General features: G+C 44.1%; 124 protein-coding genes, 3 tRNA genes, 1 riboswitch and 2 other annotated features (2 of these 130 running past the window's edge). Of the genes, 108 read left to right on the top strand and 19 right to left on the bottom strand.

The window, feature by feature from the left end; translation table 11 throughout:
• On the bottom strand, nucleotides 1-991 hold the 5' portion of the coding sequence (locus tag E4K68_RS09885; RefSeq protein ID WP_135378750.1) for an amidohydrolase family protein. Its footprint begins 596 nt before the window's first position; 991 of the gene's 1,587 nt are visible here — the first part of the coding sequence; its start codon is at nucleotides 989-991; the stop codon falls past the left edge of the window.
• 93 nt (nucleotides 992-1,084) lie between these two features.
• Here E4K68_RS09885 and E4K68_RS09880 point away from each other — a divergent pair, with 93 nt between their 5' ends.
• The 9 genes from E4K68_RS09880 to E4K68_RS09840 all read left to right on the top strand — a co-directional run bounded on the left by E4K68_RS09880 (nucleotide 1,085) and on the right by E4K68_RS09840 (nucleotide 8,707).
• Complete coding sequence (locus E4K68_RS09880; protein ID WP_135378749.1) at nucleotides 1,085-1,624, top strand: DUF1697 domain-containing protein; 540 nt, start codon at nucleotides 1,085-1,087, stop codon at nucleotides 1,622-1,624.
• A gap of 246 nt (nucleotides 1,625-1,870) precedes the next feature.
• Entirely contained in the window at nucleotides 1,871-2,557 is a 687-nt protein-coding gene (locus tag E4K68_RS09875; protein ID WP_135378748.1) for a response regulator transcription factor, read from the top strand.
• A complete protein-coding gene (locus E4K68_RS09870; RefSeq protein ID WP_135378747.1) occupies nucleotides 2,554-3,969 on the top strand; it encodes a HAMP domain-containing sensor histidine kinase in 1,416 nt (471 codons plus the stop codon). The genes E4K68_RS09875 and E4K68_RS09870 overlap by 4 nt, the downstream gene beginning before the upstream one ends.
• A 110-nt stretch (nucleotides 3,970-4,079) precedes the next feature.
• Nucleotides 4,080-4,406, top strand: coding sequence for a hypothetical protein (locus tag E4K68_RS09865; protein ID WP_135378746.1), 327 nt, complete (start codon nucleotides 4,080-4,082; stop codon nucleotides 4,404-4,406).
• Between the two features lie 12 nt (nucleotides 4,407-4,418).
• Nucleotides 4,419-4,928, top strand: coding sequence for a hypothetical protein (locus E4K68_RS09860; protein WP_135378745.1), 510 nt, complete (start codon nucleotides 4,419-4,421; stop codon nucleotides 4,926-4,928).
• Nucleotides 4,929-4,979: 51 nt separating this feature from the next.
• On the top strand, nucleotides 4,980-5,255 hold the full coding sequence (locus tag E4K68_RS09855) for a hypothetical protein (protein ID WP_206751203.1): 276 nt from the start codon (nucleotides 4,980-4,982) through the stop codon (nucleotides 5,253-5,255).
• An 18-nt stretch (nucleotides 5,256-5,273) separates the two neighbouring features.
• Complete coding sequence (locus tag E4K68_RS09850) at nucleotides 5,274-5,924, top strand: hypothetical protein (RefSeq protein WP_135378743.1); 651 nt, start codon at nucleotides 5,274-5,276, stop codon at nucleotides 5,922-5,924.
• Nucleotides 5,925-6,292: 368 nt separating this feature from the next.
• Nucleotides 6,293-7,441, top strand: a complete 1,149-nt coding sequence (locus tag E4K68_RS09845; protein WP_135378742.1) for an aldo/keto reductase — start codon at nucleotides 6,293-6,295, stop codon at nucleotides 7,439-7,441.
• A 375-nt stretch (nucleotides 7,442-7,816) separates the two neighbouring features.
• Nucleotides 7,817-8,707 (top strand): pentapeptide repeat-containing protein, encoded by an 891-nt coding sequence (locus E4K68_RS09840; protein WP_348982852.1) that lies wholly within the window; start codon nucleotides 7,817-7,819, stop codon nucleotides 8,705-8,707.
• Between the two features lie 104 nt (nucleotides 8,708-8,811).
• On the opposite strand, the gene E4K68_RS09835 is transcribed toward E4K68_RS09840, so the two are convergent.
• The 3 genes from E4K68_RS09835 to E4K68_RS09825 form a co-directional block, all read right to left on the bottom strand.
• A complete protein-coding gene (locus E4K68_RS09835) occupies nucleotides 8,812-10,545 on the bottom strand; it encodes a methyl-accepting chemotaxis protein (RefSeq protein WP_243450319.1) in 1,734 nt (577 codons plus the stop codon).
• 79 nt (nucleotides 10,546-10,624) lie between these two features.
• Nucleotides 10,625-10,924: an EAL domain-containing protein gene (locus E4K68_RS09830; RefSeq protein ID WP_135378741.1), complete on the bottom strand. Its 300-nt coding sequence runs from the start codon at nucleotides 10,922-10,924 to the stop codon at nucleotides 10,625-10,627.
• 45 nt (nucleotides 10,925-10,969) lie between these two features.
• Nucleotides 10,970-11,263 (bottom strand): GGDEF domain-containing protein, encoded by a 294-nt coding sequence (locus tag E4K68_RS09825; RefSeq protein WP_135378740.1) that lies wholly within the window; start codon nucleotides 11,261-11,263, stop codon nucleotides 10,970-10,972.
• Between the two features lie 1,004 nt (nucleotides 11,264-12,267).
• Between E4K68_RS09825 and E4K68_RS09815 the strand changes: the two genes are divergently transcribed.
• Entirely contained in the window at nucleotides 12,268-12,477 is a 210-nt protein-coding gene (locus E4K68_RS09815) for a hypothetical protein (RefSeq protein ID WP_135378739.1), read from the top strand.
• A gap of 244 nt (nucleotides 12,478-12,721) precedes the next feature.
• Here E4K68_RS09815 and E4K68_RS09810 read toward each other — a convergent pair whose 3' ends face one another.
• Nucleotides 12,722-13,114, bottom strand: coding sequence for a DUF1573 domain-containing protein (locus tag E4K68_RS09810; RefSeq protein WP_135378738.1), 393 nt, complete (start codon nucleotides 13,112-13,114; stop codon nucleotides 12,722-12,724).
• A 183-nt stretch (nucleotides 13,115-13,297) separates the two neighbouring features.
• Between E4K68_RS09810 and E4K68_RS09805 the strand changes: the two genes are divergently transcribed.
• The 63 genes from E4K68_RS09805 to rpsI all read left to right on the top strand — a co-directional run bounded on the left by E4K68_RS09805 (nucleotide 13,298) and on the right by rpsI (nucleotide 58,983).
• Nucleotides 13,298-13,780 carry a CarD family transcriptional regulator gene (locus E4K68_RS09805; protein WP_135378737.1) on the top strand — a complete coding sequence of 161 codons (483 nt, stop codon included), beginning with the start codon at nucleotides 13,298-13,300 and terminating at the stop codon, nucleotides 13,778-13,780.
• A gap of 189 nt (nucleotides 13,781-13,969) precedes the next feature.
• Nucleotides 13,970-15,139, top strand: coding sequence for a PIN/TRAM domain-containing protein (locus tag E4K68_RS09800; RefSeq protein ID WP_135378776.1), 1,170 nt, complete (start codon nucleotides 13,970-13,972; stop codon nucleotides 15,137-15,139).
• Nucleotides 15,132-15,821 carry a 2-C-methyl-D-erythritol 4-phosphate cytidylyltransferase gene (ispD, locus tag E4K68_RS09795; protein WP_135378736.1) on the top strand — a complete coding sequence of 230 codons (690 nt, stop codon included), beginning with the start codon at nucleotides 15,132-15,134 and terminating at the stop codon, nucleotides 15,819-15,821. The genes E4K68_RS09800 and ispD overlap by 8 nt, the downstream gene beginning before the upstream one ends.
• Nucleotides 15,822-15,886: 65 nt before the next feature.
• Complete coding sequence (ispF, locus tag E4K68_RS09790) at nucleotides 15,887-16,369, top strand: 2-C-methyl-D-erythritol 2,4-cyclodiphosphate synthase (RefSeq protein ID WP_135378775.1); 483 nt, start codon at nucleotides 15,887-15,889, stop codon at nucleotides 16,367-16,369.
• Nucleotides 16,370-16,372: 3 nt separating this feature from the next.
• A complete protein-coding gene (gltX, locus tag E4K68_RS09785; RefSeq protein ID WP_135378735.1) occupies nucleotides 16,373-17,836 on the top strand; it encodes a glutamate--tRNA ligase in 1,464 nt (487 codons plus the stop codon).
• Nucleotides 17,837-17,999: 163 nt separating this feature from the next.
• Nucleotides 18,000-18,214: a binding site (T-box leader), on the top strand.
• A gap of 72 nt (nucleotides 18,215-18,286) precedes the next feature.
• Nucleotides 18,287-19,033: a serine O-acetyltransferase gene (gene cysE, locus E4K68_RS09780; RefSeq protein ID WP_135378774.1), complete on the top strand. Its 747-nt coding sequence runs from the start codon at nucleotides 18,287-18,289 to the stop codon at nucleotides 19,031-19,033.
• The gene (gene cysS / locus E4K68_RS09775; protein WP_135378734.1) at nucleotides 18,930-20,363 is read left to right on the top strand and encodes a cysteine--tRNA ligase; all 1,434 of its coding nucleotides are present in this window, start codon (nucleotides 18,930-18,932) and stop codon (nucleotides 20,361-20,363) included. Before cysE ends, cysS begins: the two co-directional genes overlap by 104 nt.
• Before the next feature lie 15 nt (nucleotides 20,364-20,378).
• Entirely contained in the window at nucleotides 20,379-20,840 is a 462-nt protein-coding gene (locus E4K68_RS09770; RefSeq protein WP_243450318.1) for a ribonuclease III domain-containing protein, read from the top strand.
• Nucleotides 20,809-21,489 carry an FAD-dependent thymidylate synthase gene (thyX, locus tag E4K68_RS09765; protein ID WP_135378733.1) on the top strand — a complete coding sequence of 227 codons (681 nt, stop codon included), beginning with the start codon at nucleotides 20,809-20,811 and terminating at the stop codon, nucleotides 21,487-21,489. The genes E4K68_RS09770 and thyX overlap by 32 nt, the downstream gene beginning before the upstream one ends.
• A 5-nt stretch (nucleotides 21,490-21,494) precedes the next feature.
• A complete protein-coding gene (rlmB, locus tag E4K68_RS09760; RefSeq protein WP_135378732.1) occupies nucleotides 21,495-22,265 on the top strand; it encodes a 23S rRNA (guanosine(2251)-2'-O)-methyltransferase RlmB in 771 nt (256 codons plus the stop codon).
• A 230-nt stretch (nucleotides 22,266-22,495) separates the two neighbouring features.
• Nucleotides 22,496-23,146 (top strand): RNA polymerase sporulation sigma factor SigH, encoded by a 651-nt coding sequence (gene sigH, locus E4K68_RS09750; RefSeq protein ID WP_135378730.1) that lies wholly within the window; start codon nucleotides 22,496-22,498, stop codon nucleotides 23,144-23,146.
• Between the two features lie 120 nt (nucleotides 23,147-23,266).
• Nucleotides 23,267-23,342 (top strand) — tRNA-Thr (locus E4K68_RS09745).
• A 107-nt stretch (nucleotides 23,343-23,449) separates the two neighbouring features.
• A tRNA-Met gene (locus E4K68_RS09740) sits at nucleotides 23,450-23,524 on the top strand.
• Nucleotides 23,525-23,657: 133 nt separating this feature from the next.
• Nucleotides 23,658-23,807: a 50S ribosomal protein L33 gene (gene rpmG / locus E4K68_RS09735; protein ID WP_009617633.1), complete on the top strand. Its 150-nt coding sequence runs from the start codon at nucleotides 23,658-23,660 to the stop codon at nucleotides 23,805-23,807.
• A gap of 85 nt (nucleotides 23,808-23,892) precedes the next feature.
• Complete coding sequence (gene secE, locus E4K68_RS09730) at nucleotides 23,893-24,114, top strand: preprotein translocase subunit SecE (protein WP_135378729.1); 222 nt, start codon at nucleotides 23,893-23,895, stop codon at nucleotides 24,112-24,114.
• A gap of 41 nt (nucleotides 24,115-24,155) precedes the next feature.
• Nucleotides 24,156-24,683, top strand: coding sequence for a transcription termination/antitermination protein NusG (nusG, locus tag E4K68_RS09725; protein WP_135378728.1), 528 nt, complete (start codon nucleotides 24,156-24,158; stop codon nucleotides 24,681-24,683).
• 36 nt (nucleotides 24,684-24,719) lie between these two features.
• Nucleotides 24,720-25,148 carry a 50S ribosomal protein L11 gene (gene rplK, locus E4K68_RS09720; protein ID WP_135378727.1) on the top strand — a complete coding sequence of 143 codons (429 nt, stop codon included), beginning with the start codon at nucleotides 24,720-24,722 and terminating at the stop codon, nucleotides 25,146-25,148.
• Between the two features lie 50 nt (nucleotides 25,149-25,198).
• Nucleotides 25,199-25,891: a 50S ribosomal protein L1 gene (rplA, locus tag E4K68_RS09715; RefSeq protein ID WP_135378726.1), complete on the top strand. Its 693-nt coding sequence runs from the start codon at nucleotides 25,199-25,201 to the stop codon at nucleotides 25,889-25,891.
• A gap of 50 nt (nucleotides 25,892-25,941) precedes the next feature.
• Nucleotides 25,942-26,074: a sequence feature (ribosomal protein L10 leader region), on the top strand.
• Nucleotides 26,075-26,098: 24 nt separating this feature from the next.
• Nucleotides 26,099-26,626: a 50S ribosomal protein L10 gene (rplJ, locus tag E4K68_RS09710; protein ID WP_135378725.1), complete on the top strand. Its 528-nt coding sequence runs from the start codon at nucleotides 26,099-26,101 to the stop codon at nucleotides 26,624-26,626.
• Nucleotides 26,627-26,678: 52 nt separating this feature from the next.
• The gene (gene rplL, locus E4K68_RS09705) at nucleotides 26,679-27,053 is read left to right on the top strand and encodes a 50S ribosomal protein L7/L12 (RefSeq protein WP_135378724.1); all 375 of its coding nucleotides are present in this window, start codon (nucleotides 26,679-26,681) and stop codon (nucleotides 27,051-27,053) included.
• Between the two features lie 423 nt (nucleotides 27,054-27,476).
• Nucleotides 27,477-30,851, top strand: coding sequence for a DNA-directed RNA polymerase subunit beta (rpoB, locus tag E4K68_RS09700; protein ID WP_135378723.1), 3,375 nt, complete (start codon nucleotides 27,477-27,479; stop codon nucleotides 30,849-30,851).
• 26 nt (nucleotides 30,852-30,877) lie between these two features.
• The gene (rpoC, locus tag E4K68_RS09695) at nucleotides 30,878-34,306 is read left to right on the top strand and encodes a DNA-directed RNA polymerase subunit beta' (RefSeq protein WP_135378722.1); all 3,429 of its coding nucleotides are present in this window, start codon (nucleotides 30,878-30,880) and stop codon (nucleotides 34,304-34,306) included.
• Nucleotides 34,307-34,376: 70 nt separating this feature from the next.
• Complete coding sequence (locus E4K68_RS09690; protein WP_135378773.1) at nucleotides 34,377-34,628, top strand: ribosomal L7Ae/L30e/S12e/Gadd45 family protein; 252 nt, start codon at nucleotides 34,377-34,379, stop codon at nucleotides 34,626-34,628.
• 109 nt (nucleotides 34,629-34,737) lie between these two features.
• Entirely contained in the window at nucleotides 34,738-35,157 is a 420-nt protein-coding gene (gene rpsL, locus E4K68_RS09685) for a 30S ribosomal protein S12 (protein ID WP_135378721.1), read from the top strand.
• A 42-nt stretch (nucleotides 35,158-35,199) separates the two neighbouring features.
• A complete protein-coding gene (rpsG, locus tag E4K68_RS09680) occupies nucleotides 35,200-35,670 on the top strand; it encodes a 30S ribosomal protein S7 (protein WP_135378720.1) in 471 nt (156 codons plus the stop codon).
• Between the two features lie 39 nt (nucleotides 35,671-35,709).
• Nucleotides 35,710-37,788: an elongation factor G gene (gene fusA / locus E4K68_RS09675; protein ID WP_135378719.1), complete on the top strand. Its 2,079-nt coding sequence runs from the start codon at nucleotides 35,710-35,712 to the stop codon at nucleotides 37,786-37,788.
• 85 nt (nucleotides 37,789-37,873) lie between these two features.
• Nucleotides 37,874-39,076, top strand: a complete 1,203-nt coding sequence (tuf, locus tag E4K68_RS09670) for an elongation factor Tu (protein WP_135378718.1) — start codon at nucleotides 37,874-37,876, stop codon at nucleotides 39,074-39,076.
• Between the two features lie 236 nt (nucleotides 39,077-39,312).
• Entirely contained in the window at nucleotides 39,313-39,618 is a 306-nt protein-coding gene (rpsJ, locus tag E4K68_RS09665) for a 30S ribosomal protein S10 (RefSeq protein WP_007778414.1), read from the top strand.
• Between the two features lie 190 nt (nucleotides 39,619-39,808).
• Nucleotides 39,809-40,438: a 50S ribosomal protein L3 gene (gene rplC / locus E4K68_RS09660; protein ID WP_135378717.1), complete on the top strand. Its 630-nt coding sequence runs from the start codon at nucleotides 39,809-39,811 to the stop codon at nucleotides 40,436-40,438.
• Nucleotides 40,439-40,461: 23 nt separating this feature from the next.
• Nucleotides 40,462-41,085, top strand: a complete 624-nt coding sequence (rplD, locus tag E4K68_RS09655) for a 50S ribosomal protein L4 (RefSeq protein ID WP_135378716.1) — start codon at nucleotides 40,462-40,464, stop codon at nucleotides 41,083-41,085.
• Entirely contained in the window at nucleotides 41,085-41,372 is a 288-nt protein-coding gene (rplW, locus tag E4K68_RS09650) for a 50S ribosomal protein L23 (protein WP_135378715.1), read from the top strand. The genes rplD and rplW overlap by 1 nt, the downstream gene beginning before the upstream one ends.
• Before the next feature lie 34 nt (nucleotides 41,373-41,406).
• A complete protein-coding gene (gene rplB / locus E4K68_RS09645; RefSeq protein WP_135378714.1) occupies nucleotides 41,407-42,234 on the top strand; it encodes a 50S ribosomal protein L2 in 828 nt (275 codons plus the stop codon).
• 18 nt (nucleotides 42,235-42,252) lie between these two features.
• A complete protein-coding gene (rpsS, locus tag E4K68_RS09640) occupies nucleotides 42,253-42,534 on the top strand; it encodes a 30S ribosomal protein S19 (protein ID WP_135378713.1) in 282 nt (93 codons plus the stop codon).
• 22 nt (nucleotides 42,535-42,556) lie between these two features.
• Nucleotides 42,557-42,898, top strand: a complete 342-nt coding sequence (gene rplV / locus E4K68_RS09635; RefSeq protein WP_135378712.1) for a 50S ribosomal protein L22 — start codon at nucleotides 42,557-42,559, stop codon at nucleotides 42,896-42,898.
• Between the two features lie 4 nt (nucleotides 42,899-42,902).
• On the top strand, nucleotides 42,903-43,565 hold the full coding sequence (rpsC, locus tag E4K68_RS09630) for a 30S ribosomal protein S3 (RefSeq protein WP_135378711.1): 663 nt from the start codon (nucleotides 42,903-42,905) through the stop codon (nucleotides 43,563-43,565).
• On the top strand, nucleotides 43,566-44,003 hold the full coding sequence (gene rplP / locus E4K68_RS09625) for a 50S ribosomal protein L16 (RefSeq protein WP_135378710.1): 438 nt from the start codon (nucleotides 43,566-43,568) through the stop codon (nucleotides 44,001-44,003).
• Nucleotides 43,993-44,196, top strand: coding sequence for a 50S ribosomal protein L29 (rpmC, locus tag E4K68_RS09620; RefSeq protein ID WP_135378709.1), 204 nt, complete (start codon nucleotides 43,993-43,995; stop codon nucleotides 44,194-44,196). Before rplP ends, rpmC begins: the two co-directional genes overlap by 11 nt.
• 23 nt (nucleotides 44,197-44,219) lie before the next feature.
• Complete coding sequence (gene rpsQ / locus E4K68_RS09615; RefSeq protein ID WP_135378708.1) at nucleotides 44,220-44,480, top strand: 30S ribosomal protein S17; 261 nt, start codon at nucleotides 44,220-44,222, stop codon at nucleotides 44,478-44,480.
• A 36-nt stretch (nucleotides 44,481-44,516) separates the two neighbouring features.
• A complete protein-coding gene (gene rplN / locus E4K68_RS09610) occupies nucleotides 44,517-44,882 on the top strand; it encodes a 50S ribosomal protein L14 (protein WP_135378707.1) in 366 nt (121 codons plus the stop codon).
• A 13-nt stretch (nucleotides 44,883-44,895) separates the two neighbouring features.
• Entirely contained in the window at nucleotides 44,896-45,264 is a 369-nt protein-coding gene (gene rplX / locus E4K68_RS09605; RefSeq protein WP_135378706.1) for a 50S ribosomal protein L24, read from the top strand.
• A gap of 20 nt (nucleotides 45,265-45,284) precedes the next feature.
• The gene (gene rplE, locus E4K68_RS09600; RefSeq protein ID WP_135378705.1) at nucleotides 45,285-45,824 is read left to right on the top strand and encodes a 50S ribosomal protein L5; all 540 of its coding nucleotides are present in this window, start codon (nucleotides 45,285-45,287) and stop codon (nucleotides 45,822-45,824) included.
• Between the two features lie 20 nt (nucleotides 45,825-45,844).
• Nucleotides 45,845-46,030 carry a type Z 30S ribosomal protein S14 gene (locus E4K68_RS09595; protein ID WP_135378704.1) on the top strand — a complete coding sequence of 62 codons (186 nt, stop codon included), beginning with the start codon at nucleotides 45,845-45,847 and terminating at the stop codon, nucleotides 46,028-46,030.
• A 28-nt stretch (nucleotides 46,031-46,058) separates the two neighbouring features.
• Nucleotides 46,059-46,457 carry a 30S ribosomal protein S8 gene (rpsH, locus tag E4K68_RS09590; RefSeq protein ID WP_135378703.1) on the top strand — a complete coding sequence of 133 codons (399 nt, stop codon included), beginning with the start codon at nucleotides 46,059-46,061 and terminating at the stop codon, nucleotides 46,455-46,457.
• Between the two features lie 22 nt (nucleotides 46,458-46,479).
• Nucleotides 46,480-47,034, top strand: a complete 555-nt coding sequence (gene rplF, locus E4K68_RS09585; protein WP_135378702.1) for a 50S ribosomal protein L6 — start codon at nucleotides 46,480-46,482, stop codon at nucleotides 47,032-47,034.
• Nucleotides 47,035-47,088: 54 nt separating this feature from the next.
• The gene (rplR, locus tag E4K68_RS09580) at nucleotides 47,089-47,457 is read left to right on the top strand and encodes a 50S ribosomal protein L18 (protein WP_135378701.1); all 369 of its coding nucleotides are present in this window, start codon (nucleotides 47,089-47,091) and stop codon (nucleotides 47,455-47,457) included.
• 27 nt (nucleotides 47,458-47,484) lie between these two features.
• Entirely contained in the window at nucleotides 47,485-47,985 is a 501-nt protein-coding gene (gene rpsE, locus E4K68_RS09575; protein ID WP_135378700.1) for a 30S ribosomal protein S5, read from the top strand.
• Between the two features lie 12 nt (nucleotides 47,986-47,997).
• Nucleotides 47,998-48,180, top strand: coding sequence for a 50S ribosomal protein L30 (gene rpmD / locus E4K68_RS09570; protein WP_135378699.1), 183 nt, complete (start codon nucleotides 47,998-48,000; stop codon nucleotides 48,178-48,180).
• 18 nt (nucleotides 48,181-48,198) lie between these two features.
• Nucleotides 48,199-48,639 carry a 50S ribosomal protein L15 gene (gene rplO / locus E4K68_RS09565; RefSeq protein WP_135378698.1) on the top strand — a complete coding sequence of 147 codons (441 nt, stop codon included), beginning with the start codon at nucleotides 48,199-48,201 and terminating at the stop codon, nucleotides 48,637-48,639.
• 1 nt (nucleotide 48,640) lies between these two features.
• Entirely contained in the window at nucleotides 48,641-49,927 is a 1,287-nt protein-coding gene (gene secY / locus E4K68_RS09560) for a preprotein translocase subunit SecY (RefSeq protein ID WP_135378697.1), read from the top strand.
• Nucleotides 49,928-49,942: 15 nt separating this feature from the next.
• Nucleotides 49,943-50,584, top strand: a complete 642-nt coding sequence (locus tag E4K68_RS09555; protein WP_135378696.1) for an adenylate kinase — start codon at nucleotides 49,943-49,945, stop codon at nucleotides 50,582-50,584.
• A 5-nt stretch (nucleotides 50,585-50,589) separates the two neighbouring features.
• Nucleotides 50,590-51,336 carry a type I methionyl aminopeptidase gene (map, locus tag E4K68_RS09550; protein ID WP_135378695.1) on the top strand — a complete coding sequence of 249 codons (747 nt, stop codon included), beginning with the start codon at nucleotides 50,590-50,592 and terminating at the stop codon, nucleotides 51,334-51,336.
• A gap of 36 nt (nucleotides 51,337-51,372) precedes the next feature.
• Nucleotides 51,373-51,591 carry a translation initiation factor IF-1 gene (gene infA / locus E4K68_RS09545; protein WP_135378694.1) on the top strand — a complete coding sequence of 73 codons (219 nt, stop codon included), beginning with the start codon at nucleotides 51,373-51,375 and terminating at the stop codon, nucleotides 51,589-51,591.
• Nucleotides 51,592-51,612: 21 nt separating this feature from the next.
• Nucleotides 51,613-51,726, top strand: coding sequence for a 50S ribosomal protein L36 (rpmJ, locus tag E4K68_RS09540; RefSeq protein ID WP_135378693.1), 114 nt, complete (start codon nucleotides 51,613-51,615; stop codon nucleotides 51,724-51,726).
• A gap of 92 nt (nucleotides 51,727-51,818) precedes the next feature.
• Entirely contained in the window at nucleotides 51,819-52,190 is a 372-nt protein-coding gene (rpsM, locus tag E4K68_RS09535) for a 30S ribosomal protein S13 (RefSeq protein ID WP_135378692.1), read from the top strand.
• A gap of 18 nt (nucleotides 52,191-52,208) precedes the next feature.
• A complete protein-coding gene (rpsK, locus tag E4K68_RS09530) occupies nucleotides 52,209-52,598 on the top strand; it encodes a 30S ribosomal protein S11 (RefSeq protein WP_007778485.1) in 390 nt (129 codons plus the stop codon).
• 13 nt (nucleotides 52,599-52,611) lie between these two features.
• On the top strand, nucleotides 52,612-53,241 hold the full coding sequence (gene rpsD / locus E4K68_RS09525) for a 30S ribosomal protein S4 (protein WP_135378691.1): 630 nt from the start codon (nucleotides 52,612-52,614) through the stop codon (nucleotides 53,239-53,241).
• Nucleotides 53,242-53,310: 69 nt separating this feature from the next.
• On the top strand, nucleotides 53,311-54,267 hold the full coding sequence (locus E4K68_RS09520; RefSeq protein WP_135378772.1) for a DNA-directed RNA polymerase subunit alpha: 957 nt from the start codon (nucleotides 53,311-53,313) through the stop codon (nucleotides 54,265-54,267).
• A gap of 26 nt (nucleotides 54,268-54,293) precedes the next feature.
• A complete protein-coding gene (gene rplQ, locus E4K68_RS09515) occupies nucleotides 54,294-54,632 on the top strand; it encodes a 50S ribosomal protein L17 (protein ID WP_135378690.1) in 339 nt (112 codons plus the stop codon).
• Nucleotides 54,633-54,769: 137 nt separating this feature from the next.
• Nucleotides 54,770-56,335, top strand: a complete 1,566-nt coding sequence (locus E4K68_RS09510) for an ATP-binding cassette domain-containing protein (protein ID WP_135378689.1) — start codon at nucleotides 54,770-54,772, stop codon at nucleotides 56,333-56,335.
• Complete coding sequence (locus E4K68_RS09505; protein WP_348982851.1) at nucleotides 56,322-57,113, top strand: energy-coupling factor transporter transmembrane component T; 792 nt, start codon at nucleotides 56,322-56,324, stop codon at nucleotides 57,111-57,113. Before E4K68_RS09510 ends, E4K68_RS09505 begins: the two co-directional genes overlap by 14 nt.
• A gap of 31 nt (nucleotides 57,114-57,144) precedes the next feature.
• A complete protein-coding gene (gene truA, locus E4K68_RS09500; protein WP_135378688.1) occupies nucleotides 57,145-57,927 on the top strand; it encodes a tRNA pseudouridine(38-40) synthase TruA in 783 nt (260 codons plus the stop codon).
• Nucleotides 57,928-58,132: 205 nt separating this feature from the next.
• On the top strand, nucleotides 58,133-58,564 hold the full coding sequence (gene rplM, locus E4K68_RS09495) for a 50S ribosomal protein L13 (protein WP_135378687.1): 432 nt from the start codon (nucleotides 58,133-58,135) through the stop codon (nucleotides 58,562-58,564).
• A 23-nt stretch (nucleotides 58,565-58,587) separates the two neighbouring features.
• The gene (gene rpsI / locus E4K68_RS09490; RefSeq protein ID WP_135378686.1) at nucleotides 58,588-58,983 is read left to right on the top strand and encodes a 30S ribosomal protein S9; all 396 of its coding nucleotides are present in this window, start codon (nucleotides 58,588-58,590) and stop codon (nucleotides 58,981-58,983) included.
• Nucleotides 58,984-59,052: 69 nt separating this feature from the next.
• Here rpsI and E4K68_RS21410 read toward each other — a convergent pair whose 3' ends face one another.
• Complete coding sequence (locus tag E4K68_RS21410) at nucleotides 59,053-59,187, bottom strand: hypothetical protein (RefSeq protein WP_282432978.1); 135 nt, start codon at nucleotides 59,185-59,187, stop codon at nucleotides 59,053-59,055.
• 68 nt (nucleotides 59,188-59,255) lie between these two features.
• Here E4K68_RS21410 and cwlD point away from each other — a divergent pair, with 68 nt between their 5' ends.
• From cwlD to E4K68_RS09435, 11 genes are all read left to right on the top strand, one after another.
• Nucleotides 59,256-59,993, top strand: coding sequence for an N-acetylmuramoyl-L-alanine amidase CwlD (gene cwlD / locus E4K68_RS09485; protein ID WP_135378685.1), 738 nt, complete (start codon nucleotides 59,256-59,258; stop codon nucleotides 59,991-59,993).
• A gap of 140 nt (nucleotides 59,994-60,133) precedes the next feature.
• Complete coding sequence (locus E4K68_RS09480) at nucleotides 60,134-60,628, top strand: DNA-binding response regulator (protein ID WP_135378770.1); 495 nt, start codon at nucleotides 60,134-60,136, stop codon at nucleotides 60,626-60,628.
• Nucleotides 60,625-61,119, top strand: coding sequence for an ABC transporter substrate-binding protein (locus E4K68_RS09475; RefSeq protein ID WP_135378684.1), 495 nt, complete (start codon nucleotides 60,625-60,627; stop codon nucleotides 61,117-61,119). Before E4K68_RS09480 ends, E4K68_RS09475 begins: the two co-directional genes overlap by 4 nt.
• Nucleotides 61,120-61,354: 235 nt before the next feature.
• On the top strand, nucleotides 61,355-62,521 hold the full coding sequence (locus E4K68_RS09470; protein WP_135378683.1) for a M20 family metallopeptidase: 1,167 nt from the start codon (nucleotides 61,355-61,357) through the stop codon (nucleotides 62,519-62,521).
• Nucleotides 62,522-62,722: 201 nt separating this feature from the next.
• Nucleotides 62,723-63,748: an N-acetyl-gamma-glutamyl-phosphate reductase gene (argC, locus tag E4K68_RS09465; RefSeq protein WP_135378682.1), complete on the top strand. Its 1,026-nt coding sequence runs from the start codon at nucleotides 62,723-62,725 to the stop codon at nucleotides 63,746-63,748.
• A gap of 133 nt (nucleotides 63,749-63,881) precedes the next feature.
• Nucleotides 63,882-65,141, top strand: coding sequence for a bifunctional glutamate N-acetyltransferase/amino-acid acetyltransferase ArgJ (gene argJ, locus E4K68_RS09460; protein ID WP_135378681.1), 1,260 nt, complete (start codon nucleotides 63,882-63,884; stop codon nucleotides 65,139-65,141).
• A 196-nt stretch (nucleotides 65,142-65,337) separates the two neighbouring features.
• Complete coding sequence (argB, locus tag E4K68_RS09455) at nucleotides 65,338-66,234, top strand: acetylglutamate kinase (RefSeq protein WP_135378680.1); 897 nt, start codon at nucleotides 65,338-65,340, stop codon at nucleotides 66,232-66,234.
• A gap of 24 nt (nucleotides 66,235-66,258) precedes the next feature.
• Nucleotides 66,259-67,467, top strand: a complete 1,209-nt coding sequence (locus E4K68_RS09450; protein WP_135378679.1) for an aspartate aminotransferase family protein — start codon at nucleotides 66,259-66,261, stop codon at nucleotides 67,465-67,467.
• A 107-nt stretch (nucleotides 67,468-67,574) separates the two neighbouring features.
• Nucleotides 67,575-68,753, top strand: a complete 1,179-nt coding sequence (gene carA, locus E4K68_RS09445; protein ID WP_135378678.1) for a glutamine-hydrolyzing carbamoyl-phosphate synthase small subunit — start codon at nucleotides 67,575-67,577, stop codon at nucleotides 68,751-68,753.
• A complete protein-coding gene (gene carB / locus E4K68_RS09440) occupies nucleotides 68,743-71,940 on the top strand; it encodes a carbamoyl-phosphate synthase large subunit (protein ID WP_135378677.1) in 3,198 nt (1,065 codons plus the stop codon). The genes carA and carB overlap by 11 nt, the downstream gene beginning before the upstream one ends.
• Nucleotides 71,941-72,080: 140 nt before the next feature.
• Nucleotides 72,081-72,941 (top strand): YitT family protein, encoded by an 861-nt coding sequence (locus tag E4K68_RS09435; protein ID WP_135378676.1) that lies wholly within the window; start codon nucleotides 72,081-72,083, stop codon nucleotides 72,939-72,941.
• Between the two features lie 141 nt (nucleotides 72,942-73,082).
• Here the strand turns inward: E4K68_RS09435 and E4K68_RS09430 are convergent, their stop codons facing one another.
• Entirely contained in the window at nucleotides 73,083-74,273 is a 1,191-nt protein-coding gene (locus E4K68_RS09430; protein ID WP_243450317.1) for a zinc ribbon domain-containing protein, read from the bottom strand.
• A gap of 310 nt (nucleotides 74,274-74,583) precedes the next feature.
• Between E4K68_RS09430 and argF the strand changes: the two genes are divergently transcribed.
• From argF to E4K68_RS09400, 6 genes are all read left to right on the top strand, one after another.
• A complete protein-coding gene (gene argF, locus E4K68_RS09425; RefSeq protein ID WP_135378769.1) occupies nucleotides 74,584-75,528 on the top strand; it encodes an ornithine carbamoyltransferase in 945 nt (314 codons plus the stop codon).
• A gap of 111 nt (nucleotides 75,529-75,639) precedes the next feature.
• On the top strand, nucleotides 75,640-76,848 hold the full coding sequence (locus tag E4K68_RS09420; RefSeq protein ID WP_135378674.1) for an argininosuccinate synthase: 1,209 nt from the start codon (nucleotides 75,640-75,642) through the stop codon (nucleotides 76,846-76,848).
• 177 nt (nucleotides 76,849-77,025) lie between these two features.
• On the top strand, nucleotides 77,026-78,408 hold the full coding sequence (gene argH / locus E4K68_RS09415; RefSeq protein WP_135378768.1) for an argininosuccinate lyase: 1,383 nt from the start codon (nucleotides 77,026-77,028) through the stop codon (nucleotides 78,406-78,408).
• A 554-nt stretch (nucleotides 78,409-78,962) separates the two neighbouring features.
• Nucleotides 78,963-80,417, top strand: coding sequence for a nicotinate phosphoribosyltransferase (locus tag E4K68_RS09410; protein ID WP_135378673.1), 1,455 nt, complete (start codon nucleotides 78,963-78,965; stop codon nucleotides 80,415-80,417).
• 1 nt (nucleotide 80,418) lies between these two features.
• Complete coding sequence (gene nadE, locus E4K68_RS09405) at nucleotides 80,419-81,192, top strand: NAD(+) synthase (protein WP_135378672.1); 774 nt, start codon at nucleotides 80,419-80,421, stop codon at nucleotides 81,190-81,192.
• A 1-nt stretch (nucleotide 81,193) separates the two neighbouring features.
• Nucleotides 81,194-81,775 carry a hypothetical protein gene (locus E4K68_RS09400; protein WP_135378671.1) on the top strand — a complete coding sequence of 194 codons (582 nt, stop codon included), beginning with the start codon at nucleotides 81,194-81,196 and terminating at the stop codon, nucleotides 81,773-81,775.
• An 87-nt stretch (nucleotides 81,776-81,862) separates the two neighbouring features.
• Here E4K68_RS09400 and murC read toward each other — a convergent pair whose 3' ends face one another.
• The 4 genes from murC to E4K68_RS09380 all read right to left on the bottom strand — a co-directional run bounded on the left by murC (nucleotide 81,863) and on the right by E4K68_RS09380 (nucleotide 86,585).
• Complete coding sequence (gene murC / locus E4K68_RS09395) at nucleotides 81,863-83,215, bottom strand: UDP-N-acetylmuramate--L-alanine ligase (RefSeq protein ID WP_135378670.1); 1,353 nt, start codon at nucleotides 83,213-83,215, stop codon at nucleotides 81,863-81,865.
• Nucleotides 83,216-83,305: 90 nt separating this feature from the next.
• Entirely contained in the window at nucleotides 83,306-83,962 is a 657-nt protein-coding gene (locus E4K68_RS09390; RefSeq protein ID WP_135378669.1) for a cytochrome b/b6 domain-containing protein, read from the bottom strand.
• A 104-nt stretch (nucleotides 83,963-84,066) separates the two neighbouring features.
• Nucleotides 84,067-85,470: a nickel-dependent hydrogenase large subunit gene (locus E4K68_RS09385; RefSeq protein WP_199241733.1), complete on the bottom strand. Its 1,404-nt coding sequence runs from the start codon at nucleotides 85,468-85,470 to the stop codon at nucleotides 84,067-84,069.
• A complete protein-coding gene (locus tag E4K68_RS09380) occupies nucleotides 85,467-86,585 on the bottom strand; it encodes a hydrogenase small subunit (RefSeq protein ID WP_135378668.1) in 1,119 nt (372 codons plus the stop codon). Before E4K68_RS09380 ends, E4K68_RS09385 begins: the two co-directional genes overlap by 4 nt.
• Before the next feature lie 466 nt (nucleotides 86,586-87,051).
• On the opposite strand from E4K68_RS09380, the gene E4K68_RS09375 reads away from it, so the two are divergent.
• The 9 genes from E4K68_RS09375 to E4K68_RS09335 all read left to right on the top strand — a co-directional run bounded on the left by E4K68_RS09375 (nucleotide 87,052) and on the right by E4K68_RS09335 (nucleotide 96,647).
• The gene (locus E4K68_RS09375; protein WP_135378667.1) at nucleotides 87,052-87,390 is read left to right on the top strand and encodes a hypothetical protein; all 339 of its coding nucleotides are present in this window, start codon (nucleotides 87,052-87,054) and stop codon (nucleotides 87,388-87,390) included.
• 726 nt (nucleotides 87,391-88,116) lie between these two features.
• Complete coding sequence (locus E4K68_RS09370) at nucleotides 88,117-89,268, top strand: ABC transporter substrate-binding protein (RefSeq protein WP_135378666.1); 1,152 nt, start codon at nucleotides 88,117-88,119, stop codon at nucleotides 89,266-89,268.
• A gap of 18 nt (nucleotides 89,269-89,286) precedes the next feature.
• The gene (locus tag E4K68_RS09365) at nucleotides 89,287-90,174 is read left to right on the top strand and encodes a branched-chain amino acid ABC transporter permease (RefSeq protein ID WP_135378665.1); all 888 of its coding nucleotides are present in this window, start codon (nucleotides 89,287-89,289) and stop codon (nucleotides 90,172-90,174) included.
• Nucleotides 90,175-91,119, top strand: a complete 945-nt coding sequence (locus E4K68_RS09360) for a branched-chain amino acid ABC transporter permease (protein WP_135378664.1) — start codon at nucleotides 90,175-90,177, stop codon at nucleotides 91,117-91,119. It abuts the gene before it with no gap.
• Complete coding sequence (locus E4K68_RS09355; protein ID WP_135378663.1) at nucleotides 91,116-91,877, top strand: ABC transporter ATP-binding protein; 762 nt, start codon at nucleotides 91,116-91,118, stop codon at nucleotides 91,875-91,877. Before E4K68_RS09360 ends, E4K68_RS09355 begins: the two co-directional genes overlap by 4 nt.
• 2 nt (nucleotides 91,878-91,879) lie before the next feature.
• Nucleotides 91,880-92,596 carry an ABC transporter ATP-binding protein gene (locus E4K68_RS09350; protein WP_135378662.1) on the top strand — a complete coding sequence of 239 codons (717 nt, stop codon included), beginning with the start codon at nucleotides 91,880-91,882 and terminating at the stop codon, nucleotides 92,594-92,596.
• 144 nt (nucleotides 92,597-92,740) lie between these two features.
• Nucleotides 92,741-94,903 (top strand): LUD domain-containing protein, encoded by a 2,163-nt coding sequence (locus E4K68_RS09345; protein WP_135378661.1) that lies wholly within the window; start codon nucleotides 92,741-92,743, stop codon nucleotides 94,901-94,903.
• 5 nt (nucleotides 94,904-94,908) lie between these two features.
• Nucleotides 94,909-95,922: an LUD domain-containing protein gene (locus tag E4K68_RS09340; RefSeq protein ID WP_135378660.1), complete on the top strand. Its 1,014-nt coding sequence runs from the start codon at nucleotides 94,909-94,911 to the stop codon at nucleotides 95,920-95,922.
• 26 nt (nucleotides 95,923-95,948) lie between these two features.
• Nucleotides 95,949-96,647, top strand: coding sequence for a FadR/GntR family transcriptional regulator (locus tag E4K68_RS09335; RefSeq protein ID WP_135378659.1), 699 nt, complete (start codon nucleotides 95,949-95,951; stop codon nucleotides 96,645-96,647).
• A gap of 708 nt (nucleotides 96,648-97,355) precedes the next feature.
• Here the strand turns inward: E4K68_RS09335 and E4K68_RS09330 are convergent.
• From E4K68_RS09330 to E4K68_RS09310, 5 genes are all read right to left on the bottom strand, one after another.
• Nucleotides 97,356-97,790: a hypothetical protein gene (locus E4K68_RS09330; RefSeq protein ID WP_135378658.1), complete on the bottom strand. Its 435-nt coding sequence runs from the start codon at nucleotides 97,788-97,790 to the stop codon at nucleotides 97,356-97,358.
• Between the two features lie 378 nt (nucleotides 97,791-98,168).
• Nucleotides 98,169-98,852 (bottom strand): response regulator, encoded by a 684-nt coding sequence (locus tag E4K68_RS09325; RefSeq protein WP_135378657.1) that lies wholly within the window; start codon nucleotides 98,850-98,852, stop codon nucleotides 98,169-98,171.
• 2 nt (nucleotides 98,853-98,854) lie between these two features.
• Complete coding sequence (locus tag E4K68_RS09320; protein WP_135378656.1) at nucleotides 98,855-101,536, bottom strand: sensor histidine kinase KdpD; 2,682 nt, start codon at nucleotides 101,534-101,536, stop codon at nucleotides 98,855-98,857.
• 275 nt (nucleotides 101,537-101,811) lie between these two features.
• The gene (locus E4K68_RS09315) at nucleotides 101,812-103,761 is read right to left on the bottom strand and encodes an APC family permease (RefSeq protein ID WP_135378655.1); all 1,950 of its coding nucleotides are present in this window, start codon (nucleotides 103,759-103,761) and stop codon (nucleotides 101,812-101,814) included.
• A 1,291-nt stretch (nucleotides 103,762-105,052) separates the two neighbouring features.
• The gene (locus E4K68_RS09310; RefSeq protein ID WP_135378654.1) at nucleotides 105,053-105,349 is read right to left on the bottom strand and encodes a YmaF family protein; all 297 of its coding nucleotides are present in this window, start codon (nucleotides 105,347-105,349) and stop codon (nucleotides 105,053-105,055) included.
• A gap of 1,008 nt (nucleotides 105,350-106,357) precedes the next feature.
• On the opposite strand from E4K68_RS09310, the gene E4K68_RS09300 reads away from it, so the two are divergent.
• The 5 genes from E4K68_RS09300 (at nucleotide 106,358) to E4K68_RS09275 (ending at nucleotide 110,634) form a co-directional block, all read left to right on the top strand.
• A tRNA-Thr gene (locus tag E4K68_RS09300) sits at nucleotides 106,358-106,432 on the top strand.
• Between the two features lie 629 nt (nucleotides 106,433-107,061).
• The gene (locus tag E4K68_RS09295) at nucleotides 107,062-107,241 is read left to right on the top strand and encodes an aspartyl-phosphate phosphatase Spo0E family protein (protein WP_135378653.1); all 180 of its coding nucleotides are present in this window, start codon (nucleotides 107,062-107,064) and stop codon (nucleotides 107,239-107,241) included.
• Nucleotides 107,242-107,606: 365 nt separating this feature from the next.
• The gene (locus E4K68_RS09290) at nucleotides 107,607-108,278 is read left to right on the top strand and encodes a hypothetical protein (protein ID WP_135378652.1); all 672 of its coding nucleotides are present in this window, start codon (nucleotides 107,607-107,609) and stop codon (nucleotides 108,276-108,278) included.
• A 114-nt stretch (nucleotides 108,279-108,392) separates the two neighbouring features.
• A complete protein-coding gene (locus E4K68_RS09285) occupies nucleotides 108,393-109,208 on the top strand; it encodes an N-acetylmuramoyl-L-alanine amidase (RefSeq protein WP_243450316.1) in 816 nt (271 codons plus the stop codon).
• Nucleotides 109,209-109,371: 163 nt separating this feature from the next.
• Entirely contained in the window at nucleotides 109,372-110,634 is a 1,263-nt protein-coding gene (locus E4K68_RS09275) for an ammonium transporter (RefSeq protein ID WP_135378766.1), read from the top strand.
• Here E4K68_RS09275 and E4K68_RS09270 read toward each other — a convergent pair.
• Both E4K68_RS09270 and E4K68_RS21405 read right to left on the bottom strand, forming a co-directional pair.
• Entirely contained in the window at nucleotides 110,631-110,969 is a 339-nt protein-coding gene (locus tag E4K68_RS09270; protein WP_135378651.1) for a P-II family nitrogen regulator, read from the bottom strand. The genes E4K68_RS09275 and E4K68_RS09270 overlap by 4 nt on opposite strands.
• Before the next feature lie 375 nt (nucleotides 110,970-111,344).
• Nucleotides 111,345-111,470 carry a hypothetical protein gene (locus E4K68_RS21405; protein ID WP_282432977.1) on the bottom strand — a complete coding sequence of 42 codons (126 nt, stop codon included), beginning with the start codon at nucleotides 111,468-111,470 and terminating at the stop codon, nucleotides 111,345-111,347.
• Between the two features lie 441 nt (nucleotides 111,471-111,911).
• Nucleotides 111,912-112,042: riboswitch (SAM riboswitch) on the top strand.
• 184 nt (nucleotides 112,043-112,226) lie between these two features.
• Between E4K68_RS21405 and E4K68_RS09265 the strand changes: the two genes are divergently transcribed.
• From E4K68_RS09265 to E4K68_RS09250, 4 genes are all read left to right on the top strand, one after another.
• Nucleotides 112,227-113,423 (top strand): homocysteine biosynthesis protein, encoded by a 1,197-nt coding sequence (locus tag E4K68_RS09265; protein WP_135378650.1) that lies wholly within the window; start codon nucleotides 112,227-112,229, stop codon nucleotides 113,421-113,423.
• A 4-nt stretch (nucleotides 113,424-113,427) separates the two neighbouring features.
• A complete protein-coding gene (locus E4K68_RS09260) occupies nucleotides 113,428-113,829 on the top strand; it encodes an NIL domain-containing protein (protein WP_135378649.1) in 402 nt (133 codons plus the stop codon).
• The gene (locus tag E4K68_RS09255; RefSeq protein ID WP_135378648.1) at nucleotides 113,830-114,576 is read left to right on the top strand and encodes a UPF0280 family protein; all 747 of its coding nucleotides are present in this window, start codon (nucleotides 113,830-113,832) and stop codon (nucleotides 114,574-114,576) included.
• A gap of 207 nt (nucleotides 114,577-114,783) precedes the next feature.
• Entirely contained in the window at nucleotides 114,784-115,095 is a 312-nt protein-coding gene (locus E4K68_RS09250) for a hypothetical protein (protein WP_135378765.1), read from the top strand.
• Between the two features lie 114 nt (nucleotides 115,096-115,209).
• Here the strand turns inward: E4K68_RS09250 and E4K68_RS09245 are convergent, their stop codons facing one another.
• Nucleotides 115,210-115,343, bottom strand: the 3' portion of a protein-coding gene (locus E4K68_RS09245; RefSeq protein WP_135378647.1) for a hypothetical protein. It continues 46 nt past the right edge of the window; 134 of the gene's 180 nt are visible here — the last part of the coding sequence; its start codon lies off the right edge, out of view — the gene reads right to left on this strand; it ends in the stop codon at nucleotides 115,210-115,212.

Raw genomic sequence — 115,343 nt, 5'->3', positions numbered from 1 at the left:
TAATCACCAGAAGGTGGTCTCTAAATCTGATTTTCTTCAAGATTTTCCGTTTCTCCTCAGGGGTTAAGAAGGGGTCTTGTGAAGCATTGATGCCTATAAACTCTAGCAGTCTATCCTTTCTCTTAAAATGCCCACTGGTCTTGGGGATCGTATCGACAGCAATTTCTACGCCTCTTTCGCGGGCAGCGAGTATTTGATCAAATGCTTCGGGAACTGTCGGCGTTAGATGGGACACTTGAACTCTTATGCCTGTCGCTTCGCCGATGCGTATAGCTTCCTTAACGGCATCTAGAATGCCAATATGGGTTCTGATATGAGATGTATAGATGCCGTCATGTTTTTTTGAGATCTTGGATAGTTTAATGAGTTCATCGGTATCGGCATATTTGCTTGGGGCATAGGCTAAACCCGTGGAGATCCCTAATGCCCCTTGTTCCATGCCTTCTTCAATCAGGTAGTTTAGTTCCTTTTCTTCTTTCGCAGTGGGCTCTCTATTTTTGGCCTCTCCCATAACACTCCATCTTAACGTGCCATGCCCTAAGAGGAATCCCATGTTTACGCTGGTACCTTTGTTTTTGATAACGTCAATATAACCCGAAAAATTAGCCCAAGCGGGTACGATCCGCTTATTGCGTTCTTTGGCCTCGAAGGAGATAAGCCCCTTATGCGCCATATAATCATAGATGTTATCGGAAGAATAGGGGGTGATAGAATGTCCACAGTTTCCATTAACCATCGTGGTAACCCCTTGGCGGAGAAATTCTTCAAACTTACCACTCGTTAGCACGGTAAGTTCGGCATGAACATGCGGGTCAATAAAACCCGGACTTACGGTTAGTCCCGAGGCATCGATCACTCTCTCGGCGTTATATTCAAGGTTGGCGGCAATTTCTATGATCTTCCCTTCACCTATTGCCAAATCGCCATAGAATCCGGGGTTTCCCGTACCATCAATAATGAAACCACTCTTGATCAAAAGATCGCACTTCATGAATTTCGCCACCTCATTTTTGATTCATTGTATCGGATTTGTCAGATCGCGTCCATGAGAGGGTTTTGAAGAATTTCAGTAGGAGGATTTGTTATGGTAGAAAAGTTGGTAGCGTTAGTACGCGGGATCAATGTCGGGCGCGCTAAGCGCGTAGCGATGGCGGATCTGTGTGCCTTGTTCGAGGATATTGGTTATCGGAACGTACGTACTCTTCTTAATAGTGGCAACGTCATCTTTGCCTCACTGGACACGGAGGCAGTTAGCGTAGCTGCTCGCATAGAAGAGGCTCTTATTAACCGAATCGGTATCTCAGCACGGGTAATAGTTCTGACAGCAGCAGAGATCGCCACTATCGTGAACGATAACCCCTTGGCTGGGGTGGCTGACAATCCTTCACGATTGTTAGTCGCAGTTCTTCGAAACCCAGCGGAACGAACACGGCTTGAGCCCTTGGCTGAGCAGGAGTGGGGATCAGAGGTTCTGGCTATTGGGGTTCGCGTTGCATACCTTTGGTGCCCTGACGGGATATTAGCGAGCCAATTGCCTGAAGCCGTTGGCCGCGTATTAGGAGACGGCGTAACCACCCGCAATTGGGCGACCGTGATGAAACTTTACGCCCTCACTGAGAAGTAGATTCTTTTAACTATGCTCATTTCCTTTAGTTCGAAGCAATGACTCTGGTCTTGGTTCTGCCCCTGACTCTAGCCTTCGTCGTGGTTTATTGTATTGTTTAGGTATGTGTTTCGAATTAGTTTGACTTCATACGGCTCATCAGTTAGAACTAAGGTTAGAGAAATGATAACTGGAGAGAGGGTCTACCCAGAGAGATACTTGTGACAGTGACTACTTAATAAAAAATACACGCGGAGGTGAAATGCCTTGAAGGGCAAAACCATATTAGTAGTCGATGATGATAAAAATATTTGTGAACTTCTGGATCTTTACCTTTCTAATGCCGGATTTTCACGGTTTTTTAGCCATGATGGTAGCACGGCACTTAATCTACTAAAAGAGCAAAAAATTGATCTTATTTTGCTTGATATCATGTTACCGATCATTAATGGGTGGGAAGTGTGTAAGATTGTAAGAAGTACAAGCTCAATACCCATCATTATGCTGACGGCACGGGATATGCTGGAAGATAAGATACAAGGTTTTGACATAGGGGCAGATGACTACATCGTTAAGCCCTTTGAGCCTAAAGAGGTCATAGCCCGGATTAAAGCCCGATTGAAGGAGAAGCAGGTAAAACCCATTAGAGAGGATGGCCTTCTTAAAACAGAAGATCTTATTGTAGACATATCCAAATATGAAGTATGGCAGGGAGATAGCCTTATTGACTTAAAGCCTAGAGAGGTTCAACTCCTTCATTTTCTTTTGAACAACAAGAATATTGTTTTTTCTAGGGAGCAGTTACTGGATAAGGTTTGGAACTACGATTTTATGGTGGATACCCGTACTGTAGATGTCCATATTAAAAGACTACGGGAAAAACTAGGCGAGCGCAGCACATCATGGAGTATAAAAACACTCCGGGGTGTAGGATACAAACTTGAGGTAAGATGATGTTTAAAAGTATCTTTGTAAAACTTCTTGTGACTTATCTGTTAATTATCATGTCAGCTATTGCAGTTCTATCACTTTTCATCAGTATGACTTACAGTGGGTATGTTTTTGAACAAAAGCAGAAGGAACTAGAGAAAACCGGGTACTACGTAACTGAACTGGTTAACAAGCGGGAAAGAAACGAGATATCTCAAACTGAACTTAATACATCGCTTGATTCCTTGGGTTATATTTCTGATTCGTCGATCTATGTTATAAGAATTGATAAAAAAGCAATTGAAAATCCCAAAAGTTTACAATTAGGTGGAGATCTTGAAGAAAGCAATTTATTCGGTGATTTACAAAAGATCTTGAGCGGCGAGAATGTTTTCCGGAAAAAGCAATATTCACAAAAGCTGGATATGTATGTAGTCTTCTCTGGAATCCCCTGGAAAACAAATTCCGGTATTTCAGGAGCCATTCTTCTAGTTTCACCGATCAGTCAGATTAGTAGCAACATAGCCAAACTGAACTTGTTTATATGGATTATGGCCTTAGTTCTGATTATTTTAAGTGCTATCGTCATCTATTTCAATTCTCTGAGGATATCTAAACCTATCAAACAAATGGAAATTGCCGCAGACAGGTTGGCCTCGGGTGAACGCTCTGATGACTTAGTGGTTGTTAATAGTGCAGACGAGATAGGAAAACTCGCTAAATCTTTCAACTCCATGAAACAACAGTTGGACAGTACCGAAAAGATGCGCAGTGAGTTCATCGCCAGTGTTTCCCACGATATGAGAACTCCTTTAACCTCCATTCATGGTTTTGTTAGTGGAATGATGGACGGTCTTGTTAAACCCGAAGACTACAACAAGTATCTAACGATCATCAAAGAAGAAACTATACGCCTGACCCGGCTGACAAATGATATCCTTCATTTGGCCCAAATTCAGTCGGGCAACCTAAAGTTACTCAAAGAAAAACTCAAAGTTAAGGATATACTTAACTTTGTATTAAACAGTACGAGAACTATAATGGAGGAAAAATCTATTAGTATTTCTGTGAAGTGTGATAACACTCTCATGGTATATGCTGACGGTGACAAGCTGAGACAAATACTGATCAATATTATCGATAATGCTGTCAAATATACTGGACAGGGCGGAGAAATATGCATTAATGTCACGTCAAGACCTAAGCATTCCGTAACGGAATTTAGGATTAGAGATACAGGGATAGGAATTTCTGTCGAAGAGCTGCCCTTGATCTTCGAGAAATTTTATCGGGTCGATAAATCCCGTTCGTTACCCGGAGGGACAGGCCTTGGGTTAAATATAACCAAAAGTCTCATTGAACTTCATGGGGGGGAAATAGGGGTTACCAGTAAATTGGGGACAGGTACTGAAATCATTTTCGAACTTCCCCAATAATGTTTACATTCCGTTCACAATAAAGGTAGTTTTGTTTTACAGATAGCTTTTATAATCAAGTCAAGGCATTCGAAATAGGCTTGCTGTAAACAAAATGAAAGGAGGATTCAATGCGTAAGATAATTGTTCTTACAGCAATTATGAGTTTAGCCCTGCTACTTGCAGGATGCGGAAATGGAACGATAGCACCAAAATCTAATCAACCAAGCACAAAAACTACTCAGCAAGCCGGAAATGCTACCGGTCAGCCGTCAAATGCTAAAGATTCGTCGACAAAAACCGGTGCAGAAATCGTTGCCAAATCAGAAAATATTATGTCCAGTAGTGATAAGGAAGAACTACTCAACCAAGTTAACAAGGAATTAGATTCCCTTTTCAGTAACATAAATAACCTTGAAGATGCTCAAGATGCCGACCTTGAACTGAATCAAAAGTAAGGAGCAGATAATATGAGAAAAATTGTTTCCGCAGTTTTATTATCCGCAATATTACTTACTGGAAATATTGCATTCGCTCAAGGATCGACACTTCCTATTGTCAAAAGTAGCATCACATTGGCTACGGCCGATCATAGAGCAAAACTTGCAGAGATTGCCCATTTACAGGAAAAAGTGCGCACGAATCGCACTGAAATCCTCAGCATGAAAAAGGACGCAAGCGATGCCTATAAGGAGGCCAAGAGCCACATGAAGGGACTTGTCAAAGGCAAGGATAACCTGACTTCTGTACAGATCAAATCTTTAAAGGAGTCATTAGACATTATCACACAAGACAAACAATCCTTGGCCGGCACCATAGGTGAAATTCAGAAGGAAACATATGATTTAAAAACGGCCAGGATGGAGAAGAATTACGACGAAGTCATAAATTCCTTGAACAGTATTATTGCCGTGCAGAATAAAAGACTTGAAGACCTGCAAAGGAGCATTAGCGATTTAAATAAAGCGGCTACCTTATAAACGGAAATTCAAGAGGGGGTGAGGATTATCCAGAGAATAATGGTTGCGGTAATGACCGTTTTACTCGTAGTTGTCCTTTCGGGATGTGGAGCCAAAAGTAATGTTTCAAAGTCGAGCCAACCTGTAAATTCGCCGGTGGATCAGTCCTCAAATCAACAAAGTGGCTCATCTTCAAGTGGAAGCATTGCACAACAACAAGCCCAAGTTCAAAGTATAAACACTAAAACAACTCAAGGCCAGGCTGAAGTCGACCAAAAGATTGACCAGCATCTTCAATTGTTGGACAAAGCGTTAGATTCTCTCGACAAAAGCTTAGGAAATCTTTAATTTGTAGGAGGGTATCCCATGAAAAAATTGATTGCAGTCGCAACAACGTTTACGTTACTCCTTACATTAACGGTCCCTGTACTTGCTGATGACAATTCGTCAACTACAAATGCAACCCAGGCACCGACTAGTCAGTCCCCCACGGACAAAACAACGAAAGCCAAAGAACGACTTCAAAATGAAATCACTAAGCTCCAAAATCAAGAGCAGTTCCAGCAATATATGGGACCTGTTCGCGATCTTCAAAAACAAGAGGTACAAATTCGCGCGCAGATTCATACCACAAGAGACCAGGTCCGGCAACAGCTAAAGGCTGACCGACAGGCAAAGAACTATACCGCTCTTTTGGCCGCTCTCAACGATATGATTCCTTTGCAAGACGACATTGCAGGTGTGGAGACTATTGCCAAGATATGTTTAACGGATTGGCAGCAATATCATAGTGATCACCAAACCAAAAACGTCCAGGGAATACAAACTGATTTACAGAAGCTCCAAACTGACATCCAAACTAAAATTCCCGCTATGCAAAAAGTATTAGCAGACCTGCAGAAAGTTGACCAAGATCTAAAGACACCCGCAGCTCCCCCATCAACGTCCCCTTCAACAACTCAATCCACCACGACTGTTCCAGCTTCAACTCCAGGCACAGCAACGACTGTACAGTAATTTCCAAATTACCCCGTATACCTCATCTGCTGCGGGGTAATTTCTTTGTTATTTTATAATTCCCCACTATACTTCGTTAATAACTTCCCGGCATTTACTTCGTTTAACGTTCCATCATCTAAATCTTCTGTTTGTTATTTACAATCTATACTAACCACTTTGGCCACGCGGCAGAGATCGCTGACGATATCGTGGAGCCTTATCAGATTTAGGCAAGGTGCCACGTTTTCTTAGGCAACTGGGGTGTATGGATACGGGCGAAGGTCAGTATCATTTTGCAAGATCGTCTTTGAATAGTATAATACTATCAGTCTATCTGTAGAGACTTCGCGAAACAAACTAGAATAAACCATAGATGGAGGATTATCATGTTATATAGAAGGTTTGGAAAGACAAATGAGATGGTCTCAAGTTTAGGATTCGGGTGTATGAGGCTCCCTATTCTTCCAGGAGGAGATTCTACCAAAATCGATGAAGAGCTAGCCATGAAATTAGTTCATCATGCAATTGATGAAGGGGTAAACTATATAGACACAGCTTATCCTTATCACGGTAAAGGTATGGAAAAAGGTGGGCAGAGTGAACTTTTTGTAGCGAAAGCGTTGAAAAATGGATACAGAGAAAAAGTAAAAATAGCGACCAAGCTTCCTAGTTGGCTGATAAAAACAAGAGAAGATATGGATCGATATTTAAATGAGCAGTTAGAGCGGCTTGAAACGGACTTTATTGATTTCTATTTAGTACATAGTATCAATAGTCGAGTGTGGTCTACGTTGAAAGAAATCGGTATTGTCGAATTCTTAGACCAAGCCATAAAGGATGGGAGAATAGGCCATGCAGGATTTTCATTCCATGATAAAATTGACTTGTTTAAAGAAGTCGTCGATTATTATGATTGGTCATTCTGTCAGATACAATATAATTATTTAGACGAGAAGTTTCAGGCAGGAAAAGAAGGCTTGGACTATGCGGCTCAAAAAGGTTTAGGTATCTCAATTATGGAACCCATTAGAGGGGGTAAACTTGCCGGCAATCTTCCGGAAGATGTGCAGAACGCTTTTGAACAGGCGGATGTCAAAAGAACACCGGTTGATTGGGCCTTAAGATGGGTCTGGAATCATTCTGAAGTATCCGTGGTATTAAGTGGCATGAATACCATGGATCAAGTGACAGAAAACTTGAAATCAGCCAATGAAGCTGAGGCGAACTCTCTATCAGCAAAAGACGTGGATGTTATTGAACAAGTTAAAGCTATTTTTAAGGAAAAAATTAAGGTTAATTGCACTGCTTGCGGGTATTGTATGCCATGTCCTATGGGAGTGAACATCCCCAGCTGTTTCGCTATGTACAACAATCATCATATGTTTGGCAAAGAGGAAGCCTATAATGTGTGGCTTACTCCTCAGCAAAAAGCCTCAAATTGCGAGGAGTGTGGTAAATGTGAAACCCATTGTCCACAAGGTATCCAAATTCCTCAGGAATTAAAAAATGTTAAAGCAGTTTTAGAATCTGTATAGAGTGATTCTAATCTTGTAAAATTCGTTCATCATTGGAAAATCTAATGGTAATGTTGGTATGGAAAATTACAAGTAATAATGATTTGTATAACAATAGGTATATTCTTAATTCAAATACTGAAGTGATGAGCTTTCAATAAAAATAATGACAAGCGCTAAGACTTAAAGCAGATCTGCACAACGGATTTACATAGTCAATAGCGCTCTTTTTTCATGAATGGAACGGAATAATAGCCATTGCCACTTACTGTTATGGCCCTGAAAAAATGATAGCATAGATAACGTAAGAATATCTGCAATAGAGATTTTTTATACTTTGCCAATGTGAGGTGAATGGATATGAAATATCCATATGAAAACAAGGGGAACCAGATATTGTCCGAGAATCACGAGTATTTAGTTCCTTTCTCTGATAAGAGTCGCAGCAATTTGCGAGCTGGCTGCGAAAACTGTTTCGGTTTGTGCTGCGTCGCACTTTACTTTTCAGCTTCGGAAGGCTTCCCACTCGACAAGGACGCAGGTCAGCCTTGCCTCAACCTGCAACCAGATTTTCGCTGTTGTGTTCATAAAAGCCTCAGTGAACGGGGCCTTAAAGGCTGCATTGCTTTTGATTGCTTTGGCGCGGGGCAAAAGGTTTCCCAAGTCTGCTTCTGTGGATACGACTGGCGGAAAGTCCCGGAATCAGGAAAACAAATGTTCGAGGTGTTCCTAATCATGCGGCAACTCCATGAGTTACTCTGGTATCTAACAGAAGCACTGACGTTACAACCAGCCCATTCTATCCATGGTGCGCTCAGCTCCATGCTCGACGAGACGGAATGTCTCACTCACCTCAGCCCCGGCTCTCTCATGGAACTAGACGTGGCAGTACATAGAGCAGATGTTAATACTCTGCTCTTAAAGACCAGTGAACTTGTGCGAGCTGAAGCTCGTCGCGGGTATAAGACTTATTCGGGGCGTCAGAAGACCTTCGGTCGAGGAGCCGACCTTATTGCTGCTGACCTCAGAAGAAACGACCTCAGAGGAGCTAATTTGAGAGGAGCCTATCTTATTGCTGCTGACCTTAGAGGAACCGACCTGAGTGGGGCTGATTTCATAGGGGCGGATTTCCGTGACGCTGACCTCAGAGGAGCTGACCTTACCAAGGGTATCTTTCTCACCCAAGCCCAACTCAACGCAGCAAAGGGGGATACTAGCACAAAGTTACCCTCGTCACTCACTCGCCCACTGCACTGGGGCCTTTCGAAAAATCAAGCGAATGAGTAATGAAGTCTTAGCTGAAATTGTATTTATTAATGAGGGTGAGAATCATAGAAGTATTTGAATGTTTTTATGCGATGAGAAATGAAGAGAATGCTTTAAGAAGTTGATTAAACCTTAAATTTGGCAACAGCATTCGTTAGGCTTTCCCCCAGCCTAGCCAGGGCGTCTGCAGAGTGGCTCACCGATATCATCGTAGCCGCTTGTTCCTGCGATGCAGCGGAAACCTCTTCTGTGCTGGCAGCAGTTTGCTCAGCAATAACGCCAATGCTCTCGATTGATTTGACGGCTTGGACAGTTCCATTGGCCATTTCTTGAGCAGCCGCTGTGACTTGCCGAATTTGCTCGACGACTGTGTTAACCTCGACGACAATGGTGTGGAACGATTGTCCTGCAAGAGTGACGGCCTCGACACCTGCGGCCACTTCAGCCTTGGCACCCTCCATTCCTACGACAGCCCGATCAGTGTCTCGCTGAATATTACCGATGAGAGTTGCGATCTGGGTTGCAGACGACGATGATTGTTCCGCTAACTTTCGAACTTCATCAGCGACAACAGCAAATCCTTTACCATGTTCTCCGGCACGTGCTGCCTCAATAGCAGCGTTCAAAGCAAGCAAATTTGTTTGATCAGCAATCCCTTTAATCACATCCACGATTTGACCGATCTGAGCGGATTGATCTCCCAACTGAGAAATCACTAGGGCTGATTGGCTAGCGCCTTCCCGAATCTGTTCGATTTTTTGCACGGCATGCTCTGATTGGAGGGCACCTACTTCAGCAGCCTGTGCTGCCTTGGCACTACTTTGACTAACGTTCTCGGCATTCGCTGCTACTCGTTGGGCATTGATCGACAACTGTTCAATAATTCTACTAGTATCCCCAACCGACACTGCTTGGTCTGTTGCACCTGCTGCGAGTTGGCCTAAAGTGTTGGAAACTTGCTCACTTGAAGAAGTTGCTTCCTCTGCCACAGCTAAGAGTTCCTCGCCCGTTGCTCCTAAAGTACTGGCGGTGTCAACGACTTCTTTGACCAGCCTGTGCAGATCCAGCGTCATTTTGTTAAAGTCCTCAGCCACTTCTCCATATTCATCCTTAGAGTTCACGATCATCTCTTCGGAAAGGTTACCTTTCGCAATTTTTGCCGTAGCTTCTCTCAATAAGGTCAATGACTTCAGCATATTTTTGGAGATGAAGAAAGCGATTAGACTTCCTAGAACCAAGCCAATGAAGGTAAGAATCGTAGTAATCGTATCATTTTGAGTCTGCAAGTTGCTGAGCTGTTTTTGATTCTCTTCCATCGTTACTTGAAGCCAAGCCAAATAGCTTGTAGCATTGTTGATGGCTGGTTCCGTCGTTGCAGCATAATAAAGCTGTTGTGCTTTTTTCACACCTTGTTCGTCTTTGACCAACGTTTTCCCGTCCGTATCCACTCGAGTGCTGGCCTGAAAAGCCTGATACGCTTGGGTAGTATCGTTAACATAGATTGAGTAGTCCTTTAACACCGCATCAAGGAATGCTACCCCTTTACTCCCCTCGGTCTTTTGTCTTAATTCATTCACTAAATTTGTAGTCTCGGTGACAGCCTGATTCTTGTTTTTTAAGTAAACATCAGCCTCTTGCTGAGTTTTGGATTGCAAATAGTAAGCTCCTGTAGCGTTGGTATTCGCAATTGAGTATTTAATGTTCTCCGCCAATGCTTTATTACCCATTATCTGAACACTGGTCGTTGTCATGCCCGAAATCTTCTTTTGCATATTCATGTTTCCACCTGCGACTATTACCAAGAGTAGGAGAACAATGCCGAATCCAAACGTTAGTTTTTTTCTTACAGTCAATCTCAAAACCTTCAGCTCCTCATCACATTCTATATCTAACTGAACGACAACCTCAGATACGACGGTCGACAGATCGTACCAACGTTTATTCTAAGAACTTTGGCTTGCCAATATAGTAGCCCTGACAACAATCGACCTTCAGTTCTTGAAGTAATCTTATTTTCACGAATTCAGCAATCGTTTGTTTCCCCAACACGTGGGCAACCGCAATAATGGCCTGAATCAGAGCCCTTTGGGTTGGATCTTTGTCCAAGTTTCTAACAAAGGAACCATCGATTTTTAGGTAATCTACCGGTAGATCACTTAAGTAAGAGAACGAAGAAAACCCTACGCCAAAATCGTCTAGGGCGAATTTAAATCCAACAGTTTTATTCGTTTTATCCATGTTTCGCTCTGGGGTGAATCGCGAATCGCTGTAGTTTCAGTGATTTCAAACCCCAAATGGGCTGGGTCTATCCCACTCTTTCGAATACTGTCTTCGATGAAGGTAATAAAACCTTATATCCAAGAGAACGCCCCGATAATTGATGAAGATATGTAGACCTGTCCTGATGGCTTCGGCAATTCGTGTTGCGCTTTCCATGGTTGACTCACTTAGTAATACCGCAAATTCGTCTCCGCCAAGCCTGGCGATCATATGTGTTTTCTCGGCATGGGCACTCATGGTATTACTGAGCTTAATCAAGACTTCATCGCCAATCGAATGACCATAGGTATCATTAATGACTTAAAATTATCGATATCAATAAACAATAAGGCACCACGATGGTTTTGTTCAGAGCGTTGTCAATCACCGTTTGGGATTTCTCTAGAAAATATCGATTGGGAAGATTCGTTAAGGAATCATGGGAGGCCTGATGCAACGTTTTTGGTAAGGTATCGTATTGTGTATTTGAAATAGTCTTCTTTATTAACTGATCCATACTTTGCGTCAACTCCAGTCAATTGGCTCGCATGTTTCTTTAGCTCTCTAAAGCTCCTTCTAGGCGTAGTTAAGGATAGTGTCATCGTCCTATTCCACCTCGCTTATTCAGAAATTCCGTTTATACTTTCTTGATTAAATTAGGTAATTAATGAGCGATCAAGGTAAAATAAACACTAGTTTGTAGTTTGCAAACTAGTGTTTATTATTGAATTTTACTTAGAATACAACATCAAGCTGAATTGGGTCTGAATGAAAACTGAGAGCCAGCTGAAATTGCATTTAAGAATAGGGGAGAATCATGGAACTATTTGAATATTTTTACGCACGCTAAAGGAATGAAGAATATGCATTGAAAATGGCTACAGACGAAGGAATTTTTATAAAAAGGCAATAGGATGGTCCCTTAGAGAATATTCTAAAACTAAAAAAGAATGGGTTGAGCGATTTTGAGGGATACAAGATTATTTCCTCTGAGCATCAGAGAAGCGGGGAAATATCTTTAAAGGAGTTATGAACAAAACAGCATGCCCGGTTGCGATCGCATACCAAGCATGCCGTTTTGTTGAAAGATTCTAGTTCTCCGTAGCGGTTTGTAGTAACCTCCGGAATTTTGCAAAGCTACCTACCGGAGGTATAGATATTCTTCATACAAATTTCATGAAATGATCACAAAGATACTTTATAATAATAACCATAAGGCAATAATAATTCAGGTTCAGTTGTAACTAGCGGAATTACAATAACATGAAATGTATCAAGCAGCTTAGAAGTCGTTGAGAAAATCGTGATAAGGAGGATTTTGTATGCCGAAACTATATAAAATTTTGGGGTCCCTTGCGCTTCTATTCTTCATCGTTACAGCTGTAATAGCTTCTTTTGGAATCCTTTTAGTAGCAGCAGCAGGGGCGAGCGTGTTTGGGATTTACCGTTATTATCTCACGAAAAAGAGATTAAGAGAATGCTCCATGAGACCATATGCTTCTGGAGAAGTTATCGATTTGAAGCCGAGGTGATACAATGCAATTCAACGTCGTGAAACCAGCTCTCAGTGCAAGAGTCCTCCATTCATCCAATCTCCTTTCAGTATTGTATGCGTAGAAATGGAGATTGGGAGAAATTCTTTTGACACATAATACGAACAAGAGCCTTTCACACACGCGAGTGGTGGAAGGCTCTTGTTCGTTCGTATAATGTTATAGTATAGAGTCTCACAGTACATATAGAAAAGCTCCCGCAAAATGCAGGAGCTTAATTAGCTTACGTCAAATTGAAAATGGTTAGAGTTTGCAGTTTTTTATATTCTTGGTAAAATACATCGCTTAGTGAAATTTCTAAAGCGTTGGAGAGAGCGGCTATATAGAATAGCTGTTTACCCAATTCTGCTTCTATGATGTCCCTGCAGTTATCGCAAACGGATCCTTCGAGTTGGCTGTCCAAGAGATCTTTTAGATCGGCGAGGCTCGCATCGGGGGGTAGAGTTTTCTTGTGCGCATTCACTGAATGGCAACCGCAACTTGTTACCGATTTGACGACGGCGCGGTTAACGCGAGCGGAAGTTTCTTGCCCCTTGGACAAGATATCCAAAATGCTTTGATGCCTGATTAACAGAGATTTTACCGTGCTTTGGAATTGGTCAGTGAGTTGCTCCATGTGTGCTTTCCTCACTCCTTTCTGCCATCTCTATTATACCGAGATGGCTGTGCTATTGTCAATTTTCAACAGCTTTGAGGGATAAAATGGGAAATTGACAGGCTGAAGACTTGTATGATATAATTTTAAAATTTTGACCCGGGCTATGATCCTTGCTATAATGATAGATAAGGGGGTGGCCGAATGTTTAAAGTTGGAGACAAAGTTGTATATCCGATGCATGGTGCCGGTATAATTGAGTCGATTGAGGATCGGGAAGTTCTCGGAGAAATAAGCCAATATTATGTCATGCATTTACCAGTGGGAAATATGAAGTTGTTCATTCCATTGAACAACGTGGAGAACCTGGGTTTACGACAAGTGATTTCTCCTACTATGGTCAAAGATGTGTTAGAAGTTCTAAGAACCAAAGATACGGCGGCAACCCTAGCCTGGAATCGACGCTATCGTGCTAATCTGGAAAAGATCAAGAGCGGGAATATTTTTGAAGTGGCCAATGTCGTTCGCAGTCTCGCACAAAGGGATAACGAAAAGGGCCTTTCGACTGGGGAAAAGAAGATGTACGAAAATGCCTGTCAAATTTTGATTAGTGAACTTGTTTTGACGGAGGGGTCTGAAGAGGAAGCTGTTAGACAATGGCTTTCAAAGGCCTTAGTTTTGGCATAGGCTTTTCAGTAGTACTAATTTAGTCTTGATTAATAGCCGTTGGGTTGTATCACCTCGAAGACTTTTGCTGGCTGTTTGTTGAATTAAATGTAATTGCTATAAATTTTATCTTAAATTTGAAATTTAAGGGGAATTTATCGTATAATTGGAAAGGAATTTAGTCAGAATAGGTTAAAAGGAGGTGAAATGATGATTCGCAATTTAATACGCGGGATCATCACTCTGTTAATGGGGGCGTTGGGATTTTATCTTAATTATTTATTTCTGCGCCTTAATCTTTTGCAATCCCTTGGATGGAACTTGTCCCCTATCTGGTCATATGCAACTATGATCGCTTTATTTGCTTTGATTGGTTTTTTAGTTGCTCCGATTAGTATCCGTTCTTTTCTCACCTTAATGCGTTGGCTGGATTCTCGGTTGACCGGGGTCCCCACGCATGATCTTATGAGTGGGGCCGTTGGGGGAATTATCGGACTTATTATTTCAAGTTTATTCAGTAATTCATTTATTAGCATTCCGTTTCTTGGACCACTATTGGCGGTGCTGCTAAGTCTCTTCTTGGGTTACCTAGGTTTAACGATTGGAATGAAGCGAAAAGAGGATGTGCTGGGATTTCTTAATTTTCTTCCTAAATTTCGTGACAGAGGGGACAAAGCGGATAAAGCAGACAAACAAAAGGAAGGTAAGGTTAGTCGTTCTCCCGAGCCAGTGAATTATAAAATACTTGACACGAGCGTGATTATTGATGGGCGTATTGCTGACATTGTTAAAACAGGCTTTGTTGAAGGAGTATTGCTAATTCCAAGTTTCGTGCTTGAGGAGCTTCGCCATATCGCGGATTCTTCGGACTTGCTTAAACGAAATCGCGGGCGTAGAGGCCTGGATATACTTAATCAAATTTCTAAAGAAACGGCGATCAAAGTTCATATTCATGAACAGGACTTTGAAGATGTCAATGAAGTCGACAGTAAACTGGTGCGTTTGGGGCAAGTATTGGGCTCGCCTCTTCTAACCAATGATTATAACCTCAATAAAGTGGCTGAATTGCAAGGGGTTAAGGTACTTAACATTAACGAATTAGCCAATGCCCTTAAACCGATTGTTTTACCAGGTGAAGAAATGTTAGTTCAAGTAATGAAGGACGGCAAGGAACCTGGACAAGGTGTAGCCTATCTTGATGATGGAACGATGATTGTTGTGGATACGGGACGACGCTATATGGGACAGCATGTCACCGTTTTGGTGACGAGTGTTCTGCAAACGGCTGCTGGCCGAATGATTTTTGCAAAGCCAAAAATTCCTTTGGAAAAAAAGTCGATGGGTCTTCGTCCATCTGATGAGGTGAATGCGATTGGCTAAGATAGGAATTGTAATTCCTGCAGCTGGTCAAGGCAAACGGATGGGGGCCGGATACAACAAGCAATTTCTAGCTTTAATGGGGGAGCCTATCTTGGTTCACACGGTTCGGCTTTTTGAAGAGTCCAGCAAGGTTTCTGAAATTGTTATCGTAGGGGCTGAAGGTGATGTTACGGTTATCGAAAAACTTGTGCATCACCACAAGTTCAACAAAGTTGTAGCCATTTGCATTGGTGGATTGCAACGTCAAGACTCTGTTCACTCAGGGGTTCAAGCTTTAAGTACCACTATTCGACGGGTAGTGGTTCATGATGGGGCGAGGCCCCTTTTGACATTACAGGAATTCCACCGCTTTCTGGAAGATTCGGAAGGTTTCCCCTCGGCGATTATGGGAATCCAGCTCAAGGATACTATAAAGCGGATTGATTCGTTCAGTAAAGTGACAGAGACCTTGCCACGTGAACGTTTACGGGCTGTACAGACTCCTCAAATCTTTGATCGTGAGATATTGGAAGAAGCACATTCCCGAGCTGCATCTGCGGGTCACTATGGTACGGATGATGCATCTTTGCTAGAATGGATGGGGTATCCCGTGCAGATGGTAGAGGGGTCACAGGAGAATATCAAAGTGACTACGCCCGAGGATTTATGGTTAGCTGAACGGATTCTTGCTCAGAGGCTGTAGCGAAGCTTTTGTTCATGAAATACTACTTTGGAATTCGAATCTCTCGCCTAGCAAAGGAGTGATTGATTATTAAAGTTGGAATAGGGTATGATGTACACGCCTTGGTTGAGGATCGACCGCTGATTCTAGGAGGGGTGGAAATCCCCTACGAGCGTGGTTTACTAGGACACTCGGATGCAGATGTTCTGATCCACGCGATAATGGATGCTCTCTTGGGGGCCTTGGCTTTAGGGGATATTGGCCATCATTTTCCGGATCATGATCCACGTTACCGAGGGATTTCAAGTCTTGCTTTATTAGAGTGGGTCATGAAGCTCATCGAAGCGCATGGGTATAAAATTGGAAATATTGATAGCATTATTGTGGCAGAGCGCCCGAAAATAGCCCCGTTTATCTCAAAGATACGCTCTAATCTTGCCCAAGCGATGAGTATTGATGAATTGTGTGTGTCAGTGAAAGCGACAACAACTGAACGCTTGGGGTTTGAAGGTCGGGGCGAGGGAATTGCTGCCCAGGCGATCGTTAATTTAGAAAAGGTTGGAGGATGATTTATGGAAATTCGCGTTCGATTTGCACCCAGTCCGACAGGTCCACTTCACATCGGAGGGGCAAGATCCGCGTTGTTTAATTATTTATGGGCTTGTAAAAACAAGGGAACCTTTATTGTTCGAAGTGAGGACACTGATTTAGAACGTTCCAGTCGAGAATCCGAGCATAATATTTTGGAATCATTACGTTGGCTAAATATCCAATGGAATGAGGGGATCGAGGTTGGCGGCGAGCATGGTCCTTATCGTCAAACGGATCGCCTGGCACTTTACAGAGAGTATACCGAGAAGCTTGTGGATAGTGGACATGCTTACTATTGCTACTGTACAGAGGAAGAGCTGGAACAAGAAAGGCAGGCCTTGAGTGCCAAGGGTGAAACTCCTCGTTATCTGGGTAAATGTCGTACGTTAACGTCTGAACAACGTGCCGTTTTGGAGAAGGAAGGGCGTAAGCCTGTTGTGCGCTTTCGTGTGCCAGAAGGGCAAGCGATACATATAATGGATCATGTTCGTGGGGATGTTGTTTTTGATAGTAATGGAATTGGGGATTATGTCATCGTTAAATCAGATGGGATTCCCACCTATAATTTTGCAGTGGTTATCGATGATACGACTATGAACATTACCCATGTTATTCGTGGGGAAGAGCATCTCTCCAATACACCGCGTCAGGTCCTGATTTACCAAGCCTTAGGGTTGCCCACTCCTGAATTTGCCCATATTTCGCTCATTCTTAATACCGAAGGAGGGAAAATGAGCAAGCGGGACGGGGATACAGCGGTTATGGACTATCAGAAAAAAGGGTATCTCCCAGAAGCCATCGCCAACTTCATTGCTCTGCTCGGGTGGGCGCCGTCTGGAGAAGAAGAGTTTTATACTCTGGATGAATTGACAGAAGCCTTTTCGCTGGATCGTGTGTCCAAGAGCCCCGCGGTTTTCGATCTTCAGAAGCTGAATTACATGAACGCGCATTACCTTAAAAAAGCTGCTCCTGAACGATTGGCTGAACTTGCATTGCCCCATGTGCAGGAGATAGGTATTCTTCCTCAAGGAGAGCAGTCCCCGGAACAACAGCAATGGCTTATTGGGGTTGTGAAAGCGATTTCTGAGAAAATAGCTTATATGGCAGAAGTAAAGGACTTTGTGCATTATTTCCACGGGGATGTGCCAATGGAACCAGAAGGGGAAGCTCTGGAAGTGCTGCGTGGAGAACAAGTGCCAACCGTCTTTGGATTATTCAAGGAAAAGTTACAGGCAGTCGAATCGCTTTCTGAAGCTGAGGTTAAGGTCCTCTTAAAGCAAATGACGAAAGAGCTAAAGCTCGGAGGGAAATTCGTGTACATGCCGGTACGAGTGGCTTTAACAGGGCAGATGCATGGACCAGAACTTTATGACATCATCCCCTTGTTGGGACGAGAGAATGTTTTAAAACGACTTGAGGTTACAGAGAAACGCTATTTAGGGTAAGCTAGCAGACCTATTTTGGATTGACAGAGGTTGGAGACTACCCTATAATTACCCTATAATAAGGACAAATTGCACTCGTTTTTGGACTTTACTGCAGAAACAACTATTGCAAAGAGAGCACGTTAGCGGAATTTGGTAAGTGAATGTAAACAATAAAATAGACATTTTGACGATGATGAGAAAGAGTACAAAGAGGAATTGCGACGAGCGAAGATGGGGTAGTGAAAGCCATTGGCAAGGAACCTTTGGAAGTGCGTCTCTGAGTTGATGGGCAGAAATATTAGAGTATGTCCATCCGTAATGACTGCGTTAAAGTTACAAGTTGGAACGGCATGTCCGTTCAATCAGAGTGGGACCGCGGAACCTTTCGTCTCTGGACGAAGAGTTCCGCTTTTTTGCGTTCATTTTGTGGATTTCTGGGCAATTCTAAAGAGAAAGGGTGAAGGTAAGATGTTTCGACAGGTCAGTCGAGATATTCGCGTAATTTTTGAACGAGATCCTGCAGCAAAAAGTATCTGGGAGGTCATATTTTGTTACGCTGGTTTTCATGCTGTGATTTTTCATCGAATGGCCCATTGGCTGTATCAACATAAATTAGTACTCTTGCCGCGTATGATCTCTCAGCTCTCTCGATTTCTCACTGGGATTGAAATCCACCCGGGCGCTAAGATCGGGCAAGGTTTCTTTATTGATCATGGTAGTGGTGTAGTCATTGGCGAAACAGCGGAGGTCGGTGATAATGTAACGTTATATCAGGGGGTTACGTTAGGCGGAACGGGCAAAGAGAAAGGCAAGAGGCACCCGACGATCGGAAATAACGTGGTGATTGGGGCGGGCGCTAAAGTTTTAGGTTCCTTCAAAGTTGGGGATAATGTAAAAATAGGAGCAGGGTCTGTTGTCAATAAAGTTGTCCCCAGCGACACAACGGTAGTAGGAATCCCGGGTCGGATTGTTCTTCATAACGGTGTTCCGATCAAGGACCCTGATTTAAGGCATGATGAACTTCCAGATCCAGTGAATGAAATGCTCAAGTGTTTAATGCAGCGCGTGGAATATTTGGAAGAACGTCTAAACGATGAGGAGAGTCGATACAATGTCTTTGAAATTATACAACACCATGACACGTCAAAAAGAGGAGTTCCACCCAAGGGAGAACGGGAAAGTTGCGATGTACGTGTGCGGTCCAACGACCTATAACTATTTTCATGCGGGTAATGCCCGGATGTTTGTCGTGTTTGATATGATTAGACGCTACTTCATGTACAAAGGGTACGATGTTCGGTATGTACAAAATTTCACCGATGTTGATGATAAAATCATTCAACGAGGGCAAACAGAAGGGATGGACCCCCTAGCTTTAGGACAAAAATATATCGAGGAATATTTCAAAGACGCTAAAGCCCTAAACCTCCTTCCTGCGACTATACACCCAAAGGCTACAGAGCATATTTCTGAAATGATCGAGATTATTGAGGGGCTTATAAATTCGGGATTAGGGTACGAAGTGGATGGAGATGTTTACTTTGCGGTGGATCACTTTCCTAACTATGGGAAGCTATCTGGCAGAACCTTAGACGATATGAAGGCTGGTGCAAGGGTAGAGGTGGACGAACGTAAGCATTTTCCCATGGATTTTGCTTTGTGGAAAAAGGCAAAGCCCGGTGAACCAGCCTGGGAAAGTCCGTGGGGCTTAGGACGTCCAGGTTGGCACATTGAGTGCACAGCCATGTCGTTGAAATATCTAGGCGCAGGATTTGATATTCACGGTGGGGGTGGAGATCTTGTGTTCCCCCATCATGAAAATGAAATAGCCCAAACGGAAGGGTATTTAAAGGGGGAGATGTTTGCTCGGTATTGGATGCACAATGCATTTCTTACGATTAATCAAGAAAAGATGTCGAAGTCCTTGGGCAATTTCTTTACAATCCGAGAGTTACTCGAGAATTCTCCTGGTGAAGTGATTCGCTTTTACTTACTAGGAACTCATTATCGTAGCCCATTGGATTTCAATGAGCAAAATCTGGTCATGGCTCAAAAAGGATTGGAACGGTTACAAACCAGTATCCGTTTAGCCCAGCAGGCTATGGATAGAAAAGGTTCCTCAAAAAACGAGCGGATTGAAGCGGGATTAGTTAAGGCTGCAAAAGAAGCACGTGAAGCGTTTGAAAAGGCTATGGATGATGATTTCAATTCAGCACTAGCCTATGCATCGCTCTTTGAATTAGCCAAAACGATGAATGGGTATGTTCAGGAAAATCCGGCCTATTCAGAAGGGTTGGCAGAAGCCCAAAAAACGTTGGTGGAACTTGGAGGGGTGCTCGGGTTTGACTTGCTTCATCCAGCTCAAGTCTCTGTCGAACAGGATGAGATTCTTGCGCAGGTAATGGAGGTCGTTTTACAGATTCGTGCTCGGTCCCGATTGAAGAAAGACTGGGAAATGTCAGATTTTATTCGGGATGCGTTTAAAGATACTGGGATCATCATCGAAGATACCCCGCAAGGCGCGAGATGGCAAATTAAAAAGTAATTGAAAGGTGACTTTATGCGAAATTGGCAGGAAATGAATGCCTTAGCCTTAGCTTATTTGGGGGATGGAGTCTATGAACTTTGGGTTCGGACACATTTGCTAGAGATGGGGCATGAAAAGGTCAAGGAACTTCATAAACAAGCCATAAGTTATGTTCGTGCTAGTACTCAAGCTCAGATCTTACACGTCCTTTTGCCAGAACTCGACGAAGTTGAACACAGTGTCGTGCTGCGCGGACGAAATGCTAAAGGCGGGCATCCTAAGAATGTCGATGTCGTGACCTACCGTCATGCCACAGCGTTTGAAAGCTTAGTGGGATATTGGCACTTAAATGGACAAAAAGAACGCATGCAATGGGCGTTCAATAAAGTTGACGGCATGCTACAAGTAGGACCGATAAACCAGGCGGATACGGAGCAACTGAAGGAGAAGGGGGAGATAAATAATGCGAGTGGGTCTTATTCAGCACACACCTGATCCTGAAAAAGTAGTAGCAGCAGCTGCCCGCTTGTGCTATTCAGCAGACCCGGTAACCGATCTCTTGGAACGGTTAGAGGATGAAACGGTGGCGAGCTTTGTCTGCAAATTGCGTGCGATGGGCCATCTTTCTCCTTTCGAGCATGTGAGCTTTCAGTTTTCCATCGATGGGGTCTCAAGGGCTTTATCCCATCAGCTCGTGCGTCATAGAATAGCGAGTTATTCTCAGCGCTCACAACGCTATGTCAAAGAAAAAGGGTTTGAGTACGTCACTCCTCTAAGTGTGATGAAAGATCCTCTGGCTTTAGAACGTTTTGAAGCGGTTATGGCTCGTCTACAGGAGGACTATCAGGAGCTATTGAACTGTGTACCTGCTGAGGATGCCCGTTATGTCCTACCGAATGCCTGCACAACTTCATTAATGGCAACGTTTAATGCTCGATCTTTGTTAAATTTTTTTGAACATCGGACCTGTTTGAGGGCTCAATGGGAGATCCGGATCTTGGCGGAAAAGATGTTGGAGTTGGTAAGGGGTGTAGCACCTAATCTTTTTAGCGGATCAGGGCCGACCTGTATGACACAGGGTGTCTGTCACCAAGGTACTTATAGTTGTGGAAGATTAAAAACCCTTGAAGGAAAGAAGACGTGAACTCTATGAACGATGAAATGGTTTACGGGAAGAATCCCGTTTTAGAACTTCTGAAAAGCGGAAAGCCAGTGAATAAAGTCCTTTTTCTACAGGAAGGACCGAGTAGTGGGCGGAACCAGGATATTCTCTCAATGTTGCATGAACGGAGTATTCCTTATCAATTCGTGGATCGTCAGACCCTCGATCGGTTGACGAATCGAGAGCGGCACCAAGGGATGCTTGCTTATGTTGCCGCGAGGGAGTATGCCAGTCTAGAGGACATTCTTGCCGTAGCAGAGGAACGGCAAGAGGATCCATTTATCTTGATGCTCGACGAGATCGAAGACCCCCATAATCTGGGGGCATTACTGAGGACTGTGGACGCTGTTGGGGCTCATGGGGTCATTATTCCGAAACGGCGTAGTGTTACCTTAACGGGCACTGTCGCCAAAACATCCGCTGGGGCTGTTGAACATGTAGCAGTGGCACGTGTAGGCAATTTAGTCCAAACATTACAAGAACTGAAAAAAAAGGGTTGTTGGGTGTCCGGAGCTGAAGCGGGCGGAAAGGAAGCCTTTCAAGCAGATCTCACTGGCCCAAGAGTCATTGTCATTGGCAGCGAAGGAAAGGGGATAAGTCGGTTACTCAGAGAAACTTGTGATGAAATAGTAAGCTTACCGATGAGGGGCAAGGTCAGTTCGTTAAACGCCAGCGTTGCAGGGTCTGTGATGCTTTACGAAGTTCTTAGGCAGAGAACAAGTACGAGGTGCGAGGTGCGAGGCACGAAGCACGATTAAGACCTTGAGCCTTAAAACTCGTATTTTATAATTTCCAAAAGCTTAGCTTTCGTACAACTTCGAACCTTGTGCCTAGTACTTCGAGCTTCGAACTTTGCGAATAGCGACAGAACAACCAAAACTTCGCCTTGACGCTTTTCTTTAGGGTCGAGTATAATGAGAATGTTCTCGTGGACAAGGGCTAGGCGAGATTGCGTCTTCTTCATGACGACATTGTAGGGGGGATCAACTTGACTCTTCAAGCCCAACCAGAACTACCAGAGTGCGAAATCATCGACATAATTGTAGATGAAGAGGTGGTTGAGCTTGCCAAGGAAGGCGACGCTGCTGCACTAGAATACTTGATTAACAAATATAAGAACTTCGTTAGGGCCAAAGCACGTTCTTACTTTCTTATTGGAGCAGATCGTGAAGATATTATTCAAGAGGGTATGATCGGGCTCTACAAGGCAATTCGGGATTTTCGCGGAGACAAACTCTCTTCCTTTCGAGCTTTTGCAGAATTATGTATTACGCGCCAGATTATTACGGCGATCAAAACGGCGACCCGCCAGAAACATATTCCGCTTAACTCGTATGTTTCTCTTAATAAGCCCATCTATGATGAAGATTCTGATCGAACGTTGCTCGATGTTATTTCAGGGACCCGAATAACCGACCCCGAAGAACTTATTATTAGTCGAGAAGAATTTGACGACATTGAAGAAAAAATGGGCGAAATCCTCAGTTCCTTGGAGTGGAAAGTACTGATGTCTTACTTGGAAGGTAAGTCCTATCAAGAGATTGCAGTTGACTTGAGGAGACATGTAAAATCGATTGATAATGCGTTGCAGAGGGTGAAAAGGAAGCTTGAGCGTTACCTGGAACGGAGAGATGGATAATTTTACATGGAAATTCATAGATAAAAAACTTGCATTTCAAAAGAAGAAATGGTAGACTACATAAGTGCCCGGCAGTAACGAGTCTTTAAAGGCAAGTTACAATCGAGGTACGGATATGATGCCGACGTAGCTCAATTGGTAGAGCAGCTGATTTGTAATCAGCAGGTTGCGGGTTCGAGTCCCATCGCCGGCTCCATTTTAACTTAAGATTGTAGATGAAAATCTCAATCACTGCCTAAAAAGTGCATATTGATTTTGTAATAGTGCATAAAGAGATTTTGGGCAACTAAATCATTTTGACGCCGCGGGATGGAGCAGCGGTAGCTCGTCGGGCTCATAACCCGAAGGTCGTCGGTTCAAATCCGGCTCCCGCAACCAAGTTATATCAGACAGCATGGCTGTCTTTTTTATTATAAGATTTTATTCTTGACAGAGAAAATATCTTGTGATAAAGTATTATGAGTAATGGATAAAATACAGCGTCCTACCGTTGCCCGGGAGGTGTTCGTGAATGCGTGTTGGCATTATTTTAGCGTGTACGGATTGCAAGCACCGTAACTATGCTACGATCAAGAATAAGAAAAACAATCCTGATCGCTTGGAAGCTCAGAAGTTCTGCAAGTTTTGCAAAACCCATACTCTCCATAAGGAAACAAAGTAATTTTTTTTTGTAATGGTTTAGACTGTACGCCAGGAAGCGTTGTCACAGTGTCGATGGCATCGATGTCGTTTAAGGAAGTGAAGTGATGGGCGCGTTGAAAAAACCGGCCAATACTCAGCGACAGGCAGAAAAAGCGGCGGATTATTTCCGTGGGGTTTTGAGCGAATTAAAGAAGGTTCATTGGCCAAGCCGTAGACAGTTGCTTACCTACACAGGAGTTGTGTTTTTTGCGGTGGCGATTGTATCTATACTTATGTGGGTTGTTGATAGCGGCTTAAGTGCGGCCTTGAGCAAGTTAGTGCCTTAACCTATAGTTTCTGTGGCAGTGCCTGAGGAGGTCCATGAGAAATGGCAAAAGACTGGTTTGTTATCCACACATATTCTGGCTATGAGAACAAAGTGAAAATGAATCTTGAAAAACGAGTCGAATCCATGAACATGGAGGAAAAGATTTTCCGCGTACTTGTTCCGATGGAAGACGAGATTGAGTTTAAGAACGGGAAGCAGAAGATCACTAAACGTAAGGTGTATCCGGGCTACGTACTTGTCGAAATGGAATTAACTGATGATTCGTGGTACGTTGTGCGTAACACCCCAGGCGTTACAGGATTTGTAGGCACTGGAACGAAACCAATACCGTTACTCGACAGTGAAGTTGTTAAGATTCTTCAACAAATGGGGCTGGATGAGATTCACACTCGGGTTGATTTTGAAATTGATCAGAGTGTCCAGGTCACTGCCGGTCCGTTTAAGGACTTTGTTGGAGTGGTTCGGGAGATTCTCGCAGACAAAGGTAAACTACGTGTTGAGGTATCTATGTTTGGGAGAGAAACCCCTGTTGAATTGGAGTTTTCACAGGTTCAAAAACTCGATTAAAGTTGAAGTTTATCCTAATAAGGAGGTGTAATAACAATGGCAAAAAAAGTAATTGGGTTGGTAAAGTTAGCAATCACCGCGGGAAAGGCTACACCGGCACCTCCAGTTGGTCCAGCTCTTGGTCAGCATGGGGTTAATATTATGGCCTTCTGCAAAGAATACAATGAGCGCACCAAGGACCAAGCGGGGCTTATTATTCCAGTTGAGATTACCGTCTATGAAGATCGCTCCTTCACCTTTATTACCAAAACCCCACCGGCTGCAGTACTTCTTAAAAAGATGGCCAACATCAATTCGGGTTCTGCAGAGCCAAATCGTAAAAAGGTTGCCAGTGTCCCCAAATCGAAAGTGCGCGAAATCGCGGACATCAAGATGAAGGATCTGAATGCAGCGAGTATCGAAGCGGCAATGCGAATGATTGAAGGAACAGCTCGGAGCATGGGCATCGACATCGTCGAAGGATAAAAAATAGTTGTGGGAGGGCAAAGCCCGCATTACCACAAGGAGGTTAAAGAATGGCTAAGGTCGGTAAAAAGTATCAAGAGATTGTAAAATCGTTTGATCGCAACGCACTATATGAGCCCACAGAGGCATTGGCAATTGTAAAAACCAACGCAAAAGCAAAGTTTGATGAAACTGTAGAAGTTGCTTTTAAATTAGGCATTGACACCCGTCATGCGGACCAACAGATTCGTGGCGCGCTTGTGCTCCCGAATGGTACGGGCAATACTCGCTCGGTCCTGGTCTTTGCTAAAGGGGATAAGGCCAAAGAAGCAGAACTAGCTGGCGCTGACTTTGTCGGTGCAGAAGATATGATTGCAAAGATAGAGCAAGGCTGGTTCGGTTTTGAAGTTGTCGTTGCCACACCAGATATGATGGGGTTAGTCGGTAAGTTGGGCCGTGTATTGGGACCTAAGGGATTGATGCCGAACCCGAAAACTGGGACGGTTACTCCTGATGTTACTCGTGCGATCAAAGAAATCAAGGCTGGTAAGATTGAGTACCGTGCTGAGAAGTCGGGTATCATACATGCACCAATCGGTAAGGCATCATTTAGTGCAGATCAATTATTGGAGAACTATCGTGCGTTAGCGGAGACTTTGCTTAAGGCTAAGCCTGCTGCTGCAAAGGGTCAGTACATGCGAAGTGTCACAGTGTGCTCAACTATGAGTCCTGGCGTACGCATCAACCCTGCGAAAGCCCTCTAATTAGAAATTAATACTCTTGACAGTATCGCTTAAATGGGATACACTTACTAAGAATTGAATGATGTCCACTGTAGAAAGCAGGAGCCGAAAGGCTTAATGCCCTGCCGAGGTTGGAAGATACGCCGATAGATACTAATTTGGCATTCTTAACCTCTGCATATGCAGAGGTTTTTTGCTGGATTTATCTGAAGGAAGGAGGTAAACAGAATGCCCAATATCGAAGAAAAAAGTCAGGTTGTCTCAGAAATCAAGGAAAAGATGCAAAAATCCTCGGGGATCGTTTTAGCCGACTATCGCGGTTTAACAGTGGCTCAGGTGACTCAACTGCGTGCTCAATTGCGTCAAGCTGGAGTGGAGTACAAGGTATTGAAAAACACCCTTGTGCGCCGAGCTGCCAATGAACTAGGGGTAGAAGGTCTTGATTCATACCTCGAAGGACCGACTGCAGTGGCCTTCAGCGCTGATCCAGTTGCTCCTGCAAAAATCTTGATGGAGTTTGCGAAGGTCAATAAGCTTAAGACATTCAAGATTAAAGCCGGAGTCCTAGAAGGAAAAGTTATTGGTCCAGAGGGTGTTAAAGCTCTAGCGGATCTGCCTTCACGCGAAGTCCTACTTACTATGGTCGTGCGCGGTATGCAGGCTCCACTTGTTGGAATGGTCAATGTTCTTCAAGGACCGATCCGCAAAATGGGATATGCATTAGAAGAAGTGCGTAAACTCAAGGCGGCTCAATAATTTAATGATCAACTAAAAGCAAATAGCTTCTATATTTAAGGAGGAAATAAAAATGTCTAAAGTCAATGAAATTCTTGAATCCGTTAAAGGTTTAACTGTCCTCGAATTATCCGAACTCGTGAAAGCTTTTGAAGAAGAATTTGGTGTAAGTGCTGCTGCTCCCGTAGCTGTTGTAGCTGCTGGTGGTGCTGCTGCTGCTGAAGAAGTAGAAGAAAAAACAGAATTCGATGTTATCCTCACCAATTGCGGAGCTTCTAAAATCAACGTCATCAAAGTTGTCCGTGAAGTAACAGGCTTAGGTCTGAAAGAAGCTAAAGATCTTGTAGACAATGCTCCTAAAGCAGTCAAAGAGAAAGTTTCCAAAGACGATGCAGAAGCTTTGAAAGCTAAATTAACTGAAGCCGGTGCAACCGTCGAAGTTAAATAAGGGCTAGTTAAATAAAGAAGGTACTCTCTCGAGGAGGGTACCTTCTTTATTATCCAGATAATCACATAGGAATCAACCAACTGGTACACAAAATGTGGTTTCTTTTCTAAAAGTTTGATGGTAGAATTTCGCGCTTTGGTAGCAAGAAAGTACATTTTTACTTGACATAGTAACGTCAACTTGCTATAATCTATAAATGTTACTATGGGTGACTGGGATTTATTACTTAAAATGCCCAGAGTATGGTAAAGGTTCACAAGCATTGGAAAATAAGGAGATATATCTTGAGATTAACGCATGATGCATGCTGAAAGAACACCATAAACAGTGAAGCGAGGTTTTTTTAAAGGCCTTGCTTTTGGCTGTCTATGTCAATATATAATACCTCAATGAGAGGAAATCGCACTGAGGGGTGAAACGTAAATGTTCTATCCTGTTAAGGTTGGGACGCGGGAACGCTGGAGTTACTCCAGGATCCGGGAAGTCCTCGACATGCCAAATTTAATCGAAATTCAGCAGAACTCCTATCGTTGGTTTCTTGATGAAGGGTTGCGCGATATGTTTCGCGATATATCACCCATTCAGGACTTCACAGGCAATCTAGTTTTGGAATTTATTGACTACAGCCTAGGAGATGCTAAATATCAGGTCGAAGAGTGTAAGGAACGCGATGTCACGTATGCAGCGCCTTTACGAGTAAAGGTCCGCCTGATAAACAAAGAAACTGGGGAAGTGAAAGAACAGGAAGTCTTTATGGGGGATTTCCCGTTGATGACAGACAAAGGTACGTTTATTATTAACGGGGCCGAACGTGTCATCGTCAGCCAACTTGTACGTTCCCCAGGAGTGTATTATGCTGAACAAATTGATGCGAGCGGCAAGAAGCTGTTTGGAGCTACAGTAATTCCAAATCGTGGTGCATGGTTGGAATTTGAAACAGATGTTAATGATAACATCCATGTGAGAGTTGACCGAACTCGAAAACTACCAGGCACCGTACTTATTCGTGCCCTGGGTTATGCAAGCAATGGCCAGATTTTGGAATTGTTTAATGATAATGAATATATTCGCGCTACCTTAGAAAGAGACAACTCAGAGTCAACTGAAGAAGCTTTGGTTGAAATTTACAAACGGTTAAGACCAGGTGAACCTCCTACCGTCGACAGTGCACGATCATTACTTGAGGCGCTTTTCTTTGATGCTAAACGCTATGATCTGGCAAAAGTAGGTCGGTATAAACTCAATAAGAAATTGGGTCTGGATATTCCGATGGAAGTACGGCATTTGACTCGTGGGGATATCGTGGCAGCCGTCCAAAGGATGCTCGCTTTGATGAATGGTGAGGGACATAAGGATGACATCGACCATTTGGGAAATCGTAGGTTACGTTCGGTTGGAGAGCTTCTCCAAAACCAATTCCGAATTGGATTGTCCCGTATGGAACGCGTAGTGCGCGAGCGTATGACGATTCAAGACGTTGAAGTGATCACCCCTCAGGTCTTAATCAATATCAGACCTGTTGTAGCTGCAATCAAGGAGTTCTTTGGTAGCAGTCAGTTGTCGCAGTTTATGGATCAGACAAATCCTTTGGCTGAGTTAACGCATAAGCGTCGTTTGAGTGCCTTAGGACCTGGAGGATTGAGCAGAGAACGTGCCGGTTTTGAAGTGCGTGACGTTCACTTTTCTCACTACGGAAGAATGTGTCCGGTAGAGACTCCAGAAGGTCCCAACATTGGTTTGATTGGATCGTTAGCGACGTACGGACGTATTAATCCTTATGGCTTTATTGAAGCTCCTTACCGTATGGCGGATAAAGAAAATGGTCAAGTTACGGATGAAATCCATTACTTAACCGCAGACGAAGAAGAACAATTTGTCGTAGCACAGGCAAATGCTCCGCTTGATGAGAATGGTAAGTTCCTTGGAGATAAAATCGAGGCTCGTCATGGTCCAGACTTTGTTCTTGTGTCCCCAAACCACATCGATTACATGGACGTTTCTCCAAAACAAATGGTCTCCATTGCAACGGCTCTTATCCCGTTCTTGGAACACGATGATGCGAACCGAGCATTGATGGGTTCTAACATGCAGCGGCAGGCTGTACCCCTCTTACGTACAGATTCGCCTTACGTCGGGACAGGAATGGAGTACAAGACAGCCAAGGACTCGGGTGTTTGTGCAATTACCAAACAGGCTGGGGTTGTTGAGAGGTCGACCGCTGATGAAATCATAGTCCGTCATGATGATGGAACAACCGAGAAACATAAACTGCTCAAATATTCTCGCTCGAACCAAGGGACCTGCATAAACCAGCGCCCCATTGTTAACAAAGGGGAGATCGTTGAAGCTAACCAGATTATTGCGGATGGTCCATCGACTGACCATGGAGAACTTGCCTTAGGACGTAACGTCTTAGTGGCCTTCATGACTTGGGAAGGGTATAACTATGAGGATGCGATCCTCATTAGCGAAAAGCTCGTTCGAGAGGACTATTATACTTCAATCCATATCGAAGAGTATGAATCTGATGCGCGCGATACAAAGCTTGGTCCAGAAGAAATTACTCGTGACATCCCTAACGTTGGAGAGGATGTTTTAAAGGATCTTGATGAGCGTGGGATTATCCGTATTGGAGCTGAAGTGCGTCCAGGAGACATCCTGGTCGGAAAAGTTACGCCAAAAGGCGAAACAGAGCTTACAGCAGAGGAGCGTTTACTCCGTGCGATCTTCGGAGAAAAGGCGCGTGAGGTGCGTGATACCTCCCTGCGTGTGCCACATGGAGAAGCCGGGAAGATTGTTGATGTGAAGGTATTTACCCGCGAAAATGGAGATGAGTTATCTCCAGGTGTTAATCAGCTCGTTCGGGTTTATATCGCCCAAAAGCGGAAGATTTCTGTAGGAGACAAGGTTGCGGGTCGCCACGGAAATAAAGGGGTTATTTCGCGGATCATGCGTCAAGAGGACATGCCGTTTATGCCGGATGGAACACCGATTGAAATAGTTCTAAATCCGTTGGGCGTTCCTTCTCGAATGAATATCGGTCAGGTTCTGGAAACTCATCTAGGTCGGGCAGCGAAGGCATTGGGGATTCGTATTGCAACTCCAGTCTTTGACGGTGCCACAGAAGATGACATTTTTGAGACGTTGACGAAAGCTGGCCTTTCCAGCGATGGAAAGACGATACTATATGATGGGCGTACCGGAGATCCCTTTGACAGCAAGATCACTGTTGGATATATGTATGTTCTAAAACTTCACCATTTGGTGGACGATAAAATTCATGCACGTTCGACAGGACCATATTCTCTTGTGACTCAACAGCCGTTGGGTGGTAAAGCTCAGTTCGGTGGTCAGCGTTTTGGGGAAATGGAAGTTTGGGCGTTAGAAGCTTATGGAGCTGCTTATACTTTACAGGAGATATTAACGGTTAAATCGGACGATGTTGTTGGTCGTGTCAAGACGTACGAAGCAATCGTTAAAGGCGAAAACATTCCTGAACCAGGAATTCCAGAATCTTTTAAGGTATTAATTAAAGAAATGCAAAGTTTAGGACTAGATGTACGACTTTTAGCATCAGATGATCGGGAAATTGAGATTCATGATACCGATGAGGACATTACAGAAACTGCGAAGGAACTCGGCATTGATCTTCATGAGGAACTCCCAGCTCCGGTGACGCGTATAGTTGCCAGCACGGATGAGGAAGAGGAACTCGGTGTTGATGAAGAAGATCCGCTGGATGAATTAAATGTGGAAGTCCTTGAGGAAGAAGATATAGATCTTGGCGATCTCAAATAGTCCCCGGACGAAAGGAGCGATAAGGATTGCTAGACGTCAATAACTTCGACCGTATGCGTATTGGCTTAGCTTCTCCGGATATGATTCGTGAGTGGTCTTTTGGAGAGGTAAAGAAGCCTGAAACCATAAACTATCGGACCTTAAAGCCGGAACGAGAAGGTTTATTTTGCGAAAAAATCTTTGGCCCGACTCGGGACTGGGAATGCCACTGCGGAAAGTACAAACGTGTTCGATACAAAGGAATTGTTTGTGACCGTTGTGGAGTCGAAGTGACCCGTTCCAAAGTTCGACGCGAACGGATGGGACACATTGTGCTCGCTGCTCCGGTATCCCACATTTGGTACTTTAAAGGGATTCCGAGCCGGATGGGTTTGCTTTTAGATATGTCTCCTCGTTCGTTGGAAAAAGTCTTGTATTTTGTCTCTTATATTGTGACAGACTCAGGCGACACATCTCTGATGAAAAAGCAACTTTTAACTGAAACAGAGTATAGAGAATACCGTGATAAATACGGGGACAGTTTCAAGGCCAGTATGGGAGCTGAAGCAGTTAAAGAATTGCTCGAAGAGATGGACTTAGACAAACTTAATGACGAACTACGGGTTGAGTTAAAAGAAGTTTCGGGACAGCGGAAAATTCGTGCTATCCGCCGCCTCGAAGTTGTTGAGGCATTTAAAAGTTCTGGAAACCGTCCTGAGTGGATGATTATGGATGCCGTTCCAGTAATCCCTCCCGAACTGAGGCCAATGGTCCAATTGGATGGCGGACGCTTTGCAACGTCAGACCTTAATGATCTCTATCGTCGAGTTATTAATCGTAACAATCGTTTGAAGCGCCTTTTGGACCTCGGTGCTCCAGATATTATTGTGCGCAATGAGAAGCGGATGCTTCAAGAAGCAGTGGATGCCTTGATCGATAATGGTCGTCGTGGACGTCCTGTAACTGGTCCAGGTAATCGCCCACTTAAATCTCTAAGTGATATGTTAAAGGGGAAACAAGGGCGTTTTAGGCAAAACCTCTTAGGAAAACGCGTAGACTATTCCGGTCGTTCTGTTATCGTTGTCGGACCGTATCTTAAACTTCACCAGTGTGGTCTTCCTAAAGAAATGGCCTTAGAGCTTTTCAAGCCTTTTGTAATGAAAAAGCTTGTGAATGAGGGCCATGCCCACAATATTAAAAGTGCTAAACGTATGGTTGAGCGGGTGCGTCCTGAGGTTTGGGATGTTCTTGAAGAGGTTATTACAGCACATCCTGTCCTTCTTAATAGAGCCCCTACCCTTCACCGTTTGGGAATTCAGGCGTTTGAACCGATTCTGGTCGAAGGCCGTGCATTACAGATTCATCCGCTAGTTTGTACAGCTTATAACGCGGACTTTGACGGTGACCAAATGGCGGTACACGTTCCATTGTCTGCTGAGGCTCAGTCTGAAGCAAGATTGCTGATGTTGTCTGCCCACAATATCTTGAACCCCAAAGATGGACGGCCAGTGGCCACTCCAACCCAGGACATGGTTTTAGGATCTTACTACTTGACCATGGATCGTCCGGGGGCCTTTGGTGAAGGAAAAATATTCAAAGATTATGATGAGGCTGTATTAGCCTATGATACAAAAGAGGTTCACCTGCAAGCCACGATTAAAGTTCGCCGGGACGGGAAACTACTAGAAACAACAGTGGGCCGTTTAATTTTCAATTCCGTTATTCCTTCCGAAATCGGTTATTTTAACGAAGTTGTTGGTAAAAAGGGCCTCGGGGACATTGTGGCTAAGGCGTATCGAATTTGTGGTTATGAAGCCACAGCTACTTTACTAGATGGATTAAAGAGTCAAGGATTTAAATTCTCTACACGGGCAGGGATAACTGTTGGATTGACGGACATTACGGTTCCAGAAGAGAAGACAACGATTCTAGCCAACGCTGATGCCGCAGTTGCGAAAACTGAGCAACAATATCGGCGTGGTCTGATTACGGACGAAGAGAGATATAACCTTGTCATTGATACTTGGGCTAAAGCAACAAAAACTGTAACCCAAGCGTTAATGGATACTCTTAATCAGTTCAACCCAGTGTATATGATGGCTACTTCAGGTGCTCGGGGTAATATCCAACAACTGAGGCAATTAGCTGGGATGCGGGGACTTATGGCAGATCCATCCGGTCGTACCATCGAGTTACCAATTAAAGCTAATTTCCGTGAAGGGCTAACCGTATTAGAATACTTTATTTCCTCTCATGGCGCTCGGAAGGGTCTTGCGGATACAGCTTTACGGACTGCTGACTCTGGTTATCTGACACGTCGTTTGGTTGATGTATCTCAAGATGTAATTGTGCGTGAAGAAGACTGCGGAACGCCGAATGGCATCATGGTAGAAGATATTAAGGATGGTCCAGAGATTATTGAGCCATTGGAAGATCGACTCGTTGGCCGCTTTGTGCTTGAAGAGCTGCATCATCCCAAAACAGGAGAATTACTGGCTTCACCTGAAACTGAAATAACAGAAGAACAGGCCGTTGATATTGCGAAAAATTTCGAGTCTGCTATTATCCGTTCGGTTCTTACCTGTAAGTCACGCTATGGCGTTTGCAAGAGGTGTTATGGCCGAAACCTTGCAACGGGTCGACCAGTTGAAATGGGCGAAGCAGTAGGAATTATCGCAGCTCAATCCATTGGAGAACCTGGAACTCAGCTCACCATGCGTACGTTCCATACTGGTGGTGTTGCAGGAGATGACATTACGCAAGGTCTTCCGCGGGTAGAAGAGCTTTTTGAAGCGCGTAAACCTAAAGGGCAAGCGATTATCTCAGAAGCGATTGGGAAGGTATCAATCAGTGAAGTCAAAGGACGACGCGAAGTGGATCTCCTGACTGAAAATGAGGAGCATATCATCTATACCATTCCTTACGGCTCACGACTCAGTGTTAAAGAAGGCCAGATGGTCGAAGCGGGCGATGAGTTGACAGAAGGAAGTATTAATCCTCATGATATGCTAAAAGTCAAAGGTCAACGAGGGGTTCAGGTCTATCTTTTAGGGGAAGTTCAGCGTGTATATCGACTTCAAGGGGTGGATATCAATGATAAACATATCGAGGTCATGGTACGCCAAATGTTACGTAAGGTGAAAATCGATGATGCCGGAGATACAACTTTACTCCCAGGTGGTCTCATTGATGTCTTTCAATTTGAAGAAGAAAATATACGGGCCATTGGTGCAGGTGGAGAGCCTGCAGTAGCACACCCAGTGCTTTTGGGAATCACCAAAGCCTCCCTGGCAACCGATTCTTTCCTCTCTGCGGCTTCGTTCCAAGAAACAACGAGGGTGTTAACGGAAGCGGCTATCAAAGGAAAAGTCGATCCACTACTCGGCCTCAAAGAAAATGTAATCATTGGGAAGCTAATCCCCGCCGGAACAGGGATGTCTAGGTATCGTAATATAAAAACTCTAGAAACAATTTAAACACAATTATTGACACTCTAGTACTCAAATGCTAAACTACAATAGTGTGATTAAGGGGGAAAGCATTTTGATGCTTGATGAAACCTTCAAAACCGCCAAACAAAAAACAGTTGGGTTTAAACAAACCCAACGAGCCCTGGAAAAAGGGCTCGTACGGCGTGTATATATGGCGAACGATGCTGAAACGCATATAGTTCGTCCCATACGTGAATCGTGTATAAGCCATCAGGTGGAGTGCATTGAGGTTCCGACAATGAAGGAACTGGGAAAAGCGTGTGGGATAGAAGTAGGTACAGCAGTAGCAGCCATATTGGAAGACTAATGACCCGTTAAGAATTCATACGCACATATTGCAGAGTTTGGAATTGCTTGCTAAATGCTGCTGCAAGCAATTCCTTGTATATTGATCTGATCAGAAAGGAGGTGGAGACATGCCGACGATTAACCAACTCATTCGTAATGGACGTGCCTCAGCCGCGAAAAAGTCAACTGCTCCAGCATTACAGTGGGGTTATAACTCTCTAAAGCGCAAGCAATATCCGTCAGGAGGATCCTCACAAAAACGTGGAGTTTGTATAAGGGTTTATACCACTACCCCTAAAAAACCTAACTCCGCACTCCGAAAAGTAGCTCGTGTTCGTTTAAGTAATTCGCTTGAAGTTACGGCTTATATTCCAGGAATCGGACACAACTTACAAGAGCACTCCGTGGTTTTAATCCGTGGTGGTCGTATTAAAGACCTTCCAGGCGTACGTTATCACGTCATTCGTGGTGCCTTGGACACAACTGCTGTTCAAAAGCGCGCACAAGGACGCTCGAAATACGGTGCAAAACGTCCGAAAAAGGCCTAAGCTAGACAGCAATTTAAAATAGGATACAAAGGAGGGAAATTTATGCCACGTAAAGGATATGTTGCGAAACGCGAAGTTCTGCCTGATCCAATATACAAGAACCAAACCGTCACGAAGTTTATCAATCAGATTATGTTAGATGGTAAAAAGGGAACGGCAGAGGCTATTTGCTACAGCGCATTTAATATGATTCAGGAAAAGTCTGGTAAGGACCCACTTGAAGTCTTTGGCACTGCTTTGAAAAACGTTATGCCAGTTCTCGAAGTAAAAGCTCGCCGCGTAGGTGGGGCTAATTATCAAGTTCCTATTGAAGTTCGCGCAGATCGTCGCTCGACACTTGCACTGCGTTGGCTTGTTGCGCAGGCTCGTAAGCGCGGCGAGAAAACGATGCAAGAAAAGATTGCTGGTGAATTGCTCGATGCCTCCAATAATACTGGTGGTTCTGTCAAAAAGAAAGAAGATATGCACAAAATGGCCGAGGCTAATAAGGCTTTTGCGCATTACAAATGGTAGTTTGAGGCACACTGAGTTTGACAGAAAGGGGGAATAACAGTGGCAAGGCAATTTTCACTAGAAAATACGCGTAATATCGGGATTATGGCTCATATTGACGCGGGGAAAACAACGACCACCGAACGCATACTCTTTTACACTGGACGAGTGCATAAAATTGGGGAAGTTCATGATGGTGCTGCAACAATGGACTGGATGGTTCAGGAGCAAGAACGCGGTATCACTATTACTTCTGCTGCTACAACCTGCCAATGGAAGAGTAATCGTATTAACATTATCGACACACCAGGGCACGTGGACTTTACTGTAGAAGTTGAACGCTCATTGCGTGTACTCGACGGAGCAGTGGCTGTGTTCTGTTCTGTCGGCGGGGTTGAACCTCAATCTGAAACTGTTTGGCGTCAAGCAGATAAATACAAGGTTCCACGTGTTGCTTTTATTAACAAGATGGATCGCTTGGGTGCTGATTTTTTCCGTGGCGTTTCGATGATTGCTGACAGATTGGGTGCTAACCCTATCCCGCTTCAGTTGCCGATCGGCAGCGAAGAAAATTTCAAGGGGATTGTGGATCTGGTGACGATGACATCTACAGTCTACACGGATGATTTGGGCACAACGGAAGATCACAATGTCATTCCTGAAGATTTAGTCGAACTTGCCAAAGAGTATCGTGAGAAACTGGTTGAAGCAGTCGCTGAAACAAGTGAAGAACTCATGATGAAATATCTCGAAGGTGTAGAAATTTCCGAACAGGAAATTCGTGCCGGCATTCGTCGTGGAGTAATCGGAAATAAATTTATTCCGGTTCTTTGCGGGTCTGCGTTTAAGAACAAAGGGGTTCAGCCGTTGCTCGACGCAGTTGTCGACTACATGCCCTCTCCCTTGGACGTACCACCCATTAATGGGGTACATCCGGATACCGGGGCGGAAGACCATAGAACAGCCTCTGATACTGAAGCCTTCTCGGCCTTGGCCTTTAAGATCATGGCTGACCCATTCGTGGGTAAATTGGCATTTTTCAGGGTCTATTCTGGAGTGTTAGCTTCTGGTTCTTACGTGTACAATTCGACTAAAGGCAAGCGTGAGCGCGTTGGTCGGATACTTCAAATGCACGCCAATCACCGTGAAGATATTCAAGAAGTGCGTTCTGGTGACATTGCTGCCGCCGTGGGTTTAAAAGATACAACTACAGGTGATACCTTGTGTGATGAGAAGACACCAATCGTTCTCGAAAAGATGGTGTTCCCAGAGCCAGTTATCGACGTAGCAATCGAACCTAAGACGAAAGCCGACCAAGAAAAAATGGGCGGAGCACTCGCTCGACTCGCAGAAGAGGACCCGACATTTAGAATGCATACAGATCAGGAGACGGGGCAGACAATTATTGCTGGTATGGGTGAACTGCATCTAGAAATTATTGTTGACCGTTTACAACGAGAATTCAAAGTCCAATGCGATGTAGGACGCCCGCAAGTTGCTTATAAAGAAACTATTCGACGTACGGTTAAATCCGAAGGGAAATTTGTTCGCCAGTCTGGTGGTCGTGGTCAATACGGACACTGTTGGGTCGAACTTACTCCTCTTGAACCCGGAAGCGGTTTTGAGTTTGTTAACAAAGTGGTCGGAGGTGTTATTCCAAGAGAATACATCAACCCGATCGGCGCCGGTATTGAAGAAGCCTTACAAAATGGTATTCTTGCTGGTTATCCAGTACTTGACATTCGAGCTACCGTGTATGATGGTTCATATCACGATGTCGACTCTTCAGAAATGGCATTTAAGATTGCTGGATCTATGGCTTTTAAAGCTGGTGCCCTCAAGGCTGACCCTGCAATTATTGAGCCAGTGATGAAAGTTGAAGTAACTGTTCCTGAGGAATACATGGGTGATGTTATTGGAGATATTAGCTCACGCCGTGGACGTATTGAAGGAATGGAAGCACGTGGAAATACACAGGTTGTCCGCGGATTTGTACCGCTGTCCGAAATGTTTGGCTATTCTACCGATCTACGGTCAGCCACACAAGGGCGTGGAGTTTATGTGATGCAATTTGACCACTATGAAGAAGTACCAAAGGGCATTGCAGATGGCATTATTGCCAAGCGCCAAGGATCTTAAGCGAGTTCGAGGTTCGTGGTTCGAAGTTCGATCATCGAAATCTCACTGATTTATAGAGTGACTTAATTTTAAAGGAGTGAAAAAAATGGGAAAAGCAAAGTATGAACGTACAAAACCACACGTTAATGTTGGAACCATTGGCCACGTTGACCATGGTAAGACTACTACAACGGCTGCAATTACCGTTGTACTCTCAAAAACTGGTGGTGCTGTGGCAACGGCATTTGACCAAATCGACAAAGCTCCAGAAGAGCGCGAGCGTGGAATCACCATTTCTACTGCACACGTTGAGTATGAGACCGAGAACCGCCACTATGCACACGTTGACTGCCCAGGCCACGCTGACTATGTTAAAAACATGATCACTGGTGCTGCTCAGATGGACGGCGCGATCCTCTGTGTTTCCGCTGCAGACGGTCCTATGCCACAAACTCGTGAACACATCCTCTTGGCTCGCCAAGTTGGTGTTCCTAGCATTGTAGTTTGGCTCAACAAATCAGATATGGTTGATGATGCAGAGCTACTAGAACTCGTTGAAATGGAAATTCGCGAACTCTTAAGCATGTATGAGTTCGATGGTGACAATGTTCCCATCGTTCCAGGTTCAGGTCTTAAGGCTCTTCAATGTGGTTGCGGACAACGTGACTGCGAATGGTGCGGTAAGATTTGGAATTTGATGGATGCTGTTGATTCCTACATTCCGACTCCTGAACGCGACACTGATAAGCCTTTCTTGATGCCTATCGAGGATGTATTCACGATCACCGGACGTGGTACTGTTGCTACAGGTCGTGTTGAACGTGGACGAGTCAAAGTAGGGGACGAAGTTGAAATCGTTGGTTTGACTGATGTTTCTCGTAAAACCGTTGTTACTGGTGTAGAAATGTTCCGTAAACTCTTGGATCAAGCTCAAGCGGGTGATAACATCGGTGCGCTCCTTCGTGGTGTTGAGCGTAAAGATATCGAACGTGGACAAGTTCTGGCCAAGACGGGATCTATTAAGCCTCATACAAAGTTCTCTGGTGAGGTTTATATCCTGAATAAAGAAGAGGGCGGACGTCATACTCCATTTTTCCACAACTATCGCCCTCAATTCTACTTCCGTACAACGGATGTTACGGGTGTTATCACTCTTCCAGAAGGCACCGAAATGGTTATGCCAGGTGACCGTGTAACAATTGATGTTGAACTTATCACTCCAATTGCTATGGAAGAAGGACTTCGCTTTGCTATCCGTGAGGGTGGCCGTACTGTTGGATCAGGAATTGTTGCCAAAGTTAATGCATAATTGAACACTTCTAGAGGATTTAGATAGAGGGGAAGAAACTCTTCTCCTCTACAGAAGAAGTCGGATAATGGTGCGCTGGTTCATTGAGTGTAGTTTACTCTTCCGGCTACCGGCATCGGACTTCTGATTTCTGCTATGGCGTAAAAGGTTGCTGGCCAGGTGACTCCGCTTGAACCAGGGAATTTTTACGTTTTTAACCCGTATAACGGGAATTATGAGGAGGTAGGTATTTAGTTATGAGCCAAAAAATCAGGATCCGTCTTAAGGCATTTGATCACAAAACTCTTGACCAATCAGCAGAACGCATTGTAGAAACTGCAAAGCGTACAGGCGCGCAGGTCAGTGGACCGATTCCTCTACCGACTGAGAAAAGCATATACACCATTCTACGCTCTCCTCACGTCAATAAAGATTCTCGGGAACAGTTTGAAATGCGCACTCATAAACGACTGATTGATATCCTCGAGCCTACACCTAAAACGGTGGATGCACTGATGCGTTTAGACTTACCAGCTGGCGTCGACATCGAAATCAAGCTCTAAGTAGTAAATTTGTTACTATTATGAGTAGCCAAACGTCACATCATGTGATATACTATCGTTATGTTTGTTGCGTGAAACACCCGGTAGCGTGGAGTAGCTGCCGATAAGTCACTAACAAAAATAAATAAAACGACGCTCTCGTGCTCCAGAAAGATCTGGCGCACTTCAAAGCGTTCAGGAGGTGGCATTCGTGTCAAAAGGAATTTTAGGGAAAAAGGTCGGCATGACTCAAATTTTCACTGCAGAAGGGCGTGTAGTCCCGGTCACAGTCGTCGAGGCAGGCCCATGTCCAGTTGTGCAGAAGAAAACTGTAGCGACTGATGGCTACAACGCTATTCAACTTGGCTTCTCAATGCTTCGCGATGGCTTAAGTAATAAGCCGCGAAAAGGACATTTCCAGAAAGCATCGCTTAAACCGATGCGGTATGTTCGTGAGTTTAAAGTTAATGACGTCGATAGCTATGAAATCGGCCAAGAAGTATTAGTGGATCTGTTTACAGTTGGCGACAAGATTGATGTCGTTGGGACATCAAAGGGTAAGGGCTTCGCTGGAATGATTAAGCGTCATAACGCTAGTCGTGGACCAATGGCGCACGGTTCGAAGTATCATCGTCGTTCAGGTTCCCTTGGCGCGAAGGGCCCAGCTCGAGTATTTAAAGGTCGTGAACTGCCCGGACGTATGGGTGGCGAACGTGTAACAGTACAAAACCTGGAAGTTGTCCGGGTTGATATGGATAAAAACCTAATTTTGATCAGGGGATCTGTCCCAGGAGCGAATAAATCGTTGCTCATTCTGAAGCCTTCTGTCAAGGCGAAGTAACACTGAGAAAGGAGGAATAAGCAATGCCGAAAGTTCAAGTGTTAAATATGCAAGGCGCTTCGGTCGGAGAAATCGAACTTAGCGAAAGTGTATTTGGAATAACTCCAAACGTCCACGTTCTTCATTCTGCTGTTGTATCTCAACTTGCATCAGCTAGGAGAGGCACACAATCCGCCTTGTTACGCGGTGAAGTGCGCGGAGGTGGACGAAAACCATGGCGTCAAAAAGGTACAGGACGTGCACGTTCTGGTAGTACGCGTTCTCCATTGTGGAGAGGCGGCGGTGTTATATTCGCACCTAAACCACGTAAATACGGCTTCAAATTACCTAAAAAAGTTCGCCGATTGGCTTTGCACTCGGCACTCTCTTCGAAAGTTATGGAGCAACAGTTGATTGTCCTGGATGTTCTGAGCATGGGTGAAGCAAAAACTCGTGAAATGGTTAAAGTGCTCAAGGCACTTCATGCAGACAAGAAAGCTATGATCGTAATGGATGATGTTGATGAGGCGGTGCTTCGTTCCGCTCGCAATATAGTGGGTGTAAAGGCAACTGATGTTGCTGGGATGAATGTTTATGACATACTACATTATGATGTGCTCGTGATGACCAAAGCTGCAGTAACAAAAACAGAGGAGGTGTTAGCGTAATGCGCGACGCACGAGATGTCCTCAAAAGTCCCGTAATCTCTGAGAAGTCTGTTGGACTTGTCGAGGAAAATAAATACACCTTCTGGGTAAATCCTGCTGCAAACAAAATCGAAATCAAAGCAGCGGTAGAAAAGATGTTCAAGGTTTCGGTTGTCGAACTCCGTACAGTCAGTGTAAAAGGTAAAAAGAAACGGGTAGGCAAGTATCTTGGAAAAACATCTGACCGCAAAAAAGCGATTGCTACGCTTAAAGCTGGAGATAAGATTGATAACTACGCGGGTCTGTAAGAAAGCTTGAAGCAAAGGAGGAAAATGAAAATTCATGGCATTGAAATCATTTAAACCGACATCTCCAAGTCGTCGGAATATGACTGTTTCGACGTTTGAAGAAATCACCAGAACTGAGCCTGAACGCTCCTTAGTCAAGCCTTTGACCAAAAAGGCAGGCCGGAACAACGATGGACGATTGAGTGTTCGTCACCAAGGCGGCGGACATAAAAAAATGTACCGTGTCATTGACTTTAAACGGAATAAAGATGGTATTCCTGCTCGTGTAGCTAGCATCGAATATGATCCGAACCGTTCGGCCAATATAGCCTTATTGTTCTATCAAGATGGCTTAAAAACCTATATCTTAGCTCCTAATGGGCTAAAAGTGGATCAAATGGTAGTTTCCGGCCCAGATGCCGACATCAAAGTTGGAAACACGTTACCACTGCAAAATATTCCTGTGGGTACCTTGCTACACAATATTGAGATGAAACCTGGCAAAGGGGCGCAAATGGTGCGTAGTGCTGGCGGTTCTGCTCAACTGATGGCGAAGGAAGGCTCTTACGCAACTTTACGACTTCCGTCCGGTGAAATGCGTATGATTCGAATTGAATGCCGTGCAACCATTGGACAAGTTGGTAACTTAGACCACGAGAACATTAATATCGGTAAAGCGGGAAGATCACGCTGGATGGGCATTCGTCCAACAGTTCGTGGTTCCGTTATGAATCCTTGTGACCATCCACATGGTGGTGGTGAAGGCCGTAACTCGATCGGTCGTAACCCTGTTACTCCTTGGGGTAAACCAGCACTTGGAGCTAAGACTCGGAAAAAGAAAAATCCGTCGAATCGCTTTATTGTGAAACGGCGCAGTAAGTAGTCGAAAGGAGGCCCATAAATGAGCAGATCTCTTAAAAAAGGACCTTTCGTCGAAACTCGTTTGCTTGATCGTGTTGAAGCGATGAACGAATCGGGTGAAAAACGCGTCATTAAGACGTGGTCCAGACGCTCAACAATTTTCCCGCAAATGGTCGGACTCACCATTGCGGTTCACGATGGACGAAAACACGTGCCGGTCTATGTTACCGAAGACATGGTTGGGCATAAACTGGGCGAATTTTCGCCAACTCGCACCTATAAGGGCCATGCTGGAAGCGAAAAATCCAGCGGCTTACGTTAATTCGAGAGGAGGCTAAAGGCATATGCAAGCAAAGGCAGTGGCAAAATATGTACGTATCTCTCCTCGCAAGGTGCGCCAGGTCGTTAATTTGATTCGTGGCAAAAATGTCAGTGATGCGTTCGCTATTCTTCAATTTACACCTAATGGGTCCACGGATGATGTGGCGAAGGTGTTGAAGTCAGCAGTCGCTAATGCAGGACACAACTATGATATGAATGTTGATGATCTGATTATTACTGAAATATGTGTGGATCAAGGACCGACCTTAAAACGCATCAAGCCTCGGGCCATGGGACGTGCGGACCAAATCCGGAAACGGACGAGTCACATTACTGTGGTTGTGGGCGAGAAGAAGGAGGGCTAAAACTGTGGGTCAAAAGGTTAATCCCAAAGGCCTCCGCATCGGAATTATCCGGGACTGGGAAAGCCGATGGTATGCAGACAAAAACTACATGGAACTTCTTCATGAGGATTTGAAGATCCGTGCGTTCGTAAAAAATAAGCTCAAACAAGCGGGATGTCCTAAAGTTGAGATTGAACGAGCAGCTAGTCGTGTTAAAGTGTCGGTTCATGCTGCCAAGCCTGGTATCGTAATCGGCCGTGGCGGTCAAGAAGTTGAGAACTTGCGCAAACAGCTCGAAGCCATCACTAAAAAGCAAGTGACTGTAAACATTGTAGAAATCAAGAAACCCGAAATGGATGCCACGCTGGTAGCCGAAAATATTGCATTACAACTTGAAAAACGGGTGTCCTTCCGTCGGGCAATGAAGCAAACTGTTGGCCGGACAATGCGGACAGGCGCACAAGGTATTAAAATTCAATGCAGCGGTCGTTTGGCTGGAGCCGAAATTGCCCGAACCGAATGGTATCATGAAGGGAAAGTACCCCTTCACACACTGCGCGCAGATATTGACTACGGGTTCGCTGAAGCCAATACTACGTACGGTAAGATTGGTATCAAGGTTTGGATTTATAAAGGTGAGGTACTTCCTGCCAAAAAGGTCGTCGCTCAGGTGGAAGGAGGAAACTAGATGTTAGTCCCATCCAGAGTGAAACATCGTAAACAACATCGTGGTCATATGTCAGGTAAAGCTACACGCGGTAACACCATTACTTTTGGTGAATACGGTCTTGTGGCATTGGATTGTGGCTGGATTACGAACCGTCAAATCGAGGCTGCTCGTATTGCAATGACTCGTTATATTAAACGGGGTGGTCAAGTTTGGATTAAGATATTCCCGGATAAGCCAGTTACTGCAAAACCTGCTGAAACACGTATGGGTAGTGGTAAAGGTTCACCGGAATATTGGGTTGCTGTTGTTAAGCCAGGACGCGTAATGTTTGAATTAGACGGAGTCGCTGAGGAAACAGCTCGTGAGGCTTTGAGACTCGCAATGCATAAGCTTCCGATTAAATGTAAAATTTTTTCCCGTGTAGAGCTAGAAGGAGGTGGCGCAAATGAAAACTAAGGATTTCCGCGACCTAACAAATGATGAAGTTTTAAAGGAAATCGACGAGTTCAAAACAGAACTGTTTAATTTGCGTTTCCAATTGGCAACGGGACAACTCGACAATCCTATGAGAATTCGTGAAGTTCGTAAAGGAATTGCCCGCGGTAAAACAATTCTCCGTGAGCGCGAGTTACAAATTGAACGTGCCTAAGTTGAGAAAGGAGGCTTTTTAGAGTGGAAAGAGCCCAGCGCAAGGTCCGAATTGGCAAAGTAGTCAGCGACAAGATGGATAAAACTGTCGTAGTAGCTGTTGAAATTACTGAGCGTCATCCTATTTATAAGAAGACGTTCACTCGCACTAAGAACTATAAGGCTCATGATGAGAACAATGAAGCTCATATAGGAGACATTGTCTCAATCATGGAAACTCGCCCTATTAGTAAAGATAAGTGTTGGCGTGTGGTTGAGATCACTCAGAAATCACTTGCTCTCTAAAACTATTATATTTAGTTCGGAAGGGGGTCAATAGGAATGATCCAGGTACAGACTAGGGTTAGAGTTGGAGACAACTCAGGCGCTAAAGAGTTAATGTGTATTCGAGTACTGGGCGGCTCAATGCGCCGGTATGCTTCGATTGGCGATATTATTGTTGCTTCTGTTAAGCAAGCAACGCCAGGGGGCGTTGTTAAAAAAGGGGAAGTTGTTAAGGCCGTCATAGTGCGAACAAGGAAAGAAATCAAACGTATTGACGGTTCCTATATTCGTTTTAGTGAGAACGCAGCGGTTCTTATCAAAGATGACAAAAGTCCACGTGGGACACGTATCTTTGGACCAGTAGCTCGTGAGCTGCGTGACAACTACATGAAAATTATTTCCCTGGCACCGGAAGTTATCTAAGACCCCATGACAGATGGAGGTGAAGAAAGTGGCTGCTACTAAGCATAAGGTACAACCTAAGAATATACATGTCAAAAAAGGCGACTTTGTTATGGTTATCAGCGGTAAAGATGCCGGTAAAAAAGGCAAAATTATCGACGTGATTCTCAAGAAAGGTCGCGTAGTGGTTGAGAAGGCAAACATGATTAAACGACATACAAAACCTTCTCAAAGCATGCCTCAAGGTGGTATTGTGGAGAAAGAAGCTCCTATGGCCAGCTCGAACGTTATGTTATTTTGCCAAGAGTGTAATTCCGTGACTCGTGTCAGTTTCAAAGTGACGGAAAACGGAAAATCACGCGTCTGCAAACATTGCGGCGTTAATCTACCGGATAAACACTAATCGCGAAAGGAGGGACCCCAGTGGCTCGTCTGAAAGATAGATACCTTAACGAAATCGCTCCTGCCTTACAGCAGAAGTTTGCTTATGCTAATGTCATGCAAATCCCCAAAATTGATAAGATTGTACTCAATATGGGTGTTGGAGAAGCGGTTCAAAACTCCAAAGCGATTGATTCGGCTGTTGGAGACTTAATGAAGATTACGGGACAAAAACCAATTGTCACAAGGGCTAAGAAATCCATTTCGGCATTTAAACTCCGTGAAGGAATGCCAATCGGCTGTAAAGTGACCCTGCGTGGCCAGCGGATGTATGAATTCATGGATCGCCTTTTGAACGTGGCTTTACCTCGTGTCCGTGACTTCCGTGGTGTGTCCGCTAAAGCGTTTGATGGTCGTGGAAATTACACATTAGGAATCAAGGAACAACTGATTTTCCCAGAAATGGAGTATGACAAGATCGATAAACTCCGGGGAATGGATGTAGTCTTCGTAACTACGGCAAAGTCGGACGAGGAAGCACGTGAGTTGCTTCGTGGGTTCGGAATGCCGTACCGTGATTAGAGTAAAGGAGGTTCAAGCACGTGGCTAAGACATCAATGGTTGTCCGCCAAAACCGTGGACAAAAGTTCGTAGTGCGTTCGCATAACCGTTGCAAGCTTTGTGGACGTCCCCATGCTTACATGCGGAAATTTGGAATTTGCCGGATTTGCTTCCGGGAGTTGGCTCACAAAGGTGAACTTCCTGGAATCACGAAGGCTAGTTGGTAAAACATCGTAAGGAAGGGGGACGACTGAAGTGTCAATGTCAGATCCGATTGCAGACTTTTTAACACGTATCCGCAACGCGGGAATGGTTTACCACGATAAAGTTGAGGTACCAGCTTCTCGTATTAAAAAAGAGCTTGCGGAATTGCTTAAATCAGAAGGTTATATCAAAGACGTAGAATTCATTGCGGATGACAAACAAGGCGTGATTCGGATGTATTTGAAATACGGTCCAAACCGTGAGCGTGTTATAACCGGGCTAAAACGGATTAGCCGTCCGGGACTGCGCGTTTATGCGAAGAAGGATGAAATTCCGAAAGTTCTTGGTGGACTTGGTATCGCTGTCATTTCGACATCGAAGGGAATAATGACAGATAAGAACGCCCGGAAAGAGGGCCTTGGCGGAGAAGTGATCTCCTACATTTGGTAATTTCGCGACGGAGGTGCAGTGAATGTCCAGAATTGGCAAGCGCCCCATTGGTATTCCCAGTGGTGTGGACTTCAAAATAGAAGAAAATGTGGTCACTGTTAAGGGTCCGAAAGGAACTTTAACGAAAGAAATGCATTCTGCAATGAACATTGTTGTTGAAAACGCGCAAATCATTGTCACACGACCAGATGATGAACCGTTTAACCGTTCGTTGCATGGATTGACCCGTTCGCTGATCGCCAATATGGTGGAAGGCGTTACGGCCGGATTTACCAAGGGATTGGATATGGTTGGGGTTGGATATCGTGCTTCTAAACAAGGAAATAAGCTCGTCTTGACGGTGGGCAAGTCTCACCCAGTAGAACTTACTCCCTTTGAAGGAATTGATTTTGAAGTCCCTGCGCCCAATAAAATATTGATTAAAGGGATGGATAAAGAACTCGTAGGAGCTTTTGCTGCTGTTGTACGATCTGAACGCGAACCTGAACCTTACAAAGGTAAAGGGATTCGATATGAAAACGAAGTTGTTCGTCGTAAGGTCGGTAAAACTGGCGGTAAAAAGGGCGGTAAGAAGTAAACAATTTAGGTAAGGGCCAAATCTCTTGCCAATCGTGAAAGGAGTGAGTTCCCTTTGATTAAGCGCATTGATCGCAAGGCAATTCGCATTAAAAAGCATAAAAGCATCCGTAAGGTTGTTGCCGGTAATGCTGGGCGTCCGCGTTTGGCAGTTTTCCGGAGTTTAAATCATATTTACGCTCAAGTAATCAATGATGAGCTCGGCACGACTCTTGTTGCCGCTTCTTCCCTTGATCCAGAATTCAAAGCTGCTGATCTTTCCGGTGGAAATACTGCCGGAGCTCAAAAGGTCGGCGAATTAGTTGCGAAGAAAGCCCTTGAAAAAGGAATTACGCAAGTTGTCTTCGATCGTGGAGGAAATGTTTATCACGGCCGAATCTCAGCATTGGCGGAATCAGCACGTGAAGCTGGACTCAGCTTTTAAGCTAGAGTAAAGGAGGGAAAAATCAAATTGGCGAAATTCGAAGCAAACAAGTCGGACATGAATGAAAAGGTTGTTCACATTGCCCGTGTAGCCAAAGTAGTAAAAGGTGGACGTCGTTTCAGCTTTAGTGCACTCGTTGTGGTCGGAGACGGCCATGGCCGTGTTGGAGCAGGTTTAGGAAAAGCAGGCGAAGTACCTGAAGCAATTCGAAAAGGAATTGAAGATGCGAAAAAGAACCTCGTCAGCATTCCTATGCATGGAACTACAATTACACATCCTATTTTAGGAGTGTTTGGTGCAGGACAGGTGCTATTAAAGCCGGCTTCTAAAGGAACCGGAGTTATCGCTGGCGGAGCTGTTCGTGCGGTACTCGAAGTTGCCGGTGTTCATGATATCTTAGCAAAATCTTTGGGTTCGGCAAACGCACACAATATGGTCAATGCGACGATGGTGGCGTTGAAATCTCTCAAACGTCCAGAGGATATTGCCAAACTCCGTGGTAAGACCGTAGCAGAAGTTCTAGGTTAAGGAGGGTCGGTCATGAAAGTAATAGTGACACTGACGAAGAGTCCAATTGGCTATTCCAAAGCGCAGCACAAAGTGTTACAAGCGCTTGGCTTAGGAAAAGTCGGATCAAGTGCAATTCATGAGGACACCCCTGTTATTCTAGGGATGGTTCATAAATGCATGCACTTGGTTACTGTAGAAAGTCAAGCTCAATAGAAGGAGGTGTAGGCAAGCATGAAACTGCATGAACTAAAGCCTGCTGAGGGATCAACACATGCACCTAAGCGTTTAGGCCGTGGGGTCGGATCTGGACATGGCAAAACGTCCGGTAAAGGTCACAAAGGACAAAACTCCCGGGCAGGCGGTGGCGTCAGACCAGGCTTTGAAGGTGGACAAAATCCACTGTTTCGCCGGATGCCGAAGAGGGGCTTTAACAATATCTCGAGGAAAGAGATTATTGCCATTAATGTCCGTGATTTAGAACGTTTTGAAGAGGGTGCTGAAGTAACCATCGAAAGTCTCTTCGAAATTGGTCTGATTAAGGCTATCAAAGATGGCGTTAAGATTCTAGCAACAGGGGAATTGACCAAAGCTCTGACCGTCAAAATTGACAAAGTCAGCCCGGCCGCGGCGAATAAAATTGTTGCGGCGGGTGGAAAAGTAGAGGTGGAATAGGATGATTATCGATTCCCTGAAGAATGCGTGGAATGTAGCGGATCTCAGGAAAAAAATCGGTTACACCTTGCTGATGTTTCTGGTTTTTCGAATCGGAGCACATGTCCCTATCCCCTTTATCGATCATAATACGCTAAAACAAATGCTTGGATCCGGAGGTATGTTCGATTTTATGGACACACTCTCCGGAGGTTCCTTTAAGAGACTCTCAGTGTTTGCACTAAGCATTACGCCGTATATTACGGCCTCTATTATCCTCCAACTATTGACGATTGTGCTTCCCTCTCTTGAACGTCTTGCCAAAGAGGGAGACTACGGTCGCAAGAAGATTACACAGTACACAAGATATAGCACCGTTGTTCTTGGCTTTATTCAAGCTTTTGGATTGACTTATGGAATTCGCAGCGCGCTGTCTATTCCTAGTCCAGCAATGAAATGGCCGATTTATCTACTCATCACGCTCGTCTTGACAGCTGGTACTGCGTTTCTTATGTGGTTAGGGGAGGCAATCACTGAGAAGGGAATAGGAAACGGAATTTCCCTTATCATCTTTGCAGGAATTGTTTCTCGTGTCCCAGATGCTATTAAATCGCTGTGGAACATGTTGCGAGTTGGAGAGATCAACGCCCTATCTATTCTTGGGTTGATTATTATCGTGATATTTATTACAGCGGGCGTCATATATGTACAAGAAGGGCAACGCAGAGTGTCAGTTCAGTATGCTAAACGTGTTGTTGGGCGTCGGGTATATGGCGGTCAAAGTAGTCATATTCCTTTAAAGGTAAACCAAGCTGGGGTTATCCCGGTAATTTTTGCGATTTCCCTGCTTGCGTTTCCTCAGACGATTGCAACTTGGGTACCAACCTCCGGGTTCGCAAGATTCGTCAATACTTGGTTTAGCATGAACGGTACAATTAACTCTATCCCATATCTATTACTCTACGGCGCGCTCATCTTATTCTTTACATACTTCTACACGGCTGTCACATTCAATCCTACTGATGTGGCAGAAAACCTGAAGAAGTATGGGGGATTTATCCCCGGCCTTCGTCCTGGGCGCCCAACGGCAGAATATTTATCGAAAATATTGAGTCGGATAACGCTAGCCGGTGGTTTATTTCTAGCTTTGATCGCTGTCTTACCGACACTAGTTATCGGACTCACTGGACTCAAGAACATCTATTTTGGTGGAACATCCCTACTTATCGTAGTTGGGGTTGCGCTCGAAACGATGAAACAGATTGAATCCCAACTTATGTCGAGGCACTATCAAGGATTTATGAAATAAAGAGGAGGAAGAGCGATGAAAGTAATATTAATGGGAGGCCCGGGCGCTGGTAAAGGGACACAAGCGAATCCGCTTGTCGACCGTTTTCACTTTCCGCATATTTCAACGGGAGACATGTTTAGAGCTGCAATTAAAGATGGAACAGCCTTAGGTTTAAAGGCCAAGTCCTATATGGATGCCGGCGGTTTAGTTCCTGATGAAGTGACCATTGGAATTGTCGAGGAACGTTTAGCACTACCCGATTGTGCAGAGGGATTTCTCCTTGATGGATTCCCACGTACACTAGCACAAGGTAGTGCTTTGGCAAGTATCTTAGACCGCCTTGGTATGAAGCTCGATGGTGTGATCAACATAGAAGTTGACGAAGCAGTGTTAATACCTCGCTTAACCGGACGTCGTGTATGCCGTAAGTGTGGTTCGTCCTATCACATGGTCTTTAACCCTCCTCAACAGGAAGGCGTTTGTGGTCAATGTGGTGGAGAGCTTTATCAACGTTCAGATGATACTGTTGAAACAGCAAAGAATCGTCTAAACGTTTATAACGAGCAAACAGAACCTCTAATCGAGTTTTACAATGAAAAAGGGTTACTCAAGCGTATTAACGGTGATCAACCTATTGATCAAGTGTTTCAGGATATTCTAAAGGTTTTGGTCTAAGTATCATGATTGAGCTGAAAAATGCGAGTCAATTTGAACGCATGCGGATTGCGGGTCGAGTCGTGGCTGAAACTCTGGCTCTTATGCGTGAGCATGTTAAGCCTGGTGTTACGACTCTCGAATTGGATCGCATTGCCGAGGACTATATTCGTTCACAGGGTGCTATTCCGGCGTTCAAAGGGTATAATGGTTTCCCTGCTACGCTGTGTACCTCTGTAAATGAGCAGGTAGTTCATGGAATACCTGGTTTAAGGACCTTAGAATCTGGAGATATTATTAGTATAGATTGTGGCGCGGTCATTAATGGGTATGTTGGTGATGCGGCGGTGACCTTGCCAATTGGCGATGTCGGTGAAGATATCTTGAAGCTCTTAAGAGTGACTGAAGAATCACTGATGTTGGGAATCGCGCAGGCGAAGGTAGGAAATCGCCTTTACGACGTCTCCTATGCGGTGCAAACGCACGTGGAAGCGAGTGGATTTTCAGTAGTGCGTGATTATGTTGGGCACGGGATTGGAAGAGCCATGCATGAGGATCCTCAGATCCCTAATTATGGCAAACCTGGCCGAGGACCAAGACTCGAGGTAGGTATGGCCTTGGCTATTGAGCCCATGGTGAACATGGGTACGTATGAGGTGCAGTCATTGAAAGATCACTGGACTGTTGTTACGAAAGATAGCCGACCATCGGCTCATTTTGAGCACACAGTTGCGATTACAGAAAATGGCCCGGAGATTTTAACTCGATGTTAGGTCCAAGCCAAGGATTGTCAGTAGAGGGGTGAATGCATGTCAAAAGAAGATGTTATTGAAGTCGAAGGTAAGGTCTTAGAGCCACTGCCCAATGCCATGTTCCTGGTTGAATTAGCCAACGGACACAAGGTTTTGGCGCACGTCTCTGGAAAAATTCGTATGAATTTTATCCGAATACTTCCAGGAGATCGGGTCACAGTGGAGCTTTCCCCCTATGACTTGTCCCGTGGACGAATCACATATCGATTTAAGTAAGGACCAAAGGGAGAGATTACGGTGAAAGTAAGGCCTTCAGTCAAAAAGATCTGTGAAAAATGCAAAATTATTCGCCGCCATGGTAAGGTTATGGTTATTTGTGAAAACCCGAAACACAAGCAGAGACAAGGCTAGTAAGTTTCGGTTGCGCGGCTGATTGGAGCAAGTTCTCCAATGCACCGATTTATATTGATACAGAAATGAATTGTTGGAGGTGTAAATTTTAGATGGCACGTATCGCTGGAGTTGACTTACCACGCGAGAAGCGTTTGGAGGTTGCCCTGACCTATATATTCGGGATTGGGCTACCAACTTCACATAGGATTCTCGCTAAAACAGGCGTAAGCCCTGATGTCCGAGTTCGTGACTTGTCAGAAGACGAAGTCAGTAAGCTTCGGGAAGTTATTGATAAAGAGTTTAAAATTGAAGGCGACCTGCGTCGCGAAGTTTCCCTCAATATCAAACGTCTTATGGAAATTGGTTCTTATCGTGGCCTTCGCCACCGTCGCGGACTACCTGTAAGAGGGCAGCGCACGAAAACCAATGCCAGAACCCGTAAAGGTCCGGCTAAGACTGTTGGAGCGAAACGTAAAAAGTAATAAGGGGGGATAACCGAGATGGCACGTAAAGTTGTCCGGACAAAACGCCGGGAACGTAAAAATATTGAAAGTGGAATAGCACATATCAAATCTACTTTCAACAATACCATGGTGACCATTACGGATACCAGCGGGAATGCACTCTCCTGGTCCAGTGCGGGTTCCCTTGGTTTTAAAGGCTCTCGCAAAAGCACTCCTTTTGCTGCTCAAATGGCGGCAGAAACGTGTGCTAAAGTTGCGATGGAACATGGCTTAAAAGATGTTGAATGCTATGTAAAAGGACCGGGGGCAGGACGTGAAGCCGCAATTCGTGCACTACAAGCTGCTGGTTTGGAAGTTAACTTAATTAAAGACGTGACACCGATTCCGCACAATGGCTGTCGGCCACCGAAACGCAGAAGGGTATAGGAGGTGTGTAATCATGGCTAGATATACTGGACCCGTCTGTCGCTTATGTCGTCGGGAGGGAATGAAGTTATTCCTAAAAGGAGAACGTTGCTATACCGGAAAATGTGCGATCGACCGTCGTGCTTACGCTCCAGGACAACATGGTCAGGCCCGCGCGAAGAAGCCTACTGAGTATGGTCTTCAATTGCGAGAAAAACAAAAGGCACGCCGTATATACGGTGTAATGGAAAAACAATTCAGTCGCTATTTTGATGAGGCTGTCCGCCGCAAAGGGGTTGCCGGTGAAAACCTGCTTACTTTGCTCGAACGCCGACTTGATAATGTGATTTTCCAGTTGGGTTTTGCTTCATCCCGCCCAGAAGCGCGTCAGCTTGTAAATCACGGCCACTTTACCATTAATGGTAAAAAGGTTGATATTCCCTCCTATTCAGTTCGTGCTGGAGAAGTCGTGGCTGTTAAAGAAAGCAGCAAGAGTTCAGCTCGAATCAAACAACTGCTAGAGAACTTGGGTTCTCGTAATGTTCCTGGTTGGTTAAGCTTGGATGCTAATGCAGCTTCTGCAACAATTGTCGCACTACCTACTCGTGAAGATATTCAACTGCCGATCCAAGAACACCTCATCGTGGAGAAATACTCCCGTTAATGTTGACGTTCTACCCATTTGGGTTGGATGGTATGCTTATCAAGTTCTCGAGAAAGAAGGTGCATTCTGCTGTTAGATATCGAGAAGCAGCCCAGAATCGAGTGTATCGAGCGTTCTGAAGACGACTCCTATGCAAAATTCGTCGTTGAGCCTCTAGAAAGAGGATATGGGATAACTCTAGGGAATTCTTTAAGACGTATCCTGTTATCCTCTCTTCCAGGGTCAGCGGTAACATCAGTTAAAATTGAAGGGGTACTCCACGAGTTTTCCACGATTCCGGGAGTGTTGGAAGACGTTACGGACATTATTCTCAATTTGAAATCCCTCGCGCTCAAAGGCTATACGGATGAACCTCGGATTATTCGCATAGAATCTCAGGGCGAAGGCGTCGTGCGGGCTGGAGATATTATCACAGATCCGGACATTGAGGTTTTGAACCCTGATATGAAGATCGCGACATTAGACCGCGATGGTCGGCTGTTTATGGAAATGACTGTTGAACGTAAAAAGGGTTACGTTTCTGCAGACAAAAATAAGAAGCCTGATGATGTCATAGGAGTTATCCCCATTGACTCCATCTTTGCTCCGATTTATAAGGTCAACTACACAGTAGAGGATACTCGGGTCGGTCAAATAACGGACTATGACAAGTTAACCCTTGAAGCATGGTCTAATGGCAGTATTTCACCCAGAGAGGCCACTAGTACGGCAGCTAAAATCCTGAGTGATGAACTTCGGCTTTTTGTGAGACTCAATGATAAACCCGACAATGATGCGGGTGATGGCGATATCTTGGTGGAAAAAGAGGAAGCCAATAAAATTCTCGAGATGACGATTGAGGAGCTTGATCTATCTGTTCGTTCCTACAACTGCCTCAAGCGGGCTGGAATCAACTCTGTCGAAGAGTTGACCCAAAAAACGGAGGAAGATATGATCAAAGTGCGTAACCTTGGTCGCAAGTCTTTGGAAGAAGTGGAATTTAAACTTAAAGACTTAGGTTTAGGTTTTCGCCCGGCTGAGGACTAATTCGGTGCAAAAGGAGGGGAATGTAATTGGCTTACCGCAAGTTGGGAAAAAACATGGGTCATCGCGGGGCAATGTTGCGTAATATTGTCACTTCCCTGTTAAGACATGAACGTATTCAAACGACAGAAGCGCGCGCTAAGGAGCTCAATGCTATAGCTGAAAAAATGATTTCACTAGGCAAACAAGGCGATTTGGCTGCTCGTCGTTCGTCGATGGCTTATCTCATGGATGAAGATGTTGTTACAAAATTGTTTGATACCATTGCGCCGAAATATGCTGACCGTCAGGGCGGCTATACTCGTATCATGAAACTCGGCTTACGTCGGGGAGATGCTGCGACAATGGTAATCATCGAACTCGTATAACACGAGTTGTTAGAGGCCGGGTTGCTTAGGTTACTAAGCAAGCCCGGCCTTTGCTGATCCTAGCATTCGGCCCCTGCAGGTTCCTATAAAAGCCGACTATGTTGTTATACTTTCTTTCGAGCTAAGGGAGGGATCTCGTGAAACCTGAAAAAGTTCTCGAGGTGCAGAACATCCATTATAGTGAACTATTTAACGGAGTTAATTTTGATTGGCATCAAGGCGAAATTATCGCGTTGATGGGTGCTAACGGTTCTGGGAAATCTACATTGGCCCGCCTTTTGGCGGGGCTAATCGAACCTAAAGATGGGGAGATTCGCCTTTTAGTTGACGGTATCGCTTGTTCTTGGAGTAGTGTTAAGCGATGGAAGGAAATTGGGTTTATTGGACAACATCCCATGCGGCAGACGATTGGAGCAACGGTCGCCGAAGAGTTGGGCTTTGGACTTCTGAACCTAGGGCAAGATATTCATCGAGTATCAGATAGGGTGCGTGAACTGGCTTCTAGCATAGGTTTAGGTGGCAAAGAGGATCAGTCTCCTGCGACACTTTCGGGGGGAGAAAGGCAAAGACTTGTTGTTGCTGCAATTTTGGCATTACACCCAACCTTTCTCATTTTAGATGAGGCACTAACTATGCTTGATACTCGCGCTCAAGCGAACATCCTAGAACTTCTGTTCCAAGTCCGTGGGGAAACGGGCCAACTTTGGATTACGCACGACCCAGAATTAGCATATCAAGCAGATCGTCTTTTGGTTATCGACAAGGGTAGAGTTGTGGACTTAGGTAGACCAAGCGTCGCGTTTGACAACTGCGAAAACCTTTCGCTCTATGCCCTCGGAATAATGCCAGCAATGGGGATTAAGGGAGCTAAGGATGCAAAGGAAGATCTTATAGCTAAGAGAAATAAGGATGTTAATGTAGATAGTGTAGATAAGACAGACAAGGGTATTTCGAGCGGTAAGGGTGTTAAGGAAGTTGCGGTGAATCGGGCTAATAAACACCAAGGCCAAGACAGGGCGCTAATTGAATGGAGACAAGCTAACTATGATTCCCGCCTGAGGCTCAATCATGTTGTAAGAGCAGGTGAGTTTATTGGCATAGTCGGACCTTCCGGTTCAGGAAAGACGACCCTATTAGAGAGTGTCGTAGGCTTAATTCTGCCGACTGAAGGGCAGCTTTTGGTGTGCGGAGACCCTATATCAAAGTCTACTGTGCATACGTTACGAAGAAAAGTCCGTTTTGTACTTCAAGAAGCAGGTGAATATCTTATTGGGCGTAGTGTCTACCATGAGGTGTTTTACGGAGACGTTAAGCAAGATCTGAAGTCAAAAACTGAAGATAGATTATCCTATTTAGAGGAGTTTGGCCTCAATGCTAGCTTAGCTGAGGTCGCTCCTGAGCGCCTAAGTGGTGGAGAGCGGCAAATGGTCGCATTGGCTTCCGCTTTGAGGACGATCCCTGAAATTCTCCTTTTAGACGAACCACTACTGGGTCTCGATGCGACAAGCCGGGCAGGGATTCAGAGCATGATTTCGTCTTGGGACAACATTACCATACTGTATGTAACCCACGATTTAAGAGAGGTATTACCGAATGCTACTAGGCTTTGGATCGTTGAAAAGGGTAATGTGGTGTTAGACTGCCCAAGCCAGTGCTGGAAAGAGCATCAGGAGCGATTTAAAGTTGCTGGTGTTCGCTTCTGAAAGAGGGGGGCTCAATATTAAAGTTTTTGAACTCTACTGGCCAAGCAATAGTATAATGCATCGTCTAGATCCGAGACTTAAGGTTGGGGGACTTGCCGTTTTATCCCTCCTAATGACATTGACTGGTTGGCAAGGGCTAACCTTAAGTTCCTGCGCCTTTCTAGGGCTTGTTTTATTGGGTCGTATCCCCCTTAAATTATATCGTTCCCTAACACTGGTAATTCTATGGCTGGGGTTGTTCTACGGATTGGCAACAGGGTGGGAATGGGAAAACACGGCATTTTGGTATGGTCATTGGTCACAGAGTGGTTTAGTGCAAGCTGGTTACATGTTGTGGCGTATCGCCTTGCTTTTTGCCTTAACCCGCCTTTTTACGGCAGTAACAATGCCCCTTGAACAAGGGGTGGGAATTGCGTACTTCTTTGATCCGCTTACCCGCCTTACGCCAAAAGCTGCAGATTTTGCTCTTTTGCTTACCTTGACGTTACGATTTATACCTCTGATTCTCGAAGAGGCAACTTTCATTTGGAAGGCCCGAGTGTTAAAGAGCGAGTGGCCATCTTCTTGGATCCAACGCTCTTGGGAGTTTATTCAGCTCATTGTACCGCTAATCCTCTTAAGTTTGCGACGTGCGGAAGAACTTTCCGAAAACTTAATGGCTAGAGGATTTGGTTCGGGAAACTATCGTCCGCTTATGCTTCATGAGTGGACGAAAAGAGATCGCCTCGGATCTCTTTTCGTGATAGTATGGGGAGTATTACTTTTGATCTTGAAATAGAAACCATTCGTAGTGGGGGCTAGGAGTATTAATGCGAAACATTCGGCTTAAAGTGTCTTATGACGGGACAAACTATCATGGGTTCCAGCGACAGGATGCAACTCACGGCCCTACGATCCAGGGAACCTTGGAAGAAGTATGGGCGAGATTAGTCGATGAAGAGATTTCTTTAGCAATGGCCGGTCGTACGGATAAGGGAGTCCATGCATTAGGGCAGGTAGTGAACTTTACGACTTCGGCAAGAATTCCGGAAGAAAAAATTCCTAAGGCTATTAACAGTCTGTTACCCAGAGATATACGCATACTCAAGGCAGACTGCGTGCCGGATACTTTTAATGCGCGCTGGTCAGCAAAGTGGAAACGCTACGATTACCAGGTGGACAACAATCCCATTCCGAATGTATTCAATCGTCTCTATGCTTATCATGAGCCCATCCCAATGAATGTAACTAAAATGCAAAAGGCTGCTAGTTTTCTGGAGGGGTTTCATAACTTTAAGACATTTGCAGCAGCAGGTGGAACAAGTAAGACGTTCGAACGGACGATTTATCGCTGCCAAGTTAAAGAAGATCAGCGGCTAGTAAGAGTATCCTGTGTAGGAGATGGATTTCTATACCATATGGTACGAATAATTGTTGGAACACTTATGGACGTGGGAAAGGGTAGGATTCATCCTGATGAGATTCCTGAGATTATTGCCAGTCAAAAGCGGGAACGCGCGCGTGTAATTGCACGAGCACAGGGCTTGACTCTTGTCCATGTGAATTATACGGACGATAGTCCCTTTGATGTTTTTCAGGATTTAGTTGAGTAATTTGAAGTGATAGCTTTACAAATGAATTGTTGAATCGTTTTTAATAAAAACAACTTGACAAGAGGTTAGAATTTAAATAAAATATAAATATGAGTTTTTATGCCAAGGCTGTGATTGAGCCCCATGCCCGAGGCAACACCACAAGCATGATTGAGCCCCATGCGAGTGAAATAAAGACGGAATACTGCTAATTGGAGGGAAAGTCATGACCACGTTTTTTGCGAAAGCACAAGACCAAGAGCGCAAATGGTATATCATCGACGCTGCGGGAATCCCCTTGGGTCGTATTGCTACTGAAGCAGCACGTCTTCTGAGAGGTAAACATAAACCGACATTCACCCCTAATGTAGACACCGGGGATCATGTTATCATCGTCAATGCCGAAAAATTGGTGTTAACAGGTAACAAACTTAATGACAAAATGTATCGGCGCCACTCTGGGTTTCCTGGCGGGTTAAAAGAAGTTCCTTACAAGAAATTAATGCAAATTATGCCTGAACGAGCTATGGAACATGCCGTGAAGGGAATGCTTCCTCATAACAAGTTGGGCGCCCAGATGTACACAAAGTTGAAGGTGTACAAGGGAGAATCGCATCCCCATCAAGCTCAACAACCTGAAATCTGGACAATTCAATAGATTTAGGAAGGAGGAAGTAAAACATGGCAACTCAATTACAATATGCTGCTACAGGACGACGCAAAAATGCAATCGCACGCGTTCGCCTTATTCCGGGTGAAGGAAAGTTCATCATTAACAAACGTCAATTGGCGGAATACTTTGGCAAGAAAACACTGGAAATGATCGTTCAACAACCTTTTAACATCACAGACACACTGGCTAAGTATGATGTTATTGCTCTCGCTAACGGAGGGGGCACCACTGGTCAAGCTGGTGCGATACGCTTAGGCATTGCTCGTGCTTTGCTGAAGGCGGATGCCAGTCTTCGTCCAAGTCTTAAGAGGGCCGGTTTCCTGACGCGTGACCCACGTATGAAGGAACGTCGCAAATACGGCTTGAAGAAAGCTCGTAAAGCCCCACAATTCTCTAAACGTTAAGTTATACATGGCTTTTGCTGTGTGCAAAATGCGCAAATCAAAGGAAGGGTTTTATCCCTTCCTTTTTGCTTAAGCTTCAAAGACGGTAATCGACGCTCGAAAAATGCTTTCACAAAGACCGGCGGAAGAAGAGAAATCCGCTGGTCTTTCTTTGACGATGTCCACTTCTATACCCTTTGGTATAAATCTTACGTTTTTTGACAAGCCCAACGCATATTCCCCATGTCTCCCCCATAAGGTAAAACGGAATAGATTGGGTGAGGAGGATGGGAATGAAACCAATCTGGGTTGTGAGTATTAGACGACGTAAGGCAGTTATTGGTGGAATCGCGCTTGCACTTATTTCGGTGTTAGCCCTTGGCTGGGGGTTTCGTGAGCAGGATAAAAAAATCTGGAGCTGGACTTTGGGGAATAAAGTCGTGGTGATCGATGCTGGCCACGGGGGCGTAGATCCAGGCGCAGTGGGTAAAACCAAGGTTTTGGAAAAAGACGTGACTCTCGCAGTTTCCAAACGTGTGCAGGCACTCGTTCAGCAAAGTGGAGCTAAAGCAATTATGGTTCGTGAAGATGACAGTGATCTCGGAACGTCACAAGGACTTGCGAAGCGCAAACGAGAGGACTTAGCACAACGCATTCAGCTTGCTAGGGACTCCCAAGCGGATGTTTATGTTAGCATTCATGCAAATAGTTTTCCAGACGCTAAATTGACGGGTGCACAGACGTTTTATCATGGGGATTCACCAGAAGGGAAGTTATTGGCCCAAGCGATTCAGCAGGAGCTCAATAGTATGACAAATGGCAAAAGAGTGAGTAAAGGAAATCAGGATATTTATGTCTTGAAAAAAGCCCATCAAGCGGCAGTAACAGTTGAGCTAGGCTTTCTGTCTAATCTTGCTGAAGAACAGTTATTGACGACGCCAGAGTATCAACAAAAGCTGGCAGTTGCTATTTATCAGGGAATAAGTGTCTATTTCAGCAAACAAACTGAAGGAATTAAAAGTCCTAAGTGAATAGAAGAATATACTCGATGATGTTTGCTAGTGGCAGGAAAACCATTTTTCTATAGCGAATACTTTAATATGCGCCAAAAATGCAGATGCTTTTGACGTAAAGCATTGTCAATTTTGGCTGAATGGAAAGGAGGACATTTGTGGGTCTTTTGCCGATCATCTTAGTTATTGTAGGTATTATCTGTTTGTTCTTGGGTTGGCGCTGGCAAGATCCACCTAACGAGGAAACTATAACCGCCTTAAAGGGGCTTGCATATTTGAAAAGAGAAATTCTCCAGGTTCAAGATCAGGTTCATGGCCTTGATCAGAAACTACAAAGAACAAAACAGGTTGAAGAAGCTGCTCCAAAAGAAACTGAAGGTAATGAAAAAAACAATAAACTCTATGTTTTAAATGCTAAGGATCAAGTCCTTCGAACCTATAATCAAACTCAACCTAACCCAAAACCTCAGTCTGAATCGACTCAACCACAACCAAAGCTCCAACATCAAAGTAATATGTCGCCTAAATATCAAGAAGTCTTGGTACTTGCTGAACGTGGTCAAAGTATTCCTGAAATAGCACATCATTTATCATTAAGCCAAGATGCTGTAACCATGGTTTTGCAAATGCAGCCTAAAGGAGGAGCCAGATGAAAATAACTCGTTCCTATTGGCTCGGTTTAGGTTCAGGGCTTATTTTGAGTGCACTATTAACTCTGGCTATTACCCCAATTCAAGGACAACCCGTGACAGCATTGTTGGGGTCACCCGCAAAAGAACAATCTATTCCCTCTTCATCAACTCAACCTTCAGCATCTACAAAGCCCCCTGCATCACCTCAATCTTCGACCTTAACTCCACCTTCTACATCTAATTTATCCCCGGCTGTTACTCAACCTCCGCAAAGTCAGTTGTCTAACACCCAAAGCTCAACCTCAATAGAGCGGAGTTTTGTTATTCCGGAAGGAGCCAGTGCAGAACGTATTGCAGATTTGTTGGTTGCTCAAGGCTTTATTAAAGATAAAGTGGCCTTTCTGGACAGTGCTCATCAAATGGGGGCCGAAAGCAAGTTTAGATCTGGGACATTCAATCTGTCCCTAGGTTTAACCTTAGAGGAATTGATTCATCGATTATTGAAAAAATAAAGAATAAGCATTTTGTAGGGCACAGCAAAATGCTTATTCTTTTTTCCTATAGGGGCACAATAGTGTCTGTTATCATAAATATCCAAGTCCCTGAAACTTTTGGAGTATGAATTCGGTTAGCTACGAGAAGCCCACTATCTAAAAAACTGAACATGAATTAAACTATTAGTGTATGCTCGCATCAGGACGTGAAGGGAAACTAGAGATAGAATAAGAGAAGAGAGATGAGACACCCATGGATGCTATTAAGGAATTTTTCAAGGATCAGGCAAAATTCCTGCGTAAGGAAGTATGGGAGGTCGCTCTCCAGATCGGGGAGCATCCAGAATTGGGATATAAGGAATACTTCGCTTCCGAAGTACTATGCCGTTTTCTTCAGAAACATGGGTTTGAAGTGAAACGTGGTATTGCCGAGGTGGAGACAGCTTTTTTAGCGCGATATTCAGGTGCGCGTCCAGGTCCTCGAATAGCTTTTTTAGCGGAATATGATGCCTTGCCAGGTGTGGGGCATGGCTGTGGGCACAACTTAATAGGTGCAGCCAGTGCTGGTGCGGCAGTTATCTTGAGTAAGAGTTTGGAAATACCGGGTGAGATCTTAGTGATCGGTAGCCCGGCCGAAGAAACTAGTGGAGCAAAAGTGACGTTGGTGGAAAAGGGGATATTTGAGAATGTTGATGCTGCAATTATGTTTCATCCCGGTAGTCAAAACGTTCCGATTATCTCTAGTCTTGCTTTGGATGCGTTGGAATTTACATTTCATGGCCGAGCCGCTCATGCTGTCGCCGCGTCAAATTTTGGAATTAATGCGTTAGATGCTATGATCAACTTCTTCGTCGGAATCAATGCCCTTAAAAAGCAGATCTCGCCGAACATGAAAATTAATGGAATTATTTCCGAGGGGGGAAACGTGCCAAATATTGTTCCAGACCGCACGGTGGCACGCTTTTATCTTAGGGCCCAAAAACGCAAAGACTTGGATGAATTGAGAGAGCTCGTGATTCGCTGTGCTGAAGGGGCAGCTTCCATGGTTTCGGCAGAGATGACTTGGAAGAAATTTGAGTTTTCCTATGATGAAATGCATACGAATGTGACCCTGGCAGGGTGTTTTATGAAAAACCTTCAAGAAATGGGTATTAATTATATAGCTCCTCCTCAAACCGCTATGGGGTCTGTGGACATGGGAAATGTTAGTCGGGCTGTTCCGTCGATTCATCCCTATTTGACGTTAGGAACAGGCACAGAAATCCCACATACGCGGGATTTTGCTCAAGCCGCTCTCTCATCAGACGGAGAAAGATTAGTTATGTTAGCAATGCAAACACTCGCTTTGACAGGCTGGGACGTTTTGAATGACAAAAAACTTCTTCAAAGGATTAAGAAGGAGTTTCGATTACATTCGTGAAAATAGTAATTTAGATTTTGTATCGACGGATATTTAGAAATTGATTGTATTGTAGGTTGTATTATAGGTTGTTTTTTAGGTTAAAATAATTTGTCATACTAGAGGGAGCGAATCCCTCTTTTTTGTTATAGAGGATTGAATTTTTATACGTATATATGTATAATTATAAAAATAAGCTAAACCAGATAAGGAGGGCAAGATATGAAAGTCGGAGTTCTCGGGGCAACAGGATATGCAGGGCAGGAATTGGTGCGGTTGTTGCATAGACATGAAGAAGTGAGCGAGATGTATCTTGCTTCGTCCAGCGTCGCTGGAAAAGAGTATGACGTGGTCTATCCACATTGGCTGGGTCAAAATGTGGGAATTTTAGAGGATGAAAACGTGCCGGACTTGGATGTGCTTTTCTGTGCTCTTCCTCATGGTTTGACAGCTGAAAGAACAGGTGCATTCTTGGCGCGCAAAATAAAGGTCATTGATTTAGGAGCAGACTTTCGGCTGAATTCAGCGCAGGTTTATGAGGAATGGTATAAAATTAAGCATCCGGCAACAGAGCTCCTTAAGGAGGCTGTATACGGTCTACCTGAGTTATATCGTGAGCAAATTCGAGGAAAATCCTTAATAGCCAATCCAGGTTGTTATCCTACGGCTAGCTTATTAGCGTCAGTCCCTTTGCTTCGCAAAGAGTTGCTTCAAACAGGATACCTGGTAATTGACGCTAAATCTGGTGTATCAGGGGCTGGGAGAGGGATATCTCTGGGTAACCATTATGCTGAGGTCAATGAGAATTTTAAGGCTTATGGGGTGGCAAATCATCGTCATACCCCCGAGATAGAACAAGAGCTCTCTCGCGCTGCAGGTAAGCCACTAACCGTTAATTTTACTCCGCATTTAGTCCCTATGACGCGGGGAATGTTGATCACGATTTATGCCGCGGTTCAGGAAGGAGTCCAAGAGGAAGACCTTCGCCAGTGCTGGCAGGAACAGTATGGACAGGAAGAATTCATTCATCTTTTGCCACAGGGCACTTGGCCACAGACGAAATTTTCCAGTGGAAGCAACCATGCTTTCCTGCAATTGACACTCGATCATAGAACGGGTAATGCTGTCATCGTAGCAACCATTGATAATCTAATTAAAGGTGCTGCAGGACAGGCTGTTCAAAATATGAATCTAATCATGGGTTGGCCTGAAGGTCAGGGACTTCAAGGGACCGCCCTTTGGCCTTAACGGTCTCACGTATTAAAGCAATTTAGCCAAAAGAAATTGAGAATCTGGAGGCGTGTAAGTTTTTAGAGTCACGATTTCTGCTTTATGGGACGAATGCTTTTTAAGAAAGGTCTATGAAGGAGAGTGTAAGTTAGTGAATAATGCTGAAAAGGCTTGGAAATTAATCAATGGTGGTGTAGCAGCCCCTAAAGGGTTTCATGCTGTCGGCGTCCAAGCGGGAATAAAGTATGAAAATAAATATGATGTGGCCTTAATTTTTTCAGAGGTACAAGCGCAAGCCGCCGGTGTCTACACTCGAAACCTGGTTAAAGCACACCCGTTGTATTTAACGCAACGTCATCTGAATAACGGTTTGGCCCAAGCGATTGTAATCAACAGTGGCAATGCTAATGCTTGTGTCGGAGAATTCGGGGACCAAGCAGCGTTAGCAATGACTCAAACTGCCGCTATGTTTCTGGCAGTTCCACCTGAGGATGTGCTTGTGGCTTCAACTGGCGTAATTGGAGTCGAAATGCCAGTTGAGCGAGTTTTAAATGGTATTCGAGCGGCAAGTGCAGAGCTCCTTGGAGACGTAGTAAAGGGGATTCGTGGGCAAAACGAGACTGCAACTGAAGGGGCTCATCGTGCAGCACTCGCGATTATGACAACTGATACAAGGGTAAAAGAATATGCCTATGAGCTTCCCTGTTCTCAGGGAGGCGTGATTCATATTGGAGCTATCGCGAAAGGATCTGGAATGATTCATCCGAATATGGGGACAATGTTGGGTTTTCTGACGACGGATGCGAGTATTCAGGCTGAAGAATTACAGCGGATCTTGCGGGAGGCGGTCGATGGGAGTTTCAATATGGTCACCGTCGATGGGGATACGAGCACGAATGATATGGTCCTTATTCTGGCAAATGGGGCTTCCGGAGTAGCTCCGAGCGGAGAAGATTGGGTAAAATTTGAAAAAATGGTGAAAGCGATCTGTATTCAGTTGGCTCAGGATATTGCTCGAGATGGAGAAGGAGCCAGCAAGTATATGGAAGTAACAGTATCGGGAGCTAAAACAAAAGGCGATGCTCGTATGATTGCGCGTAGTATTTGTGGTTCTAGCTTGGTTAAAGCAGCCCTATTCGGAGAGGATGCCAACTGGGGACGGATTTTGACGGCGGCAGGGTACTCTGGAGCAGAGTTTGATCCGAACAAAGTCGATGTCTTTCTGGGAGATATTATCGTTGCTCAAGCGGGAAAAGGTGTCAGTTTTTCAGAAGAGCAGGCTAAAGAGATTCTAAGCGCGAATGAAGTGAAGATCAGTCTGAACCTTAACTCTGGTGAAGAACAGGCAACAGCCTGGGGATGCGATCTCACTCACGAGTATGTCACAATCAATGGGAGTTACAGAACTTGATCACGAAAGTTAAAAGCTGCAAGTTATTGATAATTAAGTGATAAATGTAAGAAATAAGTTTAGTCACACGGGTATTAGTTTCAGCCAAGATACATCTTCTCAAACTACACGTTAGTTATTAAATCATAAATCGCTAGATAACGTTACATGCTACACGTCGTGGAAGTCTCAAAGGGTTGAAGTTGGAGGTGAAGATATGACCCCTATGGAACAAGGATTAAGTAAAGCGAAAGTTTTAGTGGAAGCCCTTCCATATATTCAGAAATTTTCGGGGAAAACCGTAGTCATCAAGTATGGCGGGCATGCAATGGTAGACCCTGTTTTAAAGGAATCCGTCATTATGGATGTGCTGCTTTTGCATTCCGTAGGAATTCGTCCCGTATTGGTGCATGGAGGGGGACCGGAAATCAACTCTATGTTGAAGAAGGTGGGGATCGAAAGTCAGTTTGTGAGAGGTTTGAGAGTGACTGATGCGCAAACCATGGAGATTGCTCAAATGGTTTTGTTAGGGAAATTAAATACGGAGATGGTCTCTCTTCTCAATCGTTTTGGCGGGAAGGCTGTCGGTTTGTCTGGTAAAGATGCACAACTACTCATAGCTGGAAAGAAACCTATGCAGATGCCTAATAGTCAAGGCGAAATGGAAGAGGTCGATTTGGGGTATGTCGGGGAAATCCAGAGTGTTACCCCTGATATTTTAGAAACCTTACTCGGACAGGGCTATATCCCAGTCATCTCACCCGTGGCCAGCGGAGAAGAGGGAGAAACCTACAACGTCAATGCCGATACCGCTGCAGGAAAGATAGCAGAGGCTCTTCGAGCAGACAAATTGTTACTGTTGACCGATGTGAGTGGAATCCTGCGTGATGTTTCAGATAAGGACTCTCTTATTTCGACGATTTCCAGAGGAGAAGTCGATCAACTGGTGGGCCAAGGGGTTTTAAGTGGTGGAATGCTACCTAAAGTAGAGTGTGCGGTCTCAGCCTTAGAAAATGGAGTGGGAAGTGTCCATATCCTTGACGGGCGTTTAAGCCACGCTATTTTATTAGAATTGTTCACAGATGGCGGAATTGGTACGATGTTCCGAAGCTAAAAAGTATTGAAATGGGGTATAGAGATGTTGGAAGGCTTATCAACCGAAGCAATCGTTGAGCGTGGGAAAAATGTGGTAATGAATACATATGGGCGCCTACCAATGACGATTGTCAAAGGGGAGGGTGCATGGGTATGGGATCCAGAGGGAAAACGATATTTGGATTTTGTGACAGGACTAGCGGTAAACTCGCTGGGGCATAGCCATCCGGCAATTGTTCATGCTGTTCAAGAACAGGCTAAAGAACTATTGCACACATCAAATATTTACTGGATAGCGAATCAAGTCGCTTTGGCAGAGCGCTTGGTGAGGCATTCATTTGCGGATAAAGTGTTTTTTTGCAACAGTGGAGCAGAGGCGAATGAATCCGCCTTTAAACTTGCGCGGAAATATGCTAGGAAAAAATTCGGGGCGCATAAATACGAAGTGGTTACCCTTGAAAACTCATTTCACGGGCGGACTTTGGCAACCCTCACGCTGACCGGGCAAACAAAATACCAAGAAGGGTATGATCCGCTTCCGGTAGGGTTCTCATATACAGCCTTAAATGATATCGAGGGTCTAAGGTCTAAGATCGGTGAAACTACGGCAGCGATTTTTATCGAACCTATTCAGGGTGAAGGGGGCGTAATCCCCGCATCAATAGAGTTTCTCCAGGAAGCGCGTGCGCTGTGTGACCAATATGGGGCCTTGTTAATTTTCGATGAGGTTCAGTGCGGTGTTGGGAGGACCGGAAAGCTCTTTGCCTATGAATGGAGCGGTGTAACTCCAGATATCATGACCTTAGCTAAAGCCTTGGGTGGTGGGGTGCCAATAGGTGCGATGCTGGCGACTGATGAAGTAGCCCGGGCCTTTCAACCTGGCGATCATGCTTCAACGTTTGGGGGGAACCCACTGGCTACAGCGACAGGGTGCACTGTATTAGATGTAATGCTTGCCGATGGATTCTTAGAAGGGGTTCAGGAGCGTTCGGCGTATTTCCAAAAGGGCCTTGAACAACTAGCCCAGAAATATCAAACGGGTGGCCCTGTCCGAGGAAAAGGGTTTATCTTAGGATGGCCTGTTTCTAAGCTGGGGCCGGAGATTGTCGAGGCTTGCCTCAAAGATGGACTTTTGATTAATTGTGTTGGCGGTAAGATCTTGCGTTTCCTTCCTCCCCTTATTGTTGAGAAACCAGAAATGGATAAGGCCTTGGGGATTCTGGATGAAGTCTTCGAGGCGATTTGGAAGTAATTCAGAGGTCGGAAGTCAGATACTAGACGGCGTTAGCTAGGTAACTAAATCTAGAAGTAGTAGAGGACTATAAAAATGACGATTGATTTTTCCCGAGGAGGGTTGGAATGAAAGCAGCACTCGTACTTGAGACTGGTAAGATTTTTATGGGAGAGTCCTTTGGGGCAACTGGGGAGGCTTTGGGAGAAGTCGTCTTTAACACGGGGATGACAGGTTATCAAGAAGTGTTAACCGATCCCTCTTATGCGGGGCAAATGGTATGTATGACCTATCCACTCGTAGGAAATTACGGAATAAATAGGCTGGATGACCAATCGGAGAAGGTTCAGGTTCAGGGATTTATTGTGAAAGAAGCGGCCCGAAATCCCAGTCACTGGCAGATGGAGAAGAACCTTTCCAGGACGTTGGCGCAATCGGGGGTTGTGGGGATTAAAGGGATAGATACCCGTGCTTTAACGCGGATCATTCGAGAACATGGAGTTTTACGCGGAGTGATTACAACTGAGATTGAGCACTTGGGTGAGTGGGTTCCAAGGTTGAAGGCGTGGCTTGTGCCAGCCGATGTTGTGGCAAAAGTTAGTACCGCGGAAATTTATACCTTACCTGCTTTACCCGCTGTACGTGATAAAATCGCAGCAGTAGTTGCAAACACCGCAAATACTCCACCGGCTGAACCTTCATCGTCTGATCAAACCGAGAAGAAAACGTTTCATGTTGTTGTGATGGATTTCGGGATCAAGAGAAATATTTTACATGCCATGCAAGAGAGTGGTTTTGATCTGACGGTCGTTCCCCATACCACATCTGCAGAGCAAATTTTAGCCCTTGATTCGGATGGCGTCTTTCTGTCGAATGGGCCGGGAGATCCTAAGGAAGTGGCTGTGGGGATTGAGACGATCCGTAGCCTAATAGGGAAACGCCCTATTTTCGGAATATGTCTAGGACATCAACTCTTGTCACTCGCTTTAGGGGGGGACACGTATAAGATGAAGTTTGGGCATCGGGGTGGAAACCAACCGGTCCAAGACCTAGAATCAAAACGAGTGACGATCACCTCGCAAAACCACGGGTATGCTATTGCTGAGGAAAGTCTGGAGCAAACTCCTTTATATATAACTCATCGTAATCTCAACGATCAAAGTGTGGAAGGGGTAAAACATCGAGATTTGCCTGTCTTCTCAGTTCAGTATCATCCGGAAGCCGGACCAGGACCGAGTGAATCCCTTTATCTCTTTGATGAGTTCGCGCAATTAATGCAGAAATGGAGGGCGCATCATGCCTCTTAACCCGGCGTGGAAAAAGATCCTTGTCATCGGATCCGGTCCGATTGTGATTGGGCAAGCCGCAGAATTCGATTATGCCGGGACTCAAGCGTGTAAGGCCCTTCGTGAAGTGGGTTTAGAAGTTGTCCTGGTGAACAGTAATCCGGCAACCATCATGACGGATGTAAAAACAGCCAATACTACCTATCTTGAACCTCTGCTGCCAGAGTCTTTAGAGGGGATTCTCAGTAAAGAGCGGCCCGATGCATTGCTGCCAACCTTGGGTGGCCAAACAGGACTTAATTTAGCGATGGAATTGGAGCGCACTGGGGTTTTAAAGCGTTATGACGTGGCTCTCATCGGCTGTAATGCGGAAACCATTTACAAAGCGGAAGATCGCGATGCGTTTAAGGAAACGATGCTTTCACTAGGAGAACCCGTGGCGAAAAGTGTGATCGTGACGACCCTAGAAGAAGGAGAAGAGTTTGCCAATCAGCAGGGATTTCCGTTGATTATTCGGCCAGCTTATACCCTTGGTGGGACGGGCGGAGGGATTGTCAAAAATGCCAGGAACCTGGAAGAAGTTTTACAGAGAGGATTGCAGTCCAGCCCGATTGGACAATGTCTCGTGGAGCGGAGTGTGGCAGGTTGGAAGGAAATCGAGTATGAAGTCATGCGAGATGATGCGGATAATTGCATCACGATTTGTAATATGGAAAATATTGATCCCGTAGGAATTCATACTGGGGATAGCATCGTGGTGGCACCGTCGCAAACCCTAACAGATGTTGAGTATCAGTTGTTGCGGGCGTCATCCTTGAAGATTATTCGGGCCTTGGGGGTTAACGGCGGGTGTAATGTGCAATTTGCCTTGAATCCGACGAGCCGGGAATATGTGGTGATTGAAGTGAATCCACGGGTTAGCCGTTCCAGTGCGCTCGCTTCGAAGGCGACGGGTTATCCCATTGCCAAGATGGCAGCACTTCTGTCGGTAGGATTTACCCTCCCAGAATTGACAAACCCGGTCACAGGGCATACCAGTGCCTGTTTTGAACCAGCTCTTGATTATGTAGTGGTTAAATTCCCTCGTTGGCCGTTCGATAAGTTTCCTGCGGCGGATCATCGCCTTGGTACGCAGATGAAAGCGACCGGAGAGGTAATGGCCATGGAACGGACTCTAGAAGGCGCACTGTTAAAAGCGGCGCGTTCTTTGGAAATCGGCAGTGTAGGACTTCGGATCTCGGCTTCTGGGCGCTGGACTGAGATGGAGATTGAAGATAAGCTTGTTCGAACGGATCATGAACGTTTTTTTGCCATTGCCGAAGCGTTTCGACGGGATTGGACCATTCTTGAGGTACAAATGCTTACGCAAATTGATCCCTTCTATTTGTCTAAGATCAAAGAACTTGTTTCCCTCGAAAAACGGTTACAAAGTGGAGAGTTAACCACTGAGTTATTGCGTTTTTCTAAAGTCCAAGGATTTTCGGATTTAGCGATAGCCAAGCTCACTGGGCGTTCAGAGGAAGCAGTTCGTTCCATGCGCTTGGCGGCCGGAATCATTCCGGTCTTCAAGACAGTCGATACCTGTGCAGCTGAATTTGCTTCGGCAACGCCCTATTACTATTCTAGTTATGACGACGAAGATGAGGTGGAGATCAGTAATGGTCCCAAAGTCGTCGTCCTAGGCTCCGGGCCTATCCGGATCGGGCAAGGAATTGAATTTGATTATTGCTCTGTCCATGCCCTTGCGGCTTTGCAAGAAGCGGGTGTGGAAGCGATTATGATTAACAATAATCCGGAAACAGTCTCGACGGATTTTGATACTGCGGATAAATTGTATTTTGAGCCGTTGACCGTCGAAGATGTGCTTCATGTATTGAATAAGGAAAAAGCGGATGGAGTTTTAGTTCAATTTGGAGGGCAAACAGCCGTTAATTTGGCAGGGAGACTCAATCTTGCCGGAGTGCAAATTTTGGGTACACCCGTTGATGCGATTGATATGGCAGAAGATCGGGAACGCTTTGCTCAGCTCCTAGGTCGTCTAGGGATTCCTCAATCTGAAGGACGCAGCGTGACTTCCATTGATCAGGCTAAAGGAATTGCGGAGGAACTCGAATTCCCCGTGATCGTTCGTCCTTCTTACGTCATTGGGGGGCGCGCCATGCAAGTGGTGGAATCGCTCAGTGAACTTGATGACTATTTAAGACGGGCTATTCACCTGTCTCCGGAACACCCGATTTTGGTGGATAGATATCTTGAAGGAAAAGAAGTTGAAGTGGATGCGGTCTCAGACGGTGAAATAACCGTGATCCCGGGCATTATGGAGCATATCGAGCGCGCGGGAGTTCACTCGGGGGATAGTTTGGCAGTCTATCCGCCTCAAAGTTTAACGCCTGCTGAAATCGAACAGATTCAGGATATTACATGCCGTATCTCTGAGGGAATTGGCATCAAAGGACTTATCAATATTCAATTTGTCGTCGTTCGGGGCAAGGTGTTTGTGCTGGAAGTGAACCCGAGGGCGAGCCGGACAGTGCCTATTCTCTCCAAAGTCACAGGAATTCCGTTAGTGAATTTGGCGGTTCAAGTTGCCCTAGGTAAAACATTGAAGGAGTTGGGTTACAAACACGGTCTTGCTCCAGAGGTACCGTTCGTGGTCGTGAAGGCTCCCGTCTTTTCGTTCGAAAAGTTGACTAAAGTCGAAACATCCTTGGGGCCTGAGATGAAATCAACGGGCGAAGTCCTAGGGATGGACACTCAGTTTGGGCACGCTTTAGCGAAGGCCTTTGCGTCTTCTCATATTCCCCTTCCGAATGATGGAAATATACTGGTTTCCGTGGCAGAAAAAGATCGCCCAGAGGCCATAACTTTAGCCCGGCAATTAGCACAGCTGGGGTTTGGAGTCAAAGGGACGGGCGATATGGCCAAGGCCCTGGCTCTGTGTGGTGTAGAGGTCGAAGAGGTGAGCGAATCGAGCGAGGCCCTACGGGAAGCAATTCGGCAACGGGAATTTTCCTTTATTCTCAGTACTCCTACCAAAGGGAAAAAGCCGGAACACACGGGTTATATGCTGAGAAGGTTAGCGGCGGAACATGGGGTTCCCTGCTTTACGTCTATGGACACGGCGAAAGCCGTCGTGCGAGCTTTGCAAGAAATTCGGAGTCAGACTACGCCCCAGGTTCTATCGTTGCAGGAGTATTTGGCGTTGTAAGGGGAGAAGAAAAATGCCTGCTGGACGGTTTGTCGAGCAGGCATTTTGTGCATAATTAATGATGCGCGGATTAGAAGTTTATCGTCGACATATAGTTATGGTAAATGCTAATGTTTTGACCGGAAAGAGGTGAATGAATATTGCTTAGCAAAAAGAAACGGATTGAGAAAACCGTTAAACGAGTTTTATTTTTAATCCTGGGGTCTGCTCTTGCGGGAATAGGCTTGGAAATTTTTCTAATTCCTAATAACGTGATTGATGGTGGAATTGTGGGCATTTCCATCATGGCTGGGTTTCTTACTAAATGGCCTGTGGGTTTATTCATATTTGTTCTCAACATTCCATTTTTTATCTTTGGATATTTACAAATTGGAAAATCGTTCACTGTCTCCACAATTTTTTCGGTTGCTATGTTGTCTATGTGGGTCAGTGTTTTACATCCGGTACCTGGAATTACTCATGATGTATTTTTAGCGTCTGTTTTCGGCGGAATTGTCCTAGGAATTGGAGTGGGGCTAATCATTCGTTATGGTGGCTCTTTAGATGGGACAGAAATTATTGCCATAGTTCTAGACAAGAAAACAGCATTTTCCATTGGAGAAATAGTAATGTTTTTTAACCTCTTTATACTAAGCAGCGCGGGCTTAGTATTTGGATGGGATAGAGCTATGTACTCACTCGTTGCCTATTTCATTGCCTTTAAAGTCATTGACCTTACGGTAGAGGGGTTAGATGAATCTAAGGAAGTCATGATTATTTCGGATAAATATGAAGAGATTGCTGAAGTACTGATGGCTAGACTAGGAAGAGGTGTTACTCGGCTGCAAGGTGAAGGTGGATTTACAGGGGAATCAAAGGGTGTCCTATATTGCGTGGTTACACGGTTAGAAATCTCTAAGTTAAAATCGATTCTTGATGAAATTGATGATAATGCTTTTGTCACGATTAGTAGCGTGCATGAAGTAATGGGTGGAAGGTTTAAAAAGAAAGCAATTCACTAAAAAGATGCCTGCTGGATGATTTGTCGAGCAGGCGTCTTTCTTTAATACCAGTCAGAAAATATAAGTTTCATTTAGGTTCCTTTTAGTATTCCGCGACACAAAAAACTTGCCATCATGGCAGAGCGTAGGTAACTAAGCCTGTTAGAGTTTTGTCCCACATTGTGGACAATACGCCGTACCTGAATTGACTTTTCCACAGGAGGGGCAATATCTGGGTTTTTCTTCAGAAAACGAGGGCAGGGGTTCAGAAAGGGTTGGGGTCTCCGTTTTCTCTAAGGATATCTTGGATTCTCTAAATCCAGGGGTGGTTTCCAATTTAACTTCAACTTCTGTCTCAGGCGGCTGAGGTCCAGAAATTGAGTCACTGACGGTTGGTAGGTGAGCGGCTGGTGAAGTTATAGTGGATGCCAGTGTTTGCATCGGTATGGGTGCCGGTGTTTCAAGACGTTCGCCATCTTTAAGGGACAAAACCCAAACAATGGCTAGGACTGCGATAAAGGGGCTAACTACAAGAGTGACTACTCCTGCGATTCCTTGTGAAATCTTACTTAAAATTTGAACCGCGATCTCAATCAAAATAACGGTTCCGAGGTATCCCCAAAGGGAGCCCCTGTGTCTTCGGAAGAATCGCCAGCTGCCCCTAAATGCATCACCAAATCTTTCGTTGCGGTTAGCTAAGAGGTAAATGGCAGATGTCATTAGCCAAGGCAAGGCAAATAGTACAACAATGACAATCAAGAGGCCATATGCAATAAAGAAAGCGGCAAGCGCGACTTTAAAGTGAATCAGGGAGAAGGCGCCTATCAGGCCGATGATCAAGAGGATCACTTTAATCAAAAGGAGCACTCCTTGCCAGCCGAGGAAACGGAAAAAACCCGTTAAACGAAAATCCCTAAAGGTGACTTTTTCATGATAAGCTTTGGTGGTCAAGTTGAACAATCCTGTATAAAAGGCACATCCGGCTAACCAAACGAAAATAATGATTAACAAAAAAGTTCCTACTAGACTTCCAAATGCAGATAGAATGTTATAAACATTACCTAATCTACCGAAGGCGGCAAAGGGATCTTGATGTGGAGAACTGAACGGGCCAGCAAAAGGGGTTAAACCTTGAGAAGGAGGTATCCCTGGGATAGGCATCCCTGATGAAAAGGATTCTCCAATGCTTTGTAGCTGGGGGAATGCCCAACGTAACTGGAATAAGACTCCTACCACCATGGCAACTATCACAATAGTACAGATCCCTGTGAAAATGAGGGTCCAGCCATACAAGGGAAGCGCTTCTCGTTTAAATGTCGTCCAAGCTAATTTCAGACGTTCAGACCAGGGCATGCTAATACCTCCTCTTTTTTAATATTAGATACTCTCGAAACCCCTTGAGGTCCAGAATGTTTAAATTCCAGGGCTCGGGGTTTTTCGCTTCTCCAAAAGTCCATGAAAATGAATTAGAGATCACGAAGCAAAAAATAAGTTTAACAGTTTTCCTTCGTGATTATAGCTTATATATCCTGCTTAAACTATACTAGTGTTGGATTATCATTCGAAAAATATTGCATACTAAAAAAAGTGATTTTTAGTATTGCATTATTATGCATATAAAAGTATAATAATGCACATTGAAGGAGTGAGTGATATGAACAATATAAAAAAAATAGATCAGTCAATCTTTAAAGGACGAGATTTTATTTCACTTCATGATTATACTCAAGACGAATTAAGCTGCATTTTAGATGTAGCTAGAAAACTTAAAGAGGAACAAAAAGCGGGGCGGCCTCATCCAGTACTTCAAGGCAAAACCTTGGGAATGATTTTCACAAAGTCTTCAACACGGACGAGGGTTTCCTTCGAAGTCGGGATGTACCAACTTGGGGGGCATGCACTTTTTCTTAGCGGACGGGATATTCAGCTGGGAAGAGGCGAAACGATTGCTGATACAGCGCGAGTGCTTTCTCGGATGGTGGATGGGATCATGATTCGTACCTTTAGCCATCAGGAAGTCTTGGATTTGGCGGAATTTTCCTCAATCCCGATTATCAATGGACTGACAGATTTGCTTCATCCTTGTCAGGTCATGGCAGACCTTATGACTATTCAGGAACACAAAGGTCGCCTAGCAGGCCTAAAGATGGCATACATTGGAGATGGCAATAACATGGCCCATTCTCTGATGTACGGCGGAGCAAAGATGGGTTTGCATGTAGTAATTGCTTCTCCTCCAGGATATAAGCCAGACCCGACGGTTGTCGCTCTAGCCCAAGCAGATGCTAAAGCCAATGGTGGATGCGTAGAAGTGGTCGATGATCCCATACAAGCTGTCAAAGGTGCGGATGTACTTTATACGGATGTCTGGGCAAGTATGGGTCAAGAGGCAGAGGCCCAGGTGCGTAAAGCGGCTTTTGAAGGGTTTCAAATTAATTCAAACATGCTAAAACAAGCAGACTCATCGGCCATTGTTTTGCATTGCCTTCCAGCCCACCGTGGTGAGGAAATTACGGATGAGGTGATTGAAGGGGTGCAGTCGGTTGTCTTTGATGAGGCAGAAAACCGTCTGCACGCTCAAAAGGCAATCATGGCGGTAGTAATGTAATTAGAATGAAAGGGACGGAACGGTTCTTGACTTGCATACTTGACTTGTATATGATTTCTACGGAGGAAATCTTCCATTGATTAGGAATTTATGAAAAGAGGGAGATCAACTATGAAAAAAGTCGTTTTAGCCTATTCGGGAGGGTTGGATACGTCCATTATTATTCCTTGGCTCAAGGAAACATACGGGTATGAAGTTATTGCCATGGCGGCAGATCTTGGACAAGGGGAAGAGTTGGCTCCGCTGCAAGAAAAAGCGATTAAAAGTGGTGCGAGCAAGCTGTATATAGAAGATCTGAGAGAAGAGTTTGTTTCAGAATTCATTTTTCAAACGTTAAAAGCTGGAGCGGTATACGAAGGGAAGTATCTTCTAGGGACCTCGTTTGCCCGTCCTCTGATTGCTCGTAGGTTAGTTGAAATCGCCGAAAAAGAGGGTGCAGTTGCAATAGCCCACGGCGCAACTGGCAAAGGAAATGACCAAGTTCGATTTGAACTGAGTGTCAAAGCGCTTAATCCAGATTTGGAAATTATTGCTCCTTGGCGGATTTGGGATCTCAAGTCTCGAGAAGATTGCATCGATTATGCTGAAGCTCGTGGAATTCCTGTTCCGGTGACTAAGGATCGTCCATATAGCATGGATCGCAACTTGTGGCATTTGAGCCATGAGGGTGGAGATCTAGAAGATCCGTGGAATGAACCTAAACGGGACCTTTATCTTTTAGGAGTTTCTCCCGAGGATGCGCCTGATGAAGCAACTTATCTTGAGTTTGGGTTTGAGCAAGGGATTCCTACATCGTTGAACGGGCAGAAGATCGCACCGGTTGCCTTACTGGAAACCCTTAATGAGTTGGGCGGAAAGAATGGGATTGGAATCGTCGATATGGTGGAGAACCGCCTGGTCGGGATGAAATCACGCGGCGTCTATGAGACACCAGGCGGAACGATTCTTTATATGGCGCATCAGGCTTTGGAACATCTCACACTTGATCGCCTTACGCTCCATTACAAAGAGCAAATAGCCTTAAAGTATGCTGAAATTGTTTATGACGGATTATGGTATTCTCCGCTACGTGAGGCTTTGGATGCTTTTGTCAATGTAACCCAGAAAAACGTTACAGGTACGGTGCGTATAAAATTATACAAGGGAAATTGTGCCTTAGCGGGCGTGAAATCTCCTTACTCTCTATATAATGAAGCGTATGCTACCTTTGGCGAAGACGGCGTGTATGACCAGAAGGATGCTGGAGGATTTATTAACCTCTTTGGTTTGCCACTAAAAGTAAGAGCGCTAATGGAGAAACAATCAGGGTTGCGTAAATAAGTGCGAAGATCAGCGCCGATACTCGGCGCTTTCTTCGTAAGTATGAGACTGTTGCAACTATAAGCATTTAACTGAAAAGCACTAGTGCTAAAGAGCATGTTAGAATTGAGCGTGTACAAACGTACAATTGGCTTGACCCAAAAATAGAAGTAAATCATAGTGAAAGGAAGATGTAATGTGAAGCTCTGGGGCGGACGTTTTGAAAAGACTACGGATGCATTGGTGGAAGATTTTCATTCCTCAATACGCTTCGATCAACGCTTGTACAAGCAAGATATCCAAGGAAGTATAGCCCATGCGAGGATGCTAGGAAGCGTGGGTGTTATCTCGGAGGATGAAGCCAACCATTTAATAGAGGGACTAAAAGGGATCTTAGAAGATATTCAAGCGGGAAATGTGGAGTTTGAGATCGGTGCAGAAGATATCCATATGAATATAGAGAAACTTTTGACTGAGCGAATTGGGTCTGTAGGAAAAAAACTTCATACTGGGCGAAGCCGGAATGACCAAGTTGCCTTGGACTTGCGACTTTATTTGAGGGAAGAGATTGACCAGACTAAGTTTTTGGTGAATAAATTGCTCCAGACGCTTCTTGGTTTAGCAGAAGAGCATCTTGAGACTTGGATGCCTGGCTATACACATATGCAAAAGGCACAGCCGATTACGTTTGCCCATCATATGATGGCCTATGTTCAAATGTTTTTGCGTGACCTTGGGCGGCTTAAAGACACACGAAAGCGTTTGAATAGCTCCCCACTCGGTTCAGGGGCAATGGCGGGAACAACGTTTCCACTCGACCGAGAAAAAGTAGCCATGGAACTGGGCTTCGATGGAGTCACCTTAAATAGTTTAGATGGGGTAAGCGATCGCGATTTTGCAATAGAATTTCTCGCAGGTGCATCTATCCTTATGATGCACCTTAGCAGACTTTGCGAGGAACTCGTCCTTTGGTCCAGCGGGGAATTTCAGTTTATCTCCATGGATGATGGGTATTCAACAGGGTCGAGTATCATGCCCCAAAAGAAAAACCCAGATGTGGCAGAATTGGTAAGGGGAAAAACTGGTCGAGTTTATGGTGATTTAATGGCCCTCTTAACTGTTATGAAGGGACTTCCACTCGCTTATAACAAAGATATGCAAGAAGACAAAGAACAGGTCTTTGATGCTGTGGATACGATTCAAAAGTGTTTGTTGGTTGTAGAACCGATGCTCCGGACTATGCAGATACACCGTGATACCTTGGCTTGGGGAGCTAAAGGTGGATTTACGAATGCAACGGATCTGGCAGATTACTTGGCCAAGAAAGGAGTACCTTTCCGGGAGGCGCATGAGTTAGTCGGACGGATTGTATTACACTGTAGTAAACAAGGAATTGGGTTAGAAGAGTTAGGTTTAAGCGACTATCAGGAGCTTTCCTCCGTTTTTGAAGAGGATTTATTTGAAGCAATCGGGATTGAGTATTGCGTTCGCAATCGAAAGATCACAGGGGGCCCTTCGCCGGAGACGGTTGCTGAAGGAATTCGAGTAAGTCGAGAGATGTTGGTAGAATTACTCTGGTAGTGTCGAACCATATTTCATTAAAATAATTTGACGAAAATGTCAACATGAAGAGAATGCTGAGGGGTTAACGAGGGTAAACTTGGATTGGAATCAGAAAAGTAATAACAAATACCCGTATGGGGTTTACCAAAAGTTTGTACCATGCTTCATTGATGGGTTTCCAAACTTGGTTTTTCACAAAAATTATCAAAGACCTGTGCATAGTGTGGATAACTCTGTGGATAATATCAGAATACGGTGGATTTTATCGTGGATAAGCTTGGGATAGACGGTGGATAATCGACATTTGTTTGTGGATACTTGTGGATAACTCTTCGTAGTTCGTTCCTAACTATGTAAAAAAGTTGAAAGACAAGCCTTAAATTGAAGGCTTGTCTCTTTGCAAGCGTAAATAATAGTAACCTTTTGTTTTTAATTTTAGACTTTATGCAGGAAATGACGTCTGAAAGGTCGAAATTCTCACGCATGGTTTAATCCATTTCTTGCATGCTATTAATGAATGACCTAATCGTTCTAACAAGCTATGTTGGAGAGTATGAAGCGAGGCTATTATCATGGAAAATCTTACAATGCTTACAGACCTTTATCAATTAACGATGATGCAGGGTTACTGGGTCAACGGATGTCGTGAGAAAGAAGCCGTATTTGATGTTTTCTTTCGCACACTGCCGTTTAAAGGGGGGTATGCCCTGGCGGCAGGACTCGAACAAGTCGTAGATTATCTTGAAACTCTCAACTTTAGTGAGAAAGATTTAACGTATTTGAGCAGTCTAAACCTTTTTAACGAAGACTTTATCGACGAATTGCGTAACTTTCATTTTACGGGAGACATCGATGCCATACCGGAAGGGACTGCAGTTTTTCCATATGAACCACTGATCCGCGTGAAAGGGCGCATTTTCGAAACACAACTTATAGAGACCGCTATCTTGAATATAGTAAACTTTGAGACCCTTATCGCAACGAAAGCGTCACGTGTGGTAACGGCGGCAGCCGGGGGGCCAGTCATGGAATTCGGCTTGCGGAGAGCGCAGGGACCGGATGCAGGCGTTTTGGGGGCACGAGCAGCCTTCATCGGGGGATGTCAATCTACGTCGAACGTTTTGGCAGGAAAACGATTCGGTATCCCTGTTTCAGGAACTCAGGCCCACAGCTGGATTCAGTGTTTTCCCTCGGAATTGGAGGCATTTCGAGCGTATGCACGCACCTTCCCAGATGGATGCTTACTACTTGTGGATACGTATAATGTTCTAGAATCGGGGGTTCCAAATGCGATCAAGGTGGGGCATGAACTGGAAGAGGAAGGACATCACTTCCAAGGAATTCGTCTGGATAGTGGAGATTTAGCCTATTTGTCTAGGGAAGCTCGACGTATGCTTGATGATGCAGGACTTAAGGATGCAATCATTGTGGCCTCTAATGATTTAGATGAGGACACAATCTTCGCCATTCGCGCCCAAGGCGCAGTGATTGACTCCTGGGGCGTTGGAACGAATCTCATTACATCTGGAAATAACCCTTCGTTAGGGGGGGTTTACAAATTGGCCGCTGAAGAAGAACAGGGTGTTTTTCTTCCGCGTTTAAAAGTCTCGGAGAACATCACTAAGATCACGAACCCAGGTGTAAAAAAGGTGGTGCGTTTTTACGACCGAGGGGGAAAAGCTATGGCCGATCTCATTGCTCTGGAAGATGAAGTTTTCGAAGGGGAATCTCTGACCATTTTTGATCCTGTTCAGACGTGGAAGCGGAAAACGTTAAGGGATTTTCGAACTAGAGAACTTTTAGTTCCGGTGTTCAGAAATGGAAAGCGGGTTTATGAATTACCTAAGCTTAAAGAGATTCAAACTTATGCCAAAAAAGAATTGGATACTTTCTGGGATGAAGTTAAACGCTTAGCGAATCCGCACAGCTATATTGTCGATTTGTCGACAGATCTTTTTAACTTAAAACACCAACTTCTCGTAGCAATCAATCATGAAATTAAAGCAAAGAATCAAGGAGTGGAGTAATATGTGGACAGATGAAGAAATAACTGGCCGTATCAACCAAACCGTGCAGTGGTTGCGTGAAAAGGTTACCGAAGCGAATGCCAAAGGTGTTGTAGTGGGGATCTCTGGGGGCGTTGACTCTGCGGTGGTTACGGGACTTTGTAGTCAAGCATTTCCGGATAATTGCCTTGGAGTAATTATGCCTAGTCATTCTAATCCGGATGACAAGGAAGATGCTTATTGGATTGCAGAGGGCTTTGAGATCAGCCCGTTGGAAGTGGACTTGGGTGATGCCCACACTCAGATCTTCGAACACGTCAAGAAGGGTTTGGAAAGTCAAAGATATGCTTTAGTCGGGGAAAAAATGAGTCAGGGAAATTTAAAGGCCCGGTTGCGTATGTCAACCCTCTATGCTGTGGCAAATGCCCTTAATTACTTGGTGGTAGGGACAGATAATGCTCCAGAGAGCTATATTGGGTATTTTACAAAATATGGAGACGGTGGTGTGGATCTCTTACCGATTAGTTCTCTCACGAAGACTGAGGTACGCGCCTGGGCAAGGGTATTGGGACTTCCCCCAGAAATTGTTAAACGAGTACCCACAGCCGGACTTTGGCCTGGGCAGACGGATGAAACAGAACTGGGGCTAACCTATGATCTGATTGACCGTTACTTACTGGGAGGAGAGGTTGCCCCTGAGGTACAAGAACGAATCGAAACGTTACATCGTCAGAGTGAGCATAAGCGTCATCTCCCTCCTCAATTAGAACTTCCTAAACTAAAGGGGTTAGACTGACGTGCGTATTGGAGTAGATATTGACGGTGTCGTTTCTGATAGTTACCCGTCTTGGTTAGATGAGTTAAATCGACACTTTGGCAAGAACATAACGGTCATTGACGATTATGATATGCATTTGGTTTTTGACGTCCCGAGAGAGGACATGAACAATTTCTTCGTCGGGAATGCGGAACGTTTGCTGACGATGCCTAAACCTGTCTCTGGCGCTAAGGAAGGGCTTGAAGCCCTTCTCCGGGAGGGGCATGAATTGATCTATGTTACCGCTCGAACCATTGAGGAAAAGGATGTCACGCTGCGCTGGCTTACGATGAGTGGAATTCCGCATGAACATGTTCTCTTTACAGGGTTTAAAAGTAAAGTTGACGCTGTCAAGGAATGGGGAATCGAGGTTTTTATCGAAGACTATCACGTCAATGCGAAATTGATCGCTGAGAGCGGAGTTCCGGTATTGTTGCTAGATACCAGCTATAATCAAAAGGAGCTTTCCAAGGGGATTTCACGCTGTCACAGTTGGGACGATATCCTAGTAGGCATTAAGGGGATTCAATCCCAAGGAAATGCCAACTGCAAAACGATTTGAGAAAAATGCAAGGCATCATCAAACGTAGAAAATCAAAAGGGGTTAGCCACTCATTAGGTGGCTAACCTCTTTTTAATGCAGTCCCAATTAACTGATAATTTCTAAACCAACTTTATAAATATCTCCTGCCCCTAACGTAAGGACGAGATCCTCGGGTGCGAGTGTTTGTGAAAGATAGGTTTTGATGTCATCTAACGGTCCGATGTACCGAGCTTTAATTCCTTGTTGTTGGATCATTTCGGCTAAGGTAAAGGCGGAAACGGTATAATGATCTTGTTCACGTGCTGAAGCAAAAATATCTGCGACAACAACTTCGTCCGCTCCTTGAAAACATTGCGAGAATTCATTGAGAAGTTTTTCTGTTCGACTAAAGGTATGAGGCTGGAAGATGGCGCGGATGCGTCGATCTGGGAAGGAAAGTCGTGCCCCTTCCAGTGTCGTGCGGATTTCAGTTGGATGGTGAGCATAGTCATCGACGATCATAGCACCGTTGGTGTTGCTACCGATATGTTCAAAGCGACGTTTCGTCCCATTGAAGAGGCCTAGGCTCGACAAGATTTGTTCCATAGGGATACCGATTTCATGGCAGACGGCAATCGTTGCCAAAGCATTGATAATGTTATGTCTTCCAGCGACATGGAGATCTAGGTTACCGACATGTTGCCCTCGGTGCAAGATTTTCATAGAACTACCTTCGTCTTTGAAGACGATTTCTGTTGCCCGGATATCTGCAGTTTCCGAGAGCCCAAAGGTCGTGATTGGCGCGGAAGATATTAGAGATTTCTGGTTCGGATCTTCAGCCCAGGCGTAAATATGACCGTGAGCCGGTATTTTCTTCGCTAGTTCAGAAAATGCGTCAATAACATCCTCAATGTCTGTGAAATAATCAGGGTGGTCAAATTCAATGTTAGTAATCACCAAATGTTCGGGAGAGTAATTGAGGAAATGACGCCGATATTCGCAGGACTCTGCTAGGAAAAATTCCCCTTTTCCGGAATGTGCATTTCCACCAATGCTCGGAACATCACTACCAACAACAATGGTGGGATCTAATCCAGCTTGGAGCATTACAAGGCCCATCATGGCAGTCGTCGTCGTTTTGCCATGCGTCCCAGTGACGGAAATTCCGCGTTTCTTAGAAAGTAAGCGTCCGAGGTACTGGGGGTAAGTTAAGATCGGAATATTTAGCTCCAGCGCACGGGCTATTTCCGGATGTTGATTAGTATAGGCGGCAGAAGTGACCACCAAATCTGCGTTTTCTACGTTGATGGGGGAAAAACCCAAAACGGGAATTTGAGCACGTTTCAGAACACTGTCTGTGTAAAAACACTCTTCTACATCAGAGCCTGAAATGGTTGCATCCTCAATTTGAGCGCTGATTTGGGCTAAAGCGCTCATCCCGGTGCCTTTTATACCGACGAAATGAATATGTAATGCCAAGGCTTATCGTCCCTTCTATGTATAAACTCTACCCCCCATTATACCCAAACTCTAACCAAAAAGTATCATATTATTTAAGGAAAATTTTAACTATCGGTTGTTGGGCGGGGGTTTCCGTTCAAAACCTGTGATCATGGCCTGAAGACGACTGATGTCTTCCGTTAGACTAAGATAAATGTGAACAGGGATTGTAGCAAGAAAGTAAATAGTGATTGTAAACTTTATCCAACGAAGGATTTGAAAGCCTCCCACCAAGTGCCAAACCCAAATCAGATGCTTTCCTTGCCAATACGATGCTAGGCCGAGAAGACTGGCAACTAGGAAAAGGAAGAACCACGAGAAGTAGATTATTAATTGCCCGCTGTTATACTTTCTGCTTGGCGGAGGAGACGAACGAAGGAAAAAGTAATACGCCATGAGTTTAGGAAATTGCTTGAGATCTTGAATCTTTGGGATTAGGGAATTATCTCGCCGGATGAGGGCATTCACAATACGTATTGACAAAAAACCAAGGGCTAACCAGCAAAACACTACATGTGCAATAAATAGTTTACCATAGTTTAAGGCCAAAAAACTTGCCGGTTTATGTAATTCTAGACCAGTTAAAAGGACGACCGTGAAACTAAGGGCGAATCCCCAATGAAAGATCCTCACCCAAAGGGACTGAGTCGGTATGATTTCACCTTTAACGTAGCCCTCTTGAAGTTGTTTCATGACAGGTTTTCTTAGTTTGCTGGGTTGCTTCATGATCGCTGGGCAGGGACTTTTCTCAATTCATTCCAGAGAGGAATCGCCCTCCCTCCTTTCATTGTTATCATTCAACACATTGCAGTACACTTTGGTTATGTTTATCAAACTTGAATATTCAAGGCGTGTAATTTTTCTCCGTCAATGATGTGAACACTGCAAGAAAAGCAAGGATCAAAAGAGCGAATGACTCGACCCGCTTCCTTAAGGTCTTCGGATTTTATTTTTAATCCCAGTAACGATGTTTCTCCGACACTGCGGGTTCCTGTTTCATCACGTGCACCAAAGTTGACAGCAGACGGTGTAATGATTTGATAGTGATCGACACGCCCATTTTTGACGGAGATCCAATGCCCTAAGGTCCCACGCATGGCTTCATGGAGCCCAATGCCTACCCCGGAATCTTGCCCTTTTCGACCATCATAGGTTTCAGACCCAGGTTCAAGACGATTGAGCCATTTCAGAGCAGTTTCCGCAATCTTTTTGAGTTCCAGCGAGCGCGCCCATGTTCGGGCTAGGGCGCCAAGACCGATGACCTCTTCTTTGGCAATAATTGCCCGCGCCAAAGGTCCTACTTCTACAGGTTGGCCGCGGTAACGAGGAGATTTAACCCAAGTGTATCCTTTGGACTGGTTGTGGTCGGGAACGGTATCCTCTTCCATGGGATGAAGTGGACCGTGGGGTTTGTACCAAGCACTTGTCACATCTTCCGTCACTTGCTTTTCGTTAAAACTTTCTCGCTTTCCTTGGAGTATTACACCTTGAGGAAAAAGGGTACTTCCCTCAGGGCTTGGAAAGCCTCCGACAGACATATAATTCCCGACTCCTTTGCCAAGGTTGACGTACTCTGGGTAACGCTCCTTAATCAGAGTAACATCAGGCAGCACGACATCATCGATAAAGCTCATGATCTCCATTAAATACCCTCGATAACGGTTCACCCGATCCGCATCCACTTCCATACTGGCACCACCCGGAACAATCCCATGGCCATGCGGTGCCTTGCCGCCGAAAACCGCGAAGGCGGCATGGGCAGCTCGAGATACCTCTAAGGACCTGAAATAGTGTTCAGTCATAAGGGTATTCTCTTTACTAGATAAACGTAGGTCTGATTCTGAATGGGGAATAAAGGGAGCGATATCCGGGCCGCGGAAATAATCCGGCATGGTATATAGGTAAAGATGGCGAATATGGTTCTGGATGAAATCACTGGCCAGAATCAGATTACGTACCAACAGCCCATTGGGAGGAACGTACATCCCTAAAGCCTGCTCCACGGCCAGTGACGCTGTTATGGCATGGGCGGAAGAACAGATACCGCAGATACGCTGAGTGTAATAAGGCATATCCATGGCAGAACGACCTAGTAGAATTTGTTCGAATCCACGATAAAGCGTATCGGAAATAAAGGCATCCTTGATTTCCCCGTCTTCGAGCCAAGCTTCTAATAACATAGGATTGTGGATTCGGGTCACAGGAAAGATGGTTTTCTTCTCCAGAATGGTCACTCCTTCTTCACCCTATACTGATGGAAGGTCTTTACCTTTTTGACGGCAAATCGATGCTTGCCCTTGACAGAGGATTTCAGTAAATTTTTTTGGATTCTTCCCTTATAGAGAGACGTGGCAATATGCCCTACAATGGCTACAGAGGTCAATCCTAATACCCCAAGTCCAATTGAGTTAGTCGATGCTTTTGTTCCTCCAGGGAAGGGGATGTCAGGTGAGTGAACGGTAAACGGTGACATCAAATCCGGAAAACCAGGTTCAGTACATCCGATGCACGGCGTGTTACACCCGATTGGCCAATTGAATCGGTCATTCCAACGGCGTATTGGGCAGTCAGCATAGGTGACCGGACCTTTGCAACCGACACGAAAAAGGCATTCTTTCTGTCCAATATCCGTCGCAAAAATGCCTTGGTCATAGTCGCGCCTGCGAGGGCACTGGTTATGAACAGTTTCTCCATAAAAAAGTTTAGGTCTCCCGAATTTTTCAAGTTCTGGTTCACCGTATAAGGCTAAGTGGAGTAGAGTCCCCATAATCCAATCAGGATGGGCGGGGCATCCGGAGATGTTGATGACCTTTCGTTCGGGAAGAATGTTTTGCACCCCAGTTGCCTTACTTGGGTTAGGGTAACCGGAAACTGGGCCGCCATAAGTGGCACAGCTCCCAATGGCGACGACGTACTTGGCCTTTAACCCTGTGCGACGAACAAGTTCCAACCCTGTAATCAGCTTACCCTTATCATAAGCAACATGGTTATAATGGCCTTCGTCACGTTGGATCATGGATCCCTGAACGATAAGAATATATTCGTTGGGCATTTTTTCATACGTTTCCTGAAGAATTCGGTAGGCTGCATTTCCTTGAGCCTGATTCATGCTCCAATCGTAGCGCCAATCGGCAATATTAGAGAGGATATCGGAAAAGGTTGGTGTCCAAATATTATCAAGGGAGATACTATCCCCGGTACAAGTGCCTGTTTCAATCATCACCACGGGAAGTTTTTTAACCTCACCTGCCGCAACTGCTTGTGCCAGCGAAGGGGCGATGAGCTGATAAAAGTTACCGAGGACGGCTCCTTTAACTACTAACTTCAAAAAGTCCCGTCGACTTAGCATGTTACTCCCCCTTGGGAGGGTATTATTTCCAAAAGGAGAAATATTATCATACAAACTTTTTTTAGCCCCATGTTTAAAACTTATGGAAACGGGGTAAGTTATATTAGAGATGATATTCATGAGCAAATTCAAATTGATTGACAAGTTAACTATACCGTCCTGGGCAATCGCCTCAGCCTTATAAAGGCTTGATCTTAATCTTTAAAAAGAAACGTGAATAAGCTTCATCCACCAGAGTCCGGGTCACGGGCTCTTTTTGATTGGGCATTATGCCCCTTTTATATATATACGTATTTAGATAAAGATTTAGAGGGGGAATGAACAAGAGGTGGTGCAAGAATAATCTACCCTTTACATTCTGAATAAGACTAAATACCTAGGACTATTTGGCCTTCGATTGTGACGATTGCCTTATGTCCATTTAAGCACCGTGGACATAAAATTAAAATAAAGGGTGGAAGAGATCATGAAAAAGAGAAACTTATTTCTACTACTTATTTTAATTGTTGTGTCTTCAACGGTATTCTTTAAGGTAGGATATACTGAATCAGGCAAAACAATGGTTAATGTATTTGAATCTTCTAAGTTCATTTTCAACAATCAATTACTAACTCAGAGTAACAATAAATTTGCGCTACTAACTGATAGTGATGTTGAAAATTTAGGTGGGAACAGATATAAGGTTGCCAGTTATGTTGATTTTAAAAACGACAATCAACAAGGTAAACGTATATGGTTTACGATGATAGTACATTGGAATGGCAATGCATACGATATGGAAAACTTAACTACTAAAGGGATATAAGGAAATGAAAGCACCAGCAAAAAATTTAGCCCAACCCGGGAAATAACAAGAAAATGTATGGCTCCGCTAATTGCGGAGCCATTTGGTTACTAGTTGAATAATTGCAGAAGATGTATTCCTGACTATGACCTTTAAAGATAAAAAATTTACCATTATAAGGTTTAACATATTCTTTACACAAAGTTCATGGAAGGGTAACAAATATAGTTTATGATAATTAAAATGGATGATTATCCCCGGATCCTTCTAATGTTGATAGGTATTGTGCCATCTTTATCAAGAGCTTGGCTCTTCAACAATGAAGCCTGGATTACTCACTCGAATATAATCAATAATTACCCGTTTCTATAGCGGTTCATATAGAGGCTTTTCTCATTTCTTTCTTCCTTCCTTCACTCCCCCTCCTTGCGAGGGGATTTTTTTTCGGAAATATAAGCCTCATCGTAATGTGGTGCCATAAATCTGTGTCATAATTCGACAAAACATGACATTTTATATGTTTACTGTTACCACTTCATTAAACTAGAATATCCGAGTAAACCCTGCAATCACTTGCGGGATTTTTGGTCCTATTAAGCTGATGGGTAACAAATGCGTTATTGCCACAAACCTAAGAGTTACAATTTTCGTAGTTTTTTTTATAACCATGAAGGTATTCCATATTATGCGACGAATAATAAGTCTATTATAAAACACAATCAAATTAAGGAAGGTGTAATTGTAACAATGAAAAAAAGTCTTACAAAAATTTTAACTGGAATGATGATTGGAACACTGCTGCTGACTACAGCCGGATGTGGGGGAGCTGCTCCCGCTACTAATTCTGGTTCACAAGGTGGAGGAGCTGCTAAGATTGGTGTCGTCGCCTATATGACTGGGGGCGGAGCCGCGTATGGTCAGTCACAAAAGGAGGGTCTGGATCTCGCTAAGGATGAGATCAATGCCCAAGGCAAGGTCAAAATTGACCTTGTTTTCGAGGATTCCCGTGGGAACAATACTGAAGCGATTAATGCGGTTAATAAATTAATCAATAAAGATAATGTCGTAGGACTTATTGGACCGACCCTAAGTGGAGAAATGTTTGCGGCCGGCCCGATTGCTAACCAGTCAGGAGTTCCAATTATGGGAACTTCAACGACAGCTGAAGGGATAACGGATCTCGGGGAGTATGTCTTCCGGAATGCTTTGCCAGAGTCTTCAGCAGTTCCTCAAGCCGTTAAGAAGGCAGTTGAGAAATATAACTTAAAAAAGGTAGCGGTCATGTATTCTAGTAATAACGACTGGGCCGTGTCCGGCTATAAGACGATGGAGAAAGCCCTCAAGGATAATGGAGTGGAAATCGTCACTACCGAGACTTTTGCTGATAAAGATACAGACTTTTCCGCTCAGTTGACTAAAATTTCCTCGTTAAAGCCAGATGCTGTGATGGTATCAAGCCTCTATCAGGAAGCGGCCCTCGTTTTAAAGAAAGCCAGAGAAATTGGAATTACTGTTCCCTTTGTCGGAACGAATGGCTTTAACTCTCCAGAGCTAATTAAAATAGCCGGAAAAGCAGCCGAAGGGGCGATTGTGGCTAGCCCTTGGTACCCAGGTAAGGAAAATGAAAAAATTAAAAAGTTTGTTGCAGACTATAAAGCTAAATATAATAAAGTACCCGACCAGTTTGCAGCTCAATCTTATGATGCGCTTTACATTTATGCCAATGCTTTGGAAAAAGCCGGATCAAGCACAGATCGCAAAAAGCTACGCGACAGCCTAGCGACCATTAAGGATTTTCAAGGTGTAACTGGAAAATTCGCTTTTGACGATAAGCGGAACCCTTTGATGAACGCTACTGTTTTGATCGTCAAGGACGGTCAGTTTACGGAGTTAAAATAAACTTTAGGAGTGAAGGTCTTGTTCTGGCAACAATTGGTCAATGGCTTGACATTGGGAAGCACGTATTCATTAGTCGCTTTGGGATATACCCTCATTATGGGGGTCCTAAACATCATCAATATGGCTCACGGAGAGATATTTATGTTCGGAGCTTTCGTCGGATTGTTTCTGGTGACTTATCTGAAGGTAAATATCTTTGTGGCCATGGCTGGTGCCATGGTGGCCTGTGCGTTGCTAGGTATTCTTATGGAAATGATAGCCCTGCGTCCCTTGAGACGCCGGGCCGTTTCCGATCTGGCTCCTTTAATTAGCACAATCGGGGTGTCAATCTTTCTTGAAAATCTGGCTTTAAAGATCTTTGGTCCTCAGTCACAGGCTTTTCCTTCTGGAGCATTATCAGGAGTCCAAATGCAACTTGGGCCGGTTCAAATTACTCTCGTCCAAATTGTAATTCTTGTAATATCCTTCGGCTTGATGTTTGTTCTTCGTTTTTGGCTGTCTAAAACCCGTGTTGGCAAAGCCATCCGGACAACTGCTGAGAGCATCGAAACAGCCAACCTCCTCGGTATTAACACGAACAAAATTATCTTACTCACCGTCGCACTTGCTTCAGCATTAGGAGGAATTGCAGGAGTTCTGGTTGGACTCTCTATTAATGCAGTGGAGCCGACGATGGGCTTGAGCATGGGCTTGAAAGGGCTCGCAGTTTTGATCCTTGGTGGAATGGGAAATATCACCGGAGCGATGCTGGGAGGCCTGATTTTAGGAATCGCCGAAGTATTTACGGTAGCTTACGGCGCATCCTCCTATAGAGATGCTGTAGCCTTCGGCATGATTATCCTAATTTTGTTTATTCGTCCTCAAGGACTTTTTGGGTCTTCGACCCGGCAAGGAGGGCGTTTCTAAATGGACGTTTTATTGAACCAATATTATCTTCAAATTGCTATATTTGTCTTGCTGAATGCTATCCTTGGGGTGAGCATTTACATGACGCTATCGACCGGGCAGTTATCACTGGGGAATGCTGGATTTATGAGCATTGGAGCCTACACCTGTGCGATCCTGACTGTAAAAGCAGGTTTACCCCTCTATTTGGCCATCCCAATCGGTGGTATTGCCGCAAGTTTCATGTCAATTATTATTGGATTTCCTGCATTGCGGCTCACCGGGATTTACCTAGCGATTGCCACGCTTGGATTCGGAGAAGTTGTTCGAGTCATTATTTTGAACTTGAAAATTACGAACGGTGCGCTGGGGATATCTGGTATACCAACCCTTGGGGCAAAGATTGGCAAAGTATTTTCGTCCTTAGGTTTTTCACAGGGAATTGGAGGATTAACCGCTCAGCAGACGAGTAACTTGATGGTTTTAGTTGTTCTAATACTCAGCCTCGCTTTTCTGGTATTTTTCTGTACCAGACTAAACCGGTCAAGAGTCGGTCGGGCGTTTGCTGCGATTAAAGCGGATGAGGCGGCGGCTGAGGCCATGGGGATTAATACAACGTATTATAAACTGCTTGCCTTTGCCTTAGGGGCTTTAATCGCTGGGATTGCCGGCGGTCTATCTGCCCATTTAACCTTTTTTATCGGGCCGAAGGATTTTGCCTATAACCGTACTGTTGAAATCCTTACGTTTGCAGTCTTGGGTGGAAGTGACTTAATTATAGGACCTATCGTCGGAGCATTACTCCTAACCTTGCTTCCTGAACTGTTGCGTTCGGCTTCAGAATACCGTCTTATGATTTACGGGGCGCTAATGGTGGCTATGATGGCCTTTCGGCCTCAAGGACTCATTAGTGAGGAGACGGTTCGTTTCTGGAAAGGTAAGCTCGGAAGGAGGGTTAAAAAATGACGTTAGTCCTTGATCAAGTGGGAAAAAGCTTTGGCGGTTTGGCTGCTTTAAGTAACGTGAGTTTTAAAGTGAATGACGGGGAAATTATAGGGATTATCGGCCCAAATGGTGCTGGAAAGACGACACTCTTTAACCTAATCACCGGAATTTTCCCTCCTACTGAGGGAAGCATTACCTACCAAGGTAAGAGTTTGTTAGGAATACGCCCATATAAGGTTACGGCGTTAGGCTTAGCTAGGACCTTCCAAAATATCCGTCTGTTTGGCCATATGAGTCCGTTGGACAATGTTATGGTTGGGGCACATTGTCGAACGAAAGCCGGAGTGTGGAAAGGGTTATGGCGCACTCCCGCTCAGCGCAAGGAAGAGAATAGGACCAGAGAACGAGCTCAGGCTCTCCTTAAATTAGTCGGCATTGAAAATGACACGGATTCTCCAGCAGGGTCGCTTCCCTATGGGCAGCAACGACGATTAGAAATTGCCAGGGCGCTTGCAACAGAACCTGAGTTGATTCTTCTCGATGAACCCGCGGCAGGGATGAATGAGAATGAAACCGAAGACTTGCGTCTTTTGATTAAGAAGATACAAACAATGGGGAAAACCGTGATATTAATTGAACATGATATGAACCTTGTCATGAACGTCTGTGACCGACTCGTGGTCATTAATTTCGGACAAAAGATTGCTGAAGGTACTCCGGCCGAGATTCAGCAAAACCCATTGGTCATTGAAGCGTATTTGGGTCGGGAGGAGGCGTAGAGATGCTGAACATCAGCGGTTTGTCAACGAGTTATGGTAGTATTAAAGCAATCAAAGGGATTGACCTCAGCGTGCCCGAAGGCTCGATTGTTTCCCTCATCGGGGCGAACGGAGCCGGTAAAACAACCACGATGAAATCTCTTGTTGGGCTTCTCAAACCTCTGTCTGGGCAAATTAAGCTCCTAGGCCATGAGATTCAGGGTTTGGCCCCTCACAAAATTGTAAACTTAGGGATGTCTCTGGTCCCAGAGGGTCGGAATATTTTAGCGGGAATGACGGTCCTTGAGAATTTGGAAATGGGAGCCTATCAGAGAAATGACAAAGAAGTTCAGGCGGATTTAGAGAAGGTTTTTAAACGTTTTCCGATCTTAGAGGAACGTAAGCAACAATTGGGAGGAACACTTTCTGGAGGACAGCAACAAATGCTGGCAATCGGCCGTGCACTGATGGCTAGACCTAAGCTTCTCTTGCTTGATGAACCTTCCATGGGCTTAGCCCCTCTGGTTGTTGCAGATATCTTCAGGGTTATTCAAGAGATCAACAAGGAAGGTACGACAATTCTCCTTGTTGAGCAAAATGTACGTCAGGCCTTAAAGATAGCGCACTATGCCTATGTTCTCGAAACAGGGAAGATCGTCCTATATGGTAAGGCCGAAGAGGTTGCCAAAAATCCTCGTGTCATGGAAGCTTATCTAGGCGGAGCGAAGGCAAATACCTAATCTTAACGTATTTGTCAGGACGGACTTATCCATTATTCGATAATCCCCCCCTTGGGCTATAGGCGTGGGGATTATTCCCTACGAAGGGTTTTTTATTATTCAAACCGGTCCAACCAGTAAACCGAAGAGGGGAGACGTTAAACCATGGGAAGTCACACCTATAAACTCGTAAAAAGTAAGGTCACTGAAGGGCTTCGTGATATGGAATCGCGGAAAGGGAGATTTCGCGCTTTTGATGCGATTCGCCCCGCGATGCTAAACATGGTTCCCAATTACCCCGATCTTTCCAATCGTTTGCGCAAAATCAAAGAATATAGCTTGGATCATCTTGATGAAGTAATTGCCAAAGCTCAACGATCGTTAGAAGGAAAGGGCTGTAAAATCTATCTTGCTGAAACGACTGAGGAAGCTCAGAGCTATATTGCGAGCCTCATACCGAAGGAGGGCTTGGTCGTTAAGTCCAAGTCAAATGCGGGTAAAGAAATCAATATTTCACATTACCTCGAGGATCGTGGTGTCACGGTCGTAGAAACTGATCTCGGAGATCGAATTAATCAGCTTGCAAAATGTGAAGCAAGTCACTCACTGGCTCCAGCTATCCATATTCCTATCGAAACAATCACCGAGCTTTTTTCTGAAGAGGCTGGAACAACGTTAGAGTGCACTCCCGAAGCCTTGGTCGTATCTGCCCGCAAGGGACTTCGTGATTTTTTGGTTAAAGCAGATGTAGGGATCTCGGGAGCAAATGCGATTGCAGCGGATACAGGAAGTATCTTCGTAACTGAGAACGAAGGGAACATTCGTGCGGTTTCGATGATGCCTAAAGTTCATATCGTCATTGCAGGTGTAGAGAAAATCGTTCCGACCCTTGAAGATGCCATGCAAGTTGTGAGAGCGGCGGCAGTCTACGGAGTGGGTCAGGATATCGGGACCTATGTCTCGGTGATTTCAGGCGTAAGCGAATCCCTTGATCCTGATCTTGAGGAATACTCACACGGTCAAGGCCCTAAAGAAATGCACATCGTTTTATTAAAACATGGCCGTAAGGAAGCGATCGATGCAGGATTTCAAGAATCCCTTTACTGTATCAACTGCGGAAGCTGCTTGAACTTCTGTCCAGTCTATGCGGAGGTCGGTGGTAAATACGGCTATAAGTATCTTGGGGGACGTGGCTTAGTCTTTGCTGCCTTTCATGGCGACCTAGAAAAGTCTGAAGAAAATGGCCTATCTCTCTGTATCGGATGTCAGAAGTGTCAAACTGCCTGCCCAGTACAGATGGCGACACCCGGTATGTTATGGAAGCTTCGGCAAGATGCCGTGGCAAAAGAAGGGGTCGGTTGGAAGAAGGATTTGATTTTTTCCATGCTTACCAAACCCCAGACACTACCAACAGTCAGTAAGCTCGCAACAACCTTTGGGAAACTGGCCTTAAAGGAATCGGATAAAGGGATGACTTCCCGTTTGACGTTTAATTCCTTCGGGTTGCCGCAAGAACGTGTAATACCCCGCTTCTCTGGTAAGTCCTTTACGAAAATCGCCAAACCTAAGACAATTGCTAAGCCGATTAAAAAAGTTGGTTTTTATCCTGGGTGCGTCGTGAATTACACTGAGACAGATCTTGGAGAAGCACTTCTTCATGTCTTAGGAGAAAATAACGTTGAGGTTAAACTCGCCAAAGAGGATGTTTGCTGTGGGATCCCTAGTATTGTCAGCGGAGACCTAGCTCATGCCAAAGCCATGGCTCTAAAGAACATCGAGAGTTATAGTTCGTTTGACATCGATGCTTTGGTTTTTGTATGCCCAAGTTGTGCCGTGGCGTTCAAAGAAGAGTATCCTAAGCTGTTTGCAGGGGAGTCTCCTGAGCTTCGAGAAAAGGTTGAAAAACTTGCATTGAAGGTTAAAGATATTAATGAATTTCTTGTTCAAGATATTGAACTAAAGCTTCCGAAGCAAATAGTCACTGAAACGGTAACTTATCATGATCCTTGTCATCTCGCTCGAAGTATGGGCGTGAAAAAGGAGCCGCGGGAAATTATGAGAAAGATCCCAGGAATGAATTATGTGGAAATGACGGATGCTGATGCGTGTTGTGGATTTGGTGGATCGTTTAGCTTGAGCTTCTATGAACTCTCACAACGGATTAACGAAGGAAAATTGAAGAACGTTGCCGATACCGAGGCCACCACTCTAGCAACGAGTTGTCCTGGATGCATGGTGCATTTCCGTGATGGGATTGCTCAGCACCAAATGAAACAAAAAGTTTCTCACGTGGTTCAGATTCTAAGCCGAGCCTATGGGAGGAGATGAGACGAATGAGTAGTACGAAAGCTCAAACTATCTTAAAGAAAATTAGTACTCGCCGTGATACGCTTCTTCAAGAGTATCCTAATCTTGCTAGCCAAGTACAGGACATCAAAAGTAAAGTAGCAACGAATCTCAAAGCATCAGTTGAAAAGGCAGTTGCTTCTCTCAAAAGTAAAGGGTGTCATGTGATTTTTGCCAAGGATGCTACGGAAGCTCAGGAGCAAGTTTTAAAGATTCTAGCGGGTAATAAGAGCGTAGCGATGAGTAAAAACTCTGTTTTCACCGAAATTGCTCTTAGGGAGTCTTTGAAATCAAATAGGGTTGAAATGCTTGATACGGATCTAGGGGAAAGAATTGCAGGGACAAAGGTTGACGTGCACCCTTGGATTGCCAGTATTAATACGCCAATCTCCAACAAGGAACAGGTAGCTCAGATTAAGGAAGAGATCAAGGAACGAGTAGCCCATATGGAGTATGGAATAACCGGCGCTGAGGCTATTGTTGAACAAAATGGAACCATTACCCTGTTAGAAAGTGAGGGAAATGTCCGGTTCACATCGAATCTTCCGTATAACCATATCGTGGTGGCAGGAATCGATAAAATCGTTCCCTCACTAGAAGATGCTTTGGCCGTTTGTCGAGCGATCAGTGTCTATGGCATGGGAAGAGATCTCCTGAATTATATTTCCTTTATCAATGGACCTAGCAGAACGGCTGATATCGAGTTCAGGATGGTCCAAGGTATGCATGGCCCCAAAGAAGTGTATGTTATTTTGCTCGATAATGGACGTTTGACAGCGGCCGAAAATCAGCAGTGGGATTCGTTAAAATGCCTGCACTGCGGAGGCTGTTTGGTTGATTGTCCAAACTATCTCAAAGAAGGATTGGAGCGGGGCTATTATTATACCGGGAAAAGGGCAAAAGTCTTAGCGACTTTCTTAGAGGGATCCAAACAAGCCAATGAGGATTGTGGAGATTGCACATTATGTAATAAGAACTGTCCTACGGGTATACAAGTTTAGCTCGACGCACTTACGGGGGGGTTCCAATGCAGTTTGAAAAAATTACGAAACCTCAACGCACGTATCAAGAAGTTTTAAAACAAATCAAACACTTGATAATTGAAGAAAAGCTCCGTCCTGGTGATCGACTGATGGGTGAACGTGAAATGGCAGGCGAGTTAGGGGTTAGCCGAACAACGTTGCGTGAGGCCTTAAGAACCATGGAATTCTTAGGATGGGTTGAAATCAAGCCGGGAGATGGTACGTTCATCCGCGATGCTCAGCTAAATGAAGTAATCAGCCCTTTGGCACTAGCTTTATCGGTCGAGCCAACAAGAATAGAGGAACTTTGGGAGACCCGGATTACCCTTGAAGTTGAATGTGCGGGTTTAGCCGCGTTACGTGCCTCAGAAGAAGACTTGCAGCGAATTTCCCAGGCCCTTCGTGAGATGAATTCTAATTTAGACAATCTGGATGCTTATGCTAAAGCGGATATGCGTTTTCACTTTTTGGTGACTCAAGCTTCTCACAATTCGATGATGAATCGACTGCTACAAACGTTTGTAGTCCATATTTTAGAACTCATTAAGAAAGTTGGAACACTCCGTTTTAGCCATGATATCGGGGGACTATGCACGATTCAAGAGCATATCTCCATATATGATGCTATTGTGAATCACAACTCAGAACAAGCAAGGATTCTTATGAAAAAGCATTTAGAAGGGTCAAGGGGCGAGGGCTACTAGGCTGCTCAATTACAGTCCTTATGATAATTTTTAAGTAGTTCTTTGATTCGCGCACGCAAAAACGCTTTTCGAATTGGTCTAAAGGTACAGCCAATATTACTACAGTCGACTTGCGTAAAGCGCATTAACAAAGGCCTCGGGCTATTTGCCGGGCCTTTTTGCGTATTTATTAACCATTTTGTAAAGTCCTAAATTTGCAGAACTACTTGAGTTTTTTAATTATTTAGGTCTTTGGCAACTGAGCTATTCTTTTTAATGCGTTTACTATAGTACTTGACCGGCGACTCAGCTGATTTTTGAGCCTATTTGTTCGTTTCATTAGCTCATCTCCTCTTCAGGTAATGAGTGTTATTATGTGCTGATGTTGATTTGTTATGTATTTATACTACATAGTTTAGCTTAAGGGACTCGGATATGGCAATATTTGGGACGATTTATGTTTCAGAGTATTTCCAAGATAAACACAGACACCGCAATTATTGTGTTCTACCGGAACCGATGGTCAGAATCCTTACTTCATGCGGTTTTTAGCGTTTGTCTTTAAGTTCAATTTGGAGACAACTGTCCCCATTTACAAGCTTCCCCAAATTGTCTACGCGGTTCCCGGCCACTACCAGCTCGATCTTGGAAAGACCTCTGTAAAAAGATTTTAGCCCATTCCTGGTCCCAACAGGAATGGGCTAAAATCCGTATATAGACTTTTACTTATTATTTGGACAAGTCGTTCAGAATTTTATTTTTATTATTATTATATTGAGTATCAATTTGTTGCTGAATGCTATTCTCGGCGTTTTGGATCAATTGCTGTTTTTGTGCATCCATCTGTGCCTTGTAAGTCTGAACTTGACCTTTCAGGTCGTTTTGCTTTTGAGTAGCATAATTGGATGTGAATTGAGAAAGAATACTTGTCACGTCTTGCATGTATTGATTGTTATAATTTTGGATGTCCTGCTCGGATTGATTGCTAGTGTCATTCAAAGACCCCGTGGCCGATTGAACATTTGGAGTGACCAATGCTGTAATCTTTGCTGTAAGGCTTTGAACTAAAGCATTAACAAAACTTGGATCGTCAGCGAGTACTACTCCTGCGGATAGTCCAACTATGAGTGTCGTTGTAATAGCAATTTTCTTAATGAGTAACATTATATACGCTCCTTTAAAATGTGGTTTCCTATATTACCTTACTGTGTATTAACTATGTGTTCAACAAGATGTTATTGGACATTACTCCAAAAATTACTAAGAGAGAATACATTGAGTTTAAACCAGATTAACAGACATTCCTTAAGAATTAATGCATAAATCAAACCTTGAAAAACGTTTTTCGTGGATATATTTTGACTTCAATCTATGTGAGATTAAGGGAGAACTGAGGCCGTTTAAGATTAAGTTTGAGTTGGTGACATGTCAGTGTTTCTATTTAAGATGTGAGAAAAGGAGAGCTCAATGGCTCTCCTTTCAGGTTTTCTCTCGACAGGTCGTGAAATAGGGAACCCTAGTTTTGCAGCTAATCATCTATTATTAGAGTAAACGATATCCTACTCCAGATTCCGTGATAATATGCCTTGGGCGAGAGGGATCAATCTCTAGTTTTCTCCTTATTTGGCCAATATAAACTCTTAGGTACTGTACTTCATTTTCATACGCCAGCCCCCATACAGTATGAAGCAAAGCCTTATGTGTAATTACTTTTCCTGCGTTAATCGCCAGATACTTTACTATCTCATATTCAGTCAGGGTTAGCTTGATTTCGCAATTATCCCTGCTGATCCGACGGTGAACTAAATCAAGGGTTAAATCATCGAATTTTAAAATAGGCTGTTCTTCGACTCCAACCGTATGACGCATTGCCGCCCGAATTCTAGCTAATAATTCTCCCATTGCAAAGGGTTTAGTCACATAATCATTTGCTCCATTGTCCAAAGCAGTAATCTTATCGTTTTCCTGCTCTTTTACCGAAAGGATGATAATTGGTACTTTAGACCATTCTCGCAAATGACGAACCACTTCTAGTCCATCAATATCGGGTAATCCTAAATCCAGAATAACTAAATCAGGGTTGAACATTGCTACCGCGTCCAGACCTTCATTGCCTGTCTTGGCGTCTTTCACAACATATCCATGACTTGTTAAGGCAACACGCAAAAACCTACGAATCTGTGTTTCGTCATCAATTATTAAAATCCTTGCACCTTTGATTTCCATGTTTAATCTCCTTCCTCCATCATTGCAGGGACTTTACCCGTAAACTGATTGTTTAACGGCAAATTAAACGTGATAGTCACTCCACCAAGTTTATTATTATCTGCCCATATATCTCCGCCATGAGCCTCAATTAGCCCTTTACAAATAGCTAAACCAAGCCCAGTTCCACTCACTTGGAGGGGAGAGTTCAGTCTGTAAAATTTATCAAAAACCTTACTCAAATCCGTCTCTGGAATACTCTGACCTCGATTAGCTACTACGATCTCTAGTCGCTCTTCTTGCTGCTTAATAGAGACGGAAATTTTACTACCCTTTTCGGAATACTTTATCGCGTTGTCCAACAAATTAATAAATACTTGCTCTATTAAAATCCCATCTGCTTGCACCAATGGTAATTCATCCTGTATTTCGATGTCTATAGGACGACGATTTAAAGAGACTCCAAGCCTGTTAATGGAAACCCCAATAATATCTTGTAGATCGCACCATTCTTTATTTAATCTAAGCATACCGCTTTCTAGTCGGGCCATATCTAACAGGTTACTTACAAATCGATTCATTCGTTCCGCTCCCTGCAGAATCGTTTGTAATAACTCGTTTCGGACATCAGGACTATAAACAACATTTTTATCTTCTAGGAGTCCGGTAACCGCGCCAATAATTGAAGACAGCGGCGTGCGCAAATCATGAGAGAGTGAATTAAATAGTGCCGTTCGCAATCGTTCAGACTCCACCATAGCAAGGGATTCTCTAGCTTGATCAGCTAATTTAACTTTGTTGATGGCCATAGCAGCTAACCCAGTAAAGGCTTCTAATAATCGAATACGCTCGGCGTCAAATTGCGACACGGTTTCGTTAAAACAAATACCCAAAACCCCATGCGTTCCTTGCTCTGTGTTTAGTGGCAAATAAAGTGCTGCAGCGACACCAAAAGTTTCCGTTCCCTTCCCCGCTTTTTGTCCTCTTTCATATACCCAGGTAGCAACAGCCAGTTCATTAGTATTGTAGAAATTATTAAGTCCCGAAACCTTTCTGAGCACTAATTGAGCTTTTTCATTGGGTATAAGCACCATCACTTGCCCATCCAAAGTATTGGAGACATTATTGACAATACACTCTAATACGGCATCTAGGTTATCTGCGGCAGCGATATCTCGGCTTAGAGCATAAAGCGATGAAATGCTATTTTCCCGCTTTCGTGAATAAGTTATTTGTTTTTTTAATCGAACTGAAAGTGTTCCTATAATTAAACCCACTAAGATAAAAATAGCAAAGCTAATAAAATATCGAAGATCTGCTACTGTAATACTAAAAATGGGTGGAACAAAAAACAAATCAAACGTTAACGTTCCCATAATCGCAGTAAAAATGGCAGGAAATGTTCCCCAACGTGCTGCGCTTAATAAGACGGGTAGGAGATAGAGCAAAGAGATATTAACAAGTCCTAGAAACGTACTAATCAAAGTAATTCCAAAAGTTATAACTATTACCATCAGGCTGGACGCTATGTAAGGAAATACCGGGTATAAACTCCTCCGTTTGGTTCTCGCTCCTATGTCTTCTTCTTTCTCTGATACTACATTGATACGGCCAGATTCTGTCTCCTGTTGGCTCCCTGGGATAACATGAATACTAATTCCGTGACTATGCCGAATAACTTTGTCGACAATCGAGCCGCGAATGATTTCCCAGAAGCGCGTGCGTTCAGGTTTACCTATAATTATCTGAGAAACATTACGTTTTCTAGCCAGCTCCAGAATCTCTTCGACTACGTTATTCCCGGTTAGACCAATAATTTCAGCCCCCAATTCCTCAGCTAAACGAAAGTTTTTGACCATAGAGTCTTTTTCAGCCTCACTTATGGGAAAGCGGTCGAGGGTTTCTACATGAACTGCAAACCATTCCCCTTGTACTCTCTCAGCCATTCTTTTTGCAATACGAATCAACTGAGCCGAGAAAGGACTTGAGCTTATGCATACCAAAATCTTTTCTCCCGTTGGCCAGGGTCCGTCTATTCCGTGAGATTGCATATAGGATTCTAACTGACGGTCCACACGTTGGGCAGTATACCGAAGGGCTAATTCTCTTAATGCGTTAATATTTCCAGGTCGAAAGAATTTTTTTAAATCTTCTGTAGCCTGGTCAGGGACAAAGGCCTTACCATCTTTAAACCTTTGAATTAACTCTTCGGGCGGGATATCAATCAATTGGATTTGGGCCGCTGTATCTAAAACTTGATCAGGAACTGTCTCCCGAACGGTAACCCCTGTTATCTGGGCAACAATATCATTCAACGTCTCTAAGTGTTGAATATTTAACGTGGTATAAACGTTGATACCCGAGGCTAATAGTTCTTGAACATCCATGTATCGCTTTTTGTGTCGAGAACCTATTACATTGGTGTGGGCCAGTCCGTCGATTAATACGATTTGAGGACAACGGGCTAATACAGCATCCAAGTCCATCTCGTAAACGATTTTATCCTCATAATGCAGAGACCTCGAAGAAATAAGCGTTAATCCTTTAAGCATCGCGTCGGTATCAGGTCTCCCATGAGTCTCTATTTGACCTATAACAACATCCATGCCTTCCGACAATCTACCCTGGGCCGCTTCTAACATAGCATAAGTTTTTCCGACTCCTGAGGCAGCTCCTAAAAAAACCGTAAGTTTCCCCTTCGACATATTTATCACCCTCGCAGTCTCGCGTACATTTCTCATTGTCGTCTTGTCGTCATATTCTGTCCTGAGTTTCAGGTCTTCTTGCAAAGGATACCTGTCCAGACTTACTCTTCACGCAGAATATAGCCTTATTATAGTGGATTTATTACCCACTAAATAGGCCATACAACAGGAGTTGAAAATATAAAGATTATAAACACGCCATAAAATAGAAAGCCTTTGTTTCCAAACTTGGAGGCAAAGGCTTTCATGAATTCAGAGAGTGATTCTAGTTGAAGTTAGTTTTTGGGATTAACGTTTAGGTCGGCATGTAATACTTTTTTCGGTACGGGATGATAAGGAACACTTGTTACTAGGATCCTTTTGCGGAAAAGTAACATCAACTTCATCAATTGCCCAGTCTGATTATGCAGGATATTATGCCATAATTTTTCAGGAACATATTCCGGAATCACTACGGTAATTGTGTCGAAATGCCCATTCTTCTCAACTTTATCAATGTATTTCAATAAATCTTGGACAGTAGCTCGATAAGGAGACTCTACAATTTCTAAAGAAATTTCTATTTGATGTTCAGTCCAATGCTTGAGCAACTTCTTTGTTCGACTTTGGTCTGAGGCGATATGAACCGCCGTGACTTGAGGGGTTAATGCATATGCATATTTTAAGGTCTTTAAAACAATTAGATTTAAATCGTAAACTGGAACAATAATCTTATTTTTATAATCTGCCAGCTCAGCTTCTGATCTCCGACGTTTTACCTTCTTTACATGCCTGTGAAAGTCTTCTAAGGCTTCCTGGGTAACTTCTAAATTCTGGATCTCCCCCTGATAAACATAACGGATACAACGGAACATCAAAACGAGGAGCGGCATGATCAGCAGAATAATCCAAGCTCCTTGCTTAAACTTGGTGGTAATGAAGACGAGTAAAACTAGGAACGAAACGATCCCTCCAAAACTAAATATGACAAAATCGGACTGCCAATTTACTCCTCTTTCCTTCCAAGTATGCTTAGCAAGCCCCGCGCCAGTTAAGGTAAACGAAATAAACACGCCAATTGCGTAAAGAGGAAGCATCGTATGAGTATCTCCGTGAAACACAATAATGAGTAGACTGGAAACGATAAACAACGTCCAAATTCCGACGCTATAAACCAAACGATCCCCTAAGTTCTTAAAATATCTCGGTGTGTATCCATCTCGTGCCATTAAGCTTAATAAGATGGGTAACCCAGCATATGGGGTACTTGAGGCAATGACCAGGATAGCTGCGGCGGTCCCCATTAGGACGAAATATGGAATACTTTTCCCAAATATTATTAACCCTAACTGATTAAGGATGGTATTTCCTTCTGCTGGAACTAGGTGATAAGCGCCCGCTAAATATGTCAATCCTATCAACCCAAGAGAAACAATAATGGCTAAAATTAACAAGGTTTTAATAGCCTTCTTTTGGGCAGGATTCTTGAACGCGGTAACCCCATTGCTCACTGCTTCAAACCCTGTCAAAGCCGTTGTTCCCCCTGCGAACGCCCGAGCTAAGATAAACCAGGTCATTCCACCGACAGAGGATGATGCAAGTTTCCCTGTTGCTACCGCCGTTGGTGTTACACCGTGGACCATAATCTCCACTAAGCCAGTTCCGATTAAAAGTGCTAAGGTCGCAATATAAAGATACACCGGGATGGAGAATAAGCGTGCCGATTCCTTTAATCCTCGTAAATTAATCCATGCCATGAACATGATGACCAAACAGTCTGCTATAACTTTGTGTTCGGTAGGGGCTAACCATGGGATAATTCCCGTTAAGTTTTCGATTGCAGAGCTTACACTGACAGCTACTGTCAGAATATAGTCAAGCGTCAAGCTCGCACCGGCGATTAGGCCAAAATTTTCACCGAGATAAGCTTTAGCGATGGTGTAAGATCCCCCGCCCTCGGGGTATTTCTGGATCGCTTTGCGGTAAACAAGGAAAATACTGATCACCAGCACCACGATAACCAACGAAATCTTTAAAATATATGCATATCCCAACGTTCCAGCCAGAAGCAGGACATATAGGATCTCGTCAGGAGCATATCCCTCAGACGAAATAATGTCTGAACCGAAAACTGGAACCCCTCCACCAACGCCAACTTTTGCCTCCTCGGCATTTTGTGACGATAGTGGATGACCAAAAATGAGAGTGCGAAGTTTTAGGGAGAAAAGTTTCTTAAAATTGGACATCAGGAGCTAACCTTCCTTCTCTCAACAAGATTTATAGACTAAATGTTTACTAAAAAGTTTCTTAACCGGTAGTCATTCCATCCTCCTGTATCTTCTTAAACTTAAGAAAATTTATTATCTACAAAAACTGACTTTTGGAGATGCACTTGATTAACCCTCGAAGATCTGTAACTCTAATGCAGATTCATTATAGATCGAACCCCTATAAAAACGGTGTAAAGATTGCAGTAAGCAGTATAAAGAAAAGATAAAGATTAATCAAAGCTCATTCTTACAAAACTACTCACTACCTGCTGTATTTGAGCAACAGAAATAGGAGTACGGAGTACCCCTGGGAATGGAACACAAACAATATCAAAAATGAAACAGGCAAAACTCGCTAATGAACAATAGATCCATGTAGTTCACTAAAACGACTTCGCTAAAGACCCATGTTGGAAAAGTTGTATTAACAAGTAATATGTAGATAATAGTATTTATAGAAATATGCTAAGAAGCTGAAAAGGGGAATCCTTATGAAATGCATACTTATCTATATAGTCTTACTTGTTTTAGTGCTAGTGTTTAACCATGGGTCACACATGGATGATGATATTGATGATAAGAATAGCGACAATAAGCAAAAGAACGATAAAAGTCGTTTTTTTTTTGCTTCGCTATAGACTGTCCAAAGCTGTAATTTCTCAGTACCTCACATAAGTAGAATCTATGCCCTACTTAATTAGAATGAATTTGCTAAATCCCAATATTTGTATTAAAGTATAGGCAAAGGTCACAGTTGGTTGTAAATCAGGGTTATTCAAAAGACAACCGCTAGTATTAATGAGTTTTAGCAAAGGTGGCTTAAAAATGAAATTAATTATCCTTCTATTATTGATCGGCATTGTGCCTTCTATATCAAGAGCGTGGCTCTCCAGAGATGAGGCCAAAATCAATTCACTCTAATATAACCGATAATTAACCGCATTAGCGGTTAATATACTTCACGCTTCTCATTCCTTTACTCCCTCCTAGCGAGGGGGTTTTTTTAGTAATTAAATAAGCCGCTACTAGCGATCTTTGCTATTTGCGGAGTATTGTCGTTATTTCGGGCGTTTACAAAGAAATAGCGAAAACGTTATGGCTAAAGACGTACTTGAACAAATAGAATTAATGAAGAAAATATATTCGAGATCAAGTTTGAGCTGGCGACGTGTAAGTGTTTTTGTGGAAGATGTAAAGGAGAGCTGTTGACAAAGCCGTCCCATAAGATATGGACGGCTTTACCTAGCTTAAGAATTTTAAAATGCCATTAACAAGACGGATAATCAGTGCCACAATAAGAGTGACTATGGTTATTCTCCATAGCTGTTGTTCCTCTGTGACAATGCACATGAGAACCATCTGCCAGATAAATTGCAGGGCCAGTGATATTGGAATAGTAATGCACATGCCCACTATTCCACGAAGTGGTCCCCTTGTAACAGTGGACATGAGAGACACCGTATGCTGCTCCCAAACTAGTCTGCCCTGCAATAGTGTGAGAGTGTTGATCATTGACTGATGTCACAAAAGAAAAACTGTGCACATGGGTAAGACCTGTTCTCAAAACCCGTTCACCTCCTGATATTCATAGTCAGAACTTCCATAAAATCTTTATACAATATATGGTAATTAATACAATCAGTGTGCTAGCCTCGTAACAAATCAAGCGCGCCTAGACAAAATGAGTAAAGTAAAATTTTATCCATATTGCAACAGTTACTAAAGTTCATACCTTGACAGGCATTAGCAAGCTAAAAAGCGGTACAGTTAACGCTATGATCCTTGGGGACTCAATTGCTGTTAGTCAAGGTGCTTCAGATTCCTTTAAAACTGGATGGAATTCTGTTCTTGAAACATCTTTATTTAACACATATTCAAACAAAATAGTGTGGGACAACAAAGCTTCATCAGGAAATCTTATAGATTATTGCTTAAAGAGAGCAACAGAGATAGTAGGTACTACGGACGCTGTATTCATTTGCGTAGGAAGAATAGATAGAAATTTCGGCATGCCAGATCGGTGAAATATACACAGTTAATCCATGACATTAAAAGTAAAGCTCCTAACACAGATATATTTTGCATTGTTGAACCTCCTAAGGTTTCTTTAGACGAATCTTTATTTTTGGGTATCAGAACAGCAATTATTAATGTATCTGCTAAGAATGGGTCAAACTTATTAGATTTGTGGAGTGCATTTCCCCAAGATCAAGTTACCTTGCGTGCATTGTTGATGATGGACTTCATCCAAATAACACGGATAATAAGCTAATGTCAGATTACATGTATAATCGATTAGTTACGGTGATAAACACAGTCAAGTGAGAGTAACGCTGTAATACGAATAGTAACTGAAGTTTGGCACCCTTCTAAACCCATGTTTCTCTGATTTCCGGGTAGCCTAATGCCATTATTTCCTTTTGATTATTACCGATTAACTGGCCTTTCCAAGGGTTTTTAGCTGATTTTCAGGAAAAGAATTTTCAAATAGCTCTTTTAAATACTCATGCCTTCCACATTACTGCTTGACTAAACGGCAAAAATGAAGTAAGATTACTCTCGTCCATGAAATGCCGATGTGGCTCAGAGGTAGAGCAGCTCACTCGTAATGAGCAGGTCGTCGGTTCGATTCCGACCATCGGCTCCATAGGAAACTTAGACCCCGCAAGCGATTGTGGGGTTTTTGCTTTGTTCTTAAATGGTACCCATATTGTGAAACGTCACTGGATTGCTTTTGGATATAATGGGTAATCCTGGGTTCCTTAAAAAGCTAAGCCCGTAAGGGCTTATTTAAGGCGCTTGGCAGCAGCTACAGGACATTTCTGTAGCTGCTGCCAGTATTTTGATCCTAAAGGACAAATATGATTGCGATGAGCAAAGCTATTATAACAGCTAATTCTAAAGCGACAATAGGCCCCAAAGGAAAGCGGTTACGATGGCGATGGCTTTCTAGGTCTCCCATGATTCTTCCTCCTTTTCAAATAAACATATAATTTATCTGTTACTTGGTACATAATATGCCACTTGTCCGGGTTGCGTGAATGCTTGTATATTTACAGATTCCCATTATAAGGTTTAACAAAATCTCCATATAAGGATCACAAAATAGTAACAAATTTTTTATAAGATAAGACCAATTGATGATTACTCGCTAGTTCAGCGGTTTACATATCACTCAGTCCTTTCTCTGATTCTCCTTCTTCACGTCCCCTCCTAGTGAGGGGATTTTTTATCGTTGAGTATACTAATCTTAAGAAGTTAATGGAGGGTTTGTGAATGTCTGAACTCGAAAAACTAATAGAGAAAATCGAAGAATTGCGTTCTAAGCTAATCAAGATTAAAGAGGGTAAAGCATACTCGGATCCAGAAGTTGTGGCAGCAAGCCAAGAGCTGGATTCTGTTTTAGACAAGTACCAAGAAAAGCTACTGAATAAAGAAGATAAGGTAGGTCGTTAACAGAAGTCCTGATGATACAGGCGCTTTTTTTTATTCCTATTTCTGGAGGTATTATAGGATTTGTAGAGAAAAACTTTAATAGGTTATCTTGAGGGGAATCTAAAAAGGGATAATTCATTAATCAACTAGGACCAAGTTGGGGGATGAACAGCTTAGCTCTCTAACACATAGGATAAAGAACTGGATAGAAGTCTAAAGCTAACAAGGAATGGCACATTGATGAACTGTGTCCACCCAAATAGTGTGTCAATGTTCCCATGATACATGGGAATACACTAAAAGTTTGGCCGAAAAACTTGGAGAAGGTTCAAAATTTAGGAAAGGAAAAGGTTAGGTTTGTCCAAGTTTTCTTAACCAGGAGTAAAATGAGTAAATGTAGTTTTTATGACAATTCCAAAGTCGTTTGCGGTAACCCCAAAAATCCAGCGGGAATTGGTACAAAGAGCGGCGTTGACTCTATTCGGTGCAATGAACTTTCTGAGAATTGTATGTTGAATGGCGGCGACCCAAAAGGGAAATGCGGTTATTATGACAATTCTAAAGCTAGTTGTAACAACCCCGAAAATCCTGGGGGGGTCGGGACAAAGAGTGGTGTTGATTCCAGTCGATGTAGTGCCCATTCCGAGAATTGCATGCTAAACGGTGGAGTACCTAAGGGAAAATGCGGTTATTATGACTATGCTAAAATCATTTGTAACAACCCCAAAAATTATGTCGGCATTGGAACAAAAAGCGGTGTTGAGCCAAGTCGCTGTAATGGCTATTCAGAGAAATGTGTCATAAACGGTGGGGTTCTTAAAGGAAAATGCGTGTATTTCGATCGCACTAGAGTTGTCTGTAATAACCCTAATAATCCTGCGGGGATTGATACTAAAAAAGGGGTTGACATCAGCCGCTGCAATGGCTATTCTCAGAATTGCTACATTCATAAAATAAAGAAACTAGAAGACTTAGAGGCGTGCCCATATTGCAGAAATTCTCTTGATGTCATGGCAAAAAAACAAGCGCGCTGCCTAAACTGTGGAAAATACTTATAAACTTAAACAGAATGTCTAATACAAAAAGAACGTGAAAGTGGTTCAAACCATTTTCACGTTCTTTTGTCACTTTGTCCGATCACTTTGAATAACATAGAAGAAGGAGGGGTTGAGGTGAAGGTATGCCTAGATCCTGGTCATGGTGGATATGACTCAGGAGCCGTCGGTTACGGATTGCAAGAAAAGGACATAACACTGGATATTTGTCTAAAACTAAAACCGTTACTTGAGTACAATGGTATAAGCACCAACCTCACACGCGATGGAGACTATGCACCTGGCCATTTGGAAGGAAATCTTAATGGTGAACTCCTGGCCCGTGTGGATATTGCCGAGAAGAACCAGGTAGACTTGTTTGTGGCGGTTCATGTAAATTCGGGTGGGGGGACAGGGGAAGAGATCTTAGTCATGGGTTTAGGCGGACGTGCGGAAACAGCAGCAAACAAGGTTTTGACTTACCTAGTTCAAACCGGGGCATGGTTGAATCGCGGAGTAAAAGTACAGAATGTTTTGGTGCTTAAGGAAACAAGCATGCCCGCAATTTTAACCGAAAATGGGTTTATTGATAATATGGATGATGCAGTGAAGTTAAAGGATCCGAGTTTTCGACTTGCACTGGCGGTTGCGCATGCTAGAGGAATCTGTGATTATTTTGGAGTACAATATAGGGTAGGAGGAAACGATGTGTTAGAAGTTGCCGTGCTATTATTTAGCAAAGAAGACTATTGGTGCGGGGCGGATGTCGCTGCTAAGAATGGTAACTGTGCTATATTTGTACGACCTTTGGATCAATCAGTGCCGAAGGAAGCTATGACTGCCAAAATGTTAATCGTTATTGGTGGACCAACGACAAAGCATCCTAGCGAAATTTTACTCTCCGGGACGAACAAATACGATACTGCAGCAGCGGTTGCTAAATATCTAGTCTAATGGAGAATCTTTGTGTATACTGTATAACAGTAGAAAGATCTAGACACTTTTAATCAAGGAAGCTATAATAAAAATACTTGCAGCGATCGAAGAGCAAAGAGGCTCTAAAAGGCGTTTTCATAAACGCCTTTTAGAGCCTCTTTTTTTTAAAGGAGGGAAAATGATGACGAGTTTAAACACTGGAGACATTTCATTCGTATTCATATGTACCATCTTAGTTTTTTTGATGACTCCTGGATTGGCATTATTCTACGGAGGAATGGTGAGAAAACGTAACGTTCTTTCCATCATGATGCAAAGTTATGCTGCCTTAGGATTAGTCACAGTAATTTGGGTCTTATTCGGATACTCTTTAGCCTTCGGACCAGATCACGGTCATCTAATAGGCAGCCTTGATTGGGCGGGTCTTAGAGGGGTTGGTCTTTTGCCTAACCCGGATTATGCACCGACAATTCCACATTTGTTGTTCTTTTTGTTTCAACTGATGTTCGCAATTATTACACCAGCAGTTATAAGCGGATCAACGGCTGAAAGACTACGGTTCCCAGCATTTATATTGTTTGTGTTCTTATGGAGTACATTCGTATACATACCACTAGCACATTGGGTTTGGGGAGTGGGCGGTTGGCTGCGTAATCTTGGTGTCTTGGACTTCGCAGGTGGTACGGTTGTGGAAATGGCTTCTGGAGTATCAGGGTTGGTAGCCGCGTTAATTATAGGAAAAAGATTAAAAGTAGGATATGAGTGGAATATTCCTCATCATATGCCGAACGTCCTTTTCGGTGGAGGGTTATTGTGGTTTGGTTGGTTCGGCTTTAACGCAGGAGGTGCCATGGGAGCCAATGGGGTGGCAGTGCTGGCCCTGGCTACAACCCAAATAGCGGGGGCAGCAGGCATGATCGGGTGGGCTCTTGTCGAATGGCTTCACCGGCGCCAGGTCACCGTTTTTGGAGCGGTCAGTGGAATTATTGCGGCACTCGTAGCAATCACGCCTGCAGCAGGGTACGTTTCAACGGGTAGTTCGCTATTCATTGGATTTATCGCGGGTGGAATATGTTATCTAGCTGTGAGTTTCTTGAAAGTTAAGCTGGGTTATGATGATGCTTTGGACGTTTTCGGAATCCACGGTATTGGAGGTACTTGGGGCACCATTGCAACGGGTATTTTTGCTGATCTGAGTGTTAATCCTCAGGGTAAAAATGGTTTAATGAATGGTGGAGGAATTGAACCAGTCTTAATCCAACTCCTAGCAGTGGCTGTTACCTATTTATTTACTGGGATTATGACGTTGCTAGTATTAAAGGGCATAGCAATATTTACTCCTCTTCGGGCAACCGATGATGAGCAAGTCAACGGATTAGATTTAACACAGCATCGAGAAAATGCTTATCCCGATTTTGAATTTAGTGAGGGAGTTTCCATTTAAATCGCATCGTCGCCGTGTTCGCCTGTTCGAATACGGATCGTATCCGCTACATCAAAGACAAAAATTTTACCATCCCCAAATTCCCCCGTTTTAGAGGTATTAACAATCGTGGCGATGACTTCATCGGCTTTTTTAGTAGGAATGACAACCTCGAGTTTTATCTTGGGCAAAAGTTTCGATACGATTTCTTGACCACGGTAAATTTGAGTGTGACCTTTCTGTTTTCCGAAACCCATAACATTAGAGATCGTCATCCCGTTTACTCCAATATTCGACAGAGCGTCCTTTACATCATTCAGTTTCTCTGGCCTAATAATAGCTTCAATTTTTTTCATGGTTACCACCTTTAAGTTTATTACTTGAGTGTTAATTGCTAACAAGTTACAATTAACAAATGAAAAAACATTTAGTGAAATTGACACCTTTTCATCCTCTTAGAATAATAGGCGCGTCTTGAATTAAGTATAATTATAGTCATTATACCAGAAAGTTTCCTTCTATAGAATCCTTTCAAACGAAAAGCCGGGCTTATGCCCGGCTTTGAGGTGTTTTCTTCTTGAAGGGGGAATTTTTCCCTCTGTCTGGTTTTCCTGTCTGTGCTTTATCGGTCGTTCTATTTGACATTTAAAATACCTCCTTTGAAGCCTTAAACTAGGTTTCCCTATGCCGAGATATTAATGCACTAAGAAAAGGGATTGTCGTTGTTTAGTCTATCCTTTGTATGTTGTTTCCTTATCTCGACCATAGTCCGTTCGTCCGTCTTGGTCAGCCTGATGATTACATGGCATTACTTCACGTTTAGGAAATGGTCGTTTACTCGGTTCGCGTGGCTCCAATGGTATCCCTCCCTTTAAATGTTGCAACACATTTAGAATACCCTTAAATGTAAAAGGTTATGATTTCTTCGTTTAAAAAGAAAGAAACCCCCGCGTCCGGAGGTTTAATTTTTGCGCTAATGTCTATAATTTCTTTTAGATAACTTGTACAATACAAATTTAGCACGAAATGAGAAGAGATTCAATGCCCACTTTTTGGGATATAATGAATCTTCAATTTCCACAAATTTTCAGTTGAAGGTTCACGTAAGTGAACAATATTAGTGGGAATAGTGTGAAAACATTGGTGATAAAAGAGTGAAACTTAAATTAAATAAGGTCAAGCAATGATTTAAGCATTAATAACTTGGTTAGTAGTTTATCTGTATTAATATACGCAAATTTGTATTGACATGATATAATACAAATGTTAGACTCAGCGTATGAATTGAATAAGGTATACTCTTATCCGGAGTGGTGGAGGGACTAGCCCAATGAAACCCGGCAACCCGCTTTGTATGTTGTAATATTTATGGCTTGCGCAAAGCATGGTGCTAATTCTTGCAGAAGAGGATTCTTCTGGCAGATGAGAGGAGTGTCGATGATGTAATTTAAGACCTCTTCTATCTTGGAAGGGGTCTTTTTCTATTATCAAACTCAATATCAATCGACAAACAACAATTTCGGTGGGTCCCTTCTCGCTGTCCTTGGCTACAGGGACACTTGGCCTTCTCACGGCTAACGCATAAAGGTAACAAATCTGGAGGTGGAGATAACATGGGTGTTGAAAAGACGTACTCGGAGATCAATGCCAAGATTAAAGCAGGTCATGCCGTTGTTGTGACGGCAGAAGAACTGATCGCTCTGGTAGAGGAAAAAGGTCTCTCCAAAGCAGCTCAAGAAGTAGATGTGGTAACGACTGGAACCTTTGCACCAATGTGTTCGTCGGGTGCCTTTCTAAGTTTTGGACATACGACGCCCCGTATGAAGATGCAGAAAGTTTGGCTGAATGGAGTCTCAGCTTATGCGGGTATAGCAGCTGTTGATGCATATATTGGTGCGGCTGAAATACAGGAAGATGACCCGTTAAACAGTAACTATCCTGGCGAATTTCGCTATGGCGGGGGGCATGTTATCCAAGATCTCGTCGCCCGTAAACCCGTCAAACTAAAAGCAGTGGCTTATGGAACAGACTGTTACCCGCGCCGAAATCTAGAAACCACTATTTCATTGGATGATATTAATGAAGCGATTCTTTTTAATCCCCGGAACGCCTATCAGAATTACAACTGTGCGGTGAACCTGACTGATCGGGTAATTTATACTTATATGGGCATGCTTAAACCTCATATGGAAAATGCCAACTTTTCAACATCGGGTGAGCTGAGCCCACTTTTGAAGGATCCTCATTTCAAGACAATTGGAGTGGGCACGAAGATTTTCCTCGGGGGCGGAGTCGGGTATGTCGCTTGGAACGGCACACAACATTTTCCGTCGATGATCGATGTCGATGGCAAGGAACTTGGCAGTTCAGGAGGAACCCTCGCTGTCACGGGGGATTTGAAGCAGATGAGCCCAAGGTGGCTGGTAGGTACTAGTTATCTGGGATATGGCGCAACACTCAGTGTTGGGATTGGAGTTCCCATTCCTATTCTCAATGAAGAAATCGCCAGGTATGCAGCTAAGAGAGATGACGAATTATTCGCCCCTGTTGTCGATTATGGCGCAGCGTATCCTTCGTTTACACCAGGCAACCTAGGGTATGTCAGTTACGCAGAACTCAAAAGTGGCAAGATTCGGGTGAATGGCAAGGAGATCACCACGGCGCCCTTGTCAAGTATGCCCCGAGCCCGGGAGATCGCCTCAACGTTAAAGGACTGGATTCAAAAAGGTGAATTTTTATTGACCGAACCCGTTAAAACCCTCCCCTCACCCTCTGATGGCATCGTAGCCCACAGTATAAAGGAGGCCTGATTCAATGTCGCCGAAGAGAATTGTTTTGCGTTTTGGGACAGATATCTCGGTGAAACCGATTGTATATCGTTTGGTTAAAGACTACGATTTGGTGGTTAATATTGTGAAAGCAGACGTTAACCCTCAAAAAGAAGGAACGATGATTTTGGAGGTCACTGGAGATCAAAGTGAAGAAGGACTAAACTATTTGCGTAATCTGGGGGTCTCCGTACAGGATCTCAAACAAGAAATTGTGCGAAATGAAGAAAAGTGTGTCATGTGCGGTGCATGCACTGGGCTTTGCCCGACCGGAGCCTTATATATGGAACGCCCATCTATGGAAGTCCGCTTTGATGGAGACCAATGCATTGTTTGTCGCCTTTGTACGAAAGTTTGCCCGATGCGGGCCATGGAGGTTCATTTGTAATTGGATTTTACGGAACGTATTTACCGGCAACAGCATCGCCAGGCGGATCTGGTGCATTTTCAACTGGCAGTGCAAGAAACTGACCTGGACATCGGGGTTCGCAAAGACCGGTTTTCAGCTCAACTTGTGAAGTGGGTAGAAGAGACGATTCAGGCCTGCCGAAGGCCTCTTGAAGACTATGTTCAGAGGGATCCCGGTTTCCTGAACGCTCTAATCCCATACTCTGTTTTGCCAGATGCTCCTTTAATGGTTCAAACTATGGCGGAAGCCGGGCGACTTGCAGGTGTGGGACCGATGGCTGCGGTTGCAGGGGCCGTGGCAGAGTGGGTCGGGAAAGCGATTGCCAAACGCTCCAAGGACGTGATTGTGGAAAACGGTGGGGATATCTTCTTGCGTACGAGTTGTATTCGTAAAGTCGGGATTTTTGCAGGAAATTCGCCCCTGTCTAATCGGGTGGCTCTTGAGATCCGGCCGGATCAAACCCCGCTGGGAATTTGTACTTCGTCTGGAAAAGTGGGTCATTCGTTGAGCTTTGGCTTAGCCGACGCTGTTGTTGTACTGTCCCCCTCGGTCGCTTTGGCAGATGCGGTAGCAACGGCATGTGGGAACCTTGTTCAGACAATGGATGATTTAGAACGAGCCCTTGAATTTGCCTCGGAAATCAAGGGGATAACGGGTGTATTGATCATTAACGACGATCGGTTGGCTGTTCGAGGAAATGTAAAATTAACTCCAATGACTTCATAAGCATAATGATAAATTGTTGCATTTATCCGAAAGCAAAACAAGAGCCTTCCACTACTTTCACGCATGAAAGTGGTGGAAGGCTCTTGACGTTTTAAAGCATTAGTAGGTGAAATAGAGTTAACTTGAAAGCCAAAGAACCTTTCAAAGCCTTAGGAATATAATGGAATATATTCAACGGGAGAAGCTGGATTAATAGAGGTGAAGGCTGTGGATGGGCTTGCTTTGGTTTTTCTCTTAGCCGTTGTGGTAGAGAAATTGGTTGACATTTTTAAAGATGTTATTTATTCTATTCCCTTTTTGCCAGATAAGTTTAGGCCTTTGACGTTAGAAGTACTGAGTTTAGCATGTGGTTTACTCTTTGCCTTTCAGGCAAATATTGACGCATTTATGCTATTAAATGTTAAAATCATGAACCCTATGATTGGTGTAGCGATAACAGGGCTTGTGATTGGAAAGGGAGCAAACTTTGCTCATGACTTTTTCCATTCGTTTAGTAAGGACAAAAATCTTTCGAGTTAACACTAAGGCTTTTAACTTGAAGTGTGTAAAAGGGCAATTAGCAAGGAACGACAGATCCGTGGCTTCGAATAGCAAGAAGTCGCGGATTTTGTCGTTTTAGGCAAATGATTCTTCTTATGTCTTTTCAAGCCACTTTGGATCATGACCCAAGGCCAAAGCTAAAGGTAACATCAAGGGGACATGAACAATACAATACCATCTTTTAACCTGGAAGGTACTATCGACGCCCAGCAAGAGGAAAACTTCGC

This window comes from Desulfosporosinus sp. Sb-LF, from assembly GCF_004766055.1.
Classification (GTDB): Bacteria; Bacillota; Desulfitobacteriia; order Desulfitobacteriales; family Desulfitobacteriaceae; genus Desulfosporosinus.
This window is presented reverse-complemented; position numbering and strand designations above follow the sequence as displayed.

Bases quoted from the DNA above. Each gene is read 5' to 3' on its own strand.
- E4K68_RS09880 (WP_135378749.1), top strand. From the start codon at position 1,085: ATGGTAGAAAAGTTGGTAGCGTTAGTACGCGGGATCAATGTCGGGCGC.
- E4K68_RS09870 (WP_135378747.1), top strand. From the start codon at position 2,554: ATGATGTTTAAAAGTATCTTTGTAAAACTTCTTGTGACTTATCTGTTA.
- E4K68_RS09865 (WP_135378746.1), top strand. From the start codon at position 4,080: ATGCGTAAGATAATTGTTCTTACAGCAATTATGAGTTTAGCCCTGCTA.
- E4K68_RS09860 (WP_135378745.1), top strand. From the start codon at position 4,419: ATGAGAAAAATTGTTTCCGCAGTTTTATTATCCGCAATATTACTTACT.
- E4K68_RS09855 (WP_206751203.1), top strand. From the start codon at position 4,980: ATGACCGTTTTACTCGTAGTTGTCCTTTCGGGATGTGGAGCCAAAAGT.
- E4K68_RS09850 (WP_135378743.1), top strand. From the start codon at position 5,274: ATGAAAAAATTGATTGCAGTCGCAACAACGTTTACGTTACTCCTTACA.
- E4K68_RS09845 (WP_135378742.1), top strand. From the start codon at position 6,293: ATGTTATATAGAAGGTTTGGAAAGACAAATGAGATGGTCTCAAGTTTA.
- E4K68_RS09830 (WP_135378741.1), bottom strand. From the start codon at position 10,924: ATGGATAAAACGAATAAAACTGTTGGATTTAAATTCGCCCTAGACGAT.
- E4K68_RS09815 (WP_135378739.1), top strand. From the start codon at position 12,268: ATGCCGAAACTATATAAAATTTTGGGGTCCCTTGCGCTTCTATTCTTC.
- E4K68_RS09810 (WP_135378738.1), bottom strand. From the start codon at position 13,114: ATGGAGCAACTCACTGACCAATTCCAAAGCACGGTAAAATCTCTGTTA.
- E4K68_RS09805 (WP_135378737.1), top strand. From the start codon at position 13,298: ATGTTTAAAGTTGGAGACAAAGTTGTATATCCGATGCATGGTGCCGGT.
- E4K68_RS09800 (WP_135378776.1), top strand. From the start codon at position 13,970: ATGATTCGCAATTTAATACGCGGGATCATCACTCTGTTAATGGGGGCG.
- gltX (WP_135378735.1), top strand. From the start codon at position 16,373: ATGGAAATTCGCGTTCGATTTGCACCCAGTCCGACAGGTCCACTTCAC.
- cysE (WP_135378774.1), top strand. From the start codon at position 18,287: ATGTTTCGACAGGTCAGTCGAGATATTCGCGTAATTTTTGAACGAGAT.
- cysS (WP_135378734.1), top strand. From the start codon at position 18,930: ATGTCTTTGAAATTATACAACACCATGACACGTCAAAAAGAGGAGTTC.
- E4K68_RS09770 (WP_243450318.1), top strand. From the start codon at position 20,379: ATGCGAAATTGGCAGGAAATGAATGCCTTAGCCTTAGCTTATTTGGGG.
- thyX (WP_135378733.1), top strand. From the start codon at position 20,809: ATGCGAGTGGGTCTTATTCAGCACACACCTGATCCTGAAAAAGTAGTA.
- rlmB (WP_135378732.1), top strand. From the start codon at position 21,495: ATGAACGATGAAATGGTTTACGGGAAGAATCCCGTTTTAGAACTTCTG.
- rpmG (WP_009617633.1), top strand. From the start codon at position 23,658: ATGCGTGTTGGCATTATTTTAGCGTGTACGGATTGCAAGCACCGTAAC.
- secE (WP_135378729.1), top strand. From the start codon at position 23,893: ATGGGCGCGTTGAAAAAACCGGCCAATACTCAGCGACAGGCAGAAAAA.
- nusG (WP_135378728.1), top strand. From the start codon at position 24,156: ATGGCAAAAGACTGGTTTGTTATCCACACATATTCTGGCTATGAGAAC.
- rplK (WP_135378727.1), top strand. From the start codon at position 24,720: ATGGCAAAAAAAGTAATTGGGTTGGTAAAGTTAGCAATCACCGCGGGA.
- rplA (WP_135378726.1), top strand. From the start codon at position 25,199: ATGGCTAAGGTCGGTAAAAAGTATCAAGAGATTGTAAAATCGTTTGAT.
- rplJ (WP_135378725.1), top strand. From the start codon at position 26,099: ATGCCCAATATCGAAGAAAAAAGTCAGGTTGTCTCAGAAATCAAGGAA.
- rplL (WP_135378724.1), top strand. From the start codon at position 26,679: ATGTCTAAAGTCAATGAAATTCTTGAATCCGTTAAAGGTTTAACTGTC.
- rpoB (WP_135378723.1), top strand. From the start codon at position 27,477: ATGTTCTATCCTGTTAAGGTTGGGACGCGGGAACGCTGGAGTTACTCC.
- E4K68_RS09690 (WP_135378773.1), top strand. From the start codon at position 34,377: ATGCTTGATGAAACCTTCAAAACCGCCAAACAAAAAACAGTTGGGTTT.
- rpsL (WP_135378721.1), top strand. From the start codon at position 34,738: ATGCCGACGATTAACCAACTCATTCGTAATGGACGTGCCTCAGCCGCG.
- rpsG (WP_135378720.1), top strand. From the start codon at position 35,200: ATGCCACGTAAAGGATATGTTGCGAAACGCGAAGTTCTGCCTGATCCA.
- tuf (WP_135378718.1), top strand. From the start codon at position 37,874: ATGGGAAAAGCAAAGTATGAACGTACAAAACCACACGTTAATGTTGGA.
- rpsJ (WP_007778414.1), top strand. From the start codon at position 39,313: ATGAGCCAAAAAATCAGGATCCGTCTTAAGGCATTTGATCACAAAACT.
- rplD (WP_135378716.1), top strand. From the start codon at position 40,462: ATGCCGAAAGTTCAAGTGTTAAATATGCAAGGCGCTTCGGTCGGAGAA.
- rplW (WP_135378715.1), top strand. From the start codon at position 41,085: ATGCGCGACGCACGAGATGTCCTCAAAAGTCCCGTAATCTCTGAGAAG.
- rplB (WP_135378714.1), top strand. From the start codon at position 41,407: ATGGCATTGAAATCATTTAAACCGACATCTCCAAGTCGTCGGAATATG.
- rpsS (WP_135378713.1), top strand. From the start codon at position 42,253: ATGAGCAGATCTCTTAAAAAAGGACCTTTCGTCGAAACTCGTTTGCTT.
- rplV (WP_135378712.1), top strand. From the start codon at position 42,557: ATGCAAGCAAAGGCAGTGGCAAAATATGTACGTATCTCTCCTCGCAAG.
- rplP (WP_135378710.1), top strand. From the start codon at position 43,566: ATGTTAGTCCCATCCAGAGTGAAACATCGTAAACAACATCGTGGTCAT.
- rpmC (WP_135378709.1), top strand. From the start codon at position 43,993: ATGAAAACTAAGGATTTCCGCGACCTAACAAATGATGAAGTTTTAAAG.
- rplN (WP_135378707.1), top strand. From the start codon at position 44,517: ATGATCCAGGTACAGACTAGGGTTAGAGTTGGAGACAACTCAGGCGCT.
- rplX (WP_135378706.1), top strand. From the start codon at position 44,896: ATGGAGGTGAAGAAAGTGGCTGCTACTAAGCATAAGGTACAACCTAAG.
- rplF (WP_135378702.1), top strand. From the start codon at position 46,480: ATGTCCAGAATTGGCAAGCGCCCCATTGGTATTCCCAGTGGTGTGGAC.
- rpmD (WP_135378699.1), top strand. From the start codon at position 47,998: ATGAAAGTAATAGTGACACTGACGAAGAGTCCAATTGGCTATTCCAAA.
- rplO (WP_135378698.1), top strand. From the start codon at position 48,199: ATGAAACTGCATGAACTAAAGCCTGCTGAGGGATCAACACATGCACCT.
- secY (WP_135378697.1), top strand. From the start codon at position 48,641: ATGATTATCGATTCCCTGAAGAATGCGTGGAATGTAGCGGATCTCAGG.
- E4K68_RS09555 (WP_135378696.1), top strand. From the start codon at position 49,943: ATGAAAGTAATATTAATGGGAGGCCCGGGCGCTGGTAAAGGGACACAA.
- map (WP_135378695.1), top strand. From the start codon at position 50,590: ATGATTGAGCTGAAAAATGCGAGTCAATTTGAACGCATGCGGATTGCG.
- infA (WP_135378694.1), top strand. From the start codon at position 51,373: ATGTCAAAAGAAGATGTTATTGAAGTCGAAGGTAAGGTCTTAGAGCCA.
- rpsM (WP_135378692.1), top strand. From the start codon at position 51,819: ATGGCACGTATCGCTGGAGTTGACTTACCACGCGAGAAGCGTTTGGAG.
- rpsK (WP_007778485.1), top strand. From the start codon at position 52,209: ATGGCACGTAAAGTTGTCCGGACAAAACGCCGGGAACGTAAAAATATT.
- rpsD (WP_135378691.1), top strand. From the start codon at position 52,612: ATGGCTAGATATACTGGACCCGTCTGTCGCTTATGTCGTCGGGAGGGA.
- truA (WP_135378688.1), top strand. From the start codon at position 57,145: ATGCGAAACATTCGGCTTAAAGTGTCTTATGACGGGACAAACTATCAT.
- rplM (WP_135378687.1), top strand. From the start codon at position 58,133: ATGACCACGTTTTTTGCGAAAGCACAAGACCAAGAGCGCAAATGGTAT.
- rpsI (WP_135378686.1), top strand. From the start codon at position 58,588: ATGGCAACTCAATTACAATATGCTGCTACAGGACGACGCAAAAATGCA.
- cwlD (WP_135378685.1), top strand. From the start codon at position 59,256: ATGAAACCAATCTGGGTTGTGAGTATTAGACGACGTAAGGCAGTTATT.
- E4K68_RS09475 (WP_135378684.1), top strand. From the start codon at position 60,625: ATGAAAATAACTCGTTCCTATTGGCTCGGTTTAGGTTCAGGGCTTATT.
- E4K68_RS09470 (WP_135378683.1), top strand. From the start codon at position 61,355: ATGGATGCTATTAAGGAATTTTTCAAGGATCAGGCAAAATTCCTGCGT.
- argC (WP_135378682.1), top strand. From the start codon at position 62,723: ATGAAAGTCGGAGTTCTCGGGGCAACAGGATATGCAGGGCAGGAATTG.
- argB (WP_135378680.1), top strand. From the start codon at position 65,338: ATGACCCCTATGGAACAAGGATTAAGTAAAGCGAAAGTTTTAGTGGAA.
- E4K68_RS09450 (WP_135378679.1), top strand. From the start codon at position 66,259: ATGTTGGAAGGCTTATCAACCGAAGCAATCGTTGAGCGTGGGAAAAAT.
- carA (WP_135378678.1), top strand. From the start codon at position 67,575: ATGAAAGCAGCACTCGTACTTGAGACTGGTAAGATTTTTATGGGAGAG.
- carB (WP_135378677.1), top strand. From the start codon at position 68,743: ATGCCTCTTAACCCGGCGTGGAAAAAGATCCTTGTCATCGGATCCGGT.
- E4K68_RS09430 (WP_243450317.1), bottom strand. From the start codon at position 74,273: ATGCCCTGGTCTGAACGTCTGAAATTAGCTTGGACGACATTTAAACGA.
- E4K68_RS09420 (WP_135378674.1), top strand. From the start codon at position 75,640: ATGAAAAAAGTCGTTTTAGCCTATTCGGGAGGGTTGGATACGTCCATT.
- E4K68_RS09410 (WP_135378673.1), top strand. From the start codon at position 78,963: ATGGAAAATCTTACAATGCTTACAGACCTTTATCAATTAACGATGATG.
- nadE (WP_135378672.1), top strand. From the start codon at position 80,419: ATGTGGACAGATGAAGAAATAACTGGCCGTATCAACCAAACCGTGCAG.
- E4K68_RS09390 (WP_135378669.1), bottom strand. From the start codon at position 83,962: ATGAAGCAACCCAGCAAACTAAGAAAACCTGTCATGAAACAACTTCAA.
- E4K68_RS09380 (WP_135378668.1), bottom strand. From the start codon at position 86,585: ATGCTAAGTCGACGGGACTTTTTGAAGTTAGTAGTTAAAGGAGCCGTC.
- E4K68_RS09375 (WP_135378667.1), top strand. From the start codon at position 87,052: ATGAAAAAGAGAAACTTATTTCTACTACTTATTTTAATTGTTGTGTCT.
- E4K68_RS09370 (WP_135378666.1), top strand. From the start codon at position 88,117: ATGAAAAAAAGTCTTACAAAAATTTTAACTGGAATGATGATTGGAACA.
- E4K68_RS09360 (WP_135378664.1), top strand. From the start codon at position 90,175: ATGGACGTTTTATTGAACCAATATTATCTTCAAATTGCTATATTTGTC.
- E4K68_RS09355 (WP_135378663.1), top strand. From the start codon at position 91,116: ATGACGTTAGTCCTTGATCAAGTGGGAAAAAGCTTTGGCGGTTTGGCT.
- E4K68_RS09350 (WP_135378662.1), top strand. From the start codon at position 91,880: ATGCTGAACATCAGCGGTTTGTCAACGAGTTATGGTAGTATTAAAGCA.
- E4K68_RS09345 (WP_135378661.1), top strand. From the start codon at position 92,741: ATGGGAAGTCACACCTATAAACTCGTAAAAAGTAAGGTCACTGAAGGG.
- E4K68_RS09340 (WP_135378660.1), top strand. From the start codon at position 94,909: ATGAGTAGTACGAAAGCTCAAACTATCTTAAAGAAAATTAGTACTCGC.
- E4K68_RS09335 (WP_135378659.1), top strand. From the start codon at position 95,949: ATGCAGTTTGAAAAAATTACGAAACCTCAACGCACGTATCAAGAAGTT.
- E4K68_RS09330 (WP_135378658.1), bottom strand. From the start codon at position 97,790: ATGTTACTCATTAAGAAAATTGCTATTACAACGACACTCATAGTTGGA.
- E4K68_RS09325 (WP_135378657.1), bottom strand. From the start codon at position 98,852: ATGGAAATCAAAGGTGCAAGGATTTTAATAATTGATGACGAAACACAG.
- E4K68_RS09320 (WP_135378656.1), bottom strand. From the start codon at position 101,536: ATGTCGAAGGGGAAACTTACGGTTTTTTTAGGAGCTGCCTCAGGAGTC.
- E4K68_RS09315 (WP_135378655.1), bottom strand. From the start codon at position 103,761: ATGTCCAATTTTAAGAAACTTTTCTCCCTAAAACTTCGCACTCTCATT.
- E4K68_RS09295 (WP_135378653.1), top strand. From the start codon at position 107,062: ATGTCTGAACTCGAAAAACTAATAGAGAAAATCGAAGAATTGCGTTCT.
- E4K68_RS09290 (WP_135378652.1), top strand. From the start codon at position 107,607: ATGAGTAAATGTAGTTTTTATGACAATTCCAAAGTCGTTTGCGGTAAC.
- E4K68_RS09275 (WP_135378766.1), top strand. From the start codon at position 109,372: ATGACGAGTTTAAACACTGGAGACATTTCATTCGTATTCATATGTACC.
- E4K68_RS09270 (WP_135378651.1), bottom strand. From the start codon at position 110,969: ATGAAAAAAATTGAAGCTATTATTAGGCCAGAGAAACTGAATGATGTA.
- E4K68_RS09265 (WP_135378650.1), top strand. From the start codon at position 112,227: ATGGGTGTTGAAAAGACGTACTCGGAGATCAATGCCAAGATTAAAGCA.
- E4K68_RS09260 (WP_135378649.1), top strand. From the start codon at position 113,428: ATGTCGCCGAAGAGAATTGTTTTGCGTTTTGGGACAGATATCTCGGTG.